We start from the raw sequence: 112,405 nt of genomic DNA, 5'->3' as shown, positions 1-112,405 counted from the left end.
AACATCATGCTTACCGGGCTGGTTTCCAACCTTTCCACCGGCGGCAAGCAGCTGGCCCTTGCCCATAACTTTTACGACGCGGTCTGCTGCATGTACAAGGAGGTCCGCCGCCAGTATCTGCACGGAGAGCTGGTCGGCCTGGGAATCCCCCTTCAGTTGGGAGTCAACGGGGTTCCGCAGAAGGAGATCGAAGCAATCAAAAAATTCCTGGCAAGTATCCATGTCCCGGTCACTTTGGAAGAAATCGGAATTTCCACGGATGACGCGACTTTGGAAAAGCTGACGGATTATATCCTGAACGCTACCGACAAGGACGATCTGGAGCTCCGCAGGGCGATCCGCGCCAACCTGAAATACATGATGTAACCTGCCGGCCAAGCTTTTCTTCTTTTGTCTCCCTCGAACATCCCTTCCGGTAAACGGAAGGGATGTTTTACGCTCCGTCCGCGATGCGGGCAGGGCATGTGAAAAAGCTCACCTCGCATCGGATGACGGATGGCCGAAGCAGTCGTCACAGTATGCGGGAGGTGAGCTTTATGAATAAAATCAGGAACATATCGGTTCGGGGATAAAAATAGAAAGGGGAATTATGTAAGGATTGTGCCGAAGAAGAATTATTGGATAAAACCGGCCTCTCTGAGAGCGGTTTCAATTTTTTCCTGATCCTGCTCCGCAATATGGGTGATCGGGGAACGGGGATAACCGGGGTTCCTGCCCAGCAGACGGAGGGCGTGCTTAATCCGGATGGGGAACTGGTTTCCGGCGATGGCCTGCCAGGTGGCGTACATCCTGTTCTGCAGCTTTAGAGCATGGGCGTTGTTTTTATTCTGCACGTCGTTCCACATTTCCACACAGATCTCGGGGAATACGGTCAGAATAGCGGAAATAGCGCCGTCCGCGCCGAGCTCATAGGTGGAATACAGCATGTCGTCCGTCGCGCTGAATATTTTGCCGCGGCTGCCGTTTACCATCTTCATTTCGTAAAATGCCATAATGCCGCCGCAGCTCTGCTTAATGCCGATCACATTCTCAATGTTGAGCAGACGGCTGAACAGGCGGGCGGAAATGGTGTTCTGGGGGACGACGTTGTAAATGACGATCGGTAAATCCGCCGCCTTGGAAACAGCCTCGTAAAAGCTGTAGTTGCCTTCGTCGTCCGGGACAAGCACATTATAGGAAACCGGGGTAACCATCAGCGCGTCCGCGCCCGCAGCCTTTGCGGCCAGCGCGCCTTTGACGGCCGCCCTGGTGCTGTTGCGGATAATTCCGGCCACAATCGGGATGTCCCTGTCGATCGAGCGGATCAGTTCGATCATGCGGACCAGTTCCTCGTCGGTCACAGCGGCTCCTTCGCCGGTGCTGCCGCCGGGGCTGATTCCGTGAACGCCCGCTTTCAGTAAAAATTTGATTTCCTTTTCAACAAGTGCCTCATCCAGCTCGCCGTCTTTTGTAAAGGGAGTGATGAGCGGAGCGATAATGCCATAGAGCTTCTTCTCTGCCACTGGAACTTCCTCCTAATATCATAATCACATGACATCGGACGAATCTGGCCCGCTTTATGCCGAAAGCGGTAACCAACAAGCATAACAATATGATTGTAATATTGTCTGACAATTAATCTTGTGGTTATTATACTTTACTATGCAAAGTCTGTCAATAGAGAAAATCGCCCGCCGCTAAAATAATTTTCCGCGGGCCGTAGCCTATTCTGACATCATCGTTCCCAAAAGCGCGTGCATGTCGGACTCGATCGTCTGCAGATGCCTGATCAGAGTATTGACGCTTCCCTCGACATTCCTTTCCTTCATCTGTTTGAGAATTTCGGTGTGGTAGGGAAGGGCGTTGCTGTAGACTCCGCTGTCAGAGAAGGTGTAAGCGCGGAACTGGCGGAACAGGTTGACCAGGCTCTTGCTGATATTGATGAGCAGTTTATTGCCCGACAGCTTCATGATCTCTTCGTGAAAAGCCTCGTCCAGCAGCAATAGCTGAGCCGCGTCCTTTTTGTCGACGGCCCTGACGAACGCGGAATGAATCGCTTCCAGCTCCCGGTACTTCTCATCCGTCAGCTTTTCTACCGCAAGGCGCATGGCAATCGGCTCAATTCCCTGGCGGACCTGGATATACTCTTGAAAGGTGGCGCGGTTGGCGACAAACAGCGGCTTGCTGTTTTCGATCTTCTTTTTCCAGTCGGCGACAAAGGAACCCTTGCCGGATTTCAGCTCCACATAGCCCATGGCCTCCAGCACTTTGAACGCTTCGCGCAGGGTCGGACGGCTGACATCCAGCTCCTTGCACAGCGCTGCTTCGGGTGCAAATTTTTCTCCCGCTTTGAAAGTTCCCATGATAATCTGTTCTTTGATGGTGTCCACAACGGTGTCCGTTAATGAAATTCTTTTGATTTGTTCCATTTGCTGCATCTCCGTATCATTAGCTTCGGATATGCAACCAGTATACAAATTGCTCAAAAATCTGTCAAGCTAATTATTTTTTTGAAATAATGATTGACATTTTTGTTTTCTTGTATATACTGAAGTTATGACGTCAGACAATCTTACAAGTTGATGATTTATCGAAACGGTCTTCATGCCGGAAGGCTGTTCAATAAAACAAAGAAGGAGTTATTCAAAATGACAAGAAAAGAGTTTACAGCGAAATATGGCCAGATTCTTCTTCCCCTGGTAACCCCTTATGATGAGAACGAAGAAGTCAACTATGGCAGATATGCCGAGCTGATTGAATACCTCATCGCCAACGACCTCTGCGATTCCTTTATCGTAACCGGCACCACCGGAGAAGCTTCCCTTCTGACCTTTGACGAGCGCGTCAGGCTGATGGAGACGGCGGTGAAGACCGTCGCCGGCAGAAAGCCCGTCATCGCCGGTACCGGCTGCGCTTCCACCAAGGAAACGATTGCTCTGACAAAAAAAGCGGTTGAGTGCGGCATCGACCTGTGCATGGTAGTCGCTCCTTTCTACAACAAACCCACACAGGAAGGCATCTACAACCATTACAAAGCGGTGGCGGAAAGCACAACGGCCAATATCCTGCTCTACAATATCCCGATTTTCGTAGGGGTCAACATTGAAGCGGAAACCGTCGCAAGGCTGGCAAAATTCGATAACATCATCGGCATCAAGGACGAAGCCGGCATCAACCCCACCCAGATCACGGACTATTTTATCGCTACCGGGAAAGTCGATCCCAATTTCGTTATTTTCAACGGCGACGACATCATGCTGCTCCCCACCATCGTACAGGGCGCCATGGGCGTTGTCAGCGGCGGCGCGCATATTTTCGGCCACGAAATCAGAACCATTATCAAAGCGTTTGAAGCGGGCGATCATGAAAAGGCCAAGGATTTGTTCGTGCCCCTTTATAAATTCTGCAAATCCTGCGGCCAGAACGGAAGAATTCTTCCCAACTCCATTATGCGTCCCGCCATCGAGCTGGTTACCGGAATCAAGGTCGGCCCGGCCAGAAAACCCCTCGCTCCCATTACGGAGGAGGAGAAGAAGGTTCTCATCGACACCCTTACTTCCATCGGTGTAAAAGTGAAAGCATAGCCGGTTCCGCGATGACCGTTCAGCTGTAGGGAGGAGAAATATGAAAAAGAAACCCAAAATTTTGGTGGTTGGCAGTTTCGTCATGGACCTGATTGTCAGCACGAAAAAATTCCCGAATTCCGGGGAGACGGTTCTGGGAAAAAGCTTTCGCACCGCTCCCGGCGGAAAGGGCGCGAACCAGGCGGTGCAGGCGGCCCGGCTGGGCGCCGAGGTCACTATGGTGGGCAAGGTGGGGAACGACGATTTCGGAAAGCGGCTGATCGGCTCCTGCGAAGAGTCCGGCATCCATACCGGATTTGTGGCGACCGACCCGGAAGTATCCTCCGCGGTTGGAAACGTGCTGCTGGAAGTCGGTGACGGCCGGGCGGCAAAAAACAGGATTATTGTTGTTCCGGGCGCCAATATGACCATTGTCCCCGGGGAAGTCGGCTTCCTCAGGGAAGCCGTCAGCCAGTACGACATGGTCGTCCTGCAGCTGGAAATTCCGATGAGCATCAATGAGCTGGTGGCGAAATATGCCTTTGAAAAGGGCGTCCCGGTGATGCTGAATTCGGCTCCGTCCGCTCCGCTTTCTGAAAAACTGCTTTCCCGTCTGGCGTATATCTCCCCGAACGAGCACGAGGCGGCCGACCTTACGGGCATTCAGATCCGCAGGGAAGGCAGCCGGGTGAACCAGGACGACCTGAAAGCGGCGGTCGGTTCCCTGCTTTCCAGGGGCGTGAAAAATGTGGTGATCACGCTCGGCAGTGCGGGAGCCGTGATTGCCAATCAGAACGAATTTATCTATGAACCGTGTGCCGACGTGGTGGAAGTAAAGGATCCGACCGCCGCGGGGGACTCCTTTGTCAGTGCCTTTATCACCGGCGTCTGCGCGGGGTTGAAGCATTGGCAGGCGCTTCATTTCGCGAACTATACCGCGGCGCTGACCGTTTCCGGAATGGGTGCTCAGCCTTCCCTGCCGCACCTTTCGGAGGTTGTTGAACTGATGAAGCGGGAAGATCGGACGGATTTTGATTTTTCTCTGCTGGAAGTCCTTAAATAAACCCGAAGGGAGCGAGATACCTATGATTAAAAAAGAAAGCCGGGAGGCTTTGCAGGCTTTTGTCAGTGTGGCGAAAGAGGAATTTGACGGGTTTGCCGGGACGATTACAAGCGATGGATATGAAAAAGCGGTGGAATTGATTCTGAATGCGGAGAAGAACGGGAACCGCGTACATATCACGGGGATCGGCAAGCCGTCCCATGTCGCGGCGTATATGGCTTCCCTGCTGTCGTCCACCGGTACGCCGACCTATTTTCTGCACGGCACCGAAGCCGTGCACGGCTCCTGCGGCCAGCTGGTTGCCGGGGATGTGGTAATCTGCATTTCCAACAGCGGCGAAACCGGGGAACTGAAATCCACGGTCACAGCCATCAAAAATAACGGCTGCAAGGTGATTTCCGTAACGGGAAATCCGGAATCCTGGCTTGCTAAAAAGGGCGACGCCTGCCTGTTCGCCGGGGTCGGACAGGAGGGCGGCCCGCTGAACCGTGCGCCGCGCCTTTCCGTCCTTGCGGAAATGGTCGCCCTTCAGGGCCTGAGCGTAGTGCTTCAGGTCAACCGCGGAATCACGCCTAAGGATTATGTGAAGTGGCACCCGGGCGGAACCCTGGGCAGCCTGAGAGAAAACGAGAAATAAGGGGGAACAGCTATGTTAAAAACAGCCTGTATTCATCCGGAAATTATGCGCCTTCTTTCTCTGTGCGGCCACGGCGACAAGATCCTGATTGCCGACGGCAACTATCCGCTCGATTCAAAAAGCGGGAGTGCGGCCAAGGTTTATCTGGGCCTTACCAGCGGGATGCCGGAGGTAACTCAGGTGCTGAAGGTGCTGGGGGAAGTCGTCAATTTTGAAAAAGCGGAAGTCATGACCCCCGAGGGGGAACAGCCGCCGATTTTCAGGGAATTCAAAGAACTTCTCGGCGGAATGGAACTAAGCGGCCTGGAGCGGCACGCGTTTTATAACGCCTGCTGCCAGCCCGACGTCCGCCTTGCCATATTCACGGGGGAAAAACGAACGTTTGCCAATATTCTTCTTACGATTAATGTTGCTTGAATCTTAAAGAAAAAGGATGCCTGCCGCGGGAGCAACCCGCGGCAGGCATTTTGCTTTATATTCCTGAACTGCGTTGCAATCCAAAAGTTCATGCGGTAAAATATACAAATACCTTTTAATACGACAAAATTATCCATTTTAAATGATAAGAATGGAGGGGACATCCTTGCAGGAGATGAACAGAAAAGCTGTGCAGGCGGCCAATGATGAATGCCTAATGAACGATTTTGTCCGGCAGAACGAATCGTTTATCCTGAGATGTGCCTCCTTTACCGTTCACCGCTATGTTTCCAAAAGTGATGATGAATGGTCCGTCGCTCTTTTGGCTTTTTCTCAGGCGGTTCAGGATTATTCGCTGGATAAAGGCGGCTTTGTCGGGTTTGCCAGGATGGTGATCCGCCGAAGGCTGATCGACTACCTGCGCACGCAGTCCAGACACAGCGCCGAAACCGCAGTCAGCCTCTCTGTCCTTGATTCCGACCCGGATGATGAGAATGAGGAATCTGCGGTTGGAAAAGCTGTTTTTCAGCGGGCCGGACAGCTGCCGGACGATTCTCTGAAACTGGAAATTGAAGCCGCCAATCAGGTCTTTTCTTCCTACGGCTTTTCTTTTTATGATTTGATTTCTTGTTCTCCCAAGGCGGAGAAAACGAAAAAATCCTGCGCGAAAGCAATTGCGTATCTGATACGCAGCCCCCTGTTGACGAACGATCTGAGAAATTCAAAATACCTGCCTTTGAAATCAATTGAAAAGGACACAAAGGTGCCCCGAAAAATATTGGAACGCCACCGAAAGTATATAATAGCGGCGGTAGAGATCATGACCGGTGATTATCCCTTCCTCGCAGAGTATATGCGGTTCGTTCGAGAGGAGCTGGACAGATGAAAGCGGTTATTGTGGAAATCAGGGGGTCTTATGCCGCTGCTCTGACGGACGAAGGCTGTATCATCAAAGTGAAAAATCGTCATTACGCGGTTGGGCAAGAGATCGAGATGAAACGGGGATTGAGGAAACCGGGAAAAATCGCTGCGCTGGCATCGGCGGCAGCGGCTGTTGTCATTGTGTCCGGAGCGGGTGTGTGGGCCTATTGCACGCCGTATTCTTATGTCAGCCTTGATGTAAATCCGTCCATAGAATATTCTGTCAACAGATTTAAGAGGGTGCTGAGCGCAGAGGCGGTCAACGGCGACGGCGAGGAGATTATCCAGAAACTGGATTTAAAGAATAAGACCATTGACGAAGCAATTCGGGATACGGTCGGGGAAATTGGCAGGACCGGTTATTTCAGCGCCGAGGATCCAGATGAAATCCTGATTGCGGCCTCCTGCGAAAACGAACAGAATTCCCAAAAGCTGGCGGAGGGGCTGCAGAGTTCTGCTAAACAGGCAGTAGAAGATACAAACACACAGGTCGAGGTGGAGGCCGTCGGCGTTGGGTATGGGCAGGTGCAGGAGGCCCGGTCCCTGGGGACAACTCCCGGAAAATTGAATTTGGTACAGAAGCTGCAGACAAGCGTGAACAGCCCGGAAAGCGTGGATATACAGGAATGGCTGAAAAAACCGGTAAAGGATATCAGGAAGGCAATCGAAACGGCTGAACAGGAGTCCAAAACCGGGGACGGTCAGAATAAAGACCCGACGGGTACTGCTTCCCGCCGCGGTGCCGGTACCTCTTCCGCGTGGCCGAAGATCTCCGCGGAGGGAACTTCTTCCCGGGCGGACGGCAGGTTTAATATTCATCAGGGCCGGTCCGGGACAACAAAGGGCGCGGGGTTAACATCCAATGGAAAATCCTTCGCGGCAAAAAACGGAAATAGCCGGTCAGGGACAGAGACAGATGATAAAGTAAAAGCGGCGGGAGAACCGGCGGAAAATAAAAACAACAGGCCGAAGACGGGCCCGGGCGCCAGTTCCAAGGGCAATGAGCGGTACGATGAGGCGGGCAGGGGAAACAGTGAACAAAAGAAAACCGGAAAATCCGGCACAGCGTGGAACGGGAACGAAAGTTTCAGAAAATCCGGCAAAAGCAGGAGATAAAGCCAGCCACTTGAAAGGCAGTTTTTGGGTGTTCCCTGCAGACGACCCCAAAAAATTCTTGTTCCGGTCCGAATTACTATAATAGCGGAAAATTTATGGGGGAAATCTGATGAAATATCGTGTTTATTTATGTGTGAAAATGCAAAGCGATAAATGGGTCACCATAGGCGGAGATCATAGCATCTTATGGGATCTCCGCAGTCTGATTGAGGCTTCAAGCGGCTGGACGGTTCTGAATCAGGAAGACATAGGGCCTGCGGATTCCTTTATTCCGCGGCTGGAAAAGGGAATTCTGGAACTGACGCAGCACACGGAAGCCTATCGTAATTATGAAATTTCCTATGGAATTGGTACCATTGATGACGCATTGGATTTTTACACGGAACTGTTAAAGGACTGCAAAACGCATCCGTTTACGGAGCTTTACGGCTGCATCGTCGCTTAATCCGTATGGGCTTTGGTTTGTATCGTTCTGCCTGAGGCCCTGTTTGATAAAATAGCCCTCCCGGCATTCTGACTGCTGGGAGGGCTATTATCATACCTGAATTTATTTTCTTGTATCAAACGCCGGATTGAAAGCATAGAAATTCTTCGAATCAAGCTGATCGGTAATGATACGCAGGCCTTCGCCAAAACGTTGGTAATGAACCACTTCCCGCTGGCGCAGGAACTTAATCGGGTCACGGACGTCCGGGTCGTCGGTAAAGCGCAGGATATTGTCATAGGTGGTGCGCGCTTTCTGCTCTGCTGCAATCCTATAAAAACAACTTTGCGCTAAAAGTTCCAATGGATTTCAATAGGAACATCCCTTGTACCGGAAATTCGTTTGCCGATTGATATGTAATCGATCAATGTATCAACGATCTCCCTGCTGAGGCGTTCAACGCTGGTGTATCGCTCGATCAACTGCCGACGGTTATCACCCGTTTCCGTTTTTTGATCAATTTCGGACAGCCGCCTTTGACCGTCAGCCACAACATGCTCCAACCTCTCTTTTTCAGCGGTGAAACTCTTTGAATATTCCACGAAATCGCTTTCTGTGATAGTGCCCCTCACTCTGTCCATGTACAGATCGCGAATTCCTTTTGCATACTCTGCAATCCTTTTCCCATAGACTGCAATATCGGCAAGGATACGGGATTTTTGCTCCTGCAAATGATCGCAAAATTTGATTTGCTGCGATAATTCGTCTTTATCAAGATATTCTGCTGCCAAACGATTCAGCTCGGAAATGACAGTTTGCTCCAATTTATCAACGGGAATAAAAGAGCCGGCACAAGCATCTTTTGCTACATGGCGGTTTGAGCACTGCAGGTAGTGCTTCCCGCGGTTTTTAGCGGAACGCATGATATAACCACAGTTCGCGCAGCGGGCTTTTCGTGCAAACAGTCCGATTGTACCTACATCGAATGGTTTCGCTCTTTGTGCAATCAGGGCTTGCGCTTTATCCCAAAGTTCCCTTTCTATAATTGGCTCATGTGTTCCTTCAACCCTATACCAATCTCTCTTCGGCCGCGGCTTGTTCTGCTTAGTTTTGTAGGACACGCTGCCATATTTCCCCTGTACCATATTGCCGATATAGATTTCGTTTGTCAGCATATCTGAGACAGCAAAGTATTTCCAAAGAGTACTGTTTTTCATTTTTGGCTGCTGATAACGCAGCCCATGTAAACGCTTATATTCCGTTGGATTGGGTATGCCCCTGTCGTTGAGCATACGAGCGATGGCTGTTTTACCATACCCCTGTGAGAAAAGAACGAAAACTTCCCTGACCACGGCAGCGGCTTCCTCATCAATAATGAGATGCCCCTTCCGCTCCGGGTCTTTTTGATACCCATAAAGAGCAAAAGCGCCGATATGAAAACCATTTTTCCGTCTGTTAGTCAGAACACTGCGGATATTGTCAGACATATCCTCCAGATACCACTCATTTACAAGCCCGTTGATTTGCCGGGATTTCTTATTCCCTTTATTAGCGGTATCCGCATTATCGACTATGCTTACAAAACGGATACCCCAAACGGGGAATAAGCCGTGAATGTATTTTTCGACTAATTCCAATTCGCGGGTAAATCGTGATTGCGTTTTACAAAGGATAATATCAAATTTATGCTGTTGCGCGTCCTCCAATAGGTGATTAAACTCCGGACGTTTTCTATCCGCACCTGTGTAATCGTCATCGCTGTAAATATGATAGATTTCCCACCCCTTTTCCATAGCGTATTGAATCAGCATGGACTTCTGATTCTGGATGCTTTTGCTGTCGTCCGTTTCAGCATGCTTGTTTCTGTCTTCTTCCGATAAGCGGCAATAGATAGCTGTTTTCATATCTTCATATCTCCATAGAGACAGAACAAGCCATTTCTTATATTTTATTTACCAGTATAAGCAAATGGCCTGCATATTACCGTTTACCGATTGTAATCCTTTTGTTTTTTTCAATTTGATTGATAATCTCAATCCACTTTTGTGTGAATTCTTCTTTTAATGTCGTGTTCCCGCCGCTTTTGAAAACACTTTTGCAAATTACCTGCGTTTCCTTTTTTCCCATTTTATCACCATGCCTTTCGATACAGCTTATGTCCCTTTGCTTGTACGGTATGCTGCATTTAAAGGTCAGAGATCGTAGCAGTCCGAAATTTGTTTAGCTTCGGAAAAAACATTGTAAACAGACAAAAGCTAACTTTGTTTTATGCCTTGACAAGCTAACGCTTATTAGCTATACTTAAAGCTAGTATTTAATAGCTTTACTGCAAGGGGAAAAATATAATGAAGGCAGCTTTTCATCTTGAATCGTATTTGACCGACGGAGTTGAAAATATCGTATCGGGTATTCTGAAAGCAACTCTGTACAACCCAAAAGAGAGTTGTTTTATGGCGAAGTATGCCGCGCAGAGTAAGCGGTCCATCAAACTACGGCAGGCAGCGCAAAAAAATGGACAGCATATTCCGCCGTTTCTGATTGCAAGTATCACTACACAATGTAATTTGCATTGCAAGGGCTGCTACGCAAGAGCCAACCATAGCTGCTATGACCAAGATTCAAACGAAAATGCCCAACAGCTTCTGCGAGCGGAACAGTGGGGAAGCATTTTTCAGGAGGCAGCCGATTTAGGGATAGGGTTTATCCTTCTGGCCGGCGGTGAACCCTTTGTTCGACGCGATGTGCTGGAAACAGCCGGAGAGTATACAAGTATTTTGTTCCCGGTCTTTACAAACGGAACGATGTTTGATCGGGACTATCTGGAACTGCTGGATCGGAAACGGAATTTAATCCCGATTGTAAGCATTGAGGGAAATCGCGAGACGACGGATGCCCGACGTGGGGCCGGGATTTATCAACGATTGCGTACCGCGCTGCAGGAACTACATAACAGGCAGCTGTTATTCGGAGCTTCCGTCACGGTGACAAAACAGAACCTGATGGAGGTTTTATCGGATTCTTTTATCGACGAATTGGGCGCCAACGGCTGTAAAGCAATTATTTATGTGGAATATGTTCCTGTAGATCCTCGGACCGCTGATTTGGCGCTGGATGACGAAGCCAGAAAACGGCTGGCCCAGAGGCTTGATGCTGTCAGGGCCAGCCGTTCGGATATGTTAATGATTGCTTTTCCGGGAGATGAAAAAAGTTCAGGAGGCTGCCTGGCAGCAGGGCGGGGATTTTTTCATATCAATGCATTTGGAGGGGCGGAGCCCTGTCCGTTTTCTCCGTACTCGGATGTCAATGTTTCTGATACCTCTTTGCAGGAATCCTTGCAATCTCCCTTTTTTCAAAAGCTGCGGCAGGGCTACCTGATGCGGGAGCATACCGGCGGATGTGCCCTCTTTGAACAAGAGACACGGGTCAAGATGCTACTGAAGGAGTCAACATGACAACAAAAGAAAAAATTATCGAAGAGGCCCTGACGCTCTTTTCCACAAAAGGCTACAAAGGAACCAGCGTAAAGAATGTTGCGGATGCGGTAGGAATCAAGGGCAGTTCACTGTATAAGCATTTCAAAAGCAAAAAAGAGATTTTTGACACGATAGTGAAAGAAATGCAAAACCGTATGTCCGGACTCTCTCCTGTGGCCGGGCCGGCCTCAGGGGACTGCAAGGCAGAAGCAAATGCATATGGAAAATTGAACATTGACGGCCTCCGGACTCTTAGCAGACAAATTTTTTTGTTTTATCTGAAAGATGATTTCGTTTCGCGCTTTTGGAGAATGGCAATGATGGAGCAGTACCACTCTCCAGAGATCTACAAAATTTATCACAGAATATTTATGGAAGAAAGCATTACTTATCAGGCAAACCTATTTCGTGAAATGACACGACAGGGGTATTTTATTTCGATTGATCCTGAAATAATGGCAGTAAGCTTTTATTCTCCCATTTTCTTTTTGCTTACTAAATATATGGGAGAGCCGGAGAAAGAAGAAACTGCACTGATATTGCTTGATAAGCAGGTCGAAGAATTTTGCAGAATATATTGGAATCCAAATAGGTAACATAGCTTTGCATTCTATGAAACTGCAAGCAATACGATAGATACGGACTGGCAGATGCTGATCCGTTTTTCTTATTAAATAGTTACCCCCGGCTGTGCCGGGGGTAACTATTTGCAAAATTTAATTTCAATTTCATATTGACATTTTTCGATTTGATGCATATAATAGTCATATCGAAGTTTATAGATTTGAGGTGCTGGTATGGAAAACTATTCGGAATATACAAAAGTATTTAAGGCGCTGGGGGATCCCAAAAGAGCCATGATTGTAGATATGCTTTCCTGCGGGGAGCTCTGCGCCTGCATGATTTTAGAAAAATTTGAGATGTCCCAATCCACTCTGTCCCATCATATGAAGCTCCTGTGCGAGTGCGGGCTTGTCAAGGGCAGAGAAGAAGGCAAATGGACGTACTACTCGTTGGACTCCGATACCATCAGCAAAACAAAACAATTTTTCTGCGCCATTACCTCCGATAAGGAAAACTGTATCTGCAAGGGAGTTACAGGCTGCTGTAAAGGATGCGATAACCATTGAGCGAAAGAAAACGTTGGGACCGGTCTGTTTGAAAAATTCCTGACCCTTGGGTGACGATTGGCTCATGATCTGCCCCGTGATGCCGGCTGCGACGGTTGAAATGCAGGCTGCGATTCCCCTTATGCTCTTGTTGGTGCGGTTTATTATCAAGGCCCGCCGCCGATTCCCAGAATTAAAATCCCAATAAATCTTAGAATGGAGTTGTTTGTTATGAAAAAAATGGAAATATTTGAACCGGCCATGTGCTGCTCCACCGGCCTTTGCGGAGTAGGCGTCGATCCCGAACTGCTCCGTATTTCCGCTGTGCTGAATACGTTGAAAAATCATGGGATTCCCGTCGGACGCTACAATCTGAACAATGCGCCGATGGAGTTTGTCAACAACAGAGCAATCAATACGTATATCAATGCCCATGGCCCAAAGGGTCTCCCGGTTATCATGTTGGACGATAAAATTGTCATGGAAGGCAGATACCCAACCAACGAAGAATTTACAAAGCTGCTCGATCTTCCTGAAGAGCTGCTGGCAAAACAGAGCAAGCCTGTAAAGGTGAAAATCACCCGGAAAAAATCAGGAGACTGTGGCTGCAAGGGGGACTGCTGCTGATGGAGCTTTTTCATCCCTTGACGATTCCCCTGACGAAATACCTGTTTTTCACCGGGAAGGGCGGCGTCGGTAAAACCAGCATCGCCTGTGCCGCCGCAGTATCGCTGGCAGACAACGGAAAGCGGGTGCTGCTGATTAGTACCGACCCGGCCTCAAACCTGCAGGATGTATTTTCAATGGAACTGACAAACAAAGGAACGCCCATCCCCGGCGTACCGAACCTGATTGTGGCAAACCTTGACCCCATACAGGCGGCCGCCGAGTATCGGGAAAGCGTGATCGCGCCTTATCGCGGCAAGCTGCCCGCGCCGGTGATCTCCAATATGGAAGAACAGCTTTCCGGCTCCTGTACTGTGGAAATTGCGGCGTTCAATGAGTTTTCCGGCTTCATTACAGACAGTAAGGCGCAGCAGGAATACGACCATATTATTTTCGATACGGCCCCCACGGGCCACACCCTGCGGATGCTCCAGCTTCCGTCCGCATGGAGCAATTTTATCAATGAAAGCACGCACGGCGCGTCCTGCCTGGGACAGCTTTCCGGGTTGGAAAGCAAGAAAGCGGTTTACAAACAGGCTATGGAAACGCTGGCAGACGAAAACTTCACTACGCTGATTCTCGTCACCCGTCCCGAAACTGCGCCGTTCAAGGAGGCGGAACGGGCCTCCGGCGAGCTTTCCGCATTAGGAGTATATCATCAAGTTCTGATTGTCAACGGCATGCTGACGGAATACAGCGACGCTTTGTCTTTCAGCCTGTATGAAAAACAACGGGCAGCTCTTGCCAAGATGCCGGAAGGCTTACAGGTGCTCCCAATCTATATGGTGCCCCTGCGGGCCTATAATGTCACGGGACTCGCCAATGTGCGTGCCTTGCTGAATACCGACCATGTGGCCACATACAAGGAAACGCTGAACGCCGCCCATGTCCCCGCGCTGAACGTCATCATAGACGAACTGGCGGCAGGCGGCAAGCGTGTCATTTTCACAATGGGAAAAGGGGGCGTGGGCAAAACCACCGTCGCCGCCGCGGTCGCGCTGGGACTTGCGAAGCGCGGAAAGAAAGTCCACCTGACCACCACCGACCCCGCCGCGCATCTTAAATTTGTGCTGGACGAAACCAGCGGTGTTTCCATGAGTCATATTGACGAGGCCGAAGAATTGACGAAGTATCAATCCGAGGTGCTTGCCAAAGCCCGCGCGTCGGGGATGAGCGACGAAGATATTGCCTATGTGGAGGAAGATTTACGTTCCCCCTGCACCCAGGAAATCGCCGTATTCCGCGCCTTTGCGGAGGTAGTGGAAAAGGCCGACGATCAGGTGGTGGTAATAGACACTGCTCCTACGGGTCACACTCTGCTTCTGCTGGAATCCACACAGAGCTATAACCATGAAATCGAACGAACCAAGGGTGAAATCCCCGAATCGGTAAAGCGGCTGCTGCCCCGGCTGAAATCCGACGAAACCGAGGTCGTCATTGTTACCCTGCCCGAAGCGACCCCCTTTTACGAGGCGCTGCGTCTGGAAGAGGATCTGAAGCGGGCGGGAATTGCCGCAAAATGGTGGATAGTCAATCAATCTCTTTATGGTACGGACACCACCGACCCCATGCTGGCGGCAAAAGCGGCGAGCGAGGTGGAATGGATCAACCGTATTGACGAACATGCGGACGGTAAATTTGCGCTGATTGCGTGGAGGGCCGAAGAAGTCAAAGGCGACCGCCTGTTAACGCTGTGAGGAGGAAAAGATGGTAAAAGTTGCATTTATCTGTGTCCACAATTCCTGCCGCAGCCAGATCGCCGAGGCGCTGGGCCGGCGCCTTGCCGGAGATGTTTTTGAAAGCTATTCGGCGGGGACGGAAACAAAGCCGCGGATCAATCCGGATGCCGTTCGCCTGATGAAGCGGCTTTATGGGATCGACATGGAAAAAACACAGCGTTCAAAGCTGCTTTCCGAAATTCCTCCGGTCGATATTGTCGTTACGATGGGATGTAATGTCGCCTGCCCATACCTTCCCTGTCAGCACAGGGAGAACTGGGGGCTGAACGATCCGACGGGAAAAAGCGATGAAGAGTTTGTTAAGGTTATCAGGCAGATTGAAAGCAATATCCTGTCTCTTAAAGAACGGCTGAATGCTTTGTAAGACACAGCATGAAAACAAAATGGAATCAAAGAACCACTGTTTTCGCACCTTGAAAACGGTGGTTCTTTGACAAGAAGGATGGCCCCCGGTAAACCGGGGGCCATCCTTTATGCGGAGAATGCCCGGAGATTCCGGATCTGGGGCTTTAATGTCCCGTAGCTCCATGCCTGCTCGCTGCGGCTTTTGCTGTTCGGGCCGTTCACCAGAAAATTTTCGTTCTTTTAGTCCGATTGGAATGATGTTTTATCTTTTTCCCAATTACTATAATTGACTTAGTTGATAAAATACGATAAAATAATAATAACAGATTAAAAATAATAATAAATTAAAAGAGGGAGCGTATGTTTGTACAAGAGCGACAAGATGCAATTTTATCAATAGTCAATGAAAATGGAAAAGTTCTGGTCAAGGATTTAAGCCAGCAATTTGATGTTACAGAAGATTGCATCCGTAAAGATTTAGCTGTTTTAGAGAAAAAGAGTTTACTCAAACGAGCTTATGGCGGAGCTGTTTCTATAAGAATTAACTCACATCAAGGCGATGTGGCTCAGCGAAGAAATGAATATATTCAGGAAAAGCGTGTGCTGGCACATAAGGCTTTAACACTCATTAAAGAAAGGGATACCATATTTTTAGATATTTCTACTGCTAACGTTGAATTGGCTAAGCTTTTAATAGAACAAAATATGAATGTTACGGTCGTTACTAATATGGTTGATGTGATCATTGCACTCTCTGCCCCATGTAACGTTAGCTTGTTTTTTATTGGAGGATCTTTCAATCGTGGAAGAGATGGTTTTATCGGCAGCTCATCTATTGGGCAGATTTCTCAATTACGCTGTGATTTGGCTTTCATGGGAACTGTAGGGGTTGATTCCTTCAACGATTCTGTTTACACATATGTTCCCGATGATGGTCTCACCAAAAAAGCAATTCTTCGTGCTAGCCGTCAAGCTTACTTATTGGTTGAAAAGCGCAAATTCAATATGGAGGGAAATTTTAAATACGCCGAATTGGAGGACTTCCAAGGTTTGATAATAGACGACATTCCAGATGCTGCCATTCTTGAAAAACTGAAGCATTATGAAATTGAAGTTTTATGAATCAGAGCAACTATTTAAGCATTTGATAAGATGGGGAAAGGGCTTATAGGCCCCCGCACGGGAGTTTATAAGCCCTTTCCATGTCCTGTTCTTATTTGGAAGTGTATCTTCTACTGAAACTTAAATTTGAATCATTTTTATTCTAACTTGCTAAGCGGGATATCCCCCTGCGTGTTTTTCCAGTCCGTATGGAAATCATCGACAGCTTTTTTAATGGCGGCCATTCCAAATGCCTCATGTAACAGGGCAGGTTGTACGGTGACCGTATGGGCGCCGGCCTGCAGAGCACTTGTAACTTGTGCTGTGTTTTTAAAGCTGGCGGCCAGAATTTTAGTAGAAGCCTTATTTTCATCAATCATTTGGCGAAACGCTGAGATTGTTGCACAGGAATCAATATCCATGTTTTCCATTCGGTTATAATAGGGAGCTATGAAATCCACTCCGGCGGCGATTGCCATAAAGCCTTGTAATTTACTATAGATGGCAGTAGCGGTCACCCCCACGCCTTCCGTTTTTAGTATGCGCATTGCCTTAAGACCTTCTTCCGTAGTCGGCACCTTAATGTATACCTTTTGGTCGACATGTTGGAGAATCGCATGCGCATCCGCAAGGATTTCATCGCAGGTCTCTGCAATCACCTGCATATGCAAGGTCTTGGCTTCACCGATTATCTGACGGATTTTACGCATATGCGGGAACACGTCAATTTTCCCTTCTGCTTTCAGGATGCTCGGATTACTGGTTATCCCCGAAATCGGAAAAATGGCGCTGTATTTTTTTATAGCGTCTAAATTTGCACTGTCGAATAGAAATTCCATCTTGATTCCTCCATGAAATTGATTTTCATTAAATTACTATTGCTTATTATTTATTTTTATAGTATTGAATAGAACTTCTCAATATAAAATATTCAGTTTCAAACCTGATTTTTCCTTTTCAGGCGATTTCAAAGGGTAATTTCAGGGGTACGACCGTTTAATCTGCCTTAAGCCCCACGGGATAACGGAATGCCTCATAATCGATGAACACTGATTTGTATGCTTTTTACAACGCAAGAATATCTTTCTCAAAAAATTGGATCAAGGAATCCATCAGATCGGCTTCATCTTCCCCTTCAACCCGGATGGTGATTTTTGAGTTGTAGCTGACCTGCATGGACAAAATGCCCAATATGCTGTGGGCGTCCGCTTTCACATCACCCTTTATAAGGGTTACGGCAGAATGGTATTTCTTTATCACCTTAAGTAAGGCCGATGCTGGACGGGCATGTAACCCTTCTGCGGCGAGAACAGTAAATTCTTTAGTTAGCATTGATATTTTCCTCCAGATACTTTTTGATTTCAATTGAGCTTGAAAGCGTCATTACATGCTCATACAATTCTTTCGCCCTGGAAAACGCTGTTTTTCTGATGACATCTTTTACATAGGGCACATTGGAGGCGCTCACAGAAAATTCATCAAGGCCCATGCCCAGCAAAAGTACCGCCGCCATTGGGTCGGATGCCATCTCGCCACACATGCCGACGGGGATGCCTGCCCTATGTCCCTCCGTAACGATATTACGCAACAGACGCAGTACCCCCGGGTTAAAGGGCGTATAGAGATTGGCAATCTTCTGATTCATTCGGTCGACCGCCAGCGTGTACTGGCAAAGGTCATTGGTACCTATGGAGAAAAAGTCTGCCTCTCCTGCAAAAACGTCAGCGGCGGCAGCAGCGGATGGAATTTCCACCATCATGCCTGTTTTGATATGATTGTTGTAATCCTGGCCTTCTGTTGTAAGTTCTGTTTTGCATTCTTGGAGTAACTGTTTCGCTCGGCGTAGTTCACTCATCGCGCAAATCATCGGGAACATAATCCGCAGATCACCATAGGCGGATGCCCGAAGAATGGCACGAAGCTGCGTTTTAAAAATTTCGGGATTATCAAGACAGAAACGGATGGCCCGGTATCCCAAAAATGGATTTTCTTCCTTGGGCATAGCGAGATAGGAGAGTCTTTTGTCACCGCCTATATCCAGTGTTCGAATGATAACCGGTTTTCCATTTGCTCGCATGGCGGCCTCGCGGTAAGCCTCAAATTGAGACTCCTCGTCGGGTGCGCTCGTGGAATTCATGTATAGGAACTCCGTGCGAAACAGGCCGACACCCTGCGCGCCGGCAGGTTCAATTTTATTGGCTTCCAGCGGCTGCGCAATATTAATTACGATTTCCACTTTGCGGCCATCCGGCGTCACTGCGGGCAAATTCCGCAGCTTTTTCAGGCGGGCAAGGTTTTCCCGGAATGCAAGTCGTTTTCGGGTATATTTCTGAATCAGCTCTTCATCCGGATTGACAAAATATTCTCCGGAACTTCCGTCGATAATAACAAAATCGCCATCGGAAACACTTCCGCACACTGCACCGACGATAGCTGGAATCTCCATGCTTTTGGCTAAAATGGCAGTATGTGAGGTAGGGGAGCCAATCCGGGTTAAGAAACCCAAAACATGTTTTCTGTCCATGGCAATGGTTTCGCTGGGGGTCAGGTCATTTGCGAAGATGATAACGTCACCCGGAAGGCTGGAAAGATTCACCCTCCGGACACCAAGCAGGATACCCGCAATCCTGTTACCGATATCTCGAATATCGGCTGAACGGGCGGCGTAATATTTATCCTCCAACGCCTCAAATGAAGCGGCCATTTCACCGGAGGCGCGCAGAACGGCGTCAGGGGCGCTGTTTAACGAAAATTCGATATAATGATAGATCTTTTCCAAAAATAAGGGATCTCGGCTGAGCTCAATATGGATTTCAAGCAAATCCGCAGAAGTTGGATTGACCGCTCTGTCGATTTTGTCAAGCATCTGCTCCAATTCCGCCACGGCCGCCGTAATTGCTTCGTCAACCCTCTTTTTTTCTTTTTTCACGTCATTGGTGGTAATGATTCTTTCTTCGGGTTTAATGGGCTTTGTCTGATAGACCAGCGCCCGGCCAAGTTCGATTCCTTTTGAAACACCGATTCCTTTTTCCATAAAAGCTATATTCTCCCTATTCAACGGGCAGCGCACGCTGTACGAATCATTCAACTGCTCCCCGAACTAGTCATTTTGGACTGCCGGAACACAAAACCCCGCAGTTCAAAGCATGGTTACGATTGTTTTCTGTCTTTTAAAAATGCTTCAACTTTATCCAATATTGTATTTGAATGCTTAATCAGGTCGTCAACCCTGACCTTAACGACAGGCAGACCGGCAAATCGATCGGTATCCTTTATCCCCATATCTTTCGTAAGAATCACAACATCCGCTTTTTTCACATCGTCCATCGTAATTTTATTTTCTGTTCCAATGGAACCTTGTGTTTCAATCTTAATTTCTATGCCCCTGGCCTTTGCTTCTTTTTCCAGTGCTTCCGCAGACATATAAGTATGCGCTACTCCCGACGGGCAGGATGTTACCGCCAAAATTTTCATAATTTACGTTTCCTCCTTTAATAATCGAAACAGCAGTTGATAAATTAGGGATAGATATACGCATTTATCTGTATGTATTTACAACAAATGCGTATATCCATCATTGATAAAGCTCCCATTAAACAAAGATATTAGCTTACAAAATGCTTTTTATGAAATGTCCAGTTCGATTTCGTTATCCTGTTTCCCATCGGCTCCTTGCAATTTTGTTTTCTCCGTAACCTCTTTCTTTAGAAGATTGACCATGAAAGCCGTAATTGCGACGCCTACAAGGGTACCAATTATATAGCCCAACCTTCCCGATGCAACCGGCAAGACAATCCAGCCTCCCCATGGTGCCGGATTTTGCGCTCCAAGCAGCATTGCCACAACGGACCCCGCACATGAGCCAACCATAATAGACGGAATAACTCTTAGGGGATCAGCCGCTGCAAAGGGGATGGCGCCCTCCGTAATTCCGATGAGTCCCATCAGGATTCCGGCTTTTCCGGCTTCCCGCTCTTCGCTGGTGTACTTCTTAGGCCTTAAAATGGAAGCTACGCCCATACCGATCGGCGGAACACAGATAGCAACACCGATACACGCCATGATCTTGAGTGCGATAGGGGTTGCCATATTGGTTGTCGGATCTATCGTCCCAACCATTGCGACGCCAAAACTGTACGCGACCTTATTTACCGGTCCACCCATATCAAATGCGATCATCAGGCCAAGAATTACAGCCAGCAATAAAGCATTTCCTGTGCCCATGCTATCCAGCCCGGATTTCATGGCAACCATCAGCGCGGCAATAGGTTTCCCAATGACCCATTCCATCAATCCTCCGATGACAAACGTGCCAACCAATGGAATAACAAAAATCGGCATCACGGAACGCATCACGGGAGGTACTTTAATCTTCTTTAAATAGAAAACAAGAATACCCGTAAGTAGGCCGGAGACAATGCCCCCGAGAAAACCCGCGCCAATCTGCGATGCCAGATAGCCGCCGATTATACCTGGAGCAAGGCCGGGTCTGTCCGCCATTGAATACGCGATAAAGCCGGAAAGGATCGGAACCATCAGCCCCAATCCGGCAGAGCCAATTTGGAATATGTCGTATAATATAGTGCCCTCTGTTGGGACGGCTGCAGATCCAAACAGTAAAACTGAAAGGGCCAGAAGGACGCCGCCGGCAACAACAAATGGGATCATGTAAGAAACACCGCTCATCAAATGCTGTTTGGTGTTTTTCATCAGTTCCTTCAGATCATTCATAAAAACTCACTCCTCAAAATGGTTAAAATTTGATTAAATGGCTATGTGCTGTAAACTCTTCCTGCAAATAATTTATGTAGACAAGTCCGCCAAGTGTCTGCAGTACAACTGGCACTAAAACTGTCTAACCCCTCATTTCTCCCTTCCTCTAAACTTCTCCGATTAATTTTAGAATTTCCTTTGGGGTCTTTGCTTTTGCTATTAATTCACGGAATTCCTCGTGCACAAGTTTCCGTGAGATTGAAGCCAAAATCTGAAGATGTCTGTCTCCTCTGTCTTTGTCAGGAATGGCAAGAAGAAAAATCAGTGAAGCCTTTTCTTCCTCGTCCCATTGGATTTCGTTTTTCAAATGGGCGAACGCAACCGCAGCGGTTTTCACGTTATCGGTCTTTGCATGCGGTGTTGCAACGGAAAAACCCACGCCAGTCGAGAATTCCTTTTCCCTTTCCAGTACCGCAGACACATATGCCTCTTCATTTTTGATACGGCCCGCTGCGTACATCTTTGAAGCAAGAAACTCGATTGCCTCCACCTTGTTTTTTACATCAACGTCAAAATAAATAAGATTTTCTTGGATTAACGCTTCCATAGCATATTCCCCTTTTTATTCAAAGCAGTGTTCCTCAATGATTTTTTTGATCTCGTTTTTAGTTCTTGCCCGCCTTAACAGATCCATGGTGTGTCCATCACTGGTGAGCTGGTAAAAAGCTTTAAAAAATGCTTTCGTGTTTTGTATGTCACCAAAATTCAGTGCCAAAAGAAATATGATGTCCACCGCTTCTCCGCCCCAGTCGATACTTTGATTGAGGAGCGCAAGGGCAATGGCCGGCCGTTTTACAAAGCTCGACAGTCCGTGAGGGATTGCAATTCCCTGGCCAAGGGCCGTGGAACCCATTTGCTCACGCCTAAGGACATCCCCGTGAAATCCATCAATAACGCAACCGCTCTTTTCCATCCTTTCGGTCATCGACCTCAGAATTTTTTCCTTTGCCTTTCCATCGACATCCAAAAAGATCAGATCATCCTTCAGAATGTCCAGTATGGTAATTTTCTGTCCCTCTGCGCCCTCCTCAGCCTGCAGTTCAAGACAGGCCTTTTTCAGCCTATGGATATCATCCTCGTTCAGCACCGGAGAAATCTCCACGGTGGGTCTGTCGCATTTTAAGGATGAAATAGTAGTGACGACCAGCATGGGATTCAGAAGGTCCAGTTTGTGCAGTTCAGAAAAGCTCAGTGTGGACAGAACGTCAATATTGTGAAGGTGATCCCCGATTTTTCTGGCGAGAATCTGCGAAGTTCCAAAGCCGGAAGAGCAGACAATTACCGCTGTCACCTTTTTTTCGGACCGCACAACCGCCCCTCCCACAAGAAGGGCAAGAGATGCCAACTCGTTTTCAGTTGGGAACTTACCGACTTCCTTTTCGTAAAGTCCACCCGCCGCAAAGCAGGCGGAAAAAATAGCGGGGTAGGTTTTTTTGATATTCTCACGGAAAGGGTTCTGCAGGTCTATGCCATATCGGACACGCACCAGCGACGAACGCTCGAACATGTACAGCGATTTCAGCAGCAGCTCGTCTTTTTCAAAATCCAGCCCTACGATGTTGGAGAGATAAGCGATAAGCCGTTTCGTAAAGGCCAGAATTCCCGGATTGGCCTGAGAGAACAACTCGTCTCTTCGTACGGTGGAATTCTGATACTCAAGACAACATGTCACCATCTGCAAAAATTTCTGTTCTCCTTTCGGAAGCTTTAGCGCTTTGACGTACACCGAAAGATAATTGAGAATATTTGGCCGGTCAGCAGGTACATCTTCGATTTCATCCTCCGCTACGAGAAAGCCCAATGATATGCGCTTTTCCATTACAATCAAATATTCCAGCAGCGTTTCAAATCCACTGTCCGTAAGATCGCGCAAAGTGTTTTGATCAGCTTCCTGGATCAGTGCGATATAATAATCCACATCGCAGTTCCTGTAACATCCATACAGTCTCTGATAGGTCTTCAAGCTGAGACGGTAGTCCAGCGTCTTTCGGGGAAGTTTTACCGACTTCTTAAAGAACTGCCGGTTGATTTCAACGATGGCACGGCGGATATCCAATTCCGCCCCAGTTAAGAAAATACCGGCACCTGCTTTTTTCTGCACCGAAATGCTGAACCTCGACAGCCATTGCTGCACTTGCTTCAAATCGTTCTCTACTGTATTCTTCGATACGCCAAGATCATCCGCAAACAGGGAAAGCGTGTATGTCGTCCAGTTGTTTAACAACAGTTCAATAATGTAGCCGGTGCGGTACTGTGCGCCATAATGCGGTTTTTCTATCCGGGCCAGCATTTGCATCAACTCATCCCTGCGGTTTCCGGCATTGACGCTGATGCCGACTCCTGGCTTATTGATCACCTCGATTTCGTTTTCCGCACAGAATTGATACACTTCTTTTAGGTAAGTGCCGACTGTACGTTCGGAAAGTTCTAAAATTCCGGTGATCTTCTTCACCGTGAGCGGCATTTTGTCGTTATTGAGTAAAAGACTGAAAATTTTTGCCGCGTTGTCGGTCATTACCTTATGCACTCCTCTCCCATATTGTTATTCTATTGTTATTTTGTACAGTTTTCAACCAGACGCTATCCCCATTTTTGCAGTATCCACTGCAAAACATTTCGGACACTATCTTTATTTCGGCTAAAATGCCGATCTTATAATCATTTCTTTGTTTTTAAACTAAAGCGGGCGGCTGGCCAGCCGCCCGCTGATTGTATACCAAAACCACGCGTTAGACGTGTGGTTCGGTAAAAATTATATTAAAGAATATCTGACAGAGGTAAGGTCGCGTTCCGCAATTGATGAGATGCGTTATTCCAATAAGGGATGTATCCAAATCGCTGTCAACAGCGGGTTCTCAGATCAAAAGGGGTTCGATATCGCATTAAAGAAGAAATTCGGAATAAGCCCAAACCAATACCGGAAAGAACTGGTAAGCAAGGCAGGCCGATAATAACGGACTATCCGGTATTATCGGCCTGCCTTTATAAGGTTTTCAGATTTCTGGAAATTCCACGATCCAAAAAGGTGAAGAGACAATCCTAACATTTGAAAGTTATTGACTCCCTGTTTCTAAAGAATGTCTTAGAAATAACAATCGAATCCATTGTCCAGAAAAACCTGTTGAAATTCCTGAAGGTCCGATTCATGTAAAGCAGGTACTTTATGGAGGAAATAGGGCATACACAGAAATTCGTATTTTTTCTCCCCAAACTGATGAAATGGTAGCAGGTTTACCCGTTTTGCTCCCGCGTTTTTTAGTACCCGGCAAAAGCCGGATGCATCATTGAGAGAATTGTTGAAGTTCGGGATAACCGGAATGCGAACAATGACTTGTTTTCCCGCCTCAATGGCTGTGCGCATATTAACGAGAATCTGCTCGTTTGGCACGCCAATAACCTCCGCGTGCCTTTTGCTGTCATAATGCTTGCAGTCAAACAGGTACAGGTCAAGGAGCGGCATGAGTTGAGCAAAAGTTTGCGCACCGGAAAATCCGGTTGTTTCAATAGCGGTATGGATATTTTCCGCTTTTAAAGCACGCAGCAGCTTCTCAGCGAAACCTGCATGCATCAGTGGCTCACCACCTGACAATGTCACGCCGCCACCCGATTCTTCATAAAAGGCTTTGTCCTGCAGACAGATCTGAACGACTTCTTCAACCGTATATAACTTACCTGACAGTGTTAACGCCTGTTGCGGACATTCGGCTACGCAGGTTCCACATCCAGTGCAGTTATTATTGGATACAATAGTCCCTTCCTGTTCGGAGAGTGCGCCATATGGGCAAACCTGTACGCAATGCAGGCAGTGAATGCACTTCGTGCGATCCCACATGATCTGTGGTACAGCGCTTTGCGATTCCGGGTTTGAGCACCAGGGGCAATGCAATGGGCATCCTTTAAAAAAAATATTTGTGCGGATACCGGGGCCATCGTTGGTGCTGAATTTCTGAATATTAAAGAGAAGACCTGTGTTTTGCATATCATTCATCCTCTTATGTTAAAGCTGACCTGTACCGCGCGTGTGGCGGTTTCCAATGCGGCAATCACCTGATCACACCAGGTATCGAATTCAGCATCCTCCGTTTGACATTCGGGATGCGTCCGCATGTAATGTACGGCTTCGGTTAGACCATCCCTCATCCCGACTGTAGCGTGAAAATCCGGAACGAGGCGTTTAATTTTTGTGTTGTCGAAAATAAGGGTATTTGCTTTATCACCCAGTAAGGTCCCTCGTAAATCGTAAGTGGAACAAGCTGATAAGAAATCACTGGAAACATGGATTGCCTCTAATGGGACATCGAGAGCGTCGGCAAGAATACCATAAATTTGATTCCAAGTCATGCTTTCGTCACTTGTGATCTGTACCGCCTCGCCAATGGAATGGGGGTTGCCCATTAAACCTACAAATCCTTTTGCAAAGTCTGAACTGTGTGTCATCGTCCAAAAGGATGTGCCGTCACCGTGAATGAGAACAGGTTTATGATCCAACATCCGTTTTAAGGTCTGCCAGCTTCCTTTTTTCCCATGTATTGCTACAGGAACTTTCCGTTCGCAATAGGTATGAGAAGGTCTCACAATCGTAACTGGAAAACTTTCTTTCAGATATCGCTCCATCAGATATTCCTCGCCTGCTATTTTATCTCGTGAATATTGCCAGAAGGGGTTGCCGAGAGGCGTTTCTTCATTCACCAGATAATGAGACGACGGCTTTTGATAGGCGGATGCCGTGCTGATATAGATAAATTGCTTCGTACAGTCTCTGAAAAGCCGCCAGTCACGTTCGAGATCAGGGACGCCGAATGCTATAAAATCCGCCACCACATCGAAATGTGTATTCCGGAGGAGCGCTGCGGTTGCAGCCTCATCACGAATGTCACCTTTTAAAAAGTGCGCAGCTTCAGGGGCAAATTCGGATTTTCCGCTGCGAGTAAGCAAGGTCAAATTCCATCCTCGATTAACCGCCAACTGACTGACAGAGGCACTGATGATTCCGGTGCCTCCTATAAAAAGAGCACGCATAAAGAAACACTCCTTCCAATTAACTGTTCGACTATTATTCTAAGTCAAGATGTTTTATTTGTAAATAAAAATCATTCAAATAAAATAAAATTTATTACCAACATAAAATATATTATTGACATTGTACAAAAATATCTATAATATAAGATTGAGATTTATATATGAAATAAAGTTAATTACATTTGAAATTTACCGGCTGATTGGGGGTGCGAATTAGCCATAGACATTACTGGTAAAATAGCAACTTGTGATGTTTTACCGTTCCAATGTGGCATCATTGGTGTGATGCATAGACTGAAAGGGAGGTTGTTACAAAATGGAAGAATATTCTATTGGTATTGATGTAGGCGGGACGAAAATAGCCTATGGATTATTTGACGGCAGCAGAAATTTAGTCAAGAAATATCGCACTCAATCGGACGCTTCGCTGAGTTCCGAAGCATTTTTTGACAATATAGCACAAATGATCCAAAAGATGATGGAGGACAATGCGCTGACGAAGGATGCGCTGCGTGGTATTGGAATTGGCATGCCTTCCTATATTCTTTACGAGGAAGGGAGAATCATCAAAACTACAAATCTCCCCAAGATCCATGACTTTCCAGCAAAAGAATATCTTTTTACAAAATTGGGTGGAGATGTGCGTATTCTGTTTGACAATGATTCACACACCGGCGCGCTGGCAGAACATCGTTATGGAGCGGGGCGTGGATTTAAGCACATGCTGTATTGCCCTGTCAGTACAGGAATCTCGTCCGGTATCATTATTAACAATGAACTCTTCCGTGGACGCTATGGATGGGCCGGTGAGAGCGGACATATGATTGTCACACCTGGAGAAGGGATAGAATGTGGGTGTGGTAACAAGGGATGCCTGATGTCTTACTGCTCAGGTTCCATGATTGTGAAACACATACAGCAGAGAATCAAAGCAGGGGTCAAAACAATAATGGTAGAGCTCGCGGGCAGCGCTGATAAGATCACGCCGTATACCATACAGATTGCTTTCGATCAGGGAGACGATTTGGCCAAATGGGCATTGGAACAAATGGCGCAGTATATGGCTGTGTGGACTTACAACTTATATGTAACTTTGAACATCAATTGTTTTGTGTTTGGTGGAGGATTGCTAAAATTTGGCGACCGCCTGTTCCCGAGAATTCGCAAACTATTCGATGAATATAACAAAAATAAGATGACGGTTTATTTTAAGAAGGCGGAGCTGGGTGACGACTTCGGTATCATTGGCGCAGCAGAATTGTTGTTTCAGTAATTGCTGATAGCCGTAAGATCCGCAATACATAACAAAAAATTCATTTTCGGAGCACAGGATTTTCGTTGAATGATTATGGGGTATAAGAATAATATGCATTCCGGCTACACTGGAAAACACTTTGGCATACCTCACCGCTGATTTTATATGCAAATATAAATTAGTGCAAATAAATAAAATATTTTTACATATAAAATATAATATGCTGACAAACGCAATTTTGAATTTATAATGAAACTATCAAAAGAGATAAAAACTGCGCGGTTGTGGTGGGTGGTACCTCTATGGCCGGCGGAATCGGAGGAATTTGGCAGTCTGCTATCGGCGTGCTGTTCTTTTCCGTAATTGAGTTCTCACTTAACAACATGGTCCCCAACGCTTATGTGATTATGTTGATCGAAGGCCTTGTAATTGTCGCGATTCTATTTGTTGACAGCTATGACAACAAGCGCAAAAGAGAGCGGGTGTAAGCAGATACCTTAGGAACGTACCCAAAATACTTTCCCCGGAAGAGGCAAATGATTTTTGTTGTTGTAAAGTTCGATATATCGGGATATATTCTTTCAAGCTTGCTCAGGGCTGCCATAATGGGCATCCTGAACAAGCTCTCTTGCTTTGTAATTCCGTCACTTCATAAACATATAAAAAGTGCGTTCCCATGGCATGGAAACGCACTTTCGCCAACTGGTCATATTCGTTTATTCAGCGGTGCACGGTAGCATCACTGATGTCAAGCTTATATCATTTCCAATCGAAAAATGTTAGTTGTTATGCGGCACCGTGAGTACGGTCACTCCTTGTTTCTCCAAATTCCGCTGTATCTCATTGGGTATATTCGTGTCGGTAATAACTGTTTTGATCCGATCTGTCAGTTGCAGCGGAACCACGCCATGCCGAATGAATTTCCCGCTTTCGGTTAGTACAATCACTTGCTCCGCCTGAGGCGCCATATCACGGACCGCCTGTGCACGCAGATGGTCGCTGTTGGTAAACCCAATTTGTGCCGTGTAGCCATCCGTGCCAATGAACAGTTTGTCCACGCAAAAGTTTCCGGCGCATTGCTTTACCATCGGCCCCACCATTACCTGAGATTCGTTTTGGTAAATGCCGCCAAGCAGAATGACCTTGGCTTCAGCTCTGAAACGCACATAGCCCGCAATAAAAGCACTGTTTGTAATAATCGTCACATCGCGCTTACTGCCTACCAGTTCTTCTGACAGCAGCGCACAGCAGCTGCCGCTTTCAATCATTATCGTCTCACCGTCATGTATCAGTTCATTAGCTTTAGCGGCAATCAAGCGCTTGGTCTCATAATGATAGGCGATGCGCCCGTTGATATCATCGGAGCTGCGCAGCACGGCATAGCCATGTTCACGCCGGATAATGCCTTTGCTCTCTAATGCGTCAAGGTCCTTGCGCACCGTCACTTGCGACACGCCAAGCTTCTCTGCCAGTACAGTAACTTCGACTCGCTTTTGTTCCGTTAGCAATTCAAGAATTTCGTTTTCGCGGCCCTTCATTATATTTCACCTCTCTATTATGTTACTATACTTTCTTTTTGAAAGCAACCTTTATTATTTCACTTGAAATAATAAAGGGCTACATCGTAATCATTGAAATAGAGAAAGTAATTTCCTATCGTGTTAGAGTTCGCTAAATTTATCATACCTTCTCCAAGTTACCTCGCCTTATCAGAATTCCTCCATACATAAGCTGGACACTGTTTTTAGGTAAATATTTATTGCTGGTTTTATTTGAGCTGATCCAAGAACCAATCTTATGAATAAAATATTATTACGAATGAAACTATAATTAATTACTATCATAGAATTTCGCTTGACAAAGCAGCTTTAATGTGATATAAATATTTCATAGAAAAGATTTTATATTTCAAATGAAATAATGCATAAGACGAGCAATTTTTGTTCTATGGCATCGATGTGGGCGTGCAAAAGCTACTTTGCCCTTTAATGAAAACCCGCGGGCATCGGTGCAAATAAACTTTTGCTTTGGCGATGATTTGCATCTACTGAAAGGAGCCTATTTATGAGCTATTTTGGAGAACTGACACCCCGCATGGATGATTTCCGCGAGGGACTACTCAACGCAAAACCCCGGATCTGCGTGGAACGCGCGCTGATCACCACGAAAACGTACAAAGAGAATCAGGATCAGCCGCTGGCCATCAAACGTGCCTTGATGTTGAAAAATGTACTCGCTGGCATGAGTATTTTTATCGAGCCGCAAACGCTGATCGCCGGTAACCAGGCTTCCTCTAATCGCAGCGCCCCCATTTTTCCCGAATATGCAATGAAGTGGGTCATTGACGAGCTGGACCAGTTTGAGCATCGGGATGGCGACGTTTTCTATATCACGGAGGAAAACAAACAGAAGCTGCGCGATATTGCTCCGTTCTGGGAGCATAACACCCTGCTGGACAGGGGCCTCGCCGCATTTCCGCCTCACAGCAAGCTCTACTATGATCTTGGCATTATTAAATCGGAGGGCAATATTACTTCCGGCGATGCTCACTGCGCGGTCAATTACGGTCAGATGATGAAGGTCGGGTTAAAGGACTGTGCGCGCCGGACAAAGGAAAAGCTGGACGCGCTGGATCTGACTGACTACCGGAATATCCATAAAAGCTATTTCTACCGTGCTATTCTGATCGTCGTAGATGCAGTTCGCGATTTTGCCAAACGCTATGCTGACCTTTCCGAAACTTTGGCAAATAAGGAGCCGGACACCGCGCGTAAGGCGGAACTGTTGGAAATGAGCCGGATCCTGAATAAAGTGCCATATGAACCTGCTGAAAGCTTCCGCGAGGCGGTACAAAGCCTATGGCTGGTGCATCTCATTCTGCAGATCGAATCTAACGGCCACAGCCTTTCCTACGGCCGAATGGACCAGTATCTGAACCCCTATTATGAGGCTGACCTCAAAGCTGGCAAAATCACCGAGGCGGCCGCCGATGAGCTGATGTGTAATCTGTGGCTTAAAACCTACACCATCAACAAGATCCGCTCTTGGAGCCATACGCAGTTCAGCGCAGGCTCTCCGCTCTATCAGAACGTCACAGTCGCTGGTCAGACGCCGGATGGGAAAGACGCCACTAATCCCATGTCCTGGCTAATTCTGAAAAGTGTAGCGCAATGTCATCTGACTCAGCCGAACCTGACGGTGCGTTACCATCATGGATTATCGGATAAATTTATGCATGAGTGCGTGGAAGTTGTTCGCTGCGGTTTTGGCATGCCGGCCTTCAACGACGATGAAGTGATTATCCCCAGTTTTATTGCCAACGGGGTAAAGCCGGAGGATGCCTATAATTACAGCGCTATTGGCTGCGTGGAAACAGCGGTGCCTGGGAAATGGGGTTATCGCTGCACAGGGATGAGTTTTCTTAACTTTCCCAAGGCCCTGCTCATTGCTATGAACGACGGCGTGGACCCGGCTTCCGCTACAAAGCTATGTGAAGGTATCGGCCATTTCCGTGACATGAAATCGTTTGACGAAGTGCTGGCTTGTTGGGACAAAGTCATTCGCGAGATGTGCCGTCAGTGCACCATCATTGATGCGACCTGTGATATGGTGCTCGAACAGGATACGGCGGACATCCTGTGCAGCGCCTTGACTGACGATTGTATCGAGCGCGGCCTGAACATGAAAGAAGGCGGTGCAGTATACGACTTTATCAGCGACTTGCAGGTGGGTATCGCAAACCTGGCAGACAGCTTGGCGGCCATCAAGAAAGTCGTGTTTGAAGATAGGTCTGTCACTCCCGCTCAACTGTGGAGCGGATTGCAGGCGAATTTCGTGGGACTTGAAAACGAACGCATCCGGGCGCTTTTACAGGATGCACCCAAGTACGGCAATGACAACGATTATGTGGATCAGCTTGTGGTGGATGCCTACAACATCTACATCGACGAGATGAAGAAGTACCATAACACTCGCTATGGACGCGGCCCAATCGGAGGGATCTATTACGCTGGCACCAGTTCCATCTCTGCCAATGTTCCACAAGGCGCAGGAACGCTGGCAACACCCGATGGCCGTAAAGCGGGTGAGCCGCTGGCAGAAGGCTGCAGCCCCAGCCATGCCATGGATAAGAATGGCCCGACGGCAGTATTTAAGAGCGTGGCGAAGCTTCCCACCGAGGAAATCACCGGAGGTGTGCTGCTGAACCAAAAGGTCACGCCACAGATGCTGGAGAAAGAGGAAAACAGGGATAAACTGGTATCTTTGCTCCGTACCTTCTTCAATCGCCTGCACGGCTATCATGTCCAGTTAAATGTGGTAAGCCGGGAGACGCTGCTGGATGCGCAGGCTCATCCCGAAAAGCATCGCGATCTTATTGTGCGCGTGGCTGGCTACAGCGCCTTCTTTAACGTGCTTTCTCGTCAGACGCAGGACGATATCATTGAGCGCACGGAACAAACCTTATAACGACGATGAATGAATCTCCGTTTTGGAGATAAGGAGGAATCAATTATGTATGAATTATTACTGGACACTGCAAACCTCACCGACCTCACCGAATACCTTATCAAGTGGCCCGTGGCAGGGGTAACCTCGAATCCCAGCATTCTGAAAAAAGAGGGCAATATTGATGTTTATTCACAGCTTGCCAAAATCAAGAAATTGTGTGGTGCTGACCGAAGCCTGCACGTACAGGTTGTGTCAAATACTACAGAGGCGATTGTGGAAGAAGCACACCGTATTCTTGACAGACTGGGGCGTGATGTATATATCAAAATTCCAGTCAGCGCCGCAGGCTTGCCCGCTATTAAGCAGCTGGCAGACCAAAATATCAATATTACCGCCACAGCCATTTATTCGACATTACAGGGGATTATGGCTGCACTGTCCGGTGCGAAATACATCGCCGTCTATTACAATCGCATGGAAAACAACTGCACAGACCCCAATGCCGTCATTCGGGAAATCCGTAGCTTCATTGACGGCAGTGGCAGCGAAGCCAAGATTTTAGCGGCCAGTTTTAAGAATGTCGGCCAAGTTACCGCCGCTTATGCCAGCGGTGCTCAAAGTGTCACGGTAGGTGTTGATATCATCAAAAGCGGACTTGGCATGGCAAGCATCGACAGCGCAGTAGAGGAATTCGCGAAAGATTTTGAAGCTATCCATGGGTCGGGACAAACCATGGAAACTATCAGTGAATAAGAATTAAGGCGTTTTCGACTTTTTGGTTCCCCTGATAGTAAAAATGTGATGGACGATGGAGTTGATCCGCCGGCCATCACATTTTTATTTTTGGGGAGTTGATTTTTCTCCCTCCCGGCCACTACAGACCATGCTTGTGCAGATTTTCTTCTAAGGGAGGGGATGCCTTTAAAAGCATCAGAATGGATGTTGGGCCTTCACGGAATCAACTACGAGGTTCTTCACGCCTCCTCTGCGGGCAGCTTCATAAAAACGTTCCATTTGCGCTTTTGTGTAAGGCCTGGGATTCTCTGCAAAGCAGAATTTCTGTTCTACCAGATCGTACTTTCCTCTGGCGAGTGGATTGTAATTGAGCAATTCGTAGCGTACCTCCGGGTCGATACCGCTGATAAAACGGGCAATATCCTCTATGTTTTGTTCCGTCGCGGTGAATGCTGGAATCAGCGGGGTGCGGATGATCCTCTCCGGTCCGGCCTGTGTCAACAGGGTTCTTATGTTTTCAAGGATTCCATTATTGTCTACGCCGGTTGCTTTCCTATGCGCTTCTCTATTCAGGACCTTCACATCGGCAAACACCATGTCCAGGTATGGCAGCACCGCCTGTAATCGGGAAGGCGCTGTGAACAGAGAGGTCTCAATAGTCGTATGGATTTCTTCTTTTTTCAGTGCCTGCAACAGCGCCTGTAAGAATTGAAATTGGGAAAAAGGCTCTCCGCCGGAAATAGTCACTCCACCGCCATAGCGAAAAAACGGGAGATCCGCTTTTACGCGTTCCACAACCTCCCGAACCGTAACCAGCTCACTGTCTGGCGCAAGAGCTCGGGCAGGGCACACATCCGTGCAACGCATACAGAGGGTACAACGAGTTCGGTCGATCTTGATTCCTCCTTCATCAACCGGGGAAATAGCATGCTCCGGACAAGCTGATACACAGGTGAGGCATCCGATGCATTTGTTTTTGAAATAAAAAAGATGTGCATCGGGACTGATACCCTCGGGGTTCTGGCACCATCGGCAACGTAATGGGCACCCTTTGAAAAACACCGTTGTTCGGATGCCGTCGCCGTCATGCACCGAAAATCTACGAATGTCAAAAATACGGCCTTTCTGTTCCACCAAATTTATTCTTCTCCTTTAAATATCACCATAAGAAGTTCTGGCGATGATTTCATTCTGCAATTTATCCGCCAGCTCGGTAAAATAAGCGGTGTAACCCGCCACGCGCACCGTCAGGCCGCGATATTTTTCGGGCTCTTTCTGGGCGTTAAGCAGATCCTCCCGGCGCAGTACATTGAACTGGACGTGAGGAATCTTCAAATCCACAAAAGTGCGTAACATCTGTGCGAATTTTTTACGGCCGGGTTCGGTTTCGAAGAATTCCGGAAGAAATTTCATGTTGAGTAGTCCTCCGTTGCTGGCGAACTCACTGGGTAAGCGAGAAACGGATTTCAGTACCGCCGTCGGGCCGTTCACATCTCTGCCATACACCGGTGACATGCCGCCGTCCGCCAAAGGTTCCCGCGCTCTGCGGCCATCCGGAGTTGCTCCCACATTTTCCCCCATGGGAACATGTGCGGAAACGGTGTACATGCCCGTATGGTAGCGGCCACCGCGGTAATTGGTGTACTGTTCCAGATTTCTTCGGAAAAATCCGGCCCATTTGGCGCCGATTTCATCCACCCAAGGCACGTCATTGCCATACTTCGGCGCCCGATTGAGCATAAAAACGCGGAGTGGCTCCTCTCCCTCGTAATTGTTTCGCAGGGCCGCAAGCAGCCTCTTCGTATCGACGCGCTTTTCATCATATACGAACTCTTTCAAAGCGGCCAGAGAATCCGCTACATTAGCCAATTGGATCATCTGAATACCTGATAAATTGTAAACCGCACCACCGGCAGTCACATCCATTCCACGTTCCATGCAGTCGTCAATAACGGACGAGAGGAAAGGTGACGGAAGAAGGTCTATATGCGCCTGCTCCACGACTTCGCAGGCCTTTACCATACGGTCAAGGAAATACAAAATGGTCTTTTTGAACGCTTCTTCCAGTTCCTCATAGCTTTGGAAAGTATCCAGACCGCCAAAATCCGGACCGAGCCGCTTGCCCGTCAGCAGGCAGAGGCCGTGATTCATCGTAAGTTCCAGCGCCTTATTCAGGTTAAACATGGCGGCGTCGCTCCAGCCGAGGTTGTTTCCCTGCGTTGTCAGCTCCACGCAGCCGACAACGGCATAATTTAGCGCATCCTCTTTCGAAATGCCCAATCGGGTAAGAGCAGGAATAACCGCGTTATCGTTGAAAAACTGAGGCATGCCGCTGCCGCGTGAGACGACATCCACCGCCGCCAACAGTAAATCTTCGGGTGTACCTTCATGAAGGCGTACTGAAAGATTAGGCTGGGGCAGACCAAGCCTGCGCTGCGCGGCGAGAAAGAGCCAGGAAAGCTCATTAGTGCTGTCGCTGCCGTCCTGGTTCTGGCCTCCGATGACAATATTGAAGCCGATAGGAAAACCGGCAAAATATTTGGCGCTGCCGGAGTTCCTCAGATATACGATCTCATTGAATTTGAGAAACAGGCAATTCAGGATCTCCTGTGCCTTGCTTTCCGTCAGAATGCCATGTTCCAGGTCCCTTTTATAATAAGGATAGAAAAGCTGATCCATTCTTCCGGGAGAAAAGGAAGAAGCGTTGCTCTCCATATGCAGGAGAACAAACAGGAACCATTCGGACTGCACTGCTTCATGAAACGTTGAGGGTGGACGTTTGGCGATGTTTTCGCAATTCCGCGCCACCAGAAGCATATCAGCCCTAATATCTGCGCAGGTCTCCGTTTTTACCTTTTCCCGCATCAGCTCGGCATAACGTCTGATAAAACGGACCGCACCCGACATTACAATGGAAACAGCTCTGTAAAAAGCCTTTTTTGTGCCCTCCGCCGTCTTCTCTCTCTGGAGAGCTTCTTTCCGGAGCTCCGCGGGACCCATAGTAAGCCATTTTCTGCTGTCTGGACAGATATGCCCTTGCGCATGATCCGTCTGATTGATTTTGACAACCTTCGAAATTGCAGATATCTCGTCGCCATAACGCGCATGGACGACGTCTTCCAGGGACCTGCCCTTCCAGTAGGGGGCGATCTCGTTTTCGTATACTGCGATATCCGCTTCATTCACGTCAAACTTATCCTGCGGGCGGGACGGAAGAGTCCGGAACTCTTTAGAAATCCAAGAACTTCCGCCCTCCGGGGATACGACGCCATAGCGTACACCGCGCGTACGGTTGCCCACAATAAGCTCCTCGTTTTCTACGCCGATTTCGAGTCTTTCCATCGCAGCTTTTAAGGCTAACGCCCGTTTCACAATAACGGGTTCGTTTTCGTATTTCCGATATATTTCGGTAGTGATTTCCGCCTGTTCTATCGAAACATATCTTTTTTGCGAAAGCATTTTTTTCTTGAGCAAATCCACTCTGTCCATCATGATTCCTCCTTAGAAGAAAAATAGTACATTTCTTAATTTCAATATACATTAATATAGAACGATTGTCAACAATAAAGAACAATAAACTTATCCCTATGTCTATCCAATCAAATAGGCATGCTTGTACTTGAATAAAAAGGCTGACGAAATTTCCAGACACCTTTCCAGATGGATTTTAATCAGCATAAAAGACCGGCAAAAGAACGGCAAAAGAACGGCAAAAGAACGGTATGTCCTTAGATGATCGGATACCAATAAAGGATGGCCCCCGGTTTACCGGGGGCCATCCTTTATGCGGAGAATGCCCAGAGATTCCGGATCTGGGGCTTTAATGTCCCGTAGCTCCACGCCTGCTCGCTGCGGTTTTTGCTGTTCGGGTCGTTCACCAGAAAATTCCCGTTTTCATATCCGTATAAAACAATAAAGTGTCCCACCGTTGTGAAGTCGCCCGGGCGCAGGCTGCAGATGATCGGGTGCCCCTGCGCAAGCTCTTGGGCCATGAGGCTTTCATTCAGAGGGATTTCCCGGGAGGAAAGGCCCAAATCCTTCGCTCCCTTGGACATCAGCGTCCAAAGCGTGCTGCCGGTTGCATCCAGATATCCGTTGTTCTCGCTGAATTCGGCGACCGCTTTGGGGTTTAAGGCGGAATTTCCCGTCAGTCCGACGGCAACCATGGAAAGGCAGGTGGGTCCGCACCCGTCCAGCGCAATGATTCCGTCCCCGTAGGGAGCGTACCCCCAATCTTCGTCCCACTGCATCAGAAGCGGAATCCGGCCCCGCCGGTCCTTTTTGGAAAGGTCGATGTTCTTGGCCGAAGTGCCTTTTTTCTCCGGATAATCCAATGTGAAATCGAGAAGCTCCGGGTTTCGGGCCAGCGATTCAAGAAGCCTTTCGGGGTAATGCCCCGGATTTTGCAGGATTGGTCCGGCCTTTGGGTTCTGTGCCGCCATGGCCTGCAGCGTCTCCGCCGTCTCTTCAGAAATGGTTCCTGCTTCCAGCCCGGCGCAAGGGGAGTACTGTGATGCGGACTTGTCTGAAAAAGCATCCCGCTCCAGCGGGATCACCCTGAAATGTACCAGCAGGGCCGCCGCTGCCAGAAGAATCAGCAGCAGGAAAGGATACTTCCTTCGCGGCCTCTTATATTGATATTCTTTTCTGTTCCGGTTGTCCAAATTGCAACTTCCCTTCTTAAGCATATTTCCGTAAAGACATAATCAATTGCATTCCCGGGGATGCTTCCGCAGGACTTGAGCGGGGATAGGTTCCTAGCCAATTGATTTATTATATCAGATGAAACTGTTTTTTGTTTTAAGAAATTTTGACAAATTTCTTACGAAAATCTTATATTTTTATCGGAAGAACAGCGATGGATTCCGTGCAGACGATAGAAAGGCCTCCGTCTGGTCAGCAAACGGAAGCCTTTCCCTTCGGTTATATTACAAAATGTATTTGCGTTATTTTACGGGAATCTCCACATCACCCACAGCGATTTTTTCGACCTTGTCAAAATCCAGCGGCGTACTGAATTGATAAGTTATAGTAGACTTTTCTTTTTTCCGGTTCCGGGGCCTGGGAGAATGTTCTTTTGCGTACCGTCCTTGAACAGGATCATCAAATTGGGGGTCTCGGGAATCGGACCGGTATTATGGTTTTAGATTGCTATAAACGATATTTACAGAAAGAGACGAAATTTCAACCGTCTGTATGGTGCAATAATTATCTTTGAAATGTGTTACTTTATCCATCTCGACTTTTTTCGTAAACGTATTATAATTCAGCTTTAAATGAAACTTCCATTCCAACTCTGCAAACGGGCGGAGGGTTAACTTTCCGGTTGGCATGAACAGACTTTTCAATGTAAGATCGATTTCTCTGCTTCAATAACCCTATCAATATGGCCGATTATGATGGCAGAGAGCCTATAACCCTGACATGTATTGGCGTTTATTTCTTGGTCACGGCGGTCATAACATTATGGACTGCTGCAGTAGTTTCTACTCCTCAATTCCAAAACTCATGGAACCAGATGTGTACAGCGATTTCTGGGGGAATAAGCAGAGGTTTGGGTGCTATGGGTGAGTCGATGAGCGGGACAATTAGTTGGGCTTCATCGCAGGCAAATTCCATAGCAAAAAGTATAAGCGATAGTTTTGCGCGGACAAAAATAAGACCTAAATACAGGAACAATTATGAAGTGCATCATCTAGTTGCGAAGGCTGCACCAAATGCTGCCTATGCTGCCAGAATACTGCGAGAAGTTTTACCCAGAGGGGTAGAAGATTCGGCCAACAAACTGCTTATAAAAACTGGACTTCATCGCAGAATTCATACAAATACTTATTATGGATGGGCTAATAGCGTAGTGATTAGTGCTTATAATGCGGCAAATGGTAACATTGCTCGACAAAGAACCAATGTATATGGAGCGTTAACAACTATTAGATCGTGCTATCTTTAGATGCTGTATCTCCATATTAAGGGAGGAAGACATTGACTAATAAATTTGATTTTGTAAGCGATATGAATAGTCTTGGGAAGTATCTGAAGTCATCAGAAAACATTAAAATTTGCGAGCCATTCCAAAGGGAATGTCAACGCTTTACTAAAATTGCAGAAGAATATAAAAATAAGGCATCTTGTTTATGCAATCTAGCTGAAGAAAAGGTTGTTAGAGAAGAATATGGTGTTAAGGGAGAAGTGCTCCATAGAGGATATTATTCTCCCAGCCCTATTATTGACATCGTTATAGGAAATTGTAATAGAGGAAAATTGCTGAAGCGGTTAACCACAAGGAGTAAGGTTGTTTTTAGTTATGGATTTGATAGATTAGACAGGCTGATTCTTGTTAAAAATAAGACCGACGATTCCATATCAACAACCGAAGTTATAGAATATTATCAGAATATCGCTTTGGGAATTACTTTTTCTCCTGATTTTTTAATAACACAAATATGTGAAGAAATATATGAAGGCAATAAGATAATGTTTCTTTCACAGGCCTCTTTTGCTGCTGGAAGCAGAATATTTAATTTGCATCATGAAGCCTTTACTTATGGCAGCTTAGGGATTAGAAGCAGTGATTTCTATATATATAACCCCGATATGCCACTGCTTCAACATCAACAATACCATTTCCAACATGATGATGAAGGATATTTGTCTAAGTATACTGTTACTGAATTTCAGGGTGAATCTGTTTGGGAAGATCATGTGTTTGATGTCAGAATCAAACGAAAAATATAGTATTTGTTTTCTCCCACAGTCGTCCCAAAAGGCAGGCTATGGGATTACCCTTTTAACCTAAGCATGAGAAAGGTCAAACACGTAAAAATCGAGATAAGGGAGGAGAAAAAGGCGATGCAAGAAGAAAACCAAATCCAAACAAAAGAAATCCAAGATGATAATTTATTGACATGTTTAGCAGTTTTGAATAGAGATAAAGAGATTGTGCTTATCTATACGAATGCAGAACAGACACAAAATTTTTCGGCAGGGGTAATATCTGAAATATTTGATAATGAAGTTATAATAAGCCACTATCTTCCAAATGGTAAATATGATGGGTATGTTGTGAAACAAATCTCAAATATTTATAAAATTGAAACAGATTCAAAATACGTTAAAAAAATAAAAATATTAGGAAAAATTAACAAAACAAAACATGATCAGTTATGCCGAGTTCAGGGAAGTGGGTTTTTAACTTTATTAACGTATGCTCATGAAACAAAAAAAGTTGTTACAGTTGAACTAATTAATAGTGGCAACAATGATGCAACTGGATTTGTTCAACAGATTAACGATAAATACTGTATCATATTGATGCTTGATGAGTACGGGGAAAATGATGGCGTATCTATGTTTAATATTGAAGATATTTCACACTTATCTTGTGATGGGGATGATGAAATTGTACTCAAGCAATTACATGATGCATTATACGACAATCAAACTCAATAATATGAATTTACGATTCTGATGGTAAAATAAACACAATGTCAGCCTCAATGCGCCGCAGGATCGCTCCGTCACGAATGCCCAGAAGGACATTTGAGTCCTTATAGCAGTAGGCGGAACCCGCCACCGCGTGTACGTCGTATTTCCTAAAGCCGTCAGGCATTGGGACGCCTTCCGATGCCATAGCTGCGTTTGATCTGCTCCACGACGCTGTCCCCGGAAATGCGGCCATCGGCAATCTTCTCGCAGAGGCGGACAGCCTTGCGGCTCGGCGTCATCTTTTCCGCCGCATGGGTTGCGAGAGAGTATTTTACGCTTTTTTTTGCTTTTGATTTCATAATATCCGCCTCCAATCTATTTTAGTATTGTATCGCATTTCCGGTTCCATAATCAAGATATCCCGGCAATTCATAATACGATGTGCACATTCCCGACGTACTTGAAGTAGATCGTGCTTTTATCTCATTTCTGGGCGTTTCGCGACTCTGTTTTTATCGTAGCAATCCATTGACATGAAAAAATAGATGTAGTATCATATATTTATTTGATACTACATCTATTTTTGGGCGGGAAGTGTGAAGAATGGACAGTACAAGGCGGCAGATTACAAAAATTGCGCGCGAAGTAAGCAAATTTACCGTGCGGATGCTGAAAACAGATGGCGTCGGTACGGCGGAGTATGATTTTATCCACGCGGTGCGGAAGAACCCCGGCATCACGCAGGCGGCGCTGCGGGAGCTTTTCACACTGGACAAGGGCGCGGCCGCGCGCCGCGCGGCAAGTCTGGAAGCCAAGGGCTATCTCATCCGCAAACCCAACCCGGAGGATGGGCGCAGCCAGCTTCTATACGCGACGGAAAAGGCGGACAGCCTGAAAAACTCCAAAGCCTCCGTGGAGGCGCTGTATTACGAATGGCTGGAAGAAGCGCTCACCCCGGAGGACAATGCGGAATTCTGCCGTATTTTGAATACGCTCTACGACCGCTCCAGGGCCGAGAGCCGGGCGGGCTTTCCCCACCTGACCCAGCGCTTTTTTGAGGGGGCGGGCAAAAATGAGCCGTCGGCGGATTGAAAAGGTCCCGCATCCGGACCGCATCTGGTCCTACTTCCGGCTGGAGGCAAGGCCGCTTGCGCTCGTCACGGTCTCCGGCATCCTCTACAACGTGGGAATGGTGGCCGGGCCTTATTTCGAGGGGCAGCTTGCGCAGTGCCTGTTTGACATTATGAAGGGCTACAAGACTGTGTCCGCCATGGTATCGCTGGCGGCGGTGTATCTCTCCGTGATCCTGTTCGTGCAGGCCATGCGGGCGGTCAAACGCTTCGGCGTGCGCCGCTTCGCCAACGACACGAGCCGAAATATGCGCCACATGCTTTACAACAGTCTTGTCCACATGAGCCGGGAAGAACTGGAAAAAGAGAACCTCGGCTCCGTCATGACAAAAGCTGTGGCTGACGTGGACGCGTGCGTGGAGGGCATGCGGAAATCCACCACCGAGGTTTTTGACACCGGCGTGGTGCTGGCGGCGTATACCGTCATGCTGTTCTCTTACGATTGGCGTCTGGCGCTGCTCTCCTGCGCGTTTACGCCCTTCGCCTACCTCATCGCCGGACACCTGAAGGGACGGGTCGCCCAAAGCAACGCCGCCTATAAAAAAAGCGCCGGACGCTTAAACGGGGCCACAATGGATCGTGTCTCCAACGCCGTGACCTATCGGGTCTACGGCTGCGAGCAAAACCGGGACGCCGCTTACGAGGTGCGGTTGGGCGACTATGAAAAAAGCGCTGTTGCGGCGAATCTCTGGGAAAACACCATGCAGCCGCTCTACAACATCATCTCCATGTGCGGCGCGGTGCTGATTTTGTATCTGGGTGCGCGGAACGTGCTGGGCACGGGGTGGAAAAGCTGGGACATCGCCGCCTTCACCACCTTCCTCTCATGCTTCACAAAAATGGCTCTCAAATCCTCTCATGCGGCCAAGCTCTTCAACGCCGTCCAGAAGGCCCAGGTGTCCTGGACGCGCATCAAGCCGCTGATGAAGGAATACATAGGGCTGGACGCCGTATCCCCGCCAGATGCCGCAAGATCAGCCGAGTTGACGCTTTCCGGCGTGTCTGTGGGCTGGCCGGATGGAGAAACCGTACTGCGGGATGTTTTCTTCTCTGCCCGCCCGGGGCAGATCATTGGGGTAACGGGGCCTGTGGCCTGCGGAAAATCCACGCTGGGAAAGGCATTCATCGGCGAAGTCCCTTACTGCGGCAGCATCCGTGTGGCCGGGCGGGAGCTCAGAAATCTGAGCCACCGCAAACGCAGTCAACTGATTTCCTACATGGGGCACGAGCCGGAACTGATCAGCGATACGCTGGCGGAGAATATCCGGTTGGGAGAGCCGGGAGAAATTGAGCCGCTTTTACGGACGGTGTGTCTGGACGAAGAGGTGCGACAGATGCCGCAGGGTGCCGATACGCCGGTGGGCAGCGGCGGCGTGCGTCTGTCCGGAGGGCAGCAGGCCCGTGTGGCGTTGGCCAGAACGTTATATAATTCCCGCAGCGTTCTTGTGCTGGACGATCCGTTTTCCGCTGTGGATCAAGGTACGGAGCAAACCATACTGAAAAACCTGCGGACACTGGCGGAGAATAAAATCGTGATTCTGTTCTCCCACCGGCTGTATCAGTTCCCCACATTTGACCGGGTGCTGTTTTTATGCGGCGGCAGGGGCGTCTTTTCTACCCATGAGGAACTCATGCAGGAGAATCCTGATTATGCGGAGCTTTATTTGGAACAGGTGAATGGGGGCGACGAGCATGAAACATGAAAAGAGCCTCGGCGCGGTGCTGCGCCGAGTCGTTGCCGCATCCACGGCGACAAGTGTTTTGACCGTACTTGTCATCGTGCTGGCCGTAGTAACGGCACTGTTTCCGCCGCTTGTTCTTGAGCGGGTGGTCAATGACCTTACGGCTGGTCGGGTAATTGCTCTGAGTCTGGCGCTTTCCTATCTGGGGTTTATCGCCCTGTCCGGCTTGCTGGAATCCGGGCAAAACGTGATGATAACCGTATTTGGTCAGAAAGTCACCCACGGCTTGCGCAGTGCGCTCTGCGCCAAACTCCACCGTTTGCCTGCGGCCTATTTCACCTCCCACGAAGCCGGTAAAATTGCCTCCCGCTTCGTGAACGATGTGGATACGGTGGACTCTCTTTTTACGGACGGAATTGTCAGTATGTTTGCCGACGGTTGTAAGGTGGTCAGCATTCTGATCGTGATTTTTTACAAGAGCACGGGGCTTGGCTTTCTGATGCTGCTGGTTACGCCGCTGCTCTTTGCCATGACGCGCCTGTTCCAGAAGCGGATGCTGAAGGCGCAGCTTGAAAACCGTGTGGCTGTAAGCAAGGTGAACAATCATATACCCGAGACAATCCGCAACATCCGTATGATCCATGTGCTGCTCCGGGAAAAGTACATGGAACAGCGCTACGACGATTACATCGGCGAGAGCTACCGCGCAACCGACAAGTCCAACCTCTATGATTCCATCTATTCGCCGATCGTTATTTTTGTCAGCTCCTGCGTCATCGCCGTGATGATGGTCTGCGCCGCCATGGGAGGGGGTATCCGCACGTTCTTCGGCATCAGCGTGGGCACTGCGGTGGCTGTGATCGCCTATGTAGGCCAGGTGTTTGCGCCGCTGGAGAGCCTCGGCATGGAAATTCAGAACATCCAGTCCGCCGTGGCCGGAGTGAAACGGATCAACGAGCTTCTGGCCGAGGCGGAACGGGAGGTGCCGGACGATTCCAACACAGGAAAAAGTTCAGAAGCGGCTCCCATTGTCTGCTTCGACCATGTACGTTTTGGATATGGTGATGACAGCGACGTGCTGCAAGATCTGAGCTTCACAGTGAGCAAAGGAGAAGCGGTTACGTTTGTCGGCCGAACAGGCGCGGGCAAGAGCACCGTCTTCCGCCTGCTGTTGGGGCTGTACCGACCGCTTGAGGGGCGGGTGCTTATTAAAGGATCGGGGGCTTCCGCCATTCCGGACGAAAAAAAGCGCCGTCTGTTCGGCTATGTGGAGCAGTCCTTCCGTCTGGTAGAAGGCACGGTTGCAGAGCAAATTTCACTGTTTGATCTGGCCGTCGGCCGGGAGCAGGTCGAAAATGCGGCCAGACTGGTGGGACTGCACGAGAGCATCTTGGCCCTGCCGGACGGATACGATACGCCCGCTTCTGAAGCCGCCTTTTCGCAGGGTCAGTTCCAGCTTCTCTCTATTGCGCGGGCCGTTGCGGCCTCGCCGGAGATTCTGCTGCTGGATGAGATCACCGCGAATCTCGACAGCAACACGGAACAGCGCGTACTTGACGCGCTGGAGCGCGCCGCCAAGGGCCGGACAGTGCTCTCCATTTCTCACCGTCTGCAGGAGCGTGTCAACGGTCAGCGGATAATCCGGGTCGGCGGTCAGTCGTAACCGTTTAAGAAATCAGGCCTTATTTGCCGCTTAAGTCCTATTGTGATAGGGTAACTGCTCGTTTCTCTTATATAGTCGCTCCCATAAGGCAGAGGAAAAAAGCTGGGCGGATCGTCAGGCATACGAGCAGGTCAAATCAGATTATTTGTCCTGGTTGGACAGACAGCTCAGCTACGCCAAGCGGATTCATATTGATAACGACAGCTTTCTGGAAGAACCCTAAAGCGCAAGAGAGGGAGCGGTAATGACCACTCCCTTAACGCTGCGGCTAACGCTATCCTCAGATTATTTTCTTGCGTCTTACCATCTCGGAAATATATAAAATCAGTTCTTCAGGCGTAGGGATATCTTTTTCGCATGGGACTGCGTCCCAAAACACCTTGACCTTCGGATCGGTGCTGCACAGGCCGTTCAGCATGGCAATCTGAATCTGCTTTCTTACGTATTCCATTGAAACGCCGTCACGCTCGGCGATTTTCCTAATGGAGAAGGGCCTCCGTCTGGTCAGCAAACGGAAGCCTTTCCCTTCGGTTATATTACAAAATGTATTTGCGTTATTTTACGGGAATCTCCACATCACCCACCGCGATTTTTTCGACCTTGTCAAAATCCAGCGGCGTACTGAATTGATAAGTCATAGTAATGCCTACAAAAGAATTGCTACGAGTAAACTAACTGATTTGGTTAGAAAGAGTTATTATTAATTTTTAGAGCGCAGATGAGAAATCATTTGCGCTCTCTTTTATGGAGGGATTATTTTGCCCGGAGCAAGAACCGTCTTAAACTCCCGCTACTTTCACATTGCCCGAGCCGGCGAGAAAGCGGACGAAAAACATGTCATGACAAAGGATGTCGTTATGGGCCTTGTAAATTACGTTGGAATGCGGGAAAGTGTGGAGCTGACCGCTGGGCAATAAAAAAACACCTTCGTCAAAAGGTGCCTTCATTCCCGTATTCGGTTTTGGATAAATCCTTGAGCATGTTCAGTATAGCAGGTGGGGATTTACATGTAAATCGCAAAACTTCTCACTTTCATTTCTTTTCACGCCATTTTGCTGCCATCAGGGGAATCGGAAAAAATTTCTCCAAAACCTCCATACAGACTTTCTAAAAAGTGGAGACATAAGTACCGGGCTCGTCAACACCGATTCAAACTTTTGGGGTGCAGCTCACTACAGGGGTAACTATTATAATATTTTTTGTTAATTTACCTTTAAATACGGGTATTCCGCATTGATATACTGTTCGTTTTCGTTTATTATAAATCTTAATGAAATCTTTATATGTTTTTTCTTTTTTTTGTAAACTGAAAATATCAGGTAATGAAGACGCTGAATTTGGGGGTGATATATTGGCTAATCAGGCGATAGAAACCATTCGTCAGGCCGAGCGTAAGTCTCAGGAGCTTGAGCAGCAGACCGCTCTTCGGGCAGAGGAAGTCATCCGCTCTGCGAAAGAACGGGCTTCGGCTTTGACCGAAAAAGCTGTGTCCCGGGCACGGGAACAGGCGAAAGAGGAATTGGAGAATGCCCATCGGCAGGAAACGGACGTGTTCCGGCAGGCTCTTGAACAGGCCGAACAGGAGATCGCCGCTCTGCGCGAAACGGTCAGGGAGAGGGAGGCACAGACGGTACAGACTGTTTTGTCGGAGCTGATCTGATTTTATTTTGATAAAAGGAGGGATTGCATTATGGCTGTGGTGCCCATGCAGCGAATAGAATTGTGCGCTCTGAAAAAAGACCGTAAAAAAATACTGGAAATGCTGCAGCGGCGTGGAATCGTTGAAGTCAGCAACGGGCCGGACGAAGACGATGTCTTCCGGAAAATGGATACCGCTCCGGCCCGGGCGACACTGGAAAAGGGAATTTCGGCTTCTCGGGAAGCGTTAAGCATTCTGAACCGTTATTCGCCGGAGTCAAAATCTCTGCTCTCTGCTCTGGAAGGCAGGCGGGTAACGACGGTTGAACATTATGACTCTTTTGCAAAGCAGCGCGAATCCATGCTTCAGCTCGCGTACCGGCTGAATACCCTTTCGGAGGAAATCGAAGAAAATCAGGCGGAAATTCCGAAGCTGAAAATTCAGATGGAGGCCCTTGCTCCCTGGGAAAGCTTCGATCTGCCGCTGAATTTTTTCGGGACGGGCAAAACAACCGCTTTTGTTGGGGGTTTGCCGCCCGGGCTGGAGCAGGAGGCTTTGGAGGAACAGCTCAGTGGTTCGGGGGCGGATGTCGTTTCCGTGGAAATCGTAAGCAGTTCTCCGGAGCAGACGTGCGTGATGGTCCTCTGTCTGCGTGCCGGCGCGCGTTCGGTAGAAGACCGGCTGCGGGAGCTGGGGTTTGCGAAGCCCGCCGTCGTCCCGGCCGTACCGCCCGCAGAACAGATCAAAAAGCTCCGGGGCAATATTGAAGAGCTGACGCAAAAAGTCAAGAAAGCGCAGGATGAAATCAGGAGCCATGGCGGCGCGCGGGAAGATCTGAAATTCATGCTGGATTACTATACCATGCGGCTTGAAAAATATGAAGTTATCAGCCGGCTGAATCAATCGCGGCGTACTTTCTGCCTGAAGGGCTATGTGCCGAAGCGGGAAACCGGCGCTCTGGAAGAGAAACTGGCCGCGAATTTTCCTGTTACAGTCGCTTTTACAGACCCCTCCGAAGAGGAGGACGTGCCGGTTCTGCTGAGCAACAACGGTTTTGCCGCGCCGGTCGAGTCGGTGGTGGAAAGCTACAGCCTGCCCGGCGCCGGTGAGGCCGACCCTACGGCGGTCATGTCCATCTTTTACTATGTGCTTTTCGGCATGATGCTTTCCGACGCCGCCTACGGAGCTCTTCTGACCGTTATCTGCGGAATTTGTCTTTCGCACTTCAAAAATATGGAGAAAAGCATGCGGAATACGCTGAAAATGTTCTTCTTCTGCGGGATCTCCACCGTCTTCTGGGGTGTAATGTTCGGCAGCTATTTCGGCGATGTGGTGGATGTGGTCTCCAAAACGTTTTTCGGAACCCGCCTGACGATTCCGCCGCTGTGGTTCGCGCCATTGAACCAGCCGATGCGGATGCTGATGTTCTGCTTTGTCGTTGGTCTGGTTCATTTGTTTACGGGTCTCGCTATGAATTTTTATCAGCTGGCGCGCGCCGGAAAATACAAAGATGCTCTTTATGACGTCGTATTTTGGTACTTACTTCTGATCAGTCTAATGATTCTTCTCCTTGGTCAGAAGATGTTTGCAGATATCGCGGGTGTTTCTGTCGCGATCCCGTCGCCGCTGAGCAGCGCGGTCTCTTATACCGCAGTCGCGGCTGCGGTCGGTATTATCCTGACCGGCGGAAGGGAGTCCCGGAACTGGTTTAAGCGTATTCTCAAAGGTCTGTACAGCCTTTATAATATTACGGGTTATCTGAGCGACGTACTGTCCTATTCCCGGTTGCTTGCGCTCGGCCTTGCCACCGGAGTCATCGCCACCGTCATCAATCAGATGGGAAGCATGGTCGGAGGAAACGCGGTCGGTGCGGTGGTATTTGCAATCATCTTCCTTTTGGGTCACACAATGAATATCGGGATCAATCTGCTTGGTGCCTACGTCCATACCAACCGTCTGCAGTTTGTGGAGTTTTTTGGGAAATTTTATTCCGGCGGAGGCCGGAAGTTTCATCCGTTCGCTGTAAATACTCAATATTTCAAATTCAGGGAGGATCATAAAAATGGATAAAATGGGGATTGCTTTTGCTCTGCTTGGTGCAGTTTTGGGTGCTTTGATGGCTGGTGTCGGTTCCGCGCGCGGTGTCGGTCTGGCAGGGGAAGCCGCCGCCGGTGTTGTCACGGAGGACCCCGGTAAATTCGGTAAAGTCCTTGTCCTGCAGCTTCTTCCGGGTACACAGGGCATTTACGGCCTTCTGGTAGCGTTTATTACTCTTTCCCAAATCGGCGTTCTGGGCGGCAACGCGGACATATCGCTTACAAAGGGGCTTCTTTATTTTCTTGCCTGCATGCCTATCGCCGTTGTGGGTTACTGGTCCGCGCTGCGGCAGGCCCGCGCCGCGGTCGCCAGCATTGGTCTGGTTGCCAAACGCCCGGACCAGTTCGGTAAAGCCATGATTTTTCCGGCGATGGTAGAGACATATGCCATTCTTGCGCTGCTGGTCTCCATTCTTGCGGTTTTCGGGATCGGCGGAATCAATGTTTGATAGGAGAACTTGTCAATGACAGGATTAGAGAAAATCGTCCAGGAGATTCTGAACGAAGCGGAATCCGCCGCCGGGCAGGCCATCTCCGCGGCGGAGCGGGAAGCGGCCGGCATTGAGGAAGAAGCCGGGAAATCGTCCGGCCGGCAGGCCGAAGAGATCGTCCGGGGCTCCAAAGAGGCTGCCGCGGAAATTCTGAAACGGGCGCAGTCTTCGGCGGAACTGAAAAAACGGCAGAAGGTGCTGCAGGCCAAGCAGGAAATGATCCGTGACGTTATCGGAAAGGCCCGTCGGGCCCTGTCCGAGCTGCCGGATGACTCCTATTTCGATGTGATTCTGAAGGTAGCCGCCAAAGCCGTCCTGCCGCAGGAGGGAGAAATGATTCTCTCTCCGGAGGATCGCAGCAGGGTACCGGAGGGCTTTGCCCAACGGCTGGAAGAAACGGCAAGGGATAGGGGTGGTTCCTTGAAAATTTCTGAAGAAACCCGCAATTTAAGCGGGGGATTTGTATTGGTTTACGGCGGTGTTGAGGAGAACTGTTCCTTCGACGCCTTATTTGCAGCGGAGCACGAGCGGCTGACCGACCGGGTCAATGAGCTGCTGTTTCGCTGAAAGCAAAGGAGGGTGATCTGATGTCCGACACGCAGTACGCTTATGCGGTGGCGCGTATTCGTTCAAAGGAACTTTCTTTGCTGAACGCACAGGCACTGGAACAGCTTCTTTCCGCCAAAGACGAGGAAGAGTGCCTTTCACTGCTCCACAGCAGGGGCTGGGGAGACTCGGAAAGCTACGACAGCCCGGAAAAGATGCTAAAGGCGGAGAGGGAAAAGACGTGGGCTCTATTAAAGGAGTTGCTGGATGACCTGTCCGATTTTTCGGTGTTTTTCTGTGCGAACGATTACCATAACCTGAAAGCCGCCATCAAGGCTGTCTATTCAGGCACGGATCCGCAGGGGATTTTTCAAAGCGGCGGAACGTTGGAAACGCAAACGGTCCTGCAGGCTGTCAGGGAGCGCGACTATTCGCTTTTGCCGGAACCGATGCGCGCCCCGGCACAGGAGGCTTTTGATGCGCTCCTTCACACCGGCGACGGCCAGCTGTGCGATTTTATTCTGGATAGGGCGGCTCTTCTGGCTGTGAAAAGCGCGGGAGAAGGTTCCAAAAACGAGCTTATGCGCGAATACGCGGAGATGACGGTCGCCGCCGCGGATATTAAAGTCGCCGCGCGCGCCTGCGCTACCGGAAAACCGTATTCGGTGATCCTTCGCGCCCTGGCGCCGTGTGATTCTGTGAATATCGAGGAGCTTGCACAGGCCGCCGCGCAGGGAGGAGAGAAGCTTTATCAATACCTGCGCTCCACCCCCTATGCACAGGCGGAAGACGCGCTTCGGGAATCGGTATCCACGTTTGAGCGCTGGTGCGACGACCGGATCATGCGGGCGATCCGTCCGCAGAAATACAATCCGCTCACCATAGGGCCGCTCGCGGCTTATTTCCTCGCACGGGAAAACGAAATCCGTGCGGTGCGCATTATTTTGTCCGGCAAGCGGAATCGGCTGCCGGAGCAATCCGTGCGGGAAAGGTTAAGGGAAATGTATGTATAAGATTGCAGTGATGGGCGACCGCGACAGCGTTTATGGTTTTGCGGCCCTTGGACTTGACGTTTACCCGGAGGCGGAATCCATACAGGCTGCGAAAACCCTGCGCAGGCTGGCGGAAAGCGGATACGCGGTCATTTATATAACAGAAGCGCTGGCCGCCGCGCTGGAACCGGAAGTCGACCGGTACCGCGCGCAGCGTGTCCCCGCGATTATTCTGATTCCCGGCGTTTCGGGAAATACGGGAGCCGGAATGGCGCATGTCCGCAAATCGGTGGAACAGGCTGTTGGTTCCGATATTATCTTTAACGACGAAAACGAAAAGAGCAGGTGACAATATGAGTAAAGGGACAATCCGGAAAGTCGCCGGGCCGCTGGTCATTGCGGAGGGAATGCGCGACGCCAACATGTTCGACGTTGTGCGTGTCAGCGATCAGCGGCTGATCGGCGAGATTATAGAAATCCATGGGGACCGCGCCTCCGTACAGGTTTACGAGGAGACCTCCGGTCTGGGTCCGGGAGAACCGGTTGAATCCACCGGGGCCCCGCTGAGTGTGGAGCTTGGGCCTGGACTGATCGGCAGTATTTTCGATGGGATTCAGCGCCCGCTGGACGATATTATGAAAGCTTCCGGCAACAACCTGCACCGTGGTGTGGAAATTCCCGCGCTCAAGCGCGAAGTAGCGTGGCATTTTGTTCCCTGCGTTTCCGCGGGGGACGAAGTAGCAGCCGGAGACATTCTGGGCACCGTGCAGGAAACGGAAATCGTGGTACACAGGATTATGGTTCCCAACGGTGTGAGCGGAACTGTCTCCGGTATTTCGGAAGGCGATTTTACCGTAACGGATTCTATTGCGACTATACGCTCTGCCGACGGAGAAGAACATGCGGTGCCGCTTATGCAGAAATGGCCGGTCCGTGTGGGCAGGCCGTATCTGGAAAAGCTGTCGCCCGAAATGCCGCTCGTCACCGGACAGCGCGTGATCGACACGCTGTTTCCCATTGCGAAGGGCGGTGTGGCGGCGGTCCCCGGCCCGTTCGGCAGCGGAAAAACCGTTGTACAGCATCAGCTGGCCAAGTGGGCGGAGGCGGATATCGTTGTCTACATCGGCTGCGGGGAGCGCGGCAACGAAATGACGGACGTTTTAAATGAGTTTCCCGAACTGAAGGACCCGAAAACGGGTTATTCGCTGATGAAGCGCACCGTCCTGATCGCAAATACCTCCGATATGCCGGTTGCCGCCCGTGAAGCTTCTATTTATACGGGCATTACGATCGCGGAGTATTTCCGTGACATGGGATATTCCGTGGCGCTGATGGCGGACTCCACCTCACGCTGGGCGGAAGCGCTCCGTGAAATGTCCGGCCGTCTGGAAGAGATGCCCGGCGAAGAAGGCTACCCCGCTTATCTGGGCAGCCGTCTGGCGCAGTTCTACGAACGGGCGGGCCGGGTACGCTCGCTTGGCCACGCCCCGAGAGAGGGCGCGCTTTCGGTCATCGGAGCCGTTTCGCCTCCCGGAGGCGATATCTCAGAACCGGTTTCCCAGGCAACGCTCCGTATCGTCAAGGTGTTCTGGAGCCTTGACTCCGCGCTGGCGTACCGCAGGCATTTTCCGGCGGTCAACTGGCTGACCAGCTATTCCCTTTATGTGGACGCAATGGAAAAGTGGTTTAACTCCCATGTGCATCCCGACTGGATGGAGCAGCGAAGCCGGATCATGCGTCTGCTTCAGGAAGAGGCCGAGCTGCAGGAAATTGTGAAGCTGGTCGGTATGGACGCCCTTTCCGCGCCGGACCGCTTAAAGCTGGAGGCCGCCCGTTCCATCCGTGAGGACTTTCTGCATCAGGACGCTTTCCATGAGGTGGACACCTACACGCCGCTGGAGAAGCAGTACACCATGATGAAGCTGGTGCTCGAATATTATCAGGAAGCCGTGGAGGCGCTGGCGCGGGGTGTTTCCGCCGACAAACTGGTCTCTATGGCGGTGCGCGAGCGGATCGGCCGCTTTAAATATATTCCTGCCGACCGCATGGAGCAGGAATACAAGGATATTCTGCAGGTTATGCACAAAGAAATCCAGAGCCTTGAGCAGAAGGAGGAGTACTGATGCCGAAGGAATACAGAACTATCCAGGAAGTGGCCGGCCCTCTGATGCTGGTACAGGGCGTGGAAAATGTAAACTATAACGAATTGGGCGAAATCGAGCTTGCCAACGGGGAAAAGCGCCGCTGCAAGGTGCTGGAAATAGACGGCGGAAACGCGCTGGTACAGCTGTTTGAAAGCTCGACCGGCATCAACCTGAGCAACAGCCGCGTGCGCTTTCTGGGCCGCAGCATGGAACTGGGCGTGTCGCGGGATATGCTCAGCCGCGTATTCGACGGCCTTGGCCGTCCTATCGACGGGGGGCCGGAAATACTGCCGGACCGCCGCATGGATATTAACGGGCTTCCCATGAATCCAGCCGCGCGCAATTACCCGCAGGAATTTATCCAGACTGGGGTTTCCGCCATCGACGGGCTGAATACGCTCGTACGCGGGCAAAAGCTGCCGATCTTTTCGGCCAGCGGTTTGCCTCACGCAAATCTGGCCGCCCAGATCGCCCGTCAGGCAAAGGTGCGCGGTACTTCGGAACCGTTTGCCGTTGTGTTTGCGGCCATGGGTATCACCTTTGAGGAATCCAACTTCTTTATTGAGAGCTTCCGGGAAACGGGCGCGATCGACCGTGCGGTACTGTTTGTAAACCTCGCGAACGACCCCGCCGTCGAACGCATCGCGACCCCCAGAATGGCCCTTACAGCAGCGGAATACCTTGCTTTCGAAAAAGATATGCACGTTCTGGTCATTCTGACCGATATTACCAACTATGCGGACGCCCTGCGCGAGGTCTCCGCCGCGCGGAAGGAAGTCCCCGGCAGACGCGGGTATCCCGGATATATGTACACCGATCTTGCCTCGCTTTATGAGCGCGCTGGCAGACAGAAAGGAAAACCCGGCAGTATTACGCTGATTCCGATTCTGACCATGCCGGAAGATGATAAGACGCACCCCATCCCGGACCTTACCGGGTACATTACGGAAGGACAGATCATCCTCAGCCGCGAACTGTACCGCAAGGGCGTTACGCCGCCGATCGACGTTCTGCCGTCGCTTTCCCGGCTGAAGGACAAAGGAATTGGCGAAGGAAAGACACGCGCCGACCACGCGAACACCATGAATCAGCTGTTCGCCGCCTATGCGCGCGGAAAAGAAGCGAAGGAGCTCATGGTCATTCTGGGCGAAGCCGCTCTGACTGACATTGACCGGCTTTACGCGAAGTTCTCCGACGAATTTGAGAAGGAATATGTGTCCCAGGGATATCAGGCCAACCGTGATATTGAGGAAACGCTTGCCATCGGCTGGAGGCTGCTCTCCATCCTTCCCCGCAGCGAGTTGAAGAGAATTAAAGATGAATTTCTGGATCAATACTACGGAAAGTAGCCGTCCGGAAAACACTTGCAAAGGAGGGCTCACTTTTGGCAACTGTTCATGTAAATCCAACGCGAATGGAACTGACCCGTTTGAAGAAGAAGCTAATCACGGCGCTGCGCGGGCATAAGCTTTTGAAAGACAAACGCGATGAACTGATGCGCCGCTTTCTTGATCTTGTTCGGGAAAACAAAACGCTTCGGGAAAAAGTGGAGCAGGGGATTGCGGCGGCCAACCGGAATTTTGTGCTGGCGCGGTCCGTCATGTCGGATGAAATTCTGAATGTGGCGCTGATGACCCCCAAACAGGAGGTCACCCTGGAACTGGAGACCCAAAATGTGATGAGTGTGGAAATTCCAAAATATCACTACAAAACAAGGACATCCGACGCCAATGATATTTATTCCTACGGGTATGCCTTTACTTCCGGCGATCTTGACTCGGCGGTAAAGTCCCTGTCCGACCTGCTGCCGGATATGCTCCGGCTGGCGGAATGTGAGAAAGCCTGCCAGCTGCTCGCGGCGGAAATCGAAAAGACCCGGCGCCGGGTCAACGCCCTTGAGCATGTGATGATTCCGGAAATGCAGGACAGCATCCGCTACATTACGATGAAGCTGGACGAAAACGAGCGCAGTACCCAAATACGCCTGATGAAGGTCAAGGACATGATGCTGGAACAGGCACATCATTACAAAGAAAAGCTTGGATAAGAAGCATATTAAGGCTTTTACAAACAAAGTGATAAAATTGATAAGATTAATGCGCATTCAGAGAAAGTCTGAATGCGCATTAATACTTCGAAATTTAGCGTAGCAGGGGGTATGCTCATACCCTGTACATGAATAACAAGACACATGCACATGCATTTTATCAATAACTTCAATAAGGTACATGTGGTCTAAACACCTGTTCTGTTTATGACAAAGGTGTATCAGTTTTCATTCCCAGACGGCAAAGTTTGCATGAGGGCAAAGAAATGTTCAGGCTCACCGGTACTGAAATATTCATACCAAGCTTCCAGTGTGTTTGATTGAAAAACGCCTAAATGTTCAATTATTTGTTTCGCCCACAACAAGGCTCCGGTGCAACTTGCAGTAATCAGGTTGTTATCCTCCACAGACGGCTTGTCTATATAAAAGCTTTGCCCTTTATAACAGGGAGAAACCATTTCAAGAAATCCCGCTCCATTACTGGTATGCGGACGCTTATCCAGTATTCCAAAGTTCGCAAGCGCAGCGGTAGCCCCGCATATTGCACACACCGTAGCGTCTGCAGAGAGAAGCTCGCTTGCTTTTTCGATGATCGCGCCATGCTTTGGGTCGTTCCACGTATCTGCGCCCGGTAATAGCAACATGCTTGTTTCACTCACAACAATATCATCCATTAAGCAATCGGGCACGATTGTCAGCCCGCCCATTGTATGGATCGGCTCTTTGGAATAACTGACCGTTTTGAGCGATACACGCTGCGCGCCCTTTTTAAAAAATCGACCAGAATTCAGCTCCGAAGTTACGTACCCCAGTTCCCAGTCGGCTAAAGTATCAAGAACGTAAACATAGATCGTAAACATATAGTTCCTCCGTTTTCATTGTTATATTGATTTGTCTGCGTCCTTATTGTACTATGTAATTGTTGACAGCGTTGTGGAAACAATGGGAATGATGAAAAGATTATTTGAAAGGCGGCTGTCAGATGAAAGTAGACAGGCTTGTCAGCGTTATTATGATACTCCTTGATAAAGAGCGGATAGGCGCACAGGAGTTAGCAGATATGTTTGAAGTTTCGCCCCGCACAATCTACCGTGACATAGACACGATCAACATGGCGGGCATTCCTATCCGCTCAACCCCGGGAGTTGGCGGCGGCTTTGAAATTATGCAGAAATACAAAATTGATAAAAAAGTTTTTTCGACTTCCGACCTTTCCGCTATCTTGATGGGACTTTCCGGCCTTTCAAACGTGATACGAGGTGATGAACTGGTAAACGCCCTTGCGAAAGTCAAGAGCTTTATCCCCGCCGACAGAGCAAAAGACATTGAATTAAAAGCAAATCAAATCTATATAGATTTAAGTCCGTGGATGGGTAACAGAAACATACAACCATATTTAGAAATTATCAAAACAACACTGCAGGAAAGCAAGCTGCTTTCGTTTGAATATGCAGACCGCTATGGGAATAGAACCTCACGAACAGCCGAGCCATATCAGCTTGTATTGAAAAGCAATCATTGGTATTTGCAAGGGTATTGCCATAAAAGAAATGATTACCGCTTATTCAAGCTATCCTGCATGTCAAGCCTGCAAATGCAAGAGGAAACTTTTACACCGCGAGATTATCAAAAACCGACTTTAGACTTCGCTGATATTTTGGAATCGATGCAAACAGAAATTAAAATCCGTATTCATAGATCTGTGATGGATCGGGTACTTGATTTTTGCTCTTATGAACACTTTTGGCCAGACGGCGATGAGCATTACATTGTTCGTTTCCCGTTCATAGAGAACGATTATTACTACAATATTCTTTTGGGTTTTGGGGATAAATGCGAATGTTTAGAGCCGCTACATATCCGCACAGAAATGAAGCGCAGGATACACGATATAGCTGCCTTATACGAAAACTAAAACACGGAGTTTATTCTCATATTCAAAAGATACCGCCTATACCGATGTTCCAAATCCCGGTTTGTCGAGCTTCCGCGATTGCAAATCCTACGTTTTGGAAGATCGTCTCGGCGATATCATGATCGAACTGTACGAAGCGGCTGAAGAAATAAAGAAGGCTCGTGAGGCCCGCGAAGAAGCGGAACGCAAGCGACAGGAGGAAGAACTTCGTAAAGAAGAGAGCCGAAAGCGCTACAATGTTGAGGTCGACCGAACCCTCGCACTGACGAACGCTGAGAAAAAGAATTAGAGTACAAAGGCTATTGGTGGTGACCATATTGTTCTGCTCGAGGTGAGACAATGCGTTTATGGACAGTACAGCCCAAAGAATTGTACGAAAAACTGAAAACTGAAAAAGTGCTACACTGTGAAACCGCCTTTTTTTTACGGTTCGCAGTTACCGTTTTCAACGTGTCTTACTTATGTCTCCTGCGTTTTGAAGTCATCCTCCGTACATTTCCGAAGAATGCTTTTCACTTTATCCAGCGAAAGCGGAACCTTATCTTCCGAAAAATACTCAATATTCACGATTTCCACAACAGCGGAATGGTCGTCTTTTCCCACGGGAACAACTACCAGATCGCCGACGGAAAGCGTATCGTCGTCAGTGAGGTAGTAATAGCTTTTGCCGCTTTCTTCAAATTCCACGCTGCAAAAAATATAGTCGCCGGTTTTGCGCCTTGCTTTCCCGTACACGGAGGGGTTAAGGCTTTCACCGAGGCCGTAGAAACGAATGAAGTCGGAAATACGCTCCGCCAGCTCCGGCCAGTCTTCCGGCAGGCCGTTTTTATCGTATGTGCCGCGGATGACAAGTTGCGGCCGCTTATAAAAGTCTGCGGTAATTTCATAATCTTTCGTTTCGTTGGGGTCTGTCACGACATCCGGGCCGTTGCCAATAATATGCTCAAACAAGCTGTCGGCATCCAATTCATCCAGCAGGTCGGAAACGCCGCCCGGAACAGAATACTTGTGCGAGATGACGCAGCCGGAACCGACCCGCTGGGTTTGCTCGATGGTTTCCGTCTCCCTGTCGATGATCAGCTGCTCGGAATAATCCCAGAGGCAATATTCTGCTGTGTCGCTGATGGGCACCTTGGGCCTGATTTTTGTCACCCGATGGTAGTTCAAGGCGATTCTGTCCACTCTGTCCGGCTTGCAGTTCCCGTCAAACAAAAATAGATCCGGCATATCCAGCGTGCCGCGGATGAGATCGGACAGATCGACGCCGTCAACGTCAAAATCACAGCAAAGAGAGCCTTCGAACCGATACGGCTTTCCGTCCGTATTGGTGATAATCATCTCCCAAGTCCCGATATCAGTTGCAAATTCGGTCTGATACTCATTGCTGAAATATGCGCCGACCGCATTCAGAATACGTGCGGCGGCGTCCCGCCCGATACTGAAACCCTTTGTGCGCCCGCGTTCATACCTCCCGCCGCCCTGACCGTAATTGTAACCGGAGAACCACACCCGGCCGTCGGCGGCGATGGTGAGATGCTGCTCCACTTCCTTGTACGGCGCCGGGAAGAGGCCAAAGCCGATGTTATTTGACTCGATCCGTATCTTTTGGACTTGTCCCCGAAATACAAACGGACTTGCTCCGTCCTCTGAGGTCAGAACGATCAAACGGGAGAAAGCAAGAATGAACCACGGACGGTTTTTATCGGAAAGCAGAGATTCTCCGTAAGACCAATGGGTAATATACCTCCACTGTGAAAAAATCGCCGAACCCAAAAGGTCAATGTCGTCTACTTGCCCGATCATTCTATCCAATGACTCATAATCTTGAAACGCATTCTTGAAAGAGTGGCCGCAGTCCATTTCAAAACCGAGAGAAAAGCACTCTTCGGCAAAGCCTTCCGCGACTTCATGCTCGGTCGTTCTCTCACCGCGATACTTTTCAAACCACTTGATCGCAAATTCGTAAGTTTCTCGTTTTGTTGCCACCGGAGCGCCTCCTCTATGAAAGCCATTTTCTCTGCTTGAACCATCGCTCAGCCCGGAAAGGCATATTTGTTTCTTTATGCTTCCATTATACCAGATTTTTTATTTGGTAGTACCCTGTTCTTTGCGCGGTATTTAATGGAAGCTTTATTTTTAGAAGTGCAATAGCAAAAAGGACGAGGGTATTTGGACCCTCGTCCTTTTTGCTATGACTGCTGATCTGTTGCTGTAAGAATCAGTCATTCAGTTTTCTTCGCTGATTTTCCCAATCCGAAATAACTGTCAGAGCATTGGAAAGCGCGCCTGCACCAATCGCCAGATCCCAAGAAATGTGTCTGAGGGAACTTCCATACGACAGATGCGCAAATATTTCACGTATCATTACGCCGCCTTTCAGTTTACTCAGACTCGGAGGTACAAGTTGAATTGGCTGCTCCGCGAGAAATGTTTCTGCCGGTAACCGAAGACAGAGCTTGCTTTCTGCGCCAGTACTTTCCTCACCCCGGACAATGATAATGAATTCTATTGGGAAATTAGCAGCGGTGATAAAATCATACATGATTCTATACCAATCAAATCCAGCCGAAAAGATACGGAAAAACATTTCTTTAGTTGACGCATCCGTATGATACATACCACCATAGCGAGCCCGCAGAAACTCTTGGTTTAGTTCAGCGGCAACCTCGCCGCACAAGGCGGCTAAATCCAGTTTTTCTGTGGGAATTGCCTTGATTTCTTCTGCGTGTGCTTTGACAAATTCCTGCGACAGGGGGCAATCGGGCTTTTGAAAAAGGGAGTCAGGCGCATTAGAGATAACATCGCCGTCAACAGAAACAGAAGTTATCCATGCTGCGATCGTTTCCAGCGCAAGCTGCTGGGATTCCTCATGCCGTGTATTGGCATACAGCCATTCCGCCGCAAGTAAAGTCTCGCCCATATTTTCGGGGTTCGCGCAAATATACTGTGGGCAAGGAAAGGCCTTGCCGTCATTGCGAATCATCCATGCGGTATTCATTCGTTTACCTCTTCTTTCTATCAGAAGTTGTGATTTATTACAAAATTAGCCGGCAGTGATCTTTTCGGGTAAATCATCAACCGCATCAAGGCCGTTTTCATAAACGATTAAATCATCGCCAAGCTTTGTATGTATTGCCTCAAGTGATTTACGGCTATTGGTAGAATTGCACTTCCCATAAACCAGCAGTTTGGTACGTTTATATAGTGAAAGCTTTCCCGAATAAATCTCACAACCGAAAATCTCTCGCATAATATCAAAATAGTCTTGATAGGCAGTAAGAATTTGATCCTCTCTTGCCGCCAGATTTGCATCATACTTTTCAAGCTGCTTTGCAATTTTCAAGCTGTTATACAATTCGGGTTCAGATTGTCCCGTAAATCTCCGTTTGATTTCCGGATTTCCGGCATCCTTTGCTTCGATAAAGTAGAGCATACCGGTGTCCTTGTCAAGAAAAAGCAAATCGACCTGTGTATTGTTATAAATTTTTTTATTTTCTATGTAAAGACAGGGGAACCCAACCTCAACATCCAATAAAACCATACTGGGAGCCGGTTGGACATAGGGCGTAAACTTTCTGTAAAGCGTGGAGAGTTCTGCGCGTTCCCTGGAGTCACCGCTCGTCTTTTTCGCCCATGAGTCGCTCTCTTCTTTTCTCTTTCTATAAGCATTCTGATCCATACTATCCAAAAGCAGCTCACCACTGGTGTTTCCTTGAAAGGCATAAATTCGCGAACCCTGGTAATAAAAGTGAATTTCTCCACCATATCGGAGAGCCGGGAACACCTCTCCCCGTTCGACATCTTCTTTCAGCAGTCTAAACCAAGGCATTTTCTGTAATTGCTCAATTCCTTTACGCCGATCACATGCCGTTTGATAAAAAGAACGCTCAAACTTTTTCATATTAACAACCCCAGTATGTAAGATATTATGACAAAAGTTTATCATATTCTGCAAAAAAAGCAATCTGTATCGCGCCATTACGTGTGTCTGAAGATAGGAAACAGCCTGTGGTATACTCCCTTCAAAAGCTAATGATTTTTGCTATTGGAGGATATCAAATGATGGACAATCCCTTTGCGGCGTACAGCACAAAAATATTCACCGTATTTCTTTGGGCATACAACGATTGTATGTGCGAGCGGTGTGATCCTTCATCTTTTTTCTGCGAAGTATATGATCGGATGGAGCTTGCCGTTCAGGCGGGAAAGGAGGAGCTTACCCGTCAAATCGAACGGCTGAAAGAAGAATTCACCGCAGATCAAAACAAATCATTCGACGTTTTTGTCAAGGACAAGGTTAATTATTTGTTTATGGTCAAAGAGCAATATCCCAAACGCGTGTTGTTTTCAGATCCCAGTAATGACATAGAAACCCAAGAGTGGATCAAGGAATGCCAAAATTGGAGCAGGCAGTTCATCTGTTCCAGCACCCCTTTTCCAATCACACCGGAAACGGATCTGTATCAGCTTTGCAGCCAGCAGAGCGAATACATAGAGTACCGGTTCGATTATACCGGCGCTTTAATCAGCCGTTTAGAATCGAGAGGCGGGGGCGGATATTATCGCATGCCCTCGGATTACGAGGAAGACGCCGGAGTGAAATTCGCGGTCGGACAGGTCGTTCGCCTGAAAAGCGAGCCGAAAAAACTTTATTTGGTGGCCGCGAACGCAGGACGCCTTTGCGATGCTAAAAATGTGTTTACATGGGAAAATGAATATCTTTTATATCCCTTCGAACAAATCGAATGCGATTGTATACCAGACTATGATCATATTCATGAGAGTGAGCTTGAAGCGCATGATGGTCAGGAATACAGCGATTTACAGAAAATGCAGCTTCAGTTTCTTCAGCAATATTTGTAGGGGTTGTGCAATGAAGGATAAATTTTGCGACAATACGTATGTCTTTTATTAACAAATGTGGTATGATAAACTCATAACAGCAAGGAGGAAAACCTCATGGAATTGACCAAGACCTCCCGCATTCTTTCCGTCTTTCATTTATTCCGGTATTGCAGCGAGGTTTGTTTCCAAGAAATCACCGATTTACTGCCGGTCAGCGAAAAGACCGTTTCACGGGATATTCTGCTGCTTAAGCAGGCGGGGGTCTTGCACATCCGCTACTCCAATAAGAGAAAGGCGTTTGTTTTAACCGATACGCAGTTTCATGCGCCGCAGTTTCCTGAAAACAAAACGCGCAAATTGTACCTTGAAAAAATCATACGGTTATGCACATTAATGGTAGAGATGGACGGAGCAAATCCCGTGGTTTGGTACCGGGAGCATTACCCGGCTTTATCAGACCGCACACGGCAGCGGGACTTTGCCGAGCTTTTCAAAATCGGATACCATATCCGCTACATGCCGGCGGACCCTTGGGGCGAACCCGGTCATTATGATTATGAGATTCCAGACACCTATGGCTTGGAAACCTTTAGGAGGAGATAGTATGGATCATAGAAAAGAGTGCCGTATTTACACAATGACCGGAGAAGCTGTCGGCGGGTTCCTTTCCGGCAGCCACGTTTACCCGGATTCAGAAGTTGATCTATATCATGAATTTTTAAGTCTCTATTTGCTGCAGATAGAATCCGGCGGAAAATGGGGCTTGATGAACGTTGAGACCAATGAACTTGCGATTTCCCTGCAATTTGACTATATCCACCCGATGTTCAGTGCTAAGAACCCTCCAAAAACCAACCATGCAAAAACGAGCCACGCTGTAAAAAATGCTTTGCACGGATATATCAATGTACTGGGAGAGACGGTAATTCCGTTTGTGTATGAAGATGCCTGTCACTATGCTTCTTCAAATGGATATTTTGCGGTCAAACGTGGAAAATGGGGGGTGGTGAATAGGGAAAATGAGCCGATACTCCCCTTTGTTTTCGATAGAATTGACCTAGATAGCTGTTTTGACCGCTATGCAGGGGGGCTTCAGCCTTATGCAGGAATCAGCGCCATTCGAGATGGATACATGGTTCTGTTCGATATGGATGGTGAGATATTGGAGGATCATCTGACCGCCCAGCCATGCGGATATAGTACGCACGGGTTTGGAGATTATATGCTGCTACAGCGCAAGCGAAAATTCGGCGTGGCCTGCCGGGATGGACGGCTCATTACCAACGTTACGATGCTCAAACGGGAAGCCATGCATTTGATTCGGAAATTGGAGGGAGCTTGCTGATGAAAGACTTATCCTACTTTTCCGCAAGGCTGCCGTGCAGTCATGAAGAAAAAGCTGAATGTCTGCAAACCATAAGAAAGCTCAGCCATTTTCTTATGGTGGCGCGGGCAGACGGTTTTTTAGCTCTGGAGCCTTTTCTGGAGCAGGAAACAGACCCGCTGATGAAGGCTTGCTTGCTGGACATTCTGGACGGACTGGATGGCGCGGAACTGGAACAACGCTTTGAAGGTTATCTGGCAGCAGGCGATTACCGCGGCAAGGCTTGTTTGCAGGCAATGATCGTGTTAAAGGGATTTTTGCTTCTGCAAGCCTGCCAGACACCGGAGGTTTTGTGGACGGAAATGCAGGGCTACTTTGGCGCGGATTTCGCAGAGGAGTACCGAAAGGCCTCCCTGTGGGAGCAGAAAATGAGAAAGCAGTATGAAGCGAATCAGACGTAAAATTGAGGGAGAAAGGCAATGCTGACAAAAAGGAGAGTAGTGAATGTACATAAAAATTCATCGTGGAACAGCACAAATCGGCGGAAACCTGATTGAAATCGGAACCGATCAGACCAGAATTTTGTTTGACGTGGGAGCCAACCTGCCGCCTCTTGACGGAAAAGGAGCAGAAGATTCTATCGAAATAGAAGGACTTACTTGCGGCAAATCTGCGTTTGACTGGGTGTTTCTCAGTCATCATCACAACGACCACTGCGGGCTGGCGGATCGGATTTTGCCCGGCATTCCGATTCTTTCGGGAGAAGAGACCCACCGTATTTTGGATGTGATCTCCGACTTTACCGGTTCGCCCCGCCCGGAAATCCATCTTCATTTCAAAAGCGGTCAGCCGATTCAACTGGATGATATACGGGTAACACCGATTGGGGTAGAGCATTCTGCAGCAGATGCCTATATGTTTTTGGTTCAGGCGGATGGGAAGAGCGTGCTTTATACCGGGGATTACCGGGCAGCGGACTCTATTCCCACACAAATCCGGCAGTTGCTTGGGGGACAAAAGCTGGATCTCCTGATCAGCGAGGGAACCAATGTCCGTATAGAAAAACAGGGCAGAAACGCCCCGCAGAACGAAAACCAGGTGGAGCAGCGTGCCTGCGAGTTGATGAAGCAATATGAGGGCACAGTGTTTGTCCTGTGTTCCTCTACGAATGAAGAACGAATCCGCGCGATACACCGGGCGGCAAAGAGCGCCGGACGAGCTGTATGCGAGGATTTGTTTTTAACGGCGGTTCGCACGCAAAGGGAGGAAAATACCCTGCGCTTTGTAGCACATTATACCAGCGAGGAAAAAACGCCGCGTACATACGCCTATTTTCAGCGTTATTTTGAACGGCGTAAACTCTTGGGCGCAGAGAGCCTTGCAAAGATTTCGGGGGAAAAGGTGATTTTTGTGCGAACCTCTATGCTTCCCTTTTTAAAGAGCTATTTGGATTACCGCCCTGATGAAAAAAATTTGCTCATCTATTCCATATGGCAGGGATACCGGGAAACTCGCCCTGTCAAAGACCTGCTGGCCTTTTGCGGCACTCATGGAATCGAGGTAGCAGACCTGCATTGCAGCGGACACGCTTACCGAAACGCCATACAAGAGTTGATTGGGGTACTCAATCCTCAAGCGCTGATTCCCATTCATTGTGAAGCACAAGACCGGGAGCAATTCAAGGCACTTCATCCGAACTGCCTGATGGTACGCGATGGCGAGAGATGGGAGGTATCAAAATGCTGGAAGGCTGGCTTGCAATTTTATCAGTGATTGGTGTCGTATCGTTCGGTGTGTATTATAATTCATGGTTACAGCGTACCCGCGGGTGCTCCGCGCTCACTTTTTGGCGGGTGATCGGCGGCATTGCGGACTTGGTTTTGTGGCTGGCTGTGCTTGATGCCGACAGCACCATGCATGGGATTATTCTGTTCCTGATTGCGGCGGGCATTTTTCTTCTGCTGTTTTTAGTGAACTACCAGGACTCCAAAAGCGTACTGCACGCTTTTCTCATGACACTGTGGCTGATTTTAATTGGCGGAGCTATCACATGGCTTTTGAGCGCATTGAGCAATCGGAGCAAAAAACACTGAGCAGCGACAGGAAAGCCCACCCCTCGGAAAGAAAGATCAGAGAAGACGAAGCGGGAAAGCTGGCGGATTATTTGCGCCGGAACGCGGTAAAATCTGTAGCGGTTTGCGTCCATTGCTGTGAAAACGAAACACTGGACGAAGTGGCCATGATGCTTTCCCCTTTTTCCGCTTTGCCGGGCTTTTCATGGGAGGCGGTTCGGCGTGATTTCGTGTCTGGAACGAACAGCTACATGGTAGTTCGCTATGTTTTATGACATGAGAATACGAATATGAGCCCTGACATTTATTCCGGTTGTCCAAATTGCAACTTCCCTTCTTGAGTATATTTCTGTAGCGATATAATCCATTGCATTCCCGGGGATGCTTCCGCGGGACTTGAGCGGGGATAGGTTCCTAACCAATTGATTTATTATATCAGATGAAATTGTTTTTTATTTTAAGAAATTTTGACAAATTTCTTACGAAAATCTTATATTTTTATCGGAAACGTGAATTGTTGACTCCATTAATTTACGGATTCGGATTGTGGTGGAAACGGCTTGTCCTATCATAAATTTTTTTGTAAGTCGTTCTTTCGCAATCGCAGCATCTGCGGCAAGGTCCTCGTGAATATCGGTGATCGGATCGCCCTTTACCTGTAAAGCGGCCGCGGTAAACGGGCTTCCGTTTGCGTCGGACGGATATACTCCGTTGGTATGGTTGACAAAGTAAGCGGCAAATCCGCCTTCTCTGATCTGCTCTTCCGTCAGATTTCTGGTAAGCTGGTGGACAATCGTTCCAACCATCTCCAGATGAGCGAGCTCTTCAGTCCCGATATCTGTCAAAATTGCTTTTAATTCCGGATACGGCATACTGTAACGCTGGCTTAAATAGCGCAGGGAAGCTCCCAATTCGCCATCCGGTCCACCGTACTGGGCAATGATAATCTGCGCCAGCTTCGGATTGGTATTTTTGATATTGATCGGATACTGCAGGTTCTTCTGGTAATTCCACATTATTTGTTTCCCCCCTTGTTAACATCCCACGGCCATGGGTTGCAGCTCCATGCCCAGCGGCTGGTGTGAACTGTTCTGATTCATCGGCCCGTAGGCCGCTTCGTACTGTGCGGTTAATTCCTCTGCCATCCTGCGGTATTCCTCTTGCTGCTTTGCTGCCTTACAGTCGCCGGGATGGGTGTCCAAAAAAATATGAAGCTCCCAGGTCGCAAAACGGTAGGCGTTAATCCTGCGCATCAGCGTTTCCTGTTCGCTCATTTCCTCCTGCCTCCCAAAAACGGTTTGTCAAGCTCAGGGAAGATGGTTCCCATCTCCAGCCCTTTTTCAGGAGTGTAAGTGGAATTGAATTGTTGGAAGGGAACATAGGCCATTGCTACGACCGGCATCGCCGGAAGGGGAGTCGGACTCATTTCACAGCCCTGTCCGTCCATATCCATCATATTATCTGTCATTGTTTTTCTCCTCTCGTGAGCATTGGTATTATCTCACAATATATTATGTATTAGGATTTCAAATGGTGTAATTGCTTATTTCGTAACTTGACATTTCCAGAATGCGGGATTAATATTAGTTTACTAACAGTTAGCTTCCTAATTGACAGGAGGGAATTTTTATGCCGGTTACGCTGCATATGGCGATCAATCGGGTATTTCACGCGCAAAAAAATGTGACGAGGCCCGGAATGGCGAAAATCGGCCTTTCACCCGGACAGCCGAAAATTCTGAACCACCTTTCACGGCAGAACCATTGCATGCAGAAGGACATTGCTTCGGCGCTGGACATTGAACCGGCCACCGTGTCGCAGATTCTGAACAATATGGTGCAGGCCGGGCTGATCCGGCGGTCCAACCCCGCGGAAAGAAGAAGGGCGGAATCGGTGTCCATAACGGAAAAGGGCTGTGAATATCTGGAAAAATGGCAGCAGCTCTGTAAGGAAATCGAGGATGTGTCCCTGCAGGGGTTCACGCAGGGGGAGCAGGAGCAGTTCCTGGATTACCTCTATCGCATGTACTGGAATTTGACTGGGAAAGAGATTGAATAAAGCCTGTTCGGCACTTGGAGGGGAATGAGTGTTAAACCGTTTTTTTATCTATTCCGACAAGTATCGCAGGCATCTGGCCGGCGGGGTCGTCTGCGTCGCTCTCGAAGCAATGTTCGAGCTTGTCATTCCACTGATTATGGCCGATATCATCGACGTGGGCGTCGCCAACCGCGATACGAACTATATCCTGCGGAAAAGCCTCGCCATGGTTGCCTGTGCGCTGATTTCTCTGCTTCTGGGCGCGATTTACGCGCGTCTGGCGGCCAGAGCGGGTCAGGGCTTCGGCGCGGAGCTGAGAAAAGCGGAATACCGCAAAATACAGGGCTTTTCCTTTTCCAATATGGATCATTTCAGCACCCCGTCGCTGATTACCCGCCTCACCAGCGATATCACCATTTTGCAGAACGCAATCTGCAACGGAATCCGGCCAATGATCCGCGGTCCGGTCATGATGGTGATGGCGCTGGCGATGTCGATCAAAATGAGCGCAAAGCTGGCGGTGGTTTTCCTGACAGCGATTCCCGTGCTGGCCGTCTGCCTGGTCCTGATTCTCCGCAGGCTCCGCCCGATGTACGGAAAGATGCAGAAGGCGCTGGACCGGGTGAACTCTATTGTGCAGGAGAATCTGACGGCGATCCGTACGGTAAAATCCTATGTGAAGGGCGACAGCGAATGCCTGAAATTCAGCGCCGTCAACGAAACGTTCCGGGCTTCCTCGGAAACGGCTTTCCGCTACGCGGCGCTGAATATGCCCTGCTTTCAGTTTGTCATGTATTCCACCATTCTGTGCATCCTCTGGTTCGGGGGGAACTTTATCCACACGGGTACCATGCGGGTGGGACAGCTGACCGGATTTTTAAGCTATGTTCTTCAGATCCTGAACTCGCTGATGATGATTTCCAACGTGTTCCTGATGCTCAGCCGCTCGATGACCTCCGCTTACCGCATTGCGGAGGTGCTGGACGAACCGGTGGGAATCACCGACGGCACGGGCAGCGGGACGGTGGAACATGGAAGCATCGATTTTGAGCATGTGTACTTCAAATATCAAAAGACGGCCAGGGAATATGTGCTGTCCGACATCAGCCTGCATATCGGCACCGGTCAGACGGTGGGCATCATCGGCGGAACGGGCTCCGCGAAATCCTCGCTGGTACAGCTGGTTCCCCGGCTTTACGACGTTACCTCCGGCAGCCTGAAAATAGACGGCCGCGACGTAAAGGAGTATCCGCTTGCGCATCTGCGCGACGCCGTGGGCATGGTGCTGCAGAAAAACACCCTTTTCAGCGGAACCATCCGCGAAAATCTGAAGTGGGGAAACGAAAACGCCACCGACGAGGAGCTGGACTGGGCGTGCCGGATCGCCTGCGCGGATGAATTCCTGTCCCGGATGCCGGAGGGCTACGACACCGACCTCGGGCAGGGCGGTGTGAATGTTTCCGGCGGGCAGAAGCAGCGGCTCTGCATTGCCCGCGCGCTGCTGAAACGTCCTAAGGTGCTGATCTTTGACGATTCCACCAGCGCGGTGGATACCGCCACCGAGGCGAAAATCCGCAGAAGACTGGCGGAGGACTTAAAGGATACGACAAAGATCATGATTACCCAGCGCATCAGCTCGATTGAAAACGCGGACCTGATCGTGGTGCTGGAGGACGGAAAAATCAATGAGGCGGGCACGCATGAAAGCCTGCTGGAACACAATCCGATTTACCGCGATATTTATGAATTTCAGCAGAAGGGGGCCACGGCGTAATGGCGAGAACAACGCTGCATGAAAAGCCCAAGGATATCCGGAAAACGCTGAAATTCCTCTGGCGCTATCTGAAAAAGCACGGAACCGCTCTGCTGCTGATTACCGTCATGGTGGCCGTCAGCGCCGGGGCGAACGTCTTCGGCACCTATCTGCTGAAACCGGCCGTCAACGACTACATTATCCCCGGGGACATCCGGGGGCTTATGAAAATCCTGATCTTTATGGCCGCCGTCTATTTTGCCGGCGTAGCCGCGTCCTACGGATATTCCCAGCTGATGGTGAGAATTGCGCAGAAGATCGTGCAGGAAATCCGCGACGACCTTTTCCATAAGGTGCAGACGCTGCCCCTGCGCTTTTTCGATGCAAAAACGCACGGCGAACTGATGAGCCGGTTTACAAACGATATCGACACCATCGCCGAGGCCCTGAACAACAGCTTTACCGTGCTGATCCAAAGCTTCATTATCATCGTCGGCACATTTACGGTGCTGATTATCCTGAATGCCGAACTGTCGGCGATCGTGCTTTTGTCCTTCCTCGGCATGTTCCTGTTTCTGAGGTACAGCGGAAAGAAAAGCCATGCGTATTTTTCCTACCAGCAGAAGTTTATGGGCAGTCTGAACGGTTTTATGGAGGAGATGGTGGAGGGGCAGAAGGTCGTCAAGGTTTTCAATCACGAGGACAGGGACTTTGAAGAATTCTCCGACCGCAACAACAAACTGCTGGATGCCGCCACGGGCGCGCTGACTTATTCAGGCATTCTGATTCCGGTGGTGGTCAGCCTTTCCTATTTTAACTATGCGGTCTCTGCCTGTTTCGGCGCGTTCTTTGCCATTGCGGGCAGAATCGATCTGGGAAGCCTTGCCTCCTACCTTGTTTATGTCCGCCAGACGGCGATGCCCGTCAACCAGTTTTCCCAGCAGCTGAATCTTATTCTGGCCGCCCTGTCCGGTGCGGAGCGGATTTTTGAAATCATGCAGGTAACGCCGGAAACGGACGACGGCAACGTGACCCTTGTGCATGCCGCGCAGGGGGAAAACGGCGAGCTGAGGGAATGCGGGGAACGCACGGGCCGGTGGGCCTGGCGCGTGCCGGATGCGGACGGGACCGACCGGCTGGTGCCCCTTTTGGGCGACGTCCGTTTTCACGACGTGGTGTTCGGCTACGTTCCCGGCCGTCCCGTTTTGAAGGGAATCAACCTTTACGCGAAGCCGGGCCAGAAAATTGCCTTCGTGGGCTCGACCGGCGCGGGCAAGACGACCATTGCCAACATGATCAACCGTTTTTACGACGTCACCTCCGGAAGCATTACCTACGACGGGATCGACGTCCGGAATATCAAAAAGGACGACCTGCGTCATTCGCTCGCCGTCGTTTTGCAGGATACCCATCTGTTTACGGGCACGATCGCCGACAATATCCGTTACGGAAATCCGGACGCGGACAGGGAGCAGGTGATTAAGGCCGCCAAGCTGGCGAACGCGGATTCCTTTATCCAGAGGCTTCCGGACGGCTACGACACCATGCTTTTCGGCGACGGTGGAAACCTGAGCCAGGGCCAGCGCCAGCTGCTTGCCATCGCGCGCGCCGCGGTCTCCGACCCGCCGGTGCTGATTCTGGATGAGGCGACCAGCTCCGTGGACGCCCATACGGAAAAGCTGATTGAAACCGGCATGGATCACCTGATGGAAAACCGGACGGTCTTTGTCATTGCCCACCGGCTTTCCACCGTGCGCAACGCCAAGGCCATCATCGTGCTGGAAAACGGCGAAATTCTGGAGCGCGGCAGCCATGAGGAGCTGATTGCCCAGAAAGGGCGGTATTATCAATTGTACACCGGTCAGTTTGAATTGTCCTGAGAGGCCCGACCCCAGGTTTCGGCTGATTTCATAGACCGGCATATCCTCCAAATCGATGCGTAAATGCGAAAGGGCCCTGCTTGCGTGAGTGTACGAAAGCAGGGCTCTTTCGGGCATTTTCCGGCTCTTGAAAAATTCTTGCGGAAAGAATAGAATTTAAGAAAAGAAACGGCTGAGGCCGCGGAAAGGAGACGTCATGAAATTTTTGATTGTTCAGGGAGATATTACAAAGCAAACGGCAGATGCTATTGTAAACGCGGCAAACACTTCCCTGCTGGGCGGCGGGGGAGTGGACGGGGCCATCCACCGCGCGGCGGGGCCGGAGCTTCTCAGGGAATGCCGGACCCTGCGCGGCTGTGAGACCGGAAAGGCGAAAATCACAAAGGGGTACCGCCTTCCCGCAAAGTACGTCATCCATACGCCCGGCCCGGTGTGGCGGGATGGAAAAAGCGGCGAACCGGAGCTGCTGGAAAGCTGTTACCGTTCCTGCCTTGCGCTGGCGGAGGAATACCGGTGCCGCACGGTTGCGTTTCCTTCCATCAGCACGGGCGTTTATCGTTTTCCGCCGGAACTTGCGGCCCAAATCGCCGTAAGGACGATTCTGGAATTTCTGAGCCGGAGCGACGCTGTGGAAACGGTCACCATGGTCTGCTTTGACCCGGAGACAAAGGCGGCGTACGACCGCGCGCTGGCGGCCGCCTTACAGTAGCGTTGTGAATTTGGAAAGGGGGATGTTTTATGTCGATTGCAGGTGCGTTTATTATGCCGCACCCTCCCATTATCCTGCCGGAGGTGGGGAAAGGGGAGGAACGGAAAATTCAGAGGACCGCCGACGCGTGCCGGGAGGTTGCGGGCAGGATCGCGGCGCTGAAACCGGACACGTTGGTAGTGACTTCGCCGCATTCCGTCCTGTACGCGGATTATTTCCATATTTCTCCCGGTGAGCGCGCCCACGGGGATTTTGCGCGTTTCGGCGCGCCGCAGGCCGCCGTCGACGCCCGGTACGACAGCGAATTTGTACGGGCGCTGACCGACGCGGCCGGAAAAGCGGGATTGCCCGCCGGGACCTTTGGCGAGCGGGAAAAATCCCTTGACCACGGCACCATGATCCCGCTCCGCTTTTTAAACGAACGCTGCGCCGACTATCGGCTGGTGCGCATCGGGCTTTCCGGGCTGCCTGGGCCGGACCATTACCGGCTGGGAAAATGCATCGCCCAAACGGCGGAGGCTCTGGGCCGGAAGGTCGTTTTTATCGCGAGCGGGGACCTCTCCCACCGGCTCAGAGAGGACGGGCCCTACGGCTTTGCGAAGGAAGGCCCCGAATTTGACAGCCGGGTGACCGACGCGATGGCAAAGGGGGATTTCCTGCGCTTCCTGACTTTTGACCCCGATTTCTGCGACGCGGCGGCGGAGTGCGGGCTGCGCTCGTTTATCATCATGGCGGGCGGGCTGGACGGAAAGGCCGTCCAGCCCGAATTGCTTTCATATGAAGGGCCGTTCGGGGTCGGGTACGGCGTTTGTGCTTTCCGGATCACCGGAGACGACGAAAGCCGCCGGTTTGATTCGGCCTTTGAAGCTGAAGAGAAAAAAAGACTGGAGCTGATCCAGTCGCAGGAGGATGAATATGTCAGGCTGGCCCGGCTGTCGCTGGAAACCCATGTCCGGACAGGGAAAAGGGCGGAGCTTCCCGCCGGGCTGCCGGAAGAAATGCTGCGTCACCGGGCGGGGACTTTCGTGTCGCTGAAAAAGGACGGGGAGCTTCGGGGGTGCATCGGCACCATCGGGCCGGTGACGTCCTGCGTAGCGGAGGAAATCGTAAGGAACGCGGTCAGCGCCGGTACGGAGGATCCTCGCTTTGCGCCCGTGACGGAGCAGGAGCTGCCGAGCCTTGTCTACAGTGTGGACGTGCTGGCTCGCCCGGAACCGATCGACACAATGGAGGAACTGGATGCCGGGCGCTACGGCGTCATTGTCACCAGCGGGTACAAACGCGGACTGCTGCTGCCGAATCTGGAAGGGGTCGATACCCCGGAGCGGCAGGTGTCCATCGCCATGCAAAAAGCAGGGATCCGCAAAGGGGAGCCCTGCTCTCTGGAACGGTTCGAGGTGGTGCGCCACAAATGAAAACCATCTGTGCAATCTGTCCCCATCACTGCGCGCTGGAGGAGGGGCAGACCGGCCTTTGCCGCGCGCGCAGAAACAGCGGCGGCAAAGTGATTTGTGACAACTACGGAAAAGTGACCGGCCTTGCGCTTGACCCCATCGAAAAGAAGCCGCTGCGCCGCTTCTGCCCCGGCGGGAAAATCCTGTCCGTCGGCAGCTACGGCTGCAACCTGCGCTGTCCGTTCTGCCAGAACAGCTCCATTTCCATGGCGGACGGGGAACACGCGGAAACCGCTGCGGTTTCGCCCGCGGCTCTGGCCGAAAAGGCGGAGGAGCTCGTGCCGAGCGGGAATATCGGCGTCGCATATACCTACAACGAGCCGCTTGTCGGCTATGAGTTTGTCCGGGACTGCGCCGCCCTCGTCCGGGCGCGCGGACTGAAAAATGTCGCCGTGACCAACGGCTGCATCTGTGAAGAACCGCTGAAAGACCTGCTCCCGCTGATCGACGCGGTGAACATCGACCTGAAGGGCTTTACCGAACGTTTTTACCGGATGGTCGGCGGCAACCTGAAAACGGTGATGCACGCGATTGAGCTGTCGGCACAAAGCTGCCACACGGAAGTGACTACGCTTGTGATTCCCGGGGAAAATGACAGCGACGGGGAAATGGACGCGCTCTCCGGATGGCTTGCTTCGGTGGACGCGGAAATCCCGCTGCACGTCACCCGGTTCTTCCCGTGCTTTCAGATGACCGACCGCGGCCCGACTCCGGTAGAAACCGTTTACCGGCTGGCGGAAATCGCCCGCGGGCATCTGCGGTACGTCTATGTGGGAAACTGCTGACCGGCGGTGCCGTTAAGGAGTCCGCCCCTTCCACGCGGGCAGCTTCGCCAGCGTTCTGACCGCCAGCTCGCGGGCGGCTTTTTCGTCGATCCCCTGTGTGCGGATCAGGAACCGGACGGTACCCTCCAGCTTTTCCGGGTAGGACTGCATGGAACCGTCCGGTCTGGCACAGTAAATGCAGTAATCCCTGCTTTCGTCCTTCAGGGGATAATCGGACGGCTTTGTCATGGGCATTCCGCAGGCAATGCATGTTTTCATATTTTTCACACCTTTCGATCGCTTTCATAGGCTTCCAGCGCGGGGATCAGGCAATGGGTGATTCCCTGTACGCCGGATACGGTCATTGTCATCAGAATCGTATCCCTGATTTCGTCCCGCGATGCGCCGGCCATTCTGGCCATGGGGACATGAGCGGCAACAGCTTTGGCGTCTCCCTGGGACGCCTTGATTCCGATATAAATCAACTGCCGGGTTTTGGCGTCGAGCGCACCGGAAGAGACCGCTCTAATGAGTCCGTCAAACGCTTCGGAGACCTGGGGCGCCTCCTCTTTCAGTACTGCAAACGGGTTTTGATTGATCATGCCGGTTACCTCCTTTTATAAATATCGACATTCAGCCTGCGGAGCTCCCGTTTTCCGAGCTCCGTCAGGGAAAAGACGGTCGCTTTGCCGGCGTCGCGTTCAAACCATCCCAGTTCCAGCAGCCGCGAAAAAAGCCGGTTGCCCAGCGTGCCGCCAAGGTGCCCGTAACAGGATTTTGCTTTCAGCATTTCCGGGGAATGTTCGTTCATTGTCTTCAGCTCCTTTTTGTTTGTGCCATTTTCAGATAGCTGTCGATCAGCGTTTCGCCGTACCTGTCGATGACCTTCCCGCCGGGGGCGAACAGGTCCGCGTTGGCAAGATAGTGGTGGATCAGCCCCAGCCATAGATTGAAAAGCAGGGAAACAGGCATCCGGAGGATTTTTCCGGCTTCCATTTCCCGCTCCGCTGCACGGCTGAAATGCAGGGAGATCACGGACTGCAAAGAAATCCAGGCGTCCCGGGCCTGTGTGGGAAGCTGACGGTTTTCCGTGACAAGCGCGGTGTAAAACGGCTCGTATTCCCGAATGCCGTCCAGGTGGGCGCGGAGCACTTCCCGCAGGGTTTGGCCGGAATCCGCAAGCTCATGTGTACGCTGTGCTGTTTTCCCGACATACACTTCGATCACTTCCGCCATGAGGGCGTCCAGCGACGGGAAATGAACGAATACCGTGCCGTGGGAAACTCCCGCCGCCCTGTGTATCACATAAGTGAAAAAAATTCACATTATAAAATTTCATGAAATCCAACCGCACCCGGAACGGCCTGAAAACCCGTCCGGGTGCGGTTTTTATTCGATGTTTTCCCTCTGAAAATTACGGCATGCCATTCTTTGTAAGCGATAAAAAACATTTCAAAAATTAGCCTGAACAGTGCCATTTTATCCTGAATATTACTGTGATATAGAGTGATTTGAATGGAGGGCAGCCATGAGGGGTATCGATGTCAGCAAGCATAACGGTGTCATTGACTGGGGCAGGGTGGCGGCTTCCGGAGTCGAATTTGTAATGGTCCGCGCCGGATACGGAAACCGGATCAGCCAGAAGGACCCAAAATTTGAAGAGAATGTCCGGGGTGCGCTTTCCCACAGTCTGCATGCCGGCGCATACTGGTTCAGTTACGCGGTGTCCGCGGCGGACGCTCAGACCGAGGCGGAGGTCTGTAAGAAGGTCCTTGCGTCCTATAAAGGGAAGCTGGACTTTCCGATCGCGTTTGATTACGAGTACGATTCGATCCGCTACGCAAACGAACAGGGCGTCAATCCGGACAATGCTCAGATCGACGGCATGGGCCGCGCGTTTCTGGAGCGGATGAAGGCGGACGGATGGTATGCCGCGCTTTATACGAACAATGATTTCATCCGGTCCGGCAGATTCAGCGCGGCTACTTTAAAGGCCTACGACGTGTGGCTCGCCGATTACAGCGGGGAGCCGGATTACCCCTGCGCCATCCGGCAGACCGGCTCGACGGGGACGGTTCCGGGCATCGGCGGAAAAGTGGACACGGATGAGTCCTTTCAGAATTATCCGGCCATCATCCCCGCCGGGGGCTATAACGGTTATCCGGTGCAGGTCAGTACCATTGTGGAGATCGATACCACGATGGATATTTCCTACGCACACGGGACGTACTATGTTGTAAAAACCACATCCCCCCAGCCGGTGACTCTTACCGCCGGGACGGGCGGGGTCGCGGCCATCGTGCCGTTCCCCCGTACCGGGAACATTCAGCTGTTTGCGGTGGTGGCCGTGGGACAGTCCGGACAGGAGACGGGGATCTACACCTCCGTATCCGGCGAAAAGTCCCTGCGGCGCTTCAAGTTCAAAATTCAGTAGAGAGGGGATAAGAAATGGAAAAATGGAAAGCGGCCGTGATCGCGATATTCGCCGCGCTGTCCGCGTGGCTGGGCGTGCTGGCCGTTCCGGTGCTGCTGCTCGCGGCGGTAAACGTCATTGACTATGCTACCGGCCTGGCCGCGGCGAAATTCCGCGACCAGAAGATCAGCAGCTACAAAAGCTTTCGCGGGATTGCGAAAAAGATAAGCATGTGGCTTCTGGTGGCGGTGGGCGCAATTCTGGACTGCCTGCTTGCGTATGCGGCGCAGCGGGCCGGAACGGAGCTGCATTTCGGCTTTGCTGTCGCGTCGCTTGCCGCGGTGTGGCTGATCTGCAACGAGGTCATCAGCATTCTGGAAAACATATCCGATATCGGCGTGGCGCTGCCGCCGTTTTTGATGAAAATAGCGAGCGCCTTAAAATCACAGGTGGAAAGCAAAATCGATTAGAACCGTTTATAACAGATCAGGCGCAGGCCCCGGAGTCCGAAAGGACCGCCCGAAGCCCGCGTCTGTTTTTGTTTCAGCCCTCGCCGTCGTAATCGTCCAGAAAGCTGTGCTGCTCGCCGCCCCTGCGGTAGCCAATGACCGTTTCCAGATTGACGTTGTGAATGCTGTGGAAGATATTTTTGTCGATGTTCGGGCTGGTCCTCCGGAATTTTTTGATCAGCTCTTTCATCTCCTGCCGCTTGGAAGCGCCGCCGTTGTCGCCCAGCACGCAGTTTTCCGTAAACCGGCAGGCGCACTGGATGAACTGAAGGTCGTTGTAGCGCCGCCAGGCAAGGATGTCGGCCTCCTTGACCCTGTACAGCGGGCGGATCAGCTCCATCCCGGCGAAATTGGTGCTGTGCAGCTTGGGCATCATGGTTTTGATTTCCGCGCCGTACAGCATGCTCATCAGAATCGTTTCGATGACGTCGTCAAAATGGTGCCCCAGCGCGATTTTGTTGCAGCCCAGCTCCTGCGCCTGCTGATACAGGTGCCCTCTGCGCATTTTGGCGCACAGGTAGCAGGGAGACTGCTCCGTTTTTGCCACGATATCGAAGATTTTTGTCTCAAAAATTTGAATCGGAATCCGGAGCGCTTCGGCGTTGTCGACGATCCGCTGCCGGTTTCCCTGATTGTAGCCCGGGTCCATCACCAGATATTCCGCCTCGAACGGGAAATCGCTGTACTTCTGTAAATGCTGGACGCATTTCGCCATCAGCATGGAGTCTTTTCCTCCGGATATGCACACCGCGATCCGGTCGCCCGGCTGAATCAGACGGTAGTCCTTAATGGCCGCGATGAACGGAATCCAGATTGCCCTGCGGTATTTTTTGATGATACTGGTTTCCACCTGTTGATATTTTTCCATATTGTCCCTCTATTTTACAAATTGCCGGTAACATTCGTCAAAGGCCCTCAAAAAAGCCCCGATTTCCTCCTGCGTGGTCAGGTGGCTCAGGCTGATGCGCAGGGTCGAGAGCGCCGCGCGCCGGTCCTTTGTCAGCGCGTAGACCGGGCGGGAAGGGGTGTTTGCCGCGCAGCAGGCCGATTTGGTGGAAAGGCAGATGCCCCGCCCGGCCAGCGCCGACTGAAACTGCTCCGCCTTCGCTCCCGCAATACTGATATTCAGGATGAACGGGACGGATTCCTTTGTGCTGTTGACGCGGACCCTGGGGTATTTTTTGAAAGCGTCCCGCAGCTGCCGGTTCATGCCCGACACCGTTTCGTAGCGTTCCTCCCTGTTTTCCACCGCCGTTTTGAGCGCCTGCGCCGTGGAGGCGATCAGGCCCAGCGCGGGAGTGCCGCTGCGGAACGGGGTGGTGCTTGTCCCGCCGTGAATCTGCGGCTCCAGCAGCACGTTTCCCTTTTTCACCAGTACGCCGCAGCCGTTCAGCCCGTAAAATTTGTGGGGCGCAAAGGTCATTAGGTCCACGTTTTCTATTTCCAGGGGAATTTTTCCCGCCGCCTGCGTGGCGTCCACATGGAACAGGCAGCGGGGATAGCCGGACAGGACTTCGGCGATTTGGCCGATCTGCTGGCGGATTCCGATTTCACTGTCCACATAGCAGACGGAGACCAGAATGGTGTCGTCCCGCAGAAGCTCTTTCAAATGCTCCAGGTCCACAAGGCCGTTTTCATCGATGTCCACATATTCGATCTCAAAGCCGCGGTTCTGCAGGGCCGCCATCGCCCCGTTTACCGAAGAGTGTTCCAGCCATGTGGTAATAATGTGTTTGCCGTATGCCTGATACTGTCCGGCGGCGCCTTTCACGGCAAGGTTGTTGGACTCGCTTGCGCCGGAGGTATAGATGATTTCCTCCGCTTTTACGTGCAGGATGCCGGCGATCTCCTCCGTCGCCCTGTCCAGCCGTTCCTTTGCCGCCAGCCCGAGCGGGTGGGGCGAGTTCGGGTTCGCAATATACTCCCGCGTCACGTCGCAGAACGTCCGCAGGGCTTCTTCGCAGGCCGGTGTGTTGGCCGCGTAGTCAAGATAAATCATAAAAGTCCTCTCTTCCGATCTTGCCGGACGGGAGTCCGGCAAAAGGTACGTTATTATAGTAACACGGATTTCATTTTTTTCAACCGGATATTTCCCCCGCTCCTTCGGCAGAAAGCGCTTTCTTTCGACGTCGTTTTTTCCGGGAGCATAAAAAACGGAAGAGAAATTCTTCGTTTTATGAGGACGCGCGGGCAGATGTATTTTCACAAATCTCTCTATTTTACATATTTTATACCAAAGGCGAACTATTTTTACTGCGCACATGTCCCTTGAAAAAATGAACGCAAAGATGAGGTGATACCGTTGGACGTACTCCGGGTTCAGAATATAGAAGCGACTTATCAGGCGGAAAACGGAGAAATAACCGCTCTGGACAATATCAGCTTTGTTGTGGAAAAAGGAGAATTTGTCAGCATTGTCGGGCCAAGCGGCTGCGGAAAGTCCACCTTGCTTTCAATTATCGCCGGCCTGTTGAAACCGACTGCCGGCGAAGTGTTTGTAAACGGAGAAAAAATCGTGGGGACTTCTCCCCACATCGGGTATATGCTTCAGCGCGACAATCTGCTGGACTGGCGGACCATTTACAGAAATGTACTGTTCGGCCTGGAGGTAAGGAAGATGCTCTCCCCCGAAAACAGGGAAAGGGCGGTCCAGCTTTTAAAAACCTACGGGCTCTATGAGTTCCGGGATAAATATCCGGCGCAGCTGTCGGGAGGAATGCGGCAAAGAGTGGCGCTGATCCGCACTTTGGCGATCAATCCCGATATTTTATTGCTGGATGAGGCTTTTTCCGCGCTGGATTACCAGACGCGGCTGACTGTAACCGACGACGTCTACCGGATTTTAAAAAAGGAAAAGGTTACGACCGTCATGGTGACGCACGACATTCCCGAAAGCATCAGCATGGGCGATAAGATCATGGTTCTGAGCGCCCGGCCCGCCCGGGTAAAGGAAATCCTTGAAGTCGATTTTGAGGACGAAAACAGAACGCCTCTGAGCTGCAGAAACAACCCAAAATTCAGAGTGTATTTCGATCATATATGGAAAGAGCTGTCAGCCGATGAATAAACCTGTCCTTTCTCAAGAGCGTACAAAATACCTGAAGAAAAAAAAACGCAGGAAGCAGATGATCCGCTTCTGTCAGATCGCCGTTCTGGTCATTTTTATTGCCCAATGGGAAATCACCGCAAGGCTGGGCTGGATCGACAGCTTTATTCTGAGCCAGCCGTCCCGCATCTGGCAGACCTTTCTGAACATGGCGCAGAACGACCTGTTCCTGCACATGGGCGTAACGGTTTATGAAACACTGATCGGTTTTCTGCTGGGGGTCGTTTTCGGCACCCTTTTGGCGATTGCCCTGTGGTGGAGCAGCTTTGCGTCCAAGGTGAGCGAACCGTATCTGGTGGTTTTGAACAGCCTGCCGAAAATCGCGCTCGGCCCGGTGATCATTGTGATCGTCGGCGCGGGGACGAGAGCCATTGTTTTTATGGCGCTGGCCATTTCGCTGATTGTCACCGTGCTGGAAATGCTCAACGGATTCCGCCATACCGATAACGAATATATCCGGATGGCCGCGACCTTCGGCGCCAACAAAGGGCAGATTTTTACGAAAGTGGTCTTTCCCTACAATATTTCCACTTTATTCAATTCTTTGAAAATCAATATCGGACTTTCCCTGGTGGGCGTTATTGCCGGCGAATTCCTTGTGTCAAAGGCCGGGCTGGGCTATCTGATCGTCTACGGCGGCCAGGTTTTCAAGCTGGATCTTGTGATGGCCAGCGTGATTATTCTCTCCGTTGTTGCGGCCGTGATGTATGAGGCGGTGGCGCTTCTGGAAAAGCTGGTCCTGAACTGGTACGGCCATTAAAAGAATACCGTAATCTGGTACAAAGCAGATTATTCGATAGGAAAGGGGAGTTTCCCCGAATACAGTTTACGAAAGGGGTCAAGAGTATGAAGAAGGTGTTGAAATGGTCCGCCGCAGCACTCTGCCTTGCAGTCATGCTGGCAGCGGTCGCGGGATGCGGGAAGGCCGCGACGGAAAATAAGGAGAAGGTAAAAGTAAGGGTATGCGAAGTGACTCACTCCGTTTTCTACGCGCCGCAGTACGCGGCAATCAACCTCGGCTTTTTCGCCGAGGAAGGAATTGACCTTGAACTGGCCACTGCGGAGGGAACCGATAAGGTAATGTCGACGGTCCTGTCCAACAACGCCGACATCGGCCTGGCCGGGCCGGAGGCCGCCATCTATGTTTACAACGAAGGAAAGGCGGACAGCGCGGAGATTTTTGCGCTGGTAACGCAGCGCGACGGTTCTTTCCTGCTCGGACGCGAGCCGGACCCGAATTTTACCTGGGATAAGATCCGGGGCAAGGTAGTGCTTCCCGGCAGAAAGGGCGGCGTGCCGTACATGACCCTGCAGTATGTTATCCGCAAAAACGGGCTGGACCCGCAGAAGGACACCAAGCTGGACGACAGCATCCAGTATGCGCTGATGGGGCCGGCGTTCACCAACGGCACAGGGGACTATGTGACGATGTTTGAACCGGCGGCTTCCCAGATCGTAGCGCAGGGAAAAGGATACATCGTCGCTTCCATCGGCAAGGAAAGCGGGGAGATTCCCTACACGGGCTACTGTGCCAAAAAGAGCTATATCGAAAAGAATTCGGACCTGATCGCCCGCTTTACGAGAGCGGTCTACAGGGGACAGAAATGGGTCTACTCGCACACCCCGGAGGAAATCGCGAAGGCAATCGCGCCCTCCTTCCCGGATTCGGACGTCAAGCTGCTGACCACGGTCGCGAAGAACTATAAGGATATCGAGGCGTGGAGCCCCAATCCGATTTTAAAGCAGGAAGAATTCTCCCTTCTGCAGGAGGTTATGACCCAGGCCGGCGAGCTGAAACAAACGGTACCGTACGACAAGCTGATCAATACCTCTTTTGCCGAGCAGGCGATCAAAGACGTAAAATAAACGGAAGCTTCCGCGGGGCCGTTTCGGCGTGATGCTGAAACGGCCCCGCTTTTCTGCCGCGCAAGACCTTTTGCCTCTTTCCGGCCGCGCTGATTTGCTGTTCTTGTAAAACGGCGGGGGAGCCTTTGCAAAACCCGGCACCTTTTAAATTTACTGGGAATTGGTTTGTTTTGTGTTATGGATACATTTTGCTCCATGATAGTATATATTAATAGGATTTCCATTTTCGTTTGAAAAGAAGGATTTTTGTGAAACTGGTTGATTTGGAGCAATCCAACGGCAAGCTGATGCGGATCGTACAGGAGATTGTACCGGGCAAGCAGATTACCATGGCGCATGTGATCGCGAGCCCCAATACGGTGATCTATCAAAAACTGGGACTGGACCCCAGAATCGACTATGCCAAGGCGGCGATCGGCATTCTGACCATGTCCCCCAGCGAAACCTCCATTATCGCCGCGGACATCGCCCTGAAAAAATCCGGCATCGATATCGGCTTTATAGACCGGTTCAGCGGCACGCTGATTATTACCGGGAAAATATCGGACGTGACCACCGCGCTGGAGGCCGTCCTGGATTACGCGGAAAACGTCATGGGCTTTACCGTGTGCAATCTGACGAAAGCGTAGGCGCGGGATGAAAAAAATCATGCTGGTGGGCAGGACCGGCTGCGGAAAGACAACCCTGACGCAGGCGCTCAGGGGAGAAAAAATACGGTACCATAAAACGCAGTATGTCAACCGTTACGACGTCATCATCGACACGCCCGGCGAGTACGCGGAGAACAGGGAGCTGGCGCGGGCGCTGATTATTTATTCCTATGAGGCGGACGTGGTGGGCATGCTGCTGAACGCCAGGGAGAATTACTCGCTGTACAGCCCCAACATCGTGGCGGGGGCGACCAGAGAGGTGATCGGGATCGTCACGCAGATCGACACCGAGGGCGCGAGGCCCGATCTGGCGGAAAGCTGGCTGAGGCTTGCGGGTTGCAAAACGGTCTTTCACGTCAGCTCCGTAACGGGGGAAGGCATCCCGGACATTTTAAACCATCTGAGGGAACCCGGCGACGTTCTGCCGTGGGAAGAAGGTCTTAATTTTGCAGGAAATCAGTCTTGATTTTACCTGTGGGTCAGGAGGAGAAAAATATGGACAAAATGCAGAAAAAAATACTGATTCTGGCGGGGGACTTTACAGAGGACTACGAGGTGATGGTTCCTTTTCAGGCCTTGGGCATATTCGGGCTTCACGCCGAGGTGGCGTGCCCGGGCAAAAAGGCCGGGGAATCCATCAAAACGGCCATCCATGACTTTGAGGGCGACCAGACCTACACGGAAAAGCCGGGGCACCGGTTTGTGCTCAACGCCACCTTCGCCGGCCTGCAGATCGAGGAATACGCGGGGCTCTATCTGACGGGAGGGCGGTCCCCGGAGTATCTGCGGCTGAACGACGAGGTGCTGGACATTGTACGGTATTTTATGAAGCTGAGCAGGCCGGTGGCAGCCATCTGCCACGGGGTCCAGCTTCTGACCGCGGCGGACGTGGTGCGGGGCAGAAGGCTGACGGCGTACCCGGCGGTCCGGCCGGAAGTGGAAATGGCGGGGGGGATTTATATCGAAAAGCAGGCGGACGAATCGGTTGCGGACGCCAATCTGGTGACCTCGCCCGCGTGGCCTGGAAATACGGCTATCCTGAGGGATTTTGTCGGTTTGCTTGGAATTTCGTTTTCCTCTTAAATGTCGGATTTTTAGGAAGAAAAGATTTTTCTGTAAAATAAGAAAGGCCTTGCGGACGATAAAATACCGAAAATTTTATGTATATTTCATAAAATGTATTTTGAAAAGCGTTTTGGTTTCAATTTTACATTTTTTGAGTCTGGATAGTATTGTGCGGTCAAGCAGACGCGGGTATATAATCAAACAAGAAATCGGATTTCGGTGTTCAAAAAATTCGTCGATCAAATTTTTTTAAGGAGGTATTTAAAGTGATAGAAAAAGGATTTTCCAAACCAACGGCAAGGGTTGAAAAGCTAAAGAGAATGATTTTGGACGCAACCCCTTATGTTGAGTCGGAGAGAGCGGTTCTGGTTACGGAGTCTTATAAGGAAACGGAAGGACTTCCCCCGATTATGAGACGCGCCAAGGCGGACGAGAAGATCTTCGGCAATCTTCCCATTACCATCCGTGACGACGAGCTGATCGTCGGCGCCATCACCAAGCATCCCCGCTCAACGGAAATCTGCCCCGAATTTTCCTTTGACTGGGTCGAGAAGGAATTCGACACCATGGCCACAAGAGTGGCGGACCCGTTCGTGATTCCGAAGGAGACCGCCCAGGAGCTGCACGAGGCCTTCAAGTACTGGCCGGGGAAGACGACGAGCGAGCTCGCTTCTTCCTACATGTCCCAGGAAACAAGGGACTGCCAGGCGGCGGGCGTATTCACGGTAGGAAATTACTTCTACGGCGGCGTAGGCCATGTCTGCGTGGATTATGGCAAGATTCTGGAAAAAGGCTTCCGCGGGATCATTGCGGAAGTGGTCGACGCCATGATGAAAATGGATCTGTCGGACCCCAGCTACATAAAGAAGCAGCAGTTCTACAACGCTTTGATCATTACCTATAACGCGGCCATCAATTTCGCCCACAGATATGCCGATGAGGCCAGAAGGCTGGCCGCTTCGGAAACAAACGCCACAAGAAAGGCCGAGCTTCTGCAGATCGCCGCCAACTGCGACAGAGTGCCGGAAAACGGCGCCCGCAATTTCTACGAGGCCTGCCAGTCCTTCTGGTTTATCCAGAGCATGATGCAGATCGAGTCCAGCGGACACTCCATTTCCCCCGGCCGCTTCGACCAGTATATGTATCCGTATCTTGCCGCGGACAAGAACATCTCGAAGGAGTTCGCGCAGGAACTGATCGACTGCATCTGGATCAAGCTCAACGACGTCAACAAGACCCGCGACGAGGTTTCCGCCCAGGCGTTCGCAGGCTACGCGGTGTTCCAGAACATCGGCGCCGGCGGCCAGACGGAGGACGGGCTGGATGCCACCAATGACGTTTCCTACATGATGATGGAAGCGTGCGCGCACACAAAGCTGCCGGCGCCTTCCTTCTCCATCCGCGTGTGGCAGGGAACCCCGGACGAATTCCTCTACAGGGCGTGCGAGGTTGCCCGCCTCGGATTGGGCTTCCCCGCAATGTACAATGACGAAGTCATTATTCCGGCGCTCGAAAACAGGGGCGTATCCCTGGAAGACGCCCGCAACTACTGCATCATCGGCTGTGTGGAGCCGCAGTGCCCGCACAAGACCGAGGGCTGGCACGACGCCGCGTTCTTCAATGTCGCCAAGGTTCTGGATATCACCATCCACGGCGGCAAGGCCGGCGACAAACAGCTCGGCCCGGTCGTCCCGGATATGAGCCAATGGAAATCCATCGACGAGTTCTACGACGCCTTCCAGAAGGAAATGACTTATTTCGTACGGCATCTGGCGGAAGCCGACAACTGCGTCGACCTGGCCCATGCGGAAAGATGCCCGCTCCCGTTCCAGTCGGCTATGGTTGACGACTGCATCAAGCGCGGCAAGTCCGTACAGGAAGGCGGAGCCATTTACAACTTCACCGGCCCGCAGGCGTTTGGTATCGCCGATTCCGGCGACTCCGTCTATGCGATGGATAAGCACGTGTTCCGCGACAGGGACATCACCGCTGCCCAGCTGAAAGAAGCTGTGGACGCGAACTTCGGCCGCCCGGTCGGCGCCAAAGCCGGCGGAGCGGATCCCTGCAGCAGCACGGCGGATGCCCTTACGGAGCAGAAGATCTATGAGGCCGTCAGAAAGGTCCTCGGCAATTCCAGCAATATCGATATGGCCGACCTGCAGAAGATGTGCGGCGTAAAGGATACCTGCGCAGCCTCCTCCTGCAGCGGCGACTATGAGAATATTTTCCGGCTGATGGACAACACGGAATGCTTCGGAAACGATATTGACGAAGTCGATATGGTTTCCCGCAAGATCGCCAGAATCTACTGCGAGGAAGTTCAGAAGTACACCAATCCGCGCGGCGGCCAGTTCCAGGCGGGCGTATACCCGGTATCGGCCAACGTGCTGTTCGGGAAAGACGTCGGCGCGCTGCCGGACGGCAGACTTGCAAAGCAGCCTTTGGCGGACGGCGTGTCGCCCAGACAGGGCAAGGACGTGAAGGGACCCACCGCGGCGCTGAATTCCGTCGCCAAGCTGGACCACTTTATCGCGTCGAACGGAACACTGCTGAACCAGAAATTCCTGCCCTCCGCGCTCGCAGGGGACACGGGGCTGCAAAACTTCGCCTCCGTTGTCAGAAGCTACTTCGACCACAAGGGCATGCATGTGCAGTTCAACGTTGTTGACAGGGATACCCTGCTGGCCGCCCAGAAAAACCCCGACCAGTATAAGGACCTGGTAGTACGCGTTGCCGGATACAGCGCACAGTTTGTCGTGCTGGCAAAAGAAGTGCAGGACGATATCATCAGCCGTACGGAGCAGACCTTCTGATTGCGGTGATATTGCTCCCTGCGCTGATGAAATGTAACTAAGGGAGTTGTAGGCGGTGGATTCTATCAATTATAGCGCATCGGGACTTGTCTTCGACATACAGAGGTTTTCCGTACATGATGGTCCTGGTATCCGCACGATCGTATTTTTAAAAGGATGTCCTTTGTCATGCCAATGGTGCTGTAATCCTGAATCCCAAAAGCTGAAACCGGTGATTACTTATCAGAAAATGCGTTGTATTCATTGTGGAAGATGTATCAAAGCCTGCAGGCAGGGAGCGATCGATCCAAACAACAAGGGCCTGATCAACCGGGAGCTCTGTATTGGATGCGGAGAATGCGCCAATGTCTGCCCCACGGGCGCGCTGGTGCTGAAAGGCGCCGCAATGACCGTGCAGCAGGTGGTGCTGGAGCTGAGAAAGGACGCGACGACCTACCGGCGCTCCGGCGGCGGAATCACCGTTTCAGGAGGGGAGCCCCTGGTGCAGTCCGATTTTACAATGGAACTGCTCAGGGCCTCCAAAGAACAGGGATGGCATACGGCAATCGAAACGACTGCGTATGCGGCCGGCGAAGCGATCGAGAAGGTGCTTCCCTATGTGGATTTGGCCCTGATGGATATCAAATCAATGAATCCTGAGGTGCATAAAAAATACACGGGGGTAAGCAACGAGCTCATTCTGCGAAACGCCGTCAGGGTATCCGAAATCACCCAGACAGTGATCCGGGTCCCCACCATCCCCGGGGTAAACGCCACGGAAGAGGACATTCTCGCAATCAGCAGGTTCGCGAAAACATTACACAATATCAAGACAATCCATTTGCTGCCGTATCACACCTACGGGGAAAACAAATACGAGCTTTTGGGCAGGGACTATCTGATGAAGGACGTGAAGACACTGACTCCTGATAAGATACAGGCACTAAAAACCGTGGTTGAAGAGCAGGGCTTCGAATGTATTATTGGTGGTTAAAAAATTTAATGAAACGGAGGATAGGCAATGGACCAGCAATTAATCAATAAGGTAGTGCAGCAGGTTGCCGATGAACTGAAAATAAAACCTGAGGAAAAAGCAGCGGAAACCGGTACACCTTGCAGTTCACTGGGAGTGACAGAATTTGTGGGTACCTCTGTAGGCGATACGATCGGATTGGTCATCGCCAGCGTGGACCCGATGCTTGTCGACGTGATGAAGCTCGGTAAATACCGTTCAATCGGGATTATCGGCGGCAGAACGGGGGCAGGCCCGCAGATTATGGCGGTGGATGACGCCGTCAAAGCAACCAATACGGAAGTGATCACGATCGAGCTGCCCCGGGATACGAAGGGCGGGGCCGGTCACGGCGATTTGATCTATATCGGAGCGGAGGATGTTTCGGACGCGAGAAGAGCGGTGGAAATCGCCCTGGCCAGCCTTCCGAAATACTTCGGCGATGTTTACGGGAACGATGCCGGACATCTGGAATTCCAGTATTCGGCAAGAGCCAGCCAGTGCCTTGAAAAGGCGTTCGGATCCCCTCTGGGGAAAGCGTTCGGCATGACCTGCGCGGGTCCTGCCGCGATCGGCACGGTTCTGGCGGATGTGGCCGTCAAGGCGGCGAGTGTGGACGTGGTCTGCTACAGCTCTCCGGGCAACGGCGGAACCAGCTACTCGAACGAAGTGATCCTGATCTTTACGGGAGATTCCGGCGCCGTACGGCAGGCGGTCAGGGCGGCCAGAGATGTCGGTCTGAAGCTGCTTGGCGCGTTGGGCTCCGAGCCAAAATCAACCACTCATCCATATATTTAACACTAACGCTACAATGAAGGAGGTTTACACATGAACTCTGATGCACTGGGTATGATCGAAACACATGGACTCGTACCGGCAATTGAAGCAGCCGATGCCATGGTCAAGGCGGCGAACGTCACCCTGGTCGGCTACGAAAAGATCGGTTCCGGATTGGTAACGGTTATGGTACGCGGAGACGTCGGGGCCGTCAAGGCCGCGACGGACGCCGGAGCGGCTTCCGCCAAAATGGTCGGCGAAGTGGTCTCCATCCACGTCATTCCCCGTCCTCATTCGGACACTGAGAAGATTATCCCTCATATGGATTAATTCATCACCACTCAATTCTTCTTCCACACGTGACGGTGTAGGGCGTTAATGGTACGGAAGGGTCGGGGAAAGCTCTTCCCTGATTCCTTCCTATCATGACCGCCTTTTCATTAGTCCGGATCAAAAGCTTTGGAAAGCAAAGGAGGGGTACCGTGGAAATCAATGAAAACAATCTGTATCAGATTATCTTAAAAGTGATACAGAAAATGCAGGCTGAAAATTTGCTGCCCAATTCCTCCGTACCCGGACAGAAACTGTATGTCATCCTTACCGAAGGATGGAGAGAGGAATACCGTTCCTTTTTTGAAAAGCTGAAGGACCGGCGCGAATACCGGGTCGTTACGGTGGTTCCCCCTTCCATGACAAACGACTATCACATGAAAAAGCTCAGGGAATGCCAAGGCTGCGGCACTGTCCTCAGGCAGGAGGAAGCCGATCTGGCAAAGCTGCCGGACGGCACGACCGTTTTCCCGGCCGCTCCGAGAGAGCTTGTAGTCAAAACCGCGCTGTGCATCGGCGATACCTTCGAGACAAAATGGGTACAGAGCTGCATGGCGAACGGCCAGAAAATCGTGCTGCTGAAATCGGGTCTGGAACCGCTTACGGGGAAGGAACCCGCGGCGTATGCCGCCAGAATACGGGAATATTACAAAATCATCGCTCAGTACGGCATTGAAATCAAAGAGGAACTTTTTGACGGAGAACCGGTTCCAAGAAATCCCGGGATCACACGGGTCCAGCCCACGCCGCGCGCGGGAAGCGGGCACAAAGTGATTACGGAAGGCGATATCGACAGGTTTACGCAGGAAGGACGGATCGTGCTGCGCCCGGGTGATCTTCTGACCGCTCTGGCGAAGGAGAAAGCGTCCCGGCTGGGCATTGAAATCGTCAGACAGTAAATTTGAAAAGTGGAAAATCAGGTAACGAAATTTGATTTTGTTTACATTTTATATATTTTCAGAAGAAAAAAAGAAGTAAGGTGACAAAATGAAAAACGCATTGGGGTTAATAGAAATACGGGGACTGGCAACGGCCGTTTTAGTAGCGGACACCATGGTGAAAACAGCGAATGTGACGATTATCCAGATCGAAAAAGCAAGAGGGCACGGCTGGATTACCGTGAAGATCACGGGCGATGTGGCAGCCGTAAACGCCGCCGTCAGCGCGGGCAAGCAAGTCGGCGAGACCTTCCAGCACTATATTTCTTCCAAAGTGATTCCCAGACCTGCGGACAGCGTTGAAAGAGTATTTTGTCAGACTGAGAAAAAAGAGGATGAAAAAACGCCGCCGGATCAGCCGGAACCTCCCGCGCCGAAGCCGCCGGAGCCCGAACCGGAGCCAGAGCCGGAAGTTCCTGCAGCGCCGGAAATCCCGGAAGAGAAGCCGGAAGAACCTGTTCAGGAGCCCCCCACGGCACCGCAAACGGAAGAAACTGTTCCGCCGGAGCCCGCACAGGAAGCCGTCCTGACGGAGCCGGAAACGGTTTTGCCCGTGGAATCAGCCCCTCTGCCCGGACCGGAAGCGGTTGTCCCGGCAAAGGAAATCCCCGCGCCGGTGCCGGAGACGATTCAGACGGAAGCAAAAACGGAGAGGAAAGCCCCCGCCAAATTCCCGGCGGAGGAAGAAAAACCGCAGGACCTGCCTGCTGTTTCCCCAGGGAAGGAACCGGCTGTTTCCCAGCCGGAAGTCAAAGCCAAACCGTCCGGCAGAACGGGAACGAGAAAATCCACGGCAGCGGGAAGCACCGGCCCCAGGAACACGGTAGTGAAAGAAAAGGGGACATCCAAACAGCCGCCCAGAAAGCCAAGGGCCAAAAAAGAGAAATAATCCTTAGGAACTAAGGTCAGGAAAGGATTGTGATTACCATTTATATGGCAAAAGTGGTGGGCAATGTTGTTGCGACGCGGAAGGAAGAGTCCCTGGTCGGCTTTAAGCTGATGATTATTCAGAAAATCGATTCCCAGAAGCGCAACATCGGCTCCGAAGAGGTTGCCGCCGATTATGTGGGGGCGGGCATCGGGGAGTATGTCCTGGTCTGCTCCGGGTCGGCCGTGCGTGTTCAAAAGCATAATGTCTCCGTTGACATGGCCATTGTAGGCATTATCGATACGATGGATATTTAGGCTTTGCTTGTAAAATCAAGAGTCTTGTCTTATTCGGCTAAAATTGCGTCTGACCGCGTCAAAAATGCTCGGCATACGGGCAGGCTGAGCCTGCATGCACGTTTCGCATAAGGTTCCTTTGAAGCGTATTCAAAACGAGGTGTACAGAAACCTGTATGGAATAAGCTGCGGTCGTGGGCGCCGTAGGCGGGTAAGACACTTTGTGTTCGAAAATCCGTCGATTTTTGATTTACAAACAAGGCCAAGAAACAGGCAGTGTCATATCCTGAATTTATTAACTGAAAGCCTGCGGAATCGGGCGAAAGAGAGGTTAAGATGAATACTGCACAAATTGGAGAATTGGTTAAGAAATACCTGACCTGCAGCGATACGGTGAGAAGCGGGGTCTTCCGTTCGGTGAATGATGCTGTTGCGGTAGCCCAGGGGGCCTACGCCCAGTATTCCAGGTTTACGCTGAATGAACGTCAGGAAGTCATCGACGCGATCAAAGAAGAGCTTTTGCCGCTGGTGAATATGATCGCTGAAATGGCGGCGGAAGAAACCGGAATGGGCAATGTCGAGGATAAGGTCAAAAAGCTCCTTCTGGCCATCCGGAAAACGCCCGGCGTGGAGGATTTGATCACCGAGGTGAAAACGGGAGACAGCGGGATGACCCTGTATGAACTGTCCTCCTACGGCGTCGTCTGCGCCGTGCATCCCTGCACCAATCCGTGCGCCACACTCATTAACAATACCATCGGCCTGCTGGCCGCGGGCAATGCCGTCGTGCATGTCCCGCACCCCAGAGCCATCAAGGTTTCCCAGTTCGTAACGGAAATGATCAACGTCGCCATCCGTGACACCTGCGGCATCGACAATCTGGTCGTCACGCTGGGGGATACCTCCATGGCGGTGACCCGCGAGCTGATGACGCACCCCGATATCTCCATGGTGGTGACTACGGGCGGCAGCGGCGTTCTGAGAGAGGCGCTTGCCAGCGGCAAAAAAGTGATCGGCGCGGGGCCGGGGAATCCGACCGCCATCGTCGACGAAACGGCCGATCTGAAGCAGGCGGCAAGGGATATCGTCGAGGGCGCTTCCTTTGACAACAACGTCATGTGCATCTCGGAAAAGAGCATCGTCGTCGTCGCGGCCGCCGCGGATGAATTTGTGGAAGAGCTTAAGAAAAACAACGTTTACTATATCCATAACGAGGAAGAAATGCTGAAGCTGACCTCCGTGACCGTCACACAGGACATGGGTATCAACAAAGCGTTTGAGGGCAAAAGCGCCAATGAAATTTTAAAGGCGGCCAAAATTCCCTGCAGTGAAACCGTCCGGCTGATCGTGGTCGACACCATTCAGCATCATCCGTTTGTCACGCTGGAAATGCTGATGCCGGTCGTCCCCCTTGTCAGGGTGGCCGACTTCGACGAAGCGCTGGAAACCGCCTTTGAAATCGAACAGGGGTTCCGCCACACCGCGACCATCCACTCCCAATCCATTGAGCGGCTGAACCGGGCGGCAAAGAAAATGCAGACCTCCGTCTTCGTGAAAAACGGCTCTTCCCTGGCCGGGATCGGCTACAAAGGGGAGGGTGACACCAGCTTTACCATTGCGACAATCACCGGGGAAGGAACCACGACCGCAAGACATTTCGCAAGAAGGAGAAGATGCACGCTGATGGACGCCTTTACCATTCGTTAGAAAGCGGGGATGAAATTGGAACGTATCTATCTGAGAACCAAAATTTATTACGGGGAAAACTCGCTGGAACATCTCGCGGCCATCACGGGAAAAAGAATCTGGATTATCTGCGACCGGTTCCTGATTGAAAACGGGAGCATCCGGAAAGTGCTGGAAGTCATCGATAACAGCAACGAGGTAAAGCTGTTTAACGGGGTTCTGCCCGATACGCCCCTGACCGTTATCGGGAAAGGGGTCGCGATTTTCAAGCAGTTCCGGCCCGAGGTCATGATCGCGTTCGGGGGAGGCTCCGCCATCGACACCGCGAAGGGAATCCTCTATTTTGCGCGGGAGATGAAGATAGCCGCCGGCGTGCCGCTGATCGCGATTCCGACCACAAGCGGAACGGGCTCGGAGGTAACGGCCGCAACGGTCGTGGTGGACCACGAAACCAAGAAAAAACATATCTTTTTCGACGACAGCATCTATCCCGACGAAGCGATTCTCGACGCAAAGCTGACGCTGTCGCTTCCGCCGGAAATTACGGCGAATACCGGCATGGACGTCATGACCCACGCGATGGAGGCCTATGTGGCGAAGGGCGCCAGCGTTTATACGGACGCAATGGCCGAAAAAGCCGTGGAGCTGATTATGAGATCGCTCCTGCAGTGCTACCGCCACGGCGGCGACGAGCAGGCAAGGGTGGAAATGCTTTTGGCTTCCAGCCTCGCGGGCATCGCGTTCAGCATCGCGGGACTTGGCATGAGCCACAGCATCGCGCATCAGGTGGGGGGAACCTTTCATATCGCGCACGGGCTTGCAAACGCCCTTCTGCTCAATGAAGTGATTCTGTTTAACAGCCTGGACGACCGGGTCGCGGCCAAATATGCGCAGATGGCCTACCGGACGGGGATGGTGGAAAGAAGCGCCGACCCCAAGCTTGCCGTAGCGGTCCTTCTCGCGTGCATCACCTCCCTGAAGAAGCTGATGAATATGCCGCTTACCCTCAGCGAGTGCGGCGTGTCGCAGGAGAATTTCGACCAATATGTCCATTATGTGGCCCAAAATGCGGTGCAGGACGGATGTACTCCGATGAACCCAAGGGGAATAACAGAGCAGGATGTCGAAACATTATTGAAAAAAATACACTAAAAATCCCCAAAGTCAAAGAATATATTATATAATATGGGCAGTGTGGTATATTAGAGTAGTATATTCTTGATTTAGGAGGTTGCTTTCATGGATGAGTTCTTAAATACCAAAATTAAAGATTTGGTGCAGGATGAAGACAGTGTGTTCAATAATTTCGATATCAACCATCTTTTTGGGAAAGAGAAGTTAGAAGATATCCAGGAAAAGATTTCCAAAGCGACGGGTCTGGCGTTTGTCACGGTGGATTTTAAGGGCGAACCGGTCACGGAAATGACCTCTTTCACCGAATTCTGTCAAGAAATCAGGAGGAATGAAGGAGAAAAACGCCTTTGCTGGTCCTCTGATGCGTTCGGCGCGATCCAGGCCGCGGTGACACAGAAAACCTCGGTGTATTTCTGTCCCTGCGGGCTGATGGAGGTCGCCATTCCGATTATCGTCCGGGGGCACTACCTCGGAGGCTTTATCGGGGGGCAAATCCGGTGCAACGACGCCCCTACGAATGTATGCAGGCTGGAAACCGTGATGCACCACGCGGAGGATTATAAAGTCAGCAAGAGCAACCTGTTCAATAAAATACAGGAAATGTCCTACGAACAGTTTGTCAATATAGCGGACATGATTTCTCTGATTGTCAACCAGCTTGGCGAAAAGGAACTGTCCAGGCTGATGCTCAAGGAAACTTTAAACAAGGAAATGGAAAACCTGAGTGAGAAGCGAAAAAGAATGGAACTGGAGTACAGCCTTAAGAACGCCGAGCTGACCGCGCTGCAGTCGCAGATGAACCCCTCCTTTTTATTCCGGTGTCTGAACTCCATTTCCAATCTGGCGGTCATTGAAAAGGCCCCGAAGACCAATGAAATGGTGACGCTGTTCGCGGAGTTCTTACGGTATAATCTTATCAATACCCAAAATTCCATCTCCGTAGCGGATGAAATGGAAAATATTGAACGGTATCTGAAAATACAGAAGGTCCGGCTGGGAGAGCGACTGAACTATTCCATTGGCATTGCGGAAAATATACATATGCAGCGGATTCCGAAATTTATCGTTCTTCCCTTTGTGGAAAAGGCGGTTTTTTACGGGATTGACCAAAAGCGGGAAGGCGGCACCGTACGGATTTCGGTTTCTTATAGGGACAGCGACGTGGCTATTTCCATAGAGGACAGCGGTCTGGGACTGAACGAGGAAAAAATTTCGCAGAGGTTCAAATCGTATAAAGAAGGCGGTTACGAAGGAGATACCATAGAAACGGGGATCTCCAGTATCAGACAGAGGCTGGTCAGTTCCTTTGGCCCGCAGTACGACGTTGTTATGCAATACAGCGAGAAAAGCGGAACAAAGTGTCTGATTAAATATCCAAAAAACTTTGATGAAAAGGTACTGTAAATGTATCGGGTAATGATTGCTGATGATGAAGAACTGATGAGAGAAGCCATGCGGATCATGGTGTCCGACGTGAGTGGCTTTACTGTCGTGCGCACTGTTGCCAATGGAGAGGACGCCGTAGAGGTTTGCAAAACGGAAAAAATCGATATTGTATTTATGGATATTATGATGCCGGGGATCTCCGGGATCGAAGCGAGCAAACAGATTTATACGAGCAACCACAACATTACGATCTATATTGTTTCCGCCTATAACAATTTCGAGTTTGCACGCGAGGCTTTGAAAGCGGAGGTCCGGGAATATATTTCAAAGCCGGTTACCGGGGCCCTTATTAAGAGCCTGCTCGACGGCTATTCGGAATCTCATAAAAAATACGGAAAGCAGACGGACTCCCTTTTCTCCATCCTTAAAGAAAAAGATTTCAAAAAAATGTACTACCGGATTCCGCAGATTGTGAATGAAATTTACTCCGATACGGGCAGTGACCCCGAACAGCTGAAAGCCACGTTTATGAAGCTGGGACAGAGCCTGATGAGCATGCTGGACTGGCTGAATGAGGAGCAGATAAAATGCGAAGAGCTGTTCCCGATGACGGAGGTTCTGCTCTCCGAAAAAAAGAGCCTGGAATTCTGGCTGTTCAATGTCATGAATTACATTTTCCAGCAGGTCAGCATTAAAAAGTACAAGGTGCTGGAATCCGTGTTCCGCTACATCGATGAAAACATCAAAAAGGATATCGGCCTGAACCAGATTGTGGACCACTGCAATATCAGTCAGGGGTACCTGAGCCGCATCTTTATGCAGCAGATGGGAGTAAGCGTCATTGAATATCTGCATATGCGGAAGCTGACCATCGCAAAAGGGTATTTTTCCTTTACCGACCTGAACATTATCGACGTCGCGTTCCGCCTTGGCTATAACGAGAGCAGCTATTTCAGCAAGGTCTTTAAAAAATATGAGCATGTGACCGTGTTCCAGTATAAAAAATCGCTGGCTCTGGAACAGGACAACGCTTTGAAATCAAGGTAGGGAAGAGAGAATGGATGAGTATTTGGTAACATCGGAATCTGTCACGGAAGGGCATCCGGACAAAATATGCGATCAGATTTCAGATGGGATATTGGATGCGTATCTGGCGGAGGACCCGGAGTCCCGGGTAGCCGTGGAGACCATGATTTCACCCGGCACGATTATGATTGCGGGCGAGGTAACGTCCGAAGCAAAGGTGGACGTTCCCGGCGTCGCAAGGGAAATTGTGAAAAAGATCGGCTACACGCGTGCCTGTACCGGCTTTGACTGCCAAAACGCCGTCATTCTGACCAACATTACTTCCCAGTCGCCGGATATCGCCCGGGGAGTGGATTCTTCACGGACTGCAGACTCCTGCGGAAAAAAAGTTTTCGGCGCGGGGGATCAGGGGATGATGTACGGCTACGCGTGCGACGAAACGGAGCACTACATGCCGGTAACCATCGATCTGGCGCACCGGCTGGTCATGAAGCTTGCGCAGGTCCGAAAGGACGGAACCGTTCCTTGGCTGTACCCGGACGGGAAAAGCCAGGTGACCATGAAATACAGTGCAAAGGGGGAGCCCCTCTGCCTTACCGGGATTGTCGTGTCCGCGCAGCATGAGGCGGACGTCGGCCATGAAACCGTCTACAACACCATTTTACATAAAGTCATCCAAAGCGAGGTAGACCCCAAATGGATGAACAGCGAGACCAAAATCTACATTAATCAGACCGGCCGCTTCGTCATCGGCGGCCCGGCGGCGGACGTAGGGCTGACCGGCCGCAAGATCATGGTCGACACCTACGGTGGGGTCGGCAAGCACGGCGGCGGCGCCTTTTCCGGGAAGGACCCGACAAAGGTGGACCGTTCGGCGGCCTATATGGCCCGCTACGCGGCGAAAAACATCGTCGCGGCAAAGCTGGCCAGAAGATGCGAAGTGGCGCTGGCCTACGCGATCGGCATGGCCGATCCCGTTGCCGTCACCATCAACACGTTCGGTACGGAGCGGATCAAGAAGAAATATATTGATTCCGCAGTCGAGGAGACTTTCTCCTTTTCCGTAGCCGATATTTTGGAGCAGCTGAAGCTCCGGAAACCGCAGTTTTTAAAGACCGCGGCGTACGGGCATTTTGGCCGGGAGGACCAGGATTTCCAGTGGGAAAAGCTTGACAAAGTGCAGCAGCTGCAGGAAAAAGCAATTCAATCGGCCGCAAGGCTGATTTGTAATTGACCGAAGAGTCGATTTCTATTTTTGTAAACAATCTTTCCAAAGGAGGCTTCCCCTATGAGGAAATACGTTCCGCCCAACCAAATCAATCGAAGTCCGGCAGACCGGGATTGAACAGGAACCGGCAGATCAAGCAGAAGGTGGCTGATACAGAGATGCAAACGGATGTCCTTGAAACAATTGCAAAACTGGTCGTTGAAAAGATTCAGAATCTGGAAAACTGTAAAATTCCGGTCGGCGTGTCAAACCGCCATGTGCATCTGAACCAAAGCGATCTGGAAAAATTATTCGGTCCGGGTTACCAGCTGACGCATATGAAAACGCTGAAACAGCCCGGTCAGTTTGCGGCAAAGGAAACGGTCAATATCCGCGGACCGAAAGGTGAATTTCAGAATGTGCGTATTTTAGGGCCCCTGAGAAAAGAGAGCCAGGTAGAAATTTCCCTGGCCGACGGGTTCCGTCTGGGGGTCAGGGCCCCGATCCGGGAATCGGGCAGGCTGGACCATACGCCGGGACTGGAGCTGATTGGGCCGAAAGGGAGCATTACGCTGCCCTGCGGCACCATTGTGGCGCTCAGGCACGTTCATATGACCCCCGAGCAGGCGGCGAAAATGGGCGTAAAGGATAAGGAGATCGTGGAAGTGGAGACCTGCGGGGAGCGCAGATGCGTTCTTGGAAATGTCCTTGTGCGGGTTTCCGAGAAATCCTCGCTGGAAATGCATGTGGATTTGGATGAGGCAAACGCGTGCGCGTTAAAGAATGACGACTTCGTCATTCTGCGGAAGATCAAAGCGCCGGACCCTCGCGCATAAGCGGATGGAGCAGGGCAGATGTCCTATATTGTGCTATTGATGAATAAGGGGTGGAAAATCGATGGATATAGATGCGAATTTAATTGAAAAAATGGTCAAACAGGTACTGAACGAAATGAACGCGGGCAAAACGGAAACAACCGCCGCTCCCGAAATAAAAAAGGAAGAAAAAGGCGGTTCCTACGGGATTTTCAATACCATGGAAGAGGCGATCGACGCCTGTGACGCCGCCCAGAAGCAGTACTTGTTCTGTTCCATGGCCGAAAGGCAGAAATATGTCCAGACTCTGCGGGACGTGGTTCTGAAACAGGAGAATCTGGAGCTGATCTCCCGGCTGGCCGTGGAAGAAACCGGAATGGGAAATTACCCCCACAAATTGATCAAAAACAGGCTGGCCGCGGAAAAATCACCCGGCATTGAGGATTTGGAAACAACGGCCCTGTCCGGAGACGACGGCCTTACCCTCGTGGAATATTGCCCGTTCGGGGTCATCGGCGCAATTACGCCCGCGACCAACCCGACGGAAACCATTATCTGCAATTCCATAGGGATGCTTGCGGCGGGAAATTCGATTGTGTTCAGCCCGCACCCGAGGGCAAAGGATGTTACCATCAGGCTGGTCACCATGATCAACAGGGCGCTGGAAGAAGCCGGCGCGCCGAAGAACCTGATCGTTACCGTCATGGAGCCATCCATTGAAAATACCAACGTCATGATGAAGCATCCGAAAATCAGGATGCTGGTCGCGACGGGCGGCCCGGGAATCGTCAAGCTCGTCATGTCCACCGGGAAAAAGGCCATCGGCGCCGGCGCGGGAAATCCGCCCGTCGTGGTCGACGAAACCGCGGACATCAAAAAGGCGGCAATCGATATCGTCAACGGCTGCAGCTTTGACAACAACCTCCCCTGCATCGCGGAGAAAGAGGTCATTGCGGTCGATCAGATCACCGACGAGCTGATCCGCAACATGAGAGAAAACGGCGCCTATCAGCTTACCGATCCCGCCGTGATCCAAAAACTTGCCGATCTGGTCAGAAAGGAGGGCGGCGGGCCCAAAACATCCTTTGTCGGCAAGAGCGCCGCTTATATCCTGGATAAAATCGGGATTCAGGCCGGGCCGGAGGTCAAGGTCATCATCATGGAAACACCGAAGGACCATCCGTTCGTGATGGAGGAGCTGATGATGCCGATTCTGCCGGTCGTCCGGACGAGAAACGTAGACGAAGCGATCGACCTTGCCCTCATCGCGGAAAGAGGCAACCGCCACACCGCCATGATGCACTCCAAAAATGTCGATAAGCTGACCAAGATGGCAAAGCTTTTGCAGACCACCATCTTTGTCAAGAACGCCCCGTCCTACGCGGGCATCGGAGTGGGCGGCGAGGGCCACACCACCTTTACCATCGCGGGGCCGACCGGCGAGGGCCTGACCAGCGCGAAATCCTTCTGCAGAAAACGCAGATGTGTTTTGTCGGACGCGTTCCACATCAGGGATTTTTCCAAAGGATTATAAATGACAACCCAACACGGAATTTAAAATATGCTGAAGCGGGATTAGTCTCACCGGCAAACAAATCACAGATAGAATCCGTTGGGGGCCGCGGCGTTCGGTTAGGCTGCGGCCCCCAACCGCAAAGGAAACCTGTTCCGCTGCGTGATGTTGATTGTTTCAGGAGTCTGACCGGCAAGAGCGTTTTAAATGAGAAGCATGAAAAAGCGGAAAGGCGGCCTGTATATGATGGATTTAGACAGAGTGGACAGCTATATGGCGCGGGTGGAGGAGTCCGAGACCAAAACCTTTCAGCCTATCGGCAATAAACTGAAGGTCGGCGTCGACCTCGGTACCGCGTACATCGTCCTCGTCGTTCTGGACGAAGAAAACAATCCTGTCGCGTGTGAAAAAAAGGCGGCGCGCGTCCTGAGGGACGGCGTTGTCGTGGATTATCTCGGAGCGCAGCGCATCGTCAAGGAGCTGAAAGCGAAGCTCGAGGAACGTCTGGGCAGGGAGCTTGCCCACTGCGCGATCGCCATGCCCGCGGGGACCCAGTCCAGCACCAAAACCCACATTTATGTGGCGGAGGGCGCGGGGCTGGAAGTGGTCAATGTACTGGATGAGCCGACGGCGGCAAATTCCGTTTTTCAGATCAGCGACGGCGTTGTCGTGGATATCGGCGGCGGGACGACCGGGCTTGCCATCTTCAAGGACGGCAAGGTGGCCGACATCGAGGACGAACCGACGGGGGGAACCCATCTGACGCTGGTTCTGGCGGGGAATATGCACATTCCCTTTGAAGAAGCCGAGCAGATCAAGCTGGATTACGCCCGCCACCGTGAAATTTTTCCGGTGATCAAGGCCGTTCTTGAAAAAATGGCGGCGATTGTCAACAAGTACATTAAAAAAGACGATACACAGGCAATCTACCTCTGCGGAGGGACCTGCTGCATGACGGATATTGAAAAGGTGTTTGAGAAGGAAACGGGAATTCAGACGATCAAACCCCATTATCCGTTCCTGATTACTCCGGCGGGCATCGCGATGAATTGCGAAAGCAGGTAGAAGATAGGAGGAGCTATGGACATTCAGGGGGGAAACCATACAAAGCCCGGCCTTCTGGTATTGACGCAGAAGCATGACCAAAGCACCGGATGCCACCGGATGCTGGAGAGCGGCCGGCTGACGGCCCGCTACCGGACGGAGTGCGCCCTGAAGGGCGAATACGGCTGTACTGTGGACGAATTTTCGGCGGTCGTTCTTTTCAACCTGACGAACGATATGCTGGTCCGGGTCGCCGGCGGAACGGAGGACACCCCGTACTCGAAAGCGGCGGTTCAGGCCATTTTGAAGGGGAAAACCGTCTTCGCGGTTGAGGAAGAAGTCGAGCTGTTCGATTATAAGAGAACGGCCCCGGCGGTTTACTACAACATGATGCTGGAGAAGGTCAATTTCCTGAAAGAATCCGGCGTGATCTTCTGCCCGCTGAGTCAGCTGGAAGACAGCGTGCTGGGCGAAACGACGGACGCGGTGCCCGTCGTCGAGGCGCCTGCCGTGCCGCCGGGTCCGCGGCGGAAACGGCCGGGCGGAACAGGACGGGAAATTGTGACGGCAAGGGATTTGGCCCTGCTGAACAACGACAATATCCTTGTCATGCGGGTGGCGGCCGACAGCATCATTTCTTCCGAGGCCTGGGACTATGCCCGGGTCAACGGGATGCAGATTATTCGGGAATAACGAAAGCGTCAGGCTGTCAATAAATCGCGCAACCGCAAAATTGCAAACAATTTTGCTTATGCCTGACAAGTTTTTCGATACCCTTAACAAGCCTGGAATGTTTTATTTAGGACGGTGATACCATGAATCTGACAGAAGCGATTAAGGACGCCGGCGTCGTCGGAGCGGGCGGAGCGGGCTTTCCCACCCATGTGAAGCTTTCGGCAAAAGCGGACTGTTTTATCATCAACGCCGCCGAGTGCGAGCCGCTGATCGAGACGGACAAATATATCTCCCGTACTTATCCCGACAGGATTGTCGAGGCCGCGCAGGCCGTTTCCGCCCATCTGGGCGCAAAGCGTACGGTGATTGCCCTGAAAAGAAAATATACGGCGGAGATCACCGCGCTCAGGGGCGCGATTGAAAAAGCGGGAGCGCCGGTCGAGCTGTTTGAAATGCCCGCTTTTTATCCTGCCGGAGACGAGCAGGTGATGGTGCAGCTAATCTGCGGAAAATCCGTCCCGGAACGGGGGATTCCCCTCGATGTGGGAGCGGTCGTGGACAATGTGGGCACGATGCTCAATATTTACGACGCATTGCAGGGCAGGCCGGTAACGGACAAATATCTGTCCGTTGTGGGGGAGGTCAGGGAACCGATCCTTCTCCATGTGCCGGTGGGGACTCCTGTAACCGAATGCATTGACAAAGCAAAGCCGACCGTTTCCGATTACGACATCATTCTGGGCGGGCCCATGATGGGGAAGGTGTTTACGGACCCCGTCCGGATAAAAGAGCTGAGCGTTACCAAGACGACGGGAAATATCATCGTCCTGCCGAAGGATCATTATCTGATCCGCCGGGCGACCATGCCGCTCCACCGCATCCGGCTGCAGGCAAAAAGCGCGTGCGTCCAGTGCAGGATGTGCACGAGCCTTTGCCCCCGGAATCTGATCGGCCACAACATGAAGCCGCATCTTGTCATGCGCAGTCTGTTCCGGGAGCCTTTTATCACCGATAACGAGGAATATAAGAAAGCCTTCGGAACGGCGATGAACTGCTCGGAATGCGGCATCTGCGAGATGTTTTCCTGCCCCATGGGGCTGTCTCCCCGGAAGGTGAATATTTATCTGAAGGGCCAGCTCAGGGAACGCGGCATCAAGGTGGAACAGAACAGGAATCCCGTTCCCAGCGAGGCCGCCCGGTACGGTCAGGTGCCTACCGGCAGGCTGGCGGCCCGGCTGAATATTATGGACTATTACCGGCTTCATGCAAAGGAGTGCCGTGAGCTTGCTCCGGAAAGGGTGTTCATTCCTTTCCAGCAGCATATCGGCAAACCGGCTGCTCCGGTCAAACAGGTCAATGACCGCGTCACAAAGGGCGAACTGCTGGCTGCGGCGGCGCAGGGCGGATTGTCCGCGAACATCCACGCGAGCATTGACGGTGTGATAGAAAAAATCGACGGGACCGGCGCGGTCATCCGTCGGAGCAGGGAGGAGTGAGCAGCATGAGCAAGGCAATCGGTATGATTGAATTTTCCAGTATTGCCAGAGGAATTGAAACAAGCGATTATATGATCAAGGCCGCGAACGTGGACCTGCTGAAAGCGTCCACCGTGTGCCCCGGCAAGTATATTGTGCTGATCGGCGGGACGACCGGGGATGTCAAGGTTTCCATGTCCGTGGGGGAGAAGTATGCCGGAGAGTATCTGGTGGATACCCTGCTGATTCCGAACATCCACTCTCAGCTGATTCCCGCGATCTGCCTGACGAACCAGGTGGAAAATCCGGGGGCGGTCGGCGTGCTGGAATTCTATTCCATCGCTTCGGCGGTAACGGCCGGGGATGTGGCGGCAAAAGCGGCGAACGTTACGCTGGTCGAAATCAAGATCGGCTATTCCATCGGCGGAAAAGGCGTGGTCGTCCTGACCGGAGACGTGGGGGCCGTGCGCACCGCCGTGGAGGCGGCAAAAAAGCAGTGTGAGCTTCTGGTGCAGACAACGGTGATTCCGAAACCGTCTCCCAAGCTTTACGAAACGCTGCTCTGATTTCCAATCGTTCCGTTTCCTTTCCATTCGCAGTATCAACAGATACATCCTTTTTTTAATCTTTCAGGCTTGAATCCATATTTGTGCCCGAGGACACAGAAAGAAGTCCGTACTGGAAAGATTGGCCACGCCAGAAGGCTTGGCTGATCTGCAGTACGGGCTTCTTTTTTTGTGAAAATTGTAAAAATTTCACATTAATATTCTTGCAATTTAACAACGGCGAAAGCGCTTTATGCTATCATATAGAAAATAATGGCAATTTGTTTGTTCAAAAGGTGGATTTATTCGATCAGTTTAAGCAACTCAAAAATAATGCAGGCAATACGTCCTGACGGCAATGGAAAGGTGTCTGGGAAGTGCTTTTTAATTGCTGTAGATCCACGAAATGACTGAAAAGGGGATTTCAAAATGACAAAAAAGCGTTCGCTGCACCTGAAAGGAAAATTGGTTCTGTTTATTGGAGGGCTGCTGCTTAGTTTGGTCGTTGTGCTGTCCGGCATTTCCTATCTCTGCATGGACCGGGCGTTCGATCTTTCCATCGCCGCCACCAAGCAGGCGTATGACAAGGAAATCAAGGTCGCGGTTGAAAACATCATCAGCGCTCTGGACGCGAATTATAAAAGCTATCAGGACGGGAAAATCACGGAGCAGCAGGCGCTTGACAACGCAAGGGGAATTGTCCGGGATACCCGCTATAACAACGGGGAAGGGTATTTCTGGGCGGACGAGGCCAACGGACTGTGCGCGGTGCATATGAACAAGGAATATGAAGGCACCATGCGCTATGACGCCAAGGACTTGGCGGGTAATTATTACATACGGAACGTGATTGCCGCGGGCGATAAGGATGGCGGCGGATATACCGAGTTTTATTTTACCAAGCCCGGGGAGAAGGGCACTTTTCAGAAGCGTGCCTTTACCCAAAAATTTGAACCCTACGGCTGGTATATCAGCACGGGAAATTATTATGATGATATCAACAAGGCGGTGGCCAGCCAAAACCAGCAGAAAATGTGGTCCCTTTTCATTCTGCTTCTGGTCAGCGCGGCCCTTGCCGTTTTCGGTATGCTGCTGATGTACCGGTGGGCGGAGAGAATCACGAAACCGATTCAGAATGTTACCAATCGGCTGCACGGTCTTTCTTTAGGCGACGTTCAGTCTCCGCCTTCGCCGGTCGTCATGACGCAGGACGAAACAGGCGTGCTGACCCAGGCGACGGAACAGCTGATCGTCATGATGCGCAGTATTGTTCAGGACATTACCGACCATTTGCTCAGAATCGCCCAGGGGGACGTCACCTCTGCCGTCGAGCAGGAATATATCGGGGATTTCATACCGATCAAAGAGTCCCTGCAGACCATCTATACCTCTTTGAACCGGACGCTGTCAACGATGAACGAATCCTCTCAGCAGGTGAAATCCGGGGCGGATCAGGTATCCTACGCTTCCCAGGCGCTGGCTTCGGGCGCGTCGGAACAGGCCGCCACCATTGAGGAGCTGTCCCAGTCCATCGCCAATGTGTCCGAACAGGTGAATCACAACGCAGCCAGCGTCGGCCAGGCGACGGATTACGTCGTTCAGACGGTTTCCAGTATTGAGGAAAGCAACCATCACATGGGACAGATGCTCTCTGCTATGAACGAGATGAAGGTGTCCTCGGACCAGATCGGCCAGATCATCAAGGCTATTGAGGATATTTCTTCCCAGACGAACATTCTGGCGCTCAACGCGGCAATTGAGGCGGCGCGCGCGGGGGAAGCCGGGAAAGGGTTTGCCGTTGTCGCCGATGAGGTCCGCGTTCTGGCCGCAAAATCCGCCGAGGCGGCAAAGCAGACATCCTTGCTGATCAACGCTTCAATCCAGGCGGTGGCGGACGCCTCCCAGACCGCCGAAAATACCGCGGCGGAGCTGAGCCGGGTGACCGAAACCTCCGAACAGGTCAAAATTTCCATTGAAGAGATCGACAAAGCTTCTCAGGAACAGGCGGCGGCAATCGCTCAGATCACCCAGGGCATCGAACAGATTTCCGCGGTGGTACAGACAAACGCCGCGACCGCGCAGGAAAGCTCCGCTTCCAGTGAGGAGCTTTCCGCTCAGGCGGCGATCCTTCACGATGAGGTCGGCCGGTTTCAGCTGGCGGATGAGACGTCCGATTTATAAAGGACAGTAAAAGCAGTCTGGCAGTTTGTCTACAACCTGAGGGGCCGGTTCCCATGAAACCGGCCCCTTTTCATGCGTATTTGGCATTCCGTTTACTTTCCGGGATAAGGCGGGTATAATAAAAAGAAAAGCATGCGCCGCTCTACAGCGGCACACGTACGGCAGAATGGCTTTTCAGTTTCAGTTTGATCAAGAGGAGGACGGCAGATGCTGATAGGGACGGCACAGATTACGCTTTACGCGCCGTGGGTGCATTCGCTGAAAGAAAAGCGCATGGTGGTAAACAGCCTTCTGGCAAAAGTGCGGAATCAGTTCCATGCGTCCGCCGCCGAAATCGACTGTCAGGACGTCCACCAGACGATCGTCATCGGCATCGCCTGTGTGGCGGGGACCGCCGCGCTGGCGGACAGCGTGATCGACCATGCGGTGAATTTCATTGAAAGCAGCACCGAGGCGGAAATCACCGATGTGCTCAAAGAAATCAGGTGAACAAAATGCGTCTTTTTATAGCGGTTAATTTTCAGAACGAAGTGAAGGACAGCCTGTGCGGCTGTATCGAAAGGCTGAAAGAAAACTCGGTACGGGGAAATTTCACCCGGCGTGAAAACCTGCACCTGACTCTAACTTTCCTTGGCGAGACCCCGCGGGCCGATTCGGCAAAGCAGGCGATGGACGCGGCTGCCGGGGTGCCTTTTGAGCTGAGGATCGGGGGCTTTGGGCACTTTCGCGGCGGCGGGGACATTTATTGGGTCGGCGTTGAGCACAGCGCCGCGCTCACGGCCCTTCAGGCAAGCCTGTGTACGGAGCTGCGCAGGAAAGGATTTTCCCTTGAAACGCGCGAATTCAAACCGCATCTGACCCTTGGCCGTGAGGTTTCGCTTGTTCCGGGCTTTGACCGGGAAGCGTTTGCGCGGGCAATTCCTCCCATGCATATGCGGGTGGAAAAGATCAGCCTGATGAAGTCGGAACGGCTGAACGGGCGGCTCACCTATACGGAGATTTACGTAAAGCAGTTGGAAAATAGGTGAAGTCCCGCAGGCTTTACAGGAGCGTGTCTATCAGCAGATAGATATTCAGGCCGGTTACCGCGATTCCGACCGCCCAGAGCATCGCGTTGTGGAGCGGCGTGTTTTTGTATTCGCCCATCACCTTCCGGGAGGAAGTCAGGTACAGCTGCAGGAAAATGGTGATGGGAAGCTGAATGCTCAGCAGCATCTGGGAAATGAGAAGGCCGTTGAACGGGTCGCTGATGAACAGAATGGCCGCCATGGCGGCAATCAGGGTCCCCAGTACGCCGATGCGGGTGTGCCTGTCGCTGATGCTGTAGGGCTCGCCAAACATGCCCGCCAGAATGCTGCCGCCGGTCATTCCGGCGGTAATCGACGAGGAGAATCCGGCGAAAAGCAGGGCTACGGCGAAGATGACGGCGGAAGCGTTTCCGATCAGCGGCGTCAGCAGCGTGTGCGCCTGGGAAAGCTCGTCCACCGGGATGTGCTGCTGAAAAAAGGTGGCGGCCGCAAGCAGGATCATCGCGCTGTTGATGGCCCAGCCCACGATCATGGAGAAAAGGGTATCCGTAAATTCGTATTTCAACTGTTTTTCCAAAACAGCTTTGTCTTCCAGATTAAATTGCCTGCTCTGAATGACTTCCGAGTGCAGAAACAGGTTGTGCGGCATTACCACCGCGCCCAGCACGCTCATAATGATAAACGCGGAGTTTTCCGGGAAAACAGGCGTCACCCATCCCGCGGCCGCCGCGCCCCAGTCGATTTTCACCATGGTCAGCTCGTACAGAAAGGACAGCCCGATCACGGAAACAAATCCGATGATGATCTTTTCAATCTTCTTATAGGAGTTGCTGAAAAGCATTGCCGTGACCGCCGCGAAAACAATCAGGGAACCGGCCTTCACCGGGATATGGAACAGCATATTCAGCGCGATGGCCCCGCCGAGCAGCTCCGCAAGGGCGGTGGAGGCGCAGGCCAGAAGCGCGGTAATCAGCACGGGAACGCTGATTTTTTTATGCAGGTGCCGGGTGGCCGCCTCCGCAAGACAGTCGCCGGTTACAATTCCCAGATGGGCGACATTGTGCTGAAGAAGAATCAGCATAATTGTGGAAAGCGTGATTACCCAGAGCAGGCCGTAGCCGAAATCCGACCCGGCAGCGATATTGGTCGCCCAGTTGCCCGGATCGATAAAGCCCACCGTCACCAGAAGCCCGGGCCCTATGTATTTAAACAGGCTGAGTGAAATGTCCGGCCGTTTATGGTCCTTTGCAAAGAGCTGACTGATTTTTTGTTTGACTGCATTCATGAAAAGCGCACCCCAGATTCTGTCATTTTTACAATACAAATAACAGTATATCTGAAAATGGCGTTTTTATCAATCCCCGGAAAATGGGCTGGACTTTTTTTTGACTGCAGCGGTCAGCGTGACGCCGGATATTTTATCAATACTTTCTTCCGAGAGATCGCACAGGGAGAATATCGCGTCCCGGCGTGCGTTTTCCGGGGAAACCTGAAGAGTTTCGGAAAAAAAGGCGTACAGCAGCAGATAACGGGTATACAGCTCGTTCGCGATTCGGACTCCGCGCGCGGTGAAACGCACGGTCCCGTAATATTCTTTATCAATCAGCCCTTCCAAAGCAATGGCTTTCAGCATTTTGGAGGCGCTGGGACATTTAATTCCGAGGGAGCGCGCAATGTCTTTGCAGTGGACCTCGCGGCCGTCGAATCCCAGCTCGTAGATTGCAAACAGATATCGTTTTTTGCAGGAAGAAAACATTTTTACTCTCCTTATTCTACCTATTTACTTTCATGGATCAACTCTGTTCAATAAATTTATAAAAAAAGCGCAGGTTTCAAACCTGCGCTTTTCCTATCAGGCCCTGTGACTTTCGTCCGTCCCGGCGCAGTGGTCGCAGTGACCGCCGCACCCGGAACATCCGACACATTTTCCGGCCTTGTGCGCTTTGTAAGTGTACCGCGCGGACGCGGCGAGAGCCGCGAAAAGAATAACCGAAATAATGAATGTTGCCATAAAAACGCCTCCTTTAGGCTGCGCGCGCTCCTTTCAGGGAATGAGCGCTTGTTGGTTTATAGCTGCGGAACAGAAGATAGAGAAGACCGATAGAGAGGAGAGTGGCAACGGCTGTTCCGACACCGAAGCCGCCGCCCATAAACAGGGTGCCAAACTGGTAAACAATCAGGGACAGGATATAGGCAAACACACACTGATACCCAACGGAGAACAGCGTCCATTTTGCGGAGCCCAGCTCGGTCTTGGCCGCGCCGATCGCCGCAAAGCACGGAGCGCAGAGAAGGTTGAACATCAGGAAGGTATAAGCGGAAAGCTGGGTAAAGGAGCTCTGCAGGTTGGTCCAAACCTCCGCGCCGTCTTCCGCCACTTCTGCGAAGCCGTACAGAATACCAAAGGTACCCACAACGTTTTCTTTCGCGATCAGGCCGGTAACGGTAGCAACGGCGGGTTTCCACTGCCCCCAGCCGAGAGGTGCAAAGATCGGAGCGATCACACGTCCGAGGGAAGCCAGAATGGATTCTTCGATATCGACCATCTGAAGGTTCCACCCAAAGGTGCTGAGGAACCAGACGCCAAACGTAGCGAGCAGAATGACGGTCCCCGCTTTTTTGACGAACGCCTTGCCGCGGTCAAGCATATGAATCAGAACCGTCTTGGCACCCGGAATGTGGTATGCGGGCAGTTCCATGACAAAGGGCGCCGGATCACCGGCAAACAGCTTGGTCTTTTTCAGGATGATTCCCGAAATGATAATCGCCGCAATACCAAGGAAATAAGCGGAGGGACCGACCCAGGGCGACTCAGGGAACAACGCGCCGGCAATCAGCGCAATCACGGGCAGCTTGGCGCTGCACGGAATAAAGGTGGTTGTAATAATGGTCATCCGACGGTCTTTTTCACTTTCAATGGTACGGGTCGCCATAATGCCGGGCACGCCGCATCCGGTGCCGATCAGGATGGGGATAAAGGACTTGCCGGACAGGCCGAAGCGCCGGAAGATCCGGTCCATAATAAAGGCGATACGAGCCATATAGCCGCAGTCCTCTACGATTGCGAGGCAGAGGAAAAGCACCAGCATCTGTGGTAAGAATCCCAACACAGCGCCGACACCGGCTACAATGCCGTCCAGAATCAGCGAACTGAGCCATTCAGCGGCGCCGACGGAAGTTAAAAAGCCACCGACTGCATTCGGTACGATATCACCGAACAGAACGTCGTTGACCCAATCCGAACCCATGGTTCCGACAGTTGAAATGGAGATGTAGTAGACCAGGAACATTACCACGGCAAAGATGGGAAGTGCCAGCCACCGGTTCGTAACGATCCGGTCGATTCTGTCCGATGTCGTCATTCCGGCATGTTTCTTGTGCAGACATTTGGCAACTAATTTGCCGATGTAATTATAGCGCTCATTGGTAATGATGCTTTCAGAGTCGTCATCCGCCTCTTTTTCACTGGCGGCAATAACTTCTTCGATCTTATCCTGTACCTCTTTTGTAAAATGGAGCTGCTCCAGAACCTTGGAATCTCTTTCAAAAAGTTTTACCGCGTACCAGCGGGAAAAGTCGGCGGGAATAAAGCTTTTGCTCAGCTCTCCGACTTCTGAGATTGCCTTTTCGACCGATTCGCCGAAAGAGTGCTGGGGAACGGTCCGGGCCTTCGCTTTTGCCATTTCATAAGCTCTTTCCGCGACCTCTTTGGAACCGGTTCCCTTTACCGCAGAGGTTTCCACCACTTCGCAGCCGAGCGCTTCGCTCAGCTTTTTGGTGTCGATCTTATCGCCGTTTTTCTTTACCACGTCGATCATGTTCAGCGCGATGATCACGGGGATGCCAATTTCCACAAGCTGTGTGGTCAGGTACAGGTTGCGCTCTATATTGGAACCGTCAACCAGATTGATAATCACATCCGGATGCTCGTTGATCAGAAAATTTCTGGTAACAACCTCTTCCAGCGTATACGGGGAAAGAGAGTAAATACCGGGAAGGTCAACAATGGTAACATCCTTGTGCCCCTTCAGTTTTCCTTCTTTCTTTTCCACGGTTACGCCTGGCCAGTTGCCAACGTACTGCGAACTGCCTGTCAGGTCATTGAACATTGTCGTCTTGCCGCAGTTGGGGTTGCCGGCAAGCGCTATTTTAATAGACATTGTGCGTACCTCCTTCATAATAGTTAGCCACAGCTAACTTATCGCCATAAAAATTTGGCCTCGCCGTACGGCTACGCCACTTCGATGTTCTGCGCATCTGCTTTCCGAATGGACAATTCGTAATTTCTGACGGTAATTTCCACCGGATCGCCTAAAGGAGCTACTTTCCGCACATAAATCTGTACGCCCTTCGTGATTCCCATATCCATAATCCTGCGCTTGATTGCTCCGCCGCCGCTTAAGGCGGTAACCGTTACGGTAGTACCGCATTTCGCATCTTTCAGTGTCATTCTGTTTCCCTCCTGTCAATTTTGCATATGAAATGAAGACCATCGGGCCTTCTATGCCACCATAATCCTGTTTGCCATGCTCTTGCTGATTGCAATGCGGGTATCCTTTACATTTACGATCATGTTGCCGCCGATTTCCGATACAACGGTAACATTGCCTCCGACAACAAAACCCAGACTTTCCAGAAAACGCCTGGTTTCGTCTTTGCCGTGAATTTCATGGATAATACTTTGTACACCGGACTGTGCCATTGTGAGCGGCATAATGAATCCTCCTTTTTATCAAAACAACAAGGGAATAATTTTTGGTAGTTAGCATACACTAACTATTTATAATTTACTCCGCAATCGGGGATTTGTCAATACTTAGAGCCAAGAAAGAGAATAAAAGCCTCAATTTTATGAAATTTGTTTAACAATACAAAAAATCAGGGTGTGGAACTGTGCAAGATGGAAAAATGCAGAATGGATTGCTCCGATAGCTCCGTTCCGCATATAATCAGAAAGCGGTATCAGCTTTCGATTGCCAATGGCTTGAATGCTGAAAATTTTAGCCAAAGATAACATGAAGAAAAACAGTTGACAAAGCGAAAAACGCATGTTATGATGTTTTCAGTTAGCGGACGCTAACCAAAACAAAAAACGAGGTTCCATCATGACAAACCGCCAACTGGATTCTATGCTTGCGTTTCACTGTTCGCCAACGCTGGCCGGAATAAAATCAGCAAGTCTGTTTACCGTAAAGAGAAAAGACAGTGATGGGCTGCTAAATTTGCTTTCGGAATACAATCGGTGTCTGGAACGGGCTGACGTCAGGCTGGAAGTGCTGTGCGAATGTGAAACGCACTTTTTGGTGCTGGTTTACCGCAGCAGTCTCCTTTGGCCGGAACTGCAGAACCCACGGGTCCGCCGCTTTTTGGAAGCGTACGGATACACGGATTGGACGGAGCTGGCCGCGGTTCTGAGCCGACTGAAATCCCGTTGCCGGGAATGTTGTTTTCCCCATGAAATCGGCCTGTTTCTGAGTTACCCTCTGGACGATGTGATCGGTTTCATTGAGCACGGAGGAAAGAACTGCAAAATGTGCGGATACTGGAAGGTTTATTCGGACGAAGAGGCCGCGAGCGAGCGTTTCAGAAGGTATACGCTGTGCAGAGACGATTTTTACCGGCGTGTGCAGAGCGGAGTATCCCTTTTGGCCTTGTTTCATGCCGCATAATTCTTCAGAAGCGGAGAGGATTCCCACGCGAACCTGCCGCTTGTCCCTGATTTTGCCGCGCGGAGAAAGATCGGTTGACTTATGAGTAATGTTTACATTGTTTATTGGAGCGGTACCGGAAATACGGAGACCATGGCGAATCTGATCGCCGAGGGCGTACAGCAGGCGGGCGGCCAGGCAGAAGTCACTGCGGTTTCGGACGCTGACCGTGCAAAAATCGAATCCAGCTCCGTGATCGCCTTCGGATGCCCCGCGATGGGGGACGAGGTTCTGGAAGAATCCGAATTCGAACCCTTTTTCACGGAAATTGAGAGCGGGCTCAAGGACAAAAACGTTGCCCTGTTCGGCTCCTACGGCTGGGGCGACGGCGCGTGGATGCGCGAATGGCAGGACCGCGTACAGGCGGCGGGGGCCAGACTGGCAGACGACGGCCTGATCGTACAGTCCACGCCGGACGCGGACGGGGAGACACAGTGCAGAGAGCTTGGGAAAAGCCTCGCATCCCTTTAATTTACTCATTCCTTCATTTGAATCCATATAGAACATACAGCAAAACGGCGTACCTGCTTTTCGGCGGTGCGCTGTTTTGTTGTTTATCGCACGGCGGGACTTGTGCCGGGGCTTATCAAAGGGTATACTAAGAACTATGAAAAACGGATATCCGCGGCAGCGGGCATTCTGAAAAGCGGGTGAAGACATGGACGGAAAAATCAGGGCCAATATCAAGATCGGCGCGCTGGTGGACATTGTGCTGAAAAAGGACCAGCCCACGGGGAAGCTGACCCGCGGTCACGTCAAGCGGATTCTGACCAACAGCCCCACGCACCCCCACGGCATCAAGGTGATGCTGGAGGAGGACGATCTGGTGGGACGGGTACAGAAAATCATAGAAGAACAGGAGTGAAAGCCATGCGTTTATTTGTATGCTATCCCAAATGCACGACCTGCCAGAAGGCGAAAAGATGGCTGCAGGAAAACGGCATTGCGTATGAGGAACGGAATATCAG

122 protein-coding genes and 1 pseudogene (2 of these 123 only partly in view) are annotated in these 112,405 nt (G+C 50.9%); 84 read left to right on the top strand and 39 right to left on the bottom strand.

Translation table 11 applies throughout. The features are described from left to right. Positions 1–366, top strand: partial view of an iron-containing alcohol dehydrogenase gene (locus ACRQV7_RS12390; protein WP_275715264.1) — the end only. Its footprint begins 717 nt before the window's first position; 366 of the gene's 1,083 nt are visible here — the last part of the coding sequence; its start codon lies beyond the left edge, outside the window; the stop codon is at positions 364–366. A gap of 248 nt (positions 367–614) precedes the next feature. Here ACRQV7_RS12390 and ACRQV7_RS12385 read toward each other — a convergent pair whose 3' ends face one another. Next, the gene (locus ACRQV7_RS12385; RefSeq protein ID WP_275715266.1) at positions 615–1,502 is read right to left on the bottom strand and encodes a dihydrodipicolinate synthase family protein; all 888 of its coding nucleotides are present in this window, start codon (positions 1,500–1,502) and stop codon (positions 615–617) included. A gap of 201 nt (positions 1,503–1,703) precedes the next feature. Next, on the bottom strand, positions 1,704–2,408 hold the full coding sequence (locus tag ACRQV7_RS12380) for a FadR/GntR family transcriptional regulator (RefSeq protein ID WP_444658371.1): 705 nt from the start codon (positions 2,406–2,408) through the stop codon (positions 1,704–1,706). A gap of 219 nt (positions 2,409–2,627) precedes the next feature. Between ACRQV7_RS12380 and dapA the strand changes: the two genes are divergently transcribed. From dapA to ACRQV7_RS12345, 7 genes are all read left to right on the top strand, one after another. Beyond that, on the top strand, positions 2,628–3,563 hold the full coding sequence (gene dapA / locus ACRQV7_RS12375) for a 4-hydroxy-tetrahydrodipicolinate synthase (protein ID WP_275715270.1): 936 nt from the start codon (positions 2,628–2,630) through the stop codon (positions 3,561–3,563). A gap of 40 nt (positions 3,564–3,603) precedes the next feature. Continuing rightward, entirely contained in the window at positions 3,604–4,605 is a 1,002-nt protein-coding gene (locus tag ACRQV7_RS12370; RefSeq protein WP_275715272.1) for a ribokinase, read from the top strand. A 22-nt stretch (positions 4,606–4,627) separates the two neighbouring features. Next, positions 4,628–5,242, top strand: a complete 615-nt coding sequence (locus ACRQV7_RS12365) for a KpsF/GutQ family sugar-phosphate isomerase (RefSeq protein WP_444658370.1) — start codon at positions 4,628–4,630, stop codon at positions 5,240–5,242. A gap of 12 nt (positions 5,243–5,254) precedes the next feature. Beyond that, complete coding sequence (locus ACRQV7_RS12360) at positions 5,255–5,659, top strand: RbsD/FucU family protein (protein WP_275715276.1); 405 nt, start codon at positions 5,255–5,257, stop codon at positions 5,657–5,659. 175 nt (positions 5,660–5,834) lie between these two features. Next, the gene (locus ACRQV7_RS12355) at positions 5,835–6,545 is read left to right on the top strand and encodes a sigma factor (protein ID WP_275715563.1); all 711 of its coding nucleotides are present in this window, start codon (positions 5,835–5,837) and stop codon (positions 6,543–6,545) included. Next, positions 6,542–7,696, top strand: coding sequence for an anti-sigma factor domain-containing protein (locus ACRQV7_RS12350; RefSeq protein WP_444658369.1), 1,155 nt, complete (start codon positions 6,542–6,544; stop codon positions 7,694–7,696). The genes ACRQV7_RS12355 and ACRQV7_RS12350 overlap by 4 nt, the downstream gene beginning before the upstream one ends. A gap of 109 nt (positions 7,697–7,805) precedes the next feature. Next, positions 7,806–8,141 (top strand): hypothetical protein, encoded by a 336-nt coding sequence (locus ACRQV7_RS12345; protein ID WP_275715278.1) that lies wholly within the window; start codon positions 7,806–7,808, stop codon positions 8,139–8,141. 102 nt (positions 8,142–8,243) lie between these two features. Here the strand turns inward: ACRQV7_RS12345 and ACRQV7_RS12340 are convergent. Together ACRQV7_RS12340 and ACRQV7_RS12335 are read right to left on the bottom strand one after the other, a co-directional pair. Beyond that, positions 8,244–8,450, bottom strand: a pseudogene (locus ACRQV7_RS12340) (manganese catalase family protein); the annotation flags it as partial. Between the two features lie 20 nt (positions 8,451–8,470). Further along, positions 8,471–10,024, bottom strand: coding sequence for a recombinase family protein (locus ACRQV7_RS12335; protein ID WP_444658368.1), 1,554 nt, complete (start codon positions 10,022–10,024; stop codon positions 8,471–8,473). 441 nt (positions 10,025–10,465) lie between these two features. Here ACRQV7_RS12335 and ACRQV7_RS12330 point away from each other — a divergent pair, with 441 nt between their 5' ends. From ACRQV7_RS12330 to ACRQV7_RS12300, 7 genes are all read left to right on the top strand, one after another. Beyond that, the gene (locus tag ACRQV7_RS12330; RefSeq protein WP_444658367.1) at positions 10,466–11,572 is read left to right on the top strand and encodes a radical SAM protein; all 1,107 of its coding nucleotides are present in this window, start codon (positions 10,466–10,468) and stop codon (positions 11,570–11,572) included. Continuing rightward, the gene (locus ACRQV7_RS12325) at positions 11,569–12,189 is read left to right on the top strand and encodes a TetR/AcrR family transcriptional regulator (protein ID WP_444658366.1); all 621 of its coding nucleotides are present in this window, start codon (positions 11,569–11,571) and stop codon (positions 12,187–12,189) included. The genes ACRQV7_RS12330 and ACRQV7_RS12325 overlap by 4 nt, the downstream gene beginning before the upstream one ends. 201 nt (positions 12,190–12,390) lie before the next feature. Continuing rightward, positions 12,391–12,723, top strand: coding sequence for an ArsR/SmtB family transcription factor (locus tag ACRQV7_RS12320; RefSeq protein WP_275715286.1), 333 nt, complete (start codon positions 12,391–12,393; stop codon positions 12,721–12,723). A gap of 210 nt (positions 12,724–12,933) precedes the next feature. Further along, positions 12,934–13,329 carry an arsenite efflux transporter metallochaperone ArsD gene (arsD, locus tag ACRQV7_RS12315; RefSeq protein WP_444658365.1) on the top strand — a complete coding sequence of 132 codons (396 nt, stop codon included), beginning with the start codon at positions 12,934–12,936 and terminating at the stop codon, positions 13,327–13,329. Further along, positions 13,329–15,065, top strand: coding sequence for an arsenical pump-driving ATPase (gene arsA / locus ACRQV7_RS12310; RefSeq protein ID WP_444658364.1), 1,737 nt, complete (start codon positions 13,329–13,331; stop codon positions 15,063–15,065). Before arsD ends, arsA begins: the two co-directional genes overlap by 1 nt. Before the next feature lie 10 nt (positions 15,066–15,075). Then, positions 15,076–15,471 (top strand): arsenate reductase ArsC, encoded by a 396-nt coding sequence (locus ACRQV7_RS12305; RefSeq protein WP_444658363.1) that lies wholly within the window; start codon positions 15,076–15,078, stop codon positions 15,469–15,471. Between the two features lie 341 nt (positions 15,472–15,812). Further along, a complete protein-coding gene (locus ACRQV7_RS12300) occupies positions 15,813–16,574 on the top strand; it encodes a DeoR/GlpR family DNA-binding transcription regulator (protein WP_444658362.1) in 762 nt (253 codons plus the stop codon). Between the two features lie 137 nt (positions 16,575–16,711). Here ACRQV7_RS12300 and ACRQV7_RS12295 read toward each other — a convergent pair whose 3' ends face one another. The 7 genes from ACRQV7_RS12295 to ACRQV7_RS12265 form a co-directional block, all read right to left on the bottom strand. Beyond that, positions 16,712–17,392 carry a fructose-6-phosphate aldolase gene (locus ACRQV7_RS12295; protein ID WP_444658361.1) on the bottom strand — a complete coding sequence of 227 codons (681 nt, stop codon included), beginning with the start codon at positions 17,390–17,392 and terminating at the stop codon, positions 16,712–16,714. A gap of 226 nt (positions 17,393–17,618) precedes the next feature. Beyond that, entirely contained in the window at positions 17,619–17,885 is a 267-nt protein-coding gene (locus ACRQV7_RS12290) for an HPr family phosphocarrier protein (RefSeq protein WP_275715298.1), read from the bottom strand. Beyond that, on the bottom strand, positions 17,875–19,587 hold the full coding sequence (gene ptsP, locus ACRQV7_RS12285) for a phosphoenolpyruvate--protein phosphotransferase (RefSeq protein ID WP_444658360.1): 1,713 nt from the start codon (positions 19,585–19,587) through the stop codon (positions 17,875–17,877). The genes ACRQV7_RS12290 and ptsP overlap by 11 nt, the downstream gene beginning before the upstream one ends. A gap of 116 nt (positions 19,588–19,703) precedes the next feature. Continuing rightward, entirely contained in the window at positions 19,704–20,027 is a 324-nt protein-coding gene (locus tag ACRQV7_RS12280; protein ID WP_444658359.1) for a PTS fructose-like transporter subunit IIB, read from the bottom strand. Between the two features lie 150 nt (positions 20,028–20,177). After that, complete coding sequence (locus ACRQV7_RS12275) at positions 20,178–21,284, bottom strand: PTS fructose transporter subunit EIIC (protein WP_442867992.1); 1,107 nt, start codon at positions 21,282–21,284, stop codon at positions 20,178–20,180. A gap of 148 nt (positions 21,285–21,432) precedes the next feature. Continuing rightward, positions 21,433–21,873, bottom strand: a complete 441-nt coding sequence (locus tag ACRQV7_RS12270) for a PTS sugar transporter subunit IIA (RefSeq protein ID WP_444658358.1) — start codon at positions 21,871–21,873, stop codon at positions 21,433–21,435. A 15-nt stretch (positions 21,874–21,888) separates the two neighbouring features. Further along, the gene (locus ACRQV7_RS12265) at positions 21,889–23,841 is read right to left on the bottom strand and encodes a BglG family transcription antiterminator (protein ID WP_444658357.1); all 1,953 of its coding nucleotides are present in this window, start codon (positions 23,839–23,841) and stop codon (positions 21,889–21,891) included. A gap of 220 nt (positions 23,842–24,061) precedes the next feature. Between ACRQV7_RS12265 and ACRQV7_RS12260 the strand changes: the two genes are divergently transcribed. Next, the gene (locus tag ACRQV7_RS12260; RefSeq protein WP_444658356.1) at positions 24,062–24,277 is read left to right on the top strand and encodes a helix-turn-helix domain-containing protein; all 216 of its coding nucleotides are present in this window, start codon (positions 24,062–24,064) and stop codon (positions 24,275–24,277) included. Between the two features lie 131 nt (positions 24,278–24,408). On the opposite strand, the gene ACRQV7_RS12255 is transcribed toward ACRQV7_RS12260, so the two are convergent. Both ACRQV7_RS12255 and ACRQV7_RS12250 read right to left on the bottom strand, forming a co-directional pair. Further along, a complete protein-coding gene (locus ACRQV7_RS12255; RefSeq protein ID WP_444658355.1) occupies positions 24,409–25,314 on the bottom strand; it encodes a glycyl-radical enzyme activating protein in 906 nt (301 codons plus the stop codon). Further along, complete coding sequence (locus ACRQV7_RS12250; RefSeq protein ID WP_444658354.1) at positions 25,311–26,345, bottom strand: NAD-dependent epimerase/dehydratase family protein; 1,035 nt, start codon at positions 26,343–26,345, stop codon at positions 25,311–25,313. The genes ACRQV7_RS12255 and ACRQV7_RS12250 overlap by 4 nt, the downstream gene beginning before the upstream one ends. A 316-nt stretch (positions 26,346–26,661) precedes the next feature. On the opposite strand from ACRQV7_RS12250, the gene ACRQV7_RS12245 reads away from it, so the two are divergent. Next, positions 26,662–27,618: an ROK family protein gene (locus ACRQV7_RS12245; RefSeq protein ID WP_444658353.1), complete on the top strand. Its 957-nt coding sequence runs from the start codon at positions 26,662–26,664 to the stop codon at positions 27,616–27,618. 284 nt (positions 27,619–27,902) lie between these two features. After that, a complete protein-coding gene (locus ACRQV7_RS12240) occupies positions 27,903–28,088 on the top strand; it encodes a hypothetical protein (RefSeq protein ID WP_275715312.1) in 186 nt (61 codons plus the stop codon). A gap of 291 nt (positions 28,089–28,379) precedes the next feature. Here ACRQV7_RS12240 and ACRQV7_RS12235 read toward each other — a convergent pair whose 3' ends face one another. After that, entirely contained in the window at positions 28,380–29,138 is a 759-nt protein-coding gene (locus ACRQV7_RS12235) for a DeoR/GlpR family DNA-binding transcription regulator (protein ID WP_444658352.1), read from the bottom strand. A gap of 526 nt (positions 29,139–29,664) precedes the next feature. Here ACRQV7_RS12235 and ACRQV7_RS12230 point away from each other — a divergent pair. Further along, positions 29,665–32,067 (top strand): glycyl radical protein, encoded by a 2,403-nt coding sequence (locus ACRQV7_RS12230; RefSeq protein ID WP_444658351.1) that lies wholly within the window; start codon positions 29,665–29,667, stop codon positions 32,065–32,067. Between the two features lie 45 nt (positions 32,068–32,112). Continuing rightward, positions 32,113–32,802, top strand: a complete 690-nt coding sequence (locus tag ACRQV7_RS12225) for a fructose-6-phosphate aldolase (protein WP_444658350.1) — start codon at positions 32,113–32,115, stop codon at positions 32,800–32,802. 177 nt (positions 32,803–32,979) lie between these two features. Here the strand turns inward: ACRQV7_RS12225 and ACRQV7_RS12220 are convergent, their stop codons facing one another. The 3 genes from ACRQV7_RS12220 to ACRQV7_RS12210 all read right to left on the bottom strand — a co-directional run bounded on the left by ACRQV7_RS12220 (position 32,980) and on the right by ACRQV7_RS12210 (position 37,448). Next, positions 32,980–33,918: a glycyl-radical enzyme activating protein gene (locus ACRQV7_RS12220; protein WP_444660275.1), complete on the bottom strand. Its 939-nt coding sequence runs from the start codon at positions 33,916–33,918 to the stop codon at positions 32,980–32,982. An 18-nt stretch (positions 33,919–33,936) separates the two neighbouring features. Continuing rightward, positions 33,937–36,276 (bottom strand): glycyl radical protein, encoded by a 2,340-nt coding sequence (locus tag ACRQV7_RS12215; RefSeq protein ID WP_444658349.1) that lies wholly within the window; start codon positions 36,274–36,276, stop codon positions 33,937–33,939. Between the two features lie 290 nt (positions 36,277–36,566). Then, complete coding sequence (locus ACRQV7_RS12210; RefSeq protein WP_444658348.1) at positions 36,567–37,448, bottom strand: C39 family peptidase; 882 nt, start codon at positions 37,446–37,448, stop codon at positions 36,567–36,569. An 899-nt stretch (positions 37,449–38,347) separates the two neighbouring features. On the opposite strand from ACRQV7_RS12210, the gene ACRQV7_RS12205 reads away from it, so the two are divergent. The 3 genes from ACRQV7_RS12205 to ACRQV7_RS12195 all read left to right on the top strand — a co-directional run bounded on the left by ACRQV7_RS12205 (position 38,348) and on the right by ACRQV7_RS12195 (position 40,233). Then, complete coding sequence (locus ACRQV7_RS12205; RefSeq protein ID WP_444658347.1) at positions 38,348–38,734, top strand: AHH domain-containing protein; 387 nt, start codon at positions 38,348–38,350, stop codon at positions 38,732–38,734. A gap of 32 nt (positions 38,735–38,766) precedes the next feature. Continuing rightward, complete coding sequence (locus ACRQV7_RS12200) at positions 38,767–39,519, top strand: hypothetical protein (RefSeq protein ID WP_444658346.1); 753 nt, start codon at positions 38,767–38,769, stop codon at positions 39,517–39,519. A 114-nt stretch (positions 39,520–39,633) separates the two neighbouring features. Further along, positions 39,634–40,233, top strand: a complete 600-nt coding sequence (locus ACRQV7_RS12195) for a hypothetical protein (RefSeq protein WP_444658345.1) — start codon at positions 39,634–39,636, stop codon at positions 40,231–40,233. Between the two features lie 7 nt (positions 40,234–40,240). Here the strand turns inward: ACRQV7_RS12195 and ACRQV7_RS12190 are convergent, their stop codons facing one another. Together ACRQV7_RS12190 and ACRQV7_RS12185 are read right to left on the bottom strand one after the other, a co-directional pair. Continuing rightward, positions 40,241–40,393: a hypothetical protein gene (locus ACRQV7_RS12190; RefSeq protein ID WP_444658344.1), complete on the bottom strand. Its 153-nt coding sequence runs from the start codon at positions 40,391–40,393 to the stop codon at positions 40,241–40,243. After that, on the bottom strand, positions 40,386–40,568 hold the full coding sequence (locus ACRQV7_RS12185; protein ID WP_444658343.1) for a hypothetical protein: 183 nt from the start codon (positions 40,566–40,568) through the stop codon (positions 40,386–40,388). The genes ACRQV7_RS12190 and ACRQV7_RS12185 overlap by 8 nt, the downstream gene beginning before the upstream one ends. 244 nt (positions 40,569–40,812) lie before the next feature. On the opposite strand from ACRQV7_RS12185, the gene ACRQV7_RS12180 reads away from it, so the two are divergent. The 3 genes from ACRQV7_RS12180 to ACRQV7_RS12170 are packed head-to-tail and all read left to right on the top strand — an operon-like array spanning position 40,813 to position 44,684. After that, positions 40,813–41,301, top strand: a complete 489-nt coding sequence (locus ACRQV7_RS12180; protein ID WP_444658342.1) for a MarR family winged helix-turn-helix transcriptional regulator — start codon at positions 40,813–40,815, stop codon at positions 41,299–41,301. Beyond that, entirely contained in the window at positions 41,282–43,042 is a 1,761-nt protein-coding gene (locus tag ACRQV7_RS12175; RefSeq protein WP_444658341.1) for an ABC transporter ATP-binding protein, read from the top strand. The genes ACRQV7_RS12180 and ACRQV7_RS12175 overlap by 20 nt, the downstream gene beginning before the upstream one ends. After that, positions 43,032–44,684 (top strand): ABC transporter ATP-binding protein, encoded by a 1,653-nt coding sequence (locus ACRQV7_RS12170; protein WP_444658340.1) that lies wholly within the window; start codon positions 43,032–43,034, stop codon positions 44,682–44,684. Before ACRQV7_RS12175 ends, ACRQV7_RS12170 begins: the two co-directional genes overlap by 11 nt. Before the next feature lie 280 nt (positions 44,685–44,964). Here ACRQV7_RS12170 and ACRQV7_RS12165 read toward each other — a convergent pair whose 3' ends face one another. Beyond that, positions 44,965–45,135, bottom strand: coding sequence for a hypothetical protein (locus ACRQV7_RS12165; protein ID WP_444658339.1), 171 nt, complete (start codon positions 45,133–45,135; stop codon positions 44,965–44,967). A 307-nt stretch (positions 45,136–45,442) separates the two neighbouring features. Here ACRQV7_RS12165 and ACRQV7_RS12160 point away from each other — a divergent pair, with 307 nt between their 5' ends. The 10 genes from ACRQV7_RS12160 to ACRQV7_RS12115 all read left to right on the top strand — a co-directional run bounded on the left by ACRQV7_RS12160 (position 45,443) and on the right by ACRQV7_RS12115 (position 54,639). Beyond that, positions 45,443–45,601, top strand: coding sequence for a hypothetical protein (locus ACRQV7_RS12160; RefSeq protein ID WP_444658338.1), 159 nt, complete (start codon positions 45,443–45,445; stop codon positions 45,599–45,601). Positions 45,602–46,035: 434 nt separating this feature from the next. Then, positions 46,036–46,344 (top strand): hypothetical protein, encoded by a 309-nt coding sequence (locus ACRQV7_RS12155; RefSeq protein WP_275715338.1) that lies wholly within the window; start codon positions 46,036–46,038, stop codon positions 46,342–46,344. 30 nt (positions 46,345–46,374) lie between these two features. After that, positions 46,375–48,393 (top strand): V-type ATP synthase subunit I, encoded by a 2,019-nt coding sequence (locus ACRQV7_RS12150; protein ID WP_444658337.1) that lies wholly within the window; start codon positions 46,375–46,377, stop codon positions 48,391–48,393. Further along, positions 48,386–48,868, top strand: a complete 483-nt coding sequence (locus tag ACRQV7_RS12145; RefSeq protein ID WP_038325591.1) for a V-type ATP synthase subunit K — start codon at positions 48,386–48,388, stop codon at positions 48,866–48,868. Before ACRQV7_RS12150 ends, ACRQV7_RS12145 begins: the two co-directional genes overlap by 8 nt. Before the next feature lie 15 nt (positions 48,869–48,883). Further along, positions 48,884–49,477, top strand: coding sequence for a V-type ATP synthase subunit E (locus ACRQV7_RS12140; RefSeq protein ID WP_444658336.1), 594 nt, complete (start codon positions 48,884–48,886; stop codon positions 49,475–49,477). 20 nt (positions 49,478–49,497) lie between these two features. Continuing rightward, positions 49,498–50,469: a V-type ATPase subunit gene (locus ACRQV7_RS12135; protein ID WP_444658335.1), complete on the top strand. Its 972-nt coding sequence runs from the start codon at positions 49,498–49,500 to the stop codon at positions 50,467–50,469. Next, entirely contained in the window at positions 50,462–50,797 is a 336-nt protein-coding gene (locus ACRQV7_RS12130; RefSeq protein ID WP_444658334.1) for a V-type ATP synthase subunit F, read from the top strand. The genes ACRQV7_RS12135 and ACRQV7_RS12130 overlap by 8 nt, the downstream gene beginning before the upstream one ends. Before the next feature lie 4 nt (positions 50,798–50,801). Further along, on the top strand, positions 50,802–52,571 hold the full coding sequence (locus ACRQV7_RS12125; RefSeq protein WP_275715349.1) for a V-type ATP synthase subunit A: 1,770 nt from the start codon (positions 50,802–50,804) through the stop codon (positions 52,569–52,571). Continuing rightward, positions 52,571–53,941 (top strand): V-type ATP synthase subunit B, encoded by a 1,371-nt coding sequence (locus ACRQV7_RS12120; RefSeq protein ID WP_275715351.1) that lies wholly within the window; start codon positions 52,571–52,573, stop codon positions 53,939–53,941. The genes ACRQV7_RS12125 and ACRQV7_RS12120 overlap by 1 nt, the downstream gene beginning before the upstream one ends. 35 nt (positions 53,942–53,976) lie before the next feature. Beyond that, complete coding sequence (locus ACRQV7_RS12115) at positions 53,977–54,639, top strand: V-type ATP synthase subunit D (RefSeq protein WP_275715353.1); 663 nt, start codon at positions 53,977–53,979, stop codon at positions 54,637–54,639. Positions 54,640–54,860: 221 nt separating this feature from the next. Here ACRQV7_RS12115 and ACRQV7_RS12110 read toward each other — a convergent pair whose 3' ends face one another. After that, complete coding sequence (locus ACRQV7_RS12110) at positions 54,861–55,499, bottom strand: type 1 glutamine amidotransferase family protein (protein WP_444658333.1); 639 nt, start codon at positions 55,497–55,499, stop codon at positions 54,861–54,863. Between the two features lie 122 nt (positions 55,500–55,621). On the opposite strand from ACRQV7_RS12110, the gene ACRQV7_RS12105 reads away from it, so the two are divergent. Then, positions 55,622–56,554, top strand: a complete 933-nt coding sequence (locus ACRQV7_RS12105) for a helix-turn-helix transcriptional regulator (RefSeq protein WP_444658332.1) — start codon at positions 55,622–55,624, stop codon at positions 56,552–56,554. Between the two features lie 118 nt (positions 56,555–56,672). Next, on the top strand, positions 56,673–56,843 hold the full coding sequence (locus ACRQV7_RS12100; RefSeq protein WP_444658331.1) for a hypothetical protein: 171 nt from the start codon (positions 56,673–56,675) through the stop codon (positions 56,841–56,843). 170 nt (positions 56,844–57,013) lie between these two features. Here ACRQV7_RS12100 and ACRQV7_RS12095 read toward each other — a convergent pair whose 3' ends face one another. The 3 genes from ACRQV7_RS12095 to ACRQV7_RS12085 all read right to left on the bottom strand — a co-directional run bounded on the left by ACRQV7_RS12095 (position 57,014) and on the right by ACRQV7_RS12085 (position 60,455). After that, entirely contained in the window at positions 57,014–58,540 is a 1,527-nt protein-coding gene (locus ACRQV7_RS12095) for a hypothetical protein (RefSeq protein ID WP_444658330.1), read from the bottom strand. Positions 58,541–58,772: 232 nt separating this feature from the next. Next, positions 58,773–59,552: a hypothetical protein gene (locus ACRQV7_RS12090; protein WP_444658329.1), complete on the bottom strand. Its 780-nt coding sequence runs from the start codon at positions 59,550–59,552 to the stop codon at positions 58,773–58,775. 45 nt (positions 59,553–59,597) lie between these two features. Next, on the bottom strand, positions 59,598–60,455 hold the full coding sequence (locus ACRQV7_RS12085; protein WP_275715365.1) for a hypothetical protein: 858 nt from the start codon (positions 60,453–60,455) through the stop codon (positions 59,598–59,600). 107 nt (positions 60,456–60,562) lie between these two features. Between ACRQV7_RS12085 and ACRQV7_RS12080 the strand changes: the two genes are divergently transcribed. The 7 genes from ACRQV7_RS12080 to ACRQV7_RS12050 all read left to right on the top strand — a co-directional run bounded on the left by ACRQV7_RS12080 (position 60,563) and on the right by ACRQV7_RS12050 (position 65,070). Beyond that, positions 60,563–61,417 carry a hypothetical protein gene (locus ACRQV7_RS12080; protein ID WP_444658328.1) on the top strand — a complete coding sequence of 285 codons (855 nt, stop codon included), beginning with the start codon at positions 60,563–60,565 and terminating at the stop codon, positions 61,415–61,417. Positions 61,418–61,513: 96 nt separating this feature from the next. Then, positions 61,514–62,002 (top strand): hypothetical protein, encoded by a 489-nt coding sequence (locus ACRQV7_RS12075; protein WP_275715369.1) that lies wholly within the window; start codon positions 61,514–61,516, stop codon positions 62,000–62,002. Position 62,003: 1 nt separating this feature from the next. Beyond that, a complete protein-coding gene (locus ACRQV7_RS12070) occupies positions 62,004–62,744 on the top strand; it encodes a WG repeat-containing protein (RefSeq protein ID WP_444658327.1) in 741 nt (246 codons plus the stop codon). Further along, positions 62,744–63,184: a hypothetical protein gene (locus tag ACRQV7_RS12065; RefSeq protein WP_444658326.1), complete on the top strand. Its 441-nt coding sequence runs from the start codon at positions 62,744–62,746 to the stop codon at positions 63,182–63,184. The genes ACRQV7_RS12070 and ACRQV7_RS12065 overlap by 1 nt, the downstream gene beginning before the upstream one ends. Positions 63,185–63,314: 130 nt before the next feature. Beyond that, positions 63,315–64,496, top strand: coding sequence for an MBL fold metallo-hydrolase (locus ACRQV7_RS12060; RefSeq protein ID WP_444658325.1), 1,182 nt, complete (start codon positions 63,315–63,317; stop codon positions 64,494–64,496). Continuing rightward, on the top strand, positions 64,463–64,816 hold the full coding sequence (locus ACRQV7_RS12055; protein ID WP_275715376.1) for a hypothetical protein: 354 nt from the start codon (positions 64,463–64,465) through the stop codon (positions 64,814–64,816). The genes ACRQV7_RS12060 and ACRQV7_RS12055 overlap by 34 nt, the downstream gene beginning before the upstream one ends. Further along, entirely contained in the window at positions 64,774–65,070 is a 297-nt protein-coding gene (locus tag ACRQV7_RS12050; RefSeq protein ID WP_275715378.1) for a hypothetical protein, read from the top strand. The genes ACRQV7_RS12055 and ACRQV7_RS12050 overlap by 43 nt, the downstream gene beginning before the upstream one ends. A gap of 204 nt (positions 65,071–65,274) precedes the next feature. Here the strand turns inward: ACRQV7_RS12050 and ACRQV7_RS12045 are convergent, their stop codons facing one another. From ACRQV7_RS12045 to ACRQV7_RS12035, 3 genes are read right to left on the bottom strand one after another with little or no spacing between them, the layout of a single operon-like run. After that, on the bottom strand, positions 65,275–65,811 hold the full coding sequence (locus ACRQV7_RS12045) for a manganese catalase family protein (RefSeq protein ID WP_444658324.1): 537 nt from the start codon (positions 65,809–65,811) through the stop codon (positions 65,275–65,277). An 18-nt stretch (positions 65,812–65,829) separates the two neighbouring features. After that, positions 65,830–66,069 (bottom strand): spore coat protein CotJB, encoded by a 240-nt coding sequence (locus ACRQV7_RS12040; RefSeq protein WP_444658323.1) that lies wholly within the window; start codon positions 66,067–66,069, stop codon positions 65,830–65,832. Further along, a complete protein-coding gene (locus ACRQV7_RS12035) occupies positions 66,066–66,263 on the bottom strand; it encodes a spore coat associated protein CotJA (protein ID WP_444658322.1) in 198 nt (65 codons plus the stop codon). Before ACRQV7_RS12035 ends, ACRQV7_RS12040 begins: the two co-directional genes overlap by 4 nt. Before the next feature lie 161 nt (positions 66,264–66,424). Between ACRQV7_RS12035 and ACRQV7_RS12030 the strand changes: the two genes are divergently transcribed. The 6 genes from ACRQV7_RS12030 to amrS all read left to right on the top strand — a co-directional run bounded on the left by ACRQV7_RS12030 (position 66,425) and on the right by amrS (position 73,413). Beyond that, positions 66,425–66,853: a MarR family winged helix-turn-helix transcriptional regulator gene (locus ACRQV7_RS12030; RefSeq protein ID WP_444658321.1), complete on the top strand. Its 429-nt coding sequence runs from the start codon at positions 66,425–66,427 to the stop codon at positions 66,851–66,853. A 28-nt stretch (positions 66,854–66,881) separates the two neighbouring features. After that, positions 66,882–68,606, top strand: a complete 1,725-nt coding sequence (locus ACRQV7_RS12025) for an ABC transporter ATP-binding protein (RefSeq protein WP_444658320.1) — start codon at positions 66,882–66,884, stop codon at positions 68,604–68,606. Further along, positions 68,606–70,465: an ABC transporter ATP-binding protein gene (locus ACRQV7_RS12020; RefSeq protein ID WP_444658319.1), complete on the top strand. Its 1,860-nt coding sequence runs from the start codon at positions 68,606–68,608 to the stop codon at positions 70,463–70,465. Before ACRQV7_RS12025 ends, ACRQV7_RS12020 begins: the two co-directional genes overlap by 1 nt. 196 nt (positions 70,466–70,661) lie before the next feature. Continuing rightward, a complete protein-coding gene (locus ACRQV7_RS12015) occupies positions 70,662–71,174 on the top strand; it encodes an O-acetyl-ADP-ribose deacetylase (RefSeq protein ID WP_444658318.1) in 513 nt (170 codons plus the stop codon). 29 nt (positions 71,175–71,203) lie between these two features. Then, complete coding sequence (gene amrA, locus ACRQV7_RS12010) at positions 71,204–72,589, top strand: AmmeMemoRadiSam system protein A (RefSeq protein ID WP_444658317.1); 1,386 nt, start codon at positions 71,204–71,206, stop codon at positions 72,587–72,589. Beyond that, on the top strand, positions 72,586–73,413 hold the full coding sequence (amrS, locus tag ACRQV7_RS12005; RefSeq protein WP_444658316.1) for an AmmeMemoRadiSam system radical SAM enzyme: 828 nt from the start codon (positions 72,586–72,588) through the stop codon (positions 73,411–73,413). The genes amrA and amrS overlap by 4 nt, the downstream gene beginning before the upstream one ends. Positions 73,414–73,425: 12 nt before the next feature. On the opposite strand, the gene ACRQV7_RS12000 is transcribed toward amrS, so the two are convergent. From ACRQV7_RS12000 to ACRQV7_RS11985, 4 genes are read right to left on the bottom strand one after another with little or no spacing between them, the layout of a single operon-like run. Next, entirely contained in the window at positions 73,426–73,671 is a 246-nt protein-coding gene (locus tag ACRQV7_RS12000; RefSeq protein WP_444658315.1) for a zinc ribbon domain-containing protein, read from the bottom strand. A gap of 5 nt (positions 73,672–73,676) precedes the next feature. Then, positions 73,677–73,994, bottom strand: coding sequence for a carboxymuconolactone decarboxylase family protein (locus ACRQV7_RS11995; RefSeq protein WP_275715400.1), 318 nt, complete (start codon positions 73,992–73,994; stop codon positions 73,677–73,679). A gap of 5 nt (positions 73,995–73,999) precedes the next feature. Continuing rightward, positions 74,000–74,203, bottom strand: a complete 204-nt coding sequence (locus ACRQV7_RS11990; protein WP_444658314.1) for a hypothetical protein — start codon at positions 74,201–74,203, stop codon at positions 74,000–74,002. A 5-nt stretch (positions 74,204–74,208) separates the two neighbouring features. Further along, positions 74,209–74,697, bottom strand: coding sequence for a TetR/AcrR family transcriptional regulator (locus ACRQV7_RS11985; RefSeq protein WP_444658313.1), 489 nt, complete (start codon positions 74,695–74,697; stop codon positions 74,209–74,211). Positions 74,698–74,920: 223 nt separating this feature from the next. Here ACRQV7_RS11985 and ACRQV7_RS11980 point away from each other — a divergent pair, with 223 nt between their 5' ends. Together ACRQV7_RS11980 and ACRQV7_RS11975 are read left to right on the top strand one after the other, a co-directional pair. Then, entirely contained in the window at positions 74,921–75,826 is a 906-nt protein-coding gene (locus tag ACRQV7_RS11980; RefSeq protein ID WP_444658312.1) for a glycoside hydrolase family 25 protein, read from the top strand. A 14-nt stretch (positions 75,827–75,840) separates the two neighbouring features. Continuing rightward, complete coding sequence (locus tag ACRQV7_RS11975; protein ID WP_038325429.1) at positions 75,841–76,275, top strand: phage holin family protein; 435 nt, start codon at positions 75,841–75,843, stop codon at positions 76,273–76,275. A gap of 73 nt (positions 76,276–76,348) precedes the next feature. On the opposite strand, the gene ACRQV7_RS11970 is transcribed toward ACRQV7_RS11975, so the two are convergent. Both ACRQV7_RS11970 and ACRQV7_RS11965 read right to left on the bottom strand, forming a co-directional pair. Further along, on the bottom strand, positions 76,349–77,182 hold the full coding sequence (locus ACRQV7_RS11970) for a tRNA 2-thiocytidine biosynthesis TtcA family protein (RefSeq protein WP_444658311.1): 834 nt from the start codon (positions 77,180–77,182) through the stop codon (positions 76,349–76,351). 9 nt (positions 77,183–77,191) lie between these two features. Next, entirely contained in the window at positions 77,192–78,313 is a 1,122-nt protein-coding gene (locus ACRQV7_RS11965; RefSeq protein ID WP_444658310.1) for a cysteine desulfurase family protein, read from the bottom strand. Between the two features lie 303 nt (positions 78,314–78,616). Between ACRQV7_RS11965 and ACRQV7_RS11960 the strand changes: the two genes are divergently transcribed. The 27 genes from ACRQV7_RS11960 to thpR all read left to right on the top strand — a co-directional run bounded on the left by ACRQV7_RS11960 (position 78,617) and on the right by thpR (position 105,729). Continuing rightward, positions 78,617–79,381, top strand: a complete 765-nt coding sequence (locus ACRQV7_RS11960; protein ID WP_275715415.1) for an ABC transporter ATP-binding protein — start codon at positions 78,617–78,619, stop codon at positions 79,379–79,381. Beyond that, positions 79,374–80,180, top strand: a complete 807-nt coding sequence (locus ACRQV7_RS11955) for an ABC transporter permease (protein ID WP_444658309.1) — start codon at positions 79,374–79,376, stop codon at positions 80,178–80,180. Before ACRQV7_RS11960 ends, ACRQV7_RS11955 begins: the two co-directional genes overlap by 8 nt. 86 nt (positions 80,181–80,266) lie before the next feature. Continuing rightward, the gene (locus tag ACRQV7_RS11950) at positions 80,267–81,286 is read left to right on the top strand and encodes an ABC transporter substrate-binding protein (RefSeq protein WP_275715417.1); all 1,020 of its coding nucleotides are present in this window, start codon (positions 80,267–80,269) and stop codon (positions 81,284–81,286) included. Positions 81,287–81,534: 248 nt separating this feature from the next. Further along, positions 81,535–81,915 carry a BMC domain-containing protein gene (locus ACRQV7_RS11945; RefSeq protein WP_275715419.1) on the top strand — a complete coding sequence of 127 codons (381 nt, stop codon included), beginning with the start codon at positions 81,535–81,537 and terminating at the stop codon, positions 81,913–81,915. 7 nt (positions 81,916–81,922) lie between these two features. After that, positions 81,923–82,402: a EutP/PduV family microcompartment system protein gene (locus ACRQV7_RS11940; RefSeq protein ID WP_038326300.1), complete on the top strand. Its 480-nt coding sequence runs from the start codon at positions 81,923–81,925 to the stop codon at positions 82,400–82,402. A gap of 38 nt (positions 82,403–82,440) precedes the next feature. Beyond that, complete coding sequence (locus ACRQV7_RS11935) at positions 82,441–83,019, top strand: DJ-1/PfpI family protein (protein WP_275715569.1); 579 nt, start codon at positions 82,441–82,443, stop codon at positions 83,017–83,019. Between the two features lie 248 nt (positions 83,020–83,267). Further along, entirely contained in the window at positions 83,268–85,814 is a 2,547-nt protein-coding gene (locus ACRQV7_RS11930) for a glycyl radical protein (protein WP_444658308.1), read from the top strand. 55 nt (positions 85,815–85,869) lie between these two features. Continuing rightward, positions 85,870–86,787 carry a glycyl-radical enzyme activating protein gene (locus ACRQV7_RS11925; RefSeq protein WP_275715421.1) on the top strand — a complete coding sequence of 306 codons (918 nt, stop codon included), beginning with the start codon at positions 85,870–85,872 and terminating at the stop codon, positions 86,785–86,787. Positions 86,788–86,814: 27 nt separating this feature from the next. Further along, positions 86,815–87,603, top strand: a complete 789-nt coding sequence (gene pduB, locus ACRQV7_RS11920) for a propanediol utilization microcompartment protein PduB (RefSeq protein WP_141825983.1) — start codon at positions 86,815–86,817, stop codon at positions 87,601–87,603. Positions 87,604–87,633: 30 nt separating this feature from the next. Continuing rightward, the gene (locus tag ACRQV7_RS11915) at positions 87,634–87,912 is read left to right on the top strand and encodes a BMC domain-containing protein (protein WP_141825982.1); all 279 of its coding nucleotides are present in this window, start codon (positions 87,634–87,636) and stop codon (positions 87,910–87,912) included. A gap of 152 nt (positions 87,913–88,064) precedes the next feature. Continuing rightward, positions 88,065–88,811, top strand: a complete 747-nt coding sequence (locus ACRQV7_RS11910) for a hypothetical protein (protein ID WP_444658307.1) — start codon at positions 88,065–88,067, stop codon at positions 88,809–88,811. Positions 88,812–88,899: 88 nt separating this feature from the next. Continuing rightward, a complete protein-coding gene (locus ACRQV7_RS11905) occupies positions 88,900–89,739 on the top strand; it encodes a BMC domain-containing protein (RefSeq protein WP_444658306.1) in 840 nt (279 codons plus the stop codon). 29 nt (positions 89,740–89,768) lie between these two features. After that, positions 89,769–90,035, top strand: coding sequence for a EutN/CcmL family microcompartment protein (locus ACRQV7_RS11900; protein WP_347562417.1), 267 nt, complete (start codon positions 89,769–89,771; stop codon positions 90,033–90,035). A 315-nt stretch (positions 90,036–90,350) separates the two neighbouring features. Then, positions 90,351–91,721: an aldehyde dehydrogenase family protein gene (locus tag ACRQV7_RS11895; protein WP_275715424.1), complete on the top strand. Its 1,371-nt coding sequence runs from the start codon at positions 90,351–90,353 to the stop codon at positions 91,719–91,721. A gap of 9 nt (positions 91,722–91,730) precedes the next feature. After that, positions 91,731–92,852: a 1-propanol dehydrogenase PduQ gene (locus tag ACRQV7_RS11890; protein ID WP_444658305.1), complete on the top strand. Its 1,122-nt coding sequence runs from the start codon at positions 91,731–91,733 to the stop codon at positions 92,850–92,852. A gap of 87 nt (positions 92,853–92,939) precedes the next feature. Then, entirely contained in the window at positions 92,940–94,238 is a 1,299-nt protein-coding gene (locus ACRQV7_RS11885; RefSeq protein ID WP_275715428.1) for a sensor histidine kinase, read from the top strand. Then, positions 94,239–95,267 carry a response regulator gene (locus tag ACRQV7_RS11880; RefSeq protein ID WP_275715429.1) on the top strand — a complete coding sequence of 343 codons (1,029 nt, stop codon included), beginning with the start codon at positions 94,239–94,241 and terminating at the stop codon, positions 95,265–95,267. A gap of 10 nt (positions 95,268–95,277) precedes the next feature. After that, complete coding sequence (gene metK, locus ACRQV7_RS11875) at positions 95,278–96,480, top strand: methionine adenosyltransferase (RefSeq protein ID WP_444658304.1); 1,203 nt, start codon at positions 95,278–95,280, stop codon at positions 96,478–96,480. A 152-nt stretch (positions 96,481–96,632) separates the two neighbouring features. Continuing rightward, a complete protein-coding gene (locus tag ACRQV7_RS11870) occupies positions 96,633–97,289 on the top strand; it encodes a phosphate propanoyltransferase (protein ID WP_444660273.1) in 657 nt (218 codons plus the stop codon). Positions 97,290–97,350: 61 nt separating this feature from the next. Next, a complete protein-coding gene (locus tag ACRQV7_RS11865) occupies positions 97,351–98,802 on the top strand; it encodes an aldehyde dehydrogenase family protein (protein ID WP_444658303.1) in 1,452 nt (483 codons plus the stop codon). Between the two features lie 222 nt (positions 98,803–99,024). Beyond that, the gene (eutJ, locus tag ACRQV7_RS11860; protein WP_444658302.1) at positions 99,025–99,846 is read left to right on the top strand and encodes an ethanolamine utilization protein EutJ; all 822 of its coding nucleotides are present in this window, start codon (positions 99,025–99,027) and stop codon (positions 99,844–99,846) included. A 15-nt stretch (positions 99,847–99,861) separates the two neighbouring features. Beyond that, positions 99,862–100,518 (top strand): hypothetical protein, encoded by a 657-nt coding sequence (locus tag ACRQV7_RS11855; RefSeq protein ID WP_444658301.1) that lies wholly within the window; start codon positions 99,862–99,864, stop codon positions 100,516–100,518. A gap of 122 nt (positions 100,519–100,640) precedes the next feature. Beyond that, the gene (locus tag ACRQV7_RS11850; RefSeq protein WP_444658300.1) at positions 100,641–101,996 is read left to right on the top strand and encodes a 4Fe-4S dicluster domain-containing protein; all 1,356 of its coding nucleotides are present in this window, start codon (positions 100,641–100,643) and stop codon (positions 101,994–101,996) included. Between the two features lie 5 nt (positions 101,997–102,001). Further along, positions 102,002–102,541 (top strand): BMC domain-containing protein, encoded by a 540-nt coding sequence (locus tag ACRQV7_RS11845; protein WP_444658299.1) that lies wholly within the window; start codon positions 102,002–102,004, stop codon positions 102,539–102,541. Positions 102,542–102,949: 408 nt separating this feature from the next. After that, positions 102,950–104,701 carry a cache domain-containing protein gene (locus ACRQV7_RS11840; protein ID WP_444658298.1) on the top strand — a complete coding sequence of 584 codons (1,752 nt, stop codon included), beginning with the start codon at positions 102,950–102,952 and terminating at the stop codon, positions 104,699–104,701. A 207-nt stretch (positions 104,702–104,908) separates the two neighbouring features. Next, on the top strand, positions 104,909–105,190 hold the full coding sequence (locus ACRQV7_RS11835; protein ID WP_275715466.1) for a DUF503 domain-containing protein: 282 nt from the start codon (positions 104,909–104,911) through the stop codon (positions 105,188–105,190). Positions 105,191–105,195: 5 nt separating this feature from the next. Next, complete coding sequence (thpR, locus tag ACRQV7_RS11830) at positions 105,196–105,729, top strand: RNA 2',3'-cyclic phosphodiesterase (RefSeq protein ID WP_444658297.1); 534 nt, start codon at positions 105,196–105,198, stop codon at positions 105,727–105,729. A gap of 13 nt (positions 105,730–105,742) precedes the next feature. Here the strand turns inward: thpR and ACRQV7_RS11825 are convergent, their stop codons facing one another. The 6 genes from ACRQV7_RS11825 to ACRQV7_RS11800 all read right to left on the bottom strand — a co-directional run bounded on the left by ACRQV7_RS11825 (position 105,743) and on the right by ACRQV7_RS11800 (position 110,443). Further along, the gene (locus ACRQV7_RS11825) at positions 105,743–107,014 is read right to left on the bottom strand and encodes an Nramp family divalent metal transporter (protein WP_444658296.1); all 1,272 of its coding nucleotides are present in this window, start codon (positions 107,012–107,014) and stop codon (positions 105,743–105,745) included. Between the two features lie 69 nt (positions 107,015–107,083). After that, positions 107,084–107,485: a metal-dependent transcriptional regulator gene (locus ACRQV7_RS11820; protein WP_042082127.1), complete on the bottom strand. Its 402-nt coding sequence runs from the start codon at positions 107,483–107,485 to the stop codon at positions 107,084–107,086. A 96-nt stretch (positions 107,486–107,581) separates the two neighbouring features. Then, entirely contained in the window at positions 107,582–107,740 is a 159-nt protein-coding gene (locus ACRQV7_RS11815; protein ID WP_275715473.1) for a FeoB-associated Cys-rich membrane protein, read from the bottom strand. A 13-nt stretch (positions 107,741–107,753) separates the two neighbouring features. Beyond that, on the bottom strand, positions 107,754–109,889 hold the full coding sequence (gene feoB, locus ACRQV7_RS11810; protein WP_444658295.1) for a ferrous iron transport protein B: 2,136 nt from the start codon (positions 109,887–109,889) through the stop codon (positions 107,754–107,756). A 71-nt stretch (positions 109,890–109,960) separates the two neighbouring features. Further along, positions 109,961–110,179: a FeoA family protein gene (locus ACRQV7_RS11805; protein WP_038325394.1), complete on the bottom strand. Its 219-nt coding sequence runs from the start codon at positions 110,177–110,179 to the stop codon at positions 109,961–109,963. A 51-nt stretch (positions 110,180–110,230) separates the two neighbouring features. Further along, positions 110,231–110,443, bottom strand: coding sequence for a FeoA family protein (locus tag ACRQV7_RS11800; protein WP_038325393.1), 213 nt, complete (start codon positions 110,441–110,443; stop codon positions 110,231–110,233). 391 nt (positions 110,444–110,834) lie between these two features. Here ACRQV7_RS11800 and ACRQV7_RS11795 point away from each other — a divergent pair, with 391 nt between their 5' ends. From ACRQV7_RS11795 to ACRQV7_RS11780, 4 genes are all read left to right on the top strand, one after another. After that, positions 110,835–111,398: a DUF3793 family protein gene (locus ACRQV7_RS11795; protein ID WP_444658294.1), complete on the top strand. Its 564-nt coding sequence runs from the start codon at positions 110,835–110,837 to the stop codon at positions 111,396–111,398. An 81-nt stretch (positions 111,399–111,479) separates the two neighbouring features. Beyond that, the gene (locus tag ACRQV7_RS11790; protein WP_444658293.1) at positions 111,480–111,908 is read left to right on the top strand and encodes a flavodoxin; all 429 of its coding nucleotides are present in this window, start codon (positions 111,480–111,482) and stop codon (positions 111,906–111,908) included. A gap of 187 nt (positions 111,909–112,095) precedes the next feature. Further along, a complete protein-coding gene (locus tag ACRQV7_RS11785) occupies positions 112,096–112,302 on the top strand; it encodes a YwbE family protein (protein WP_275715486.1) in 207 nt (68 codons plus the stop codon). 5 nt (positions 112,303–112,307) lie between these two features. After that, positions 112,308–112,405 carry the beginning of an arsenate reductase family protein gene (locus ACRQV7_RS11780; protein ID WP_444658292.1) on the top strand. The gene runs 253 nt beyond the window's last position, so 98 of the gene's 351 nt are visible here — the first part of the coding sequence; its start codon is at positions 112,308–112,310; the stop codon falls past the right edge of the window.

It is taken from the genome of Caproiciproducens lactatisolvens, assembly GCF_052443335.1.
In the GTDB taxonomy this organism is placed as follows: domain Bacteria; phylum Bacillota; class Clostridia; order Oscillospirales; family Acutalibacteraceae; genus Caproiciproducens.
This window is presented reverse-complemented; position numbering and strand designations above follow the sequence as displayed.

Bases quoted from the DNA above. Each gene is read 5' to 3' on its own strand.
- ACRQV7_RS12380 (WP_444658371.1), bottom strand. From the start codon at position 2,408: ATGGAACAAATCAAAAGAATTTCATTAACGGACACCGTTGTGGACACC.
- dapA (WP_275715270.1), top strand. From the start codon at position 2,628: ATGACAAGAAAAGAGTTTACAGCGAAATATGGCCAGATTCTTCTTCCC.
- ACRQV7_RS12370 (WP_275715272.1), top strand. From the start codon at position 3,604: ATGAAAAAGAAACCCAAAATTTTGGTGGTTGGCAGTTTCGTCATGGAC.
- ACRQV7_RS12365 (WP_444658370.1), top strand. From the start codon at position 4,628: ATGATTAAAAAAGAAAGCCGGGAGGCTTTGCAGGCTTTTGTCAGTGTG.
- ACRQV7_RS12360 (WP_275715276.1), top strand. From the start codon at position 5,255: ATGTTAAAAACAGCCTGTATTCATCCGGAAATTATGCGCCTTCTTTCT.
- ACRQV7_RS12355 (WP_275715563.1), top strand. From the start codon at position 5,835: ATGAACAGAAAAGCTGTGCAGGCGGCCAATGATGAATGCCTAATGAAC.
- ACRQV7_RS12350 (WP_444658369.1), top strand. From the start codon at position 6,542: ATGAAAGCGGTTATTGTGGAAATCAGGGGGTCTTATGCCGCTGCTCTG.
- ACRQV7_RS12345 (WP_275715278.1), top strand. From the start codon at position 7,806: ATGAAATATCGTGTTTATTTATGTGTGAAAATGCAAAGCGATAAATGG.
- ACRQV7_RS12335 (WP_444658368.1), bottom strand. From the start codon at position 10,024: ATGAAAACAGCTATCTATTGCCGCTTATCGGAAGAAGACAGAAACAAG.
- ACRQV7_RS12330 (WP_444658367.1), top strand. From the start codon at position 10,466: ATGAAGGCAGCTTTTCATCTTGAATCGTATTTGACCGACGGAGTTGAA.
- ACRQV7_RS12325 (WP_444658366.1), top strand. From the start codon at position 11,569: ATGACAACAAAAGAAAAAATTATCGAAGAGGCCCTGACGCTCTTTTCC.
- ACRQV7_RS12320 (WP_275715286.1), top strand. From the start codon at position 12,391: ATGGAAAACTATTCGGAATATACAAAAGTATTTAAGGCGCTGGGGGAT.
- arsD (WP_444658365.1), top strand. From the start codon at position 12,934: ATGAAAAAAATGGAAATATTTGAACCGGCCATGTGCTGCTCCACCGGC.
- arsA (WP_444658364.1), top strand. From the start codon at position 13,329: ATGGAGCTTTTTCATCCCTTGACGATTCCCCTGACGAAATACCTGTTT.
- ACRQV7_RS12305 (WP_444658363.1), top strand. From the start codon at position 15,076: ATGGTAAAAGTTGCATTTATCTGTGTCCACAATTCCTGCCGCAGCCAG.
- ACRQV7_RS12300 (WP_444658362.1), top strand. From the start codon at position 15,813: ATGTTTGTACAAGAGCGACAAGATGCAATTTTATCAATAGTCAATGAA.
- ACRQV7_RS12295 (WP_444658361.1), bottom strand. From the start codon at position 17,392: ATGGAATTTCTATTCGACAGTGCAAATTTAGACGCTATAAAAAAATAC.
- ACRQV7_RS12290 (WP_275715298.1), bottom strand. From the start codon at position 17,885: ATGCTAACTAAAGAATTTACTGTTCTCGCCGCAGAAGGGTTACATGCC.
- ptsP (WP_444658360.1), bottom strand. From the start codon at position 19,587: ATGGAAAAAGGAATCGGTGTTTCAAAAGGAATCGAACTTGGCCGGGCG.
- ACRQV7_RS12280 (WP_444658359.1), bottom strand. From the start codon at position 20,027: ATGAAAATTTTGGCGGTAACATCCTGCCCGTCGGGAGTAGCGCATACT.
- ACRQV7_RS12275 (WP_442867992.1), bottom strand. From the start codon at position 21,284: ATGAATGATCTGAAGGAACTGATGAAAAACACCAAACAGCATTTGATG.
- ACRQV7_RS12270 (WP_444658358.1), bottom strand. From the start codon at position 21,873: ATGGAAGCGTTAATCCAAGAAAATCTTATTTATTTTGACGTTGATGTA.
- ACRQV7_RS12265 (WP_444658357.1), bottom strand. From the start codon at position 23,841: ATGACCGACAACGCGGCAAAAATTTTCAGTCTTTTACTCAATAACGAC.
- ACRQV7_RS12255 (WP_444658355.1), bottom strand. From the start codon at position 25,314: ATGAATGATATGCAAAACACAGGTCTTCTCTTTAATATTCAGAAATTC.
- ACRQV7_RS12250 (WP_444658354.1), bottom strand. From the start codon at position 26,345: ATGCGTGCTCTTTTTATAGGAGGCACCGGAATCATCAGTGCCTCTGTC.
- ACRQV7_RS12245 (WP_444658353.1), top strand. From the start codon at position 26,662: ATGGAAGAATATTCTATTGGTATTGATGTAGGCGGGACGAAAATAGCC.
- ACRQV7_RS12240 (WP_275715312.1), top strand. From the start codon at position 27,903: ATGGCCGGCGGAATCGGAGGAATTTGGCAGTCTGCTATCGGCGTGCTG.
- ACRQV7_RS12235 (WP_444658352.1), bottom strand. From the start codon at position 29,138: ATGAAGGGCCGCGAAAACGAAATTCTTGAATTGCTAACGGAACAAAAG.
- ACRQV7_RS12230 (WP_444658351.1), top strand. From the start codon at position 29,665: ATGAGCTATTTTGGAGAACTGACACCCCGCATGGATGATTTCCGCGAG.
- ACRQV7_RS12225 (WP_444658350.1), top strand. From the start codon at position 32,113: ATGTATGAATTATTACTGGACACTGCAAACCTCACCGACCTCACCGAA.
- ACRQV7_RS12215 (WP_444658349.1), bottom strand. From the start codon at position 36,276: ATGATGGACAGAGTGGATTTGCTCAAGAAAAAAATGCTTTCGCAAAAA.
- ACRQV7_RS12205 (WP_444658347.1), top strand. From the start codon at position 38,348: ATGGGTGAGTCGATGAGCGGGACAATTAGTTGGGCTTCATCGCAGGCA.
- ACRQV7_RS12195 (WP_444658345.1), top strand. From the start codon at position 39,634: ATGCAAGAAGAAAACCAAATCCAAACAAAAGAAATCCAAGATGATAAT.
- ACRQV7_RS12190 (WP_444658344.1), bottom strand. From the start codon at position 40,393: ATGCCTGACGGCTTTAGGAAATACGACGTACACGCGGTGGCGGGTTCC.
- ACRQV7_RS12185 (WP_444658343.1), bottom strand. From the start codon at position 40,568: ATGAAATCAAAAGCAAAAAAAAGCGTAAAATACTCTCTCGCAACCCAT.
- ACRQV7_RS12180 (WP_444658342.1), top strand. From the start codon at position 40,813: ATGGACAGTACAAGGCGGCAGATTACAAAAATTGCGCGCGAAGTAAGC.
- ACRQV7_RS12175 (WP_444658341.1), top strand. From the start codon at position 41,282: ATGAGCCGTCGGCGGATTGAAAAGGTCCCGCATCCGGACCGCATCTGG.
- ACRQV7_RS12170 (WP_444658340.1), top strand. From the start codon at position 43,032: ATGAAACATGAAAAGAGCCTCGGCGCGGTGCTGCGCCGAGTCGTTGCC.
- ACRQV7_RS12165 (WP_444658339.1), bottom strand. From the start codon at position 45,135: ATGGAATACGTAAGAAAGCAGATTCAGATTGCCATGCTGAACGGCCTG.
- ACRQV7_RS12150 (WP_444658337.1), top strand. From the start codon at position 46,375: ATGGCTGTGGTGCCCATGCAGCGAATAGAATTGTGCGCTCTGAAAAAA.
- ACRQV7_RS12145 (WP_038325591.1), top strand. From the start codon at position 48,386: ATGGATAAAATGGGGATTGCTTTTGCTCTGCTTGGTGCAGTTTTGGGT.
- ACRQV7_RS12140 (WP_444658336.1), top strand. From the start codon at position 48,884: ATGACAGGATTAGAGAAAATCGTCCAGGAGATTCTGAACGAAGCGGAA.
- ACRQV7_RS12135 (WP_444658335.1), top strand. From the start codon at position 49,498: ATGTCCGACACGCAGTACGCTTATGCGGTGGCGCGTATTCGTTCAAAG.
- ACRQV7_RS12130 (WP_444658334.1), top strand. From the start codon at position 50,462: ATGTATAAGATTGCAGTGATGGGCGACCGCGACAGCGTTTATGGTTTT.
- ACRQV7_RS12125 (WP_275715349.1), top strand. From the start codon at position 50,802: ATGAGTAAAGGGACAATCCGGAAAGTCGCCGGGCCGCTGGTCATTGCG.
- ACRQV7_RS12120 (WP_275715351.1), top strand. From the start codon at position 52,571: ATGCCGAAGGAATACAGAACTATCCAGGAAGTGGCCGGCCCTCTGATG.
- ACRQV7_RS12110 (WP_444658333.1), bottom strand. From the start codon at position 55,499: ATGTTTACGATCTATGTTTACGTTCTTGATACTTTAGCCGACTGGGAA.
- ACRQV7_RS12105 (WP_444658332.1), top strand. From the start codon at position 55,622: ATGAAAGTAGACAGGCTTGTCAGCGTTATTATGATACTCCTTGATAAA.
- ACRQV7_RS12100 (WP_444658331.1), top strand. From the start codon at position 56,673: ATGATCGAACTGTACGAAGCGGCTGAAGAAATAAAGAAGGCTCGTGAG.
- ACRQV7_RS12090 (WP_444658329.1), bottom strand. From the start codon at position 59,552: ATGAATACCGCATGGATGATTCGCAATGACGGCAAGGCCTTTCCTTGC.
- ACRQV7_RS12085 (WP_275715365.1), bottom strand. From the start codon at position 60,455: ATGAAAAAGTTTGAGCGTTCTTTTTATCAAACGGCATGTGATCGGCGT.
- ACRQV7_RS12075 (WP_275715369.1), top strand. From the start codon at position 61,514: ATGGAATTGACCAAGACCTCCCGCATTCTTTCCGTCTTTCATTTATTC.
- ACRQV7_RS12070 (WP_444658327.1), top strand. From the start codon at position 62,004: ATGGATCATAGAAAAGAGTGCCGTATTTACACAATGACCGGAGAAGCT.
- ACRQV7_RS12065 (WP_444658326.1), top strand. From the start codon at position 62,744: ATGAAAGACTTATCCTACTTTTCCGCAAGGCTGCCGTGCAGTCATGAA.
- ACRQV7_RS12055 (WP_275715376.1), top strand. From the start codon at position 64,463: ATGCTGGAAGGCTGGCTTGCAATTTTATCAGTGATTGGTGTCGTATCG.
- ACRQV7_RS12050 (WP_275715378.1), top strand. From the start codon at position 64,774: ATGGCTTTTGAGCGCATTGAGCAATCGGAGCAAAAAACACTGAGCAGC.
- ACRQV7_RS12045 (WP_444658324.1), bottom strand. From the start codon at position 65,811: ATGTGGAATTACCAGAAGAACCTGCAGTATCCGATCAATATCAAAAAT.
- ACRQV7_RS12040 (WP_444658323.1), bottom strand. From the start codon at position 66,069: ATGAGCGAACAGGAAACGCTGATGCGCAGGATTAACGCCTACCGTTTT.
- ACRQV7_RS12035 (WP_444658322.1), bottom strand. From the start codon at position 66,263: ATGACAGATAATATGATGGATATGGACGGACAGGGCTGTGAAATGAGT.
- ACRQV7_RS12030 (WP_444658321.1), top strand. From the start codon at position 66,425: ATGCCGGTTACGCTGCATATGGCGATCAATCGGGTATTTCACGCGCAA.
- ACRQV7_RS12020 (WP_444658319.1), top strand. From the start codon at position 68,606: ATGGCGAGAACAACGCTGCATGAAAAGCCCAAGGATATCCGGAAAACG.
- ACRQV7_RS12015 (WP_444658318.1), top strand. From the start codon at position 70,662: ATGAAATTTTTGATTGTTCAGGGAGATATTACAAAGCAAACGGCAGAT.
- amrA (WP_444658317.1), top strand. From the start codon at position 71,204: ATGTCGATTGCAGGTGCGTTTATTATGCCGCACCCTCCCATTATCCTG.
- amrS (WP_444658316.1), top strand. From the start codon at position 72,586: ATGAAAACCATCTGTGCAATCTGTCCCCATCACTGCGCGCTGGAGGAG.
- ACRQV7_RS12000 (WP_444658315.1), bottom strand. From the start codon at position 73,671: ATGAAAACATGCATTGCCTGCGGAATGCCCATGACAAAGCCGTCCGAT.
- ACRQV7_RS11995 (WP_275715400.1), bottom strand. From the start codon at position 73,994: ATGATCAATCAAAACCCGTTTGCAGTACTGAAAGAGGAGGCGCCCCAG.
- ACRQV7_RS11990 (WP_444658314.1), bottom strand. From the start codon at position 74,203: ATGAACGAACATTCCCCGGAAATGCTGAAAGCAAAATCCTGTTACGGG.
- ACRQV7_RS11980 (WP_444658312.1), top strand. From the start codon at position 74,921: ATGAGGGGTATCGATGTCAGCAAGCATAACGGTGTCATTGACTGGGGC.
- ACRQV7_RS11975 (WP_038325429.1), top strand. From the start codon at position 75,841: ATGGAAAAATGGAAAGCGGCCGTGATCGCGATATTCGCCGCGCTGTCC.
- ACRQV7_RS11970 (WP_444658311.1), bottom strand. From the start codon at position 77,182: ATGGAAAAATATCAACAGGTGGAAACCAGTATCATCAAAAAATACCGC.
- ACRQV7_RS11965 (WP_444658310.1), bottom strand. From the start codon at position 78,313: ATGATTTATCTTGACTACGCGGCCAACACACCGGCCTGCGAAGAAGCC.
- ACRQV7_RS11955 (WP_444658309.1), top strand. From the start codon at position 79,374: ATGAATAAACCTGTCCTTTCTCAAGAGCGTACAAAATACCTGAAGAAA.
- ACRQV7_RS11950 (WP_275715417.1), top strand. From the start codon at position 80,267: ATGAAGAAGGTGTTGAAATGGTCCGCCGCAGCACTCTGCCTTGCAGTC.
- ACRQV7_RS11940 (WP_038326300.1), top strand. From the start codon at position 81,923: ATGAAAAAAATCATGCTGGTGGGCAGGACCGGCTGCGGAAAGACAACC.
- ACRQV7_RS11935 (WP_275715569.1), top strand. From the start codon at position 82,441: ATGCAGAAAAAAATACTGATTCTGGCGGGGGACTTTACAGAGGACTAC.
- pduB (WP_141825983.1), top strand. From the start codon at position 86,815: ATGGACCAGCAATTAATCAATAAGGTAGTGCAGCAGGTTGCCGATGAA.
- ACRQV7_RS11915 (WP_141825982.1), top strand. From the start codon at position 87,634: ATGAACTCTGATGCACTGGGTATGATCGAAACACATGGACTCGTACCG.
- ACRQV7_RS11905 (WP_444658306.1), top strand. From the start codon at position 88,900: ATGAAAAACGCATTGGGGTTAATAGAAATACGGGGACTGGCAACGGCC.
- ACRQV7_RS11895 (WP_275715424.1), top strand. From the start codon at position 90,351: ATGAATACTGCACAAATTGGAGAATTGGTTAAGAAATACCTGACCTGC.
- ACRQV7_RS11890 (WP_444658305.1), top strand. From the start codon at position 91,731: ATGAAATTGGAACGTATCTATCTGAGAACCAAAATTTATTACGGGGAA.
- ACRQV7_RS11885 (WP_275715428.1), top strand. From the start codon at position 92,940: ATGGATGAGTTCTTAAATACCAAAATTAAAGATTTGGTGCAGGATGAA.
- ACRQV7_RS11880 (WP_275715429.1), top strand. From the start codon at position 94,239: ATGTATCGGGTAATGATTGCTGATGATGAAGAACTGATGAGAGAAGCC.
- metK (WP_444658304.1), top strand. From the start codon at position 95,278: ATGGATGAGTATTTGGTAACATCGGAATCTGTCACGGAAGGGCATCCG.
- ACRQV7_RS11870 (WP_444660273.1), top strand. From the start codon at position 96,633: ATGCAAACGGATGTCCTTGAAACAATTGCAAAACTGGTCGTTGAAAAG.
- ACRQV7_RS11865 (WP_444658303.1), top strand. From the start codon at position 97,351: ATGGATATAGATGCGAATTTAATTGAAAAAATGGTCAAACAGGTACTG.
- eutJ (WP_444658302.1), top strand. From the start codon at position 99,025: ATGATGGATTTAGACAGAGTGGACAGCTATATGGCGCGGGTGGAGGAG.
- ACRQV7_RS11855 (WP_444658301.1), top strand. From the start codon at position 99,862: ATGGACATTCAGGGGGGAAACCATACAAAGCCCGGCCTTCTGGTATTG.
- ACRQV7_RS11850 (WP_444658300.1), top strand. From the start codon at position 100,641: ATGAATCTGACAGAAGCGATTAAGGACGCCGGCGTCGTCGGAGCGGGC.
- ACRQV7_RS11845 (WP_444658299.1), top strand. From the start codon at position 102,002: ATGAGCAAGGCAATCGGTATGATTGAATTTTCCAGTATTGCCAGAGGA.
- ACRQV7_RS11840 (WP_444658298.1), top strand. From the start codon at position 102,950: ATGACAAAAAAGCGTTCGCTGCACCTGAAAGGAAAATTGGTTCTGTTT.
- ACRQV7_RS11835 (WP_275715466.1), top strand. From the start codon at position 104,909: ATGCTGATAGGGACGGCACAGATTACGCTTTACGCGCCGTGGGTGCAT.
- thpR (WP_444658297.1), top strand. From the start codon at position 105,196: ATGCGTCTTTTTATAGCGGTTAATTTTCAGAACGAAGTGAAGGACAGC.
- ACRQV7_RS11825 (WP_444658296.1), bottom strand. From the start codon at position 107,014: ATGAATGCAGTCAAACAAAAAATCAGTCAGCTCTTTGCAAAGGACCAT.
- ACRQV7_RS11820 (WP_042082127.1), bottom strand. From the start codon at position 107,485: ATGTTTTCTTCCTGCAAAAAACGATATCTGTTTGCAATCTACGAGCTG.
- ACRQV7_RS11815 (WP_275715473.1), bottom strand. From the start codon at position 107,740: ATGGCAACATTCATTATTTCGGTTATTCTTTTCGCGGCTCTCGCCGCG.
- feoB (WP_444658295.1), bottom strand. From the start codon at position 109,889: ATGTCTATTAAAATAGCGCTTGCCGGCAACCCCAACTGCGGCAAGACG.
- ACRQV7_RS11805 (WP_038325394.1), bottom strand. From the start codon at position 110,179: ATGACACTGAAAGATGCGAAATGCGGTACTACCGTAACGGTTACCGCC.
- ACRQV7_RS11800 (WP_038325393.1), bottom strand. From the start codon at position 110,443: ATGCCGCTCACAATGGCACAGTCCGGTGTACAAAGTATTATCCATGAA.
- ACRQV7_RS11795 (WP_444658294.1), top strand. From the start codon at position 110,835: ATGACAAACCGCCAACTGGATTCTATGCTTGCGTTTCACTGTTCGCCA.
- ACRQV7_RS11790 (WP_444658293.1), top strand. From the start codon at position 111,480: ATGAGTAATGTTTACATTGTTTATTGGAGCGGTACCGGAAATACGGAG.
- ACRQV7_RS11785 (WP_275715486.1), top strand. From the start codon at position 112,096: ATGGACGGAAAAATCAGGGCCAATATCAAGATCGGCGCGCTGGTGGAC.